We start from the raw sequence: 115343 nt of genomic DNA on the forward strand, positions 1-115343 counted from the left end.
AGCGGGAGATGGAAAGCATCTTCCTGAATCTGCTGGCGCAATTTATAGGAACCGGGGCGGGTCGGCAGATCGCTGCCCAGATGATTCAGTTCCTTCTGAACCTCTTTGTTGTTCCGATGTGCTGACTGTTGAAGCGCATCCAGATCCACGCGGTTCTTCTCTAGCTGAACCTCGATCGAGTCCTTGCCTTCATTCAGTCCCTTTGCCAGTGTCACGGCTTCGGAAAGCTTCTGGTCCGCAAAAGACAGCGCGTTTTTCAGGACAGGGTCCAGTTCCTTCTCGCTGGCAACAGTGACAGGAACGTGAAGCAGGCTGGAAGAAGGGGTAACCCAGAGTTTATCCCTTCCGCCTACCGCAGCAAGCAGAGTTTCCAGCTCAGCAAAAGTTGCGGCCAGATTGTTCTTCCAAATGTTACGGCCGTCAATGACGCCGGCGGCAAGCACCTTATCCTGAGGAAATGCAAAGGCTTTGATTGCCTCCAGATTGGCCTTCTTGCCGTAAACGAAATCAAGACCGAGTCCATCGACCGGAAGCTTGATGACTTCTTCATAATCATCAACGGCTTCAAAATAAGTCTGCAGAAGAAGCTTCAGATCCGGGACGCCTTCTTTGATCGCCTGATAAACATCCTGGAAAACGGCGACATCTTCAGACGGCAAAGTTTTCGCAAGAATCGGCTCGTCGATCTGCACCCACTCGGCTCCCGCATTTTTTAATTCACTCAGCACCTGGATATAAAGGGGGATCAAGGAATCAAGCAATGTCTGAAAATGATTCCGGTCATAGCCTTTGGAGAGCTTGAGCAATGTTACCGGGCCGACAATCACCGGCTTGGCTGTGATTCCGAGTTCCTGTTTTGCTTCATTGAAAAGGGTCAGCAGCCTGTTTTCCGTAATGCGGGGTTTTGTTTCATTGCTGATTTCCGGGACGATGTAGTGGTAGTTTGTATCGAACCACTTGGTCATTTCTGATGCCTCAGCATCTTTGTTTCCACGCGCGATTGAAAAATAAGTTTCGAGCGAAATTTCTTTTTCACCTTTATCAAACCGTTCCGGAATTAATCCGAATAAGACAGCGGTATCCAGTACATGATCATACAGGCTGAAATCTCCGACAGGAATCAGATCCACGCCAATTTCCTTCTGCTTTCTCAGATAACTCAGCCTGAGTCCCCTGATTGTTTCCAAAAATTCATCTTTTGAAATTTTTGCCGCCCAGAACTGTTCAAGGGCTTTTTTCCATTCTCTCTTTTCGCCGATCCTCGGATAACCGAGGTTTGCGCTCAGCACTTTTGCCATTTCTCCATCCTCCTGTTTTTATCAGTCATCGTTCCACAGAGAGGCAAAATAAAAGCCTCTCTTAATTGTAAGAGAGGCTCGATCAATTATCCGCACCCTCTTATCTTTCAAAGCCTCCGGATTCGGAAGATTTGCTGGAATTAGCACCTTTTTCAAAGAACTGAAAGGTTGCCGGGCTTCATTGGGCCAGTCCCTCCGCCACTCTCAATAAGAGTCAACAAATTAAATACAATTTTAATTTAAAAAAATTTTAACACGAATCAGATTGTTCGTCAATTTAATTAAAGATAGCTTGCGATCTAACGATGTGAACTACTCGGCTATGAATAGCCAAGCTTCTGGGAACACAGCTCACTTGCTTCAAAAATGCTGAAGTAGAGGCCACTGCTTTTTACCAGGGCTCGTCCCGAACCCGCCGGCTCGCTGCTTAACGACCAAAAGCGAGCTGCTTGATATTGCTCGCTGCGTTGACATCCCGGTCGTGGTGCGTGCCGCATTGCGGGCAGGTCCATTCTCTCACATTGAGGGGCTTCTTTCCATCGTCATACCCGCACATGGAACAGAGCTGTGACGTTTTGTACGGATTCACAAGCTTGAGTTCTTTACCGTACCACGCACACTTATAGATGAGCTGCCGCCGGAGCTCGAGTTTTCTCCGCTGGCAACCTTTAATAAATTTGAACCGCTTTTTTGCCGATAAAGAAAGTATCATGTTTTGAATTAATTCAGCGGGAGGGCACCGGTGATCCCGTAGATCTGCGAAGGTGAGCTCAGAATGAGAAGTTGCGAGAACCAGAAACTCTGGCGAGAACATGTGGACAAACAAGAGGCAACAATTTCCTGCCCGGATGAAAATGTACAGCTGCAGATTAAGCTGATTCATTTGACTGTTACGGATCTGAAACTATTGAAGTGGGCAAGGAAAGATGCAGAACCGCAGTTTAACAGTCTTACTGAAGAAATGATCCGAATGATTGACGCGCTGCCTAAGGTAACATCCCTCACTGAACGGATATCTGCGGGGTTAATGAAAAAAATCTGTCTTGAACAGCTGCACCTGATTTTTAGTGGATCACTGGACGCGACGTTCCTGAAAAAGTGTATCGGTAGCGCACAGTTGTTTCGTAAATATGATCTTAAATTCTCGTGTCTCGTAGCCTTCTTTCATCTTTCGAGACAGGTGCTTACCGGACACATCCGCAGTCACGTGAAAGACCGTGCCTGCTGCGAGGCACTGACCGGGGCGCTTGACAGGATGATCAGCCTGGAGCAGCAACTTGTTCTGGATGAACTTTGGACGATTAAGCTGCAGGCGGAAAAGCAGAAAGAGGAGATCATGCGTTTCAGGGCCTACCATGATCCATTGACGGGGCTCCCGAACAGCAGGAAATCGGAAGAATCTCTAGAGAAAGTGCTGCGGGTTTGTGAGAAAAATGAAAGCTCCTTCTCACTTCTGAAAATAAATATTGACGAATTTAAGATCACCAATGAATTATTCGGGCGGACTTTAGGAGATTTGCTGCTCCAGGCAGTGGCCGAACGACTGCAGAATGTCCTGAAAAACTACAGGACGCTCCTTTTTCGGCTTGATGGTGATGAATTTGTTGTGATTAACAATGAAAATATGAATCGCAGGGGAATTGCCTACATTGTTGAGAGGTTGATTCAGACATCGAACCGACCCTTTATCATAGAGGGGAATGAAATTTTCTGCAGTTACTGTATCGGGGTTGCTGTCTGCCCCGACGACGGCAGAAGCAGCGTCCAGATGATTGCGAGTGTGGATGCCGCACTGCGCGAAGCGAAGAAAAAGGGGCGGAACAGTTACTTTTTTTACAACGAAGAGCTTCACAGGTGGCTTCTGAACAAGATACGGATTGAGAATGAATTGCCCGGTGCCCTGGCCAATGATCAGCTCGAACTGTTTTATCAGCCGCAGATCAGGCCGGAAGATGGCTTGCTGGTTGGTGTAGAGGCGCTGGTCCGCTGGCGTCATCCGAAAAATGGGCTGATGCTTCCGAAACAGTTTATTCCGGTTGCCGAAGAAACAGGTCTGATTGGCGAAATCGGCACATGGGTCCTGAAGGAAGCGTGCAGCAGAATGGAAGCATGGCAGTCAGCGGGAGGACCAAAAATACCGATTTCAGTCAATCTGTCTTTCCGCCAGTTCCGTGACAGCCGCCTGGTCACTTTTATAAAGAATGCACTTGATTCCTGCGGGCTCAGCCCTCAGTATCTTAATCTGGAAATAACGGAGTCCATGATGGCGGATGATATGGAACATTCGAGAAACGTCTTAGGTGAGATCAGAAATTTAGGTATAGGCATCAGTCTGGATGACTTTGGAACGGGATACAGTTCGCTCAGCTACCTGAGAAACCTTCCGATCAATCGTCTTAAAATCGACCGGTCGTTCATTAGTGATATTGAAAAAAATAAAAGGGATCAGGCTATTGTTGCCGCTATTGTGACGATGGCGGAAAATTTGTGGATTGAAGTCATTGCCGAGGGCATTGAAACGAAAGAACAGCTGGCTACAGTTGAAAACTGCAGGTGCAGAGCTATTCAGGGGTATTACTACAGCAGACCCTTATCTGAAGCTGAGTTTAAGCGGAAATACCTTTTTCCTTCATAATACCCGGGATAATTGTCATGATTTTGACATACCTTTTTAGCAGATTATTCGTGATAATGAAAGGGAGCGTTCGTACCTGCTCTTTTATAGGATAGATGTTATTCTATACTAATATCAGATTCAGTAAAAAAAGATCCACTTGAAAAGAAAGCAGGTCGATAAAATTTGGCTTTTTACAGAAAAAAGAAATCGGTATCGGAATGGTTAGAACGGGCAAAGTCTGAAAAAGCCGCGATTAAAGTCAATGATCCGAAGACTCTGAACAAGCTTAAAATGCTTGATCTCACAGTTTATGATCTGCAGTTGCTTAAAACGCTGCAGCCTTATGTCAAGGAAGAAATCGGAAAGATTGCGAAAGAGTTCTATGCCAGCTTCTATCAGATTGACGAACTCAAAAAGATCATCGACCGCTACAGCTCAGTTGAAAAACTGAGCCAGACACTTGCCGTGCATGTAATGGATTTCTTTTCCGGCACGATCGATGCCGCTTTCCTGGCAAAACGGACCGGGGTGGGGAAGATGCATTATAAAATAGCTCTGACCCCGTCCTATTATATGGGAACATTTCAGAACCTCCAATCAAGCCTGGTGCAAATCGTGTTCCGGATGGTCAAAGATCCTGTTGCAGAAGAACGCCTGATTCATGCGATTAACAAGATAATCAGCCTGGAGCAGCAAATTGTGCTTGAAGTTTATGAAGCGGAGTATGCTGAAAATCTGAAAAAAGAATTCGAGGAAGGCCGTGACGATCTGAGATCGGCAATTGCACACGTTAGCGGCAATCTGACGCAGTTGTCTTCTCAGACTCATGAATCCGTCCGCAATTTGCTTGAACGCTTTACTCAGGTCAGAGAAATGGTGCGGCAGGGCAACGAAGAAACCCGAAATGCCAAAGTGCAGGCATCAGCAGGCAAGGCTCAGCTGGAGCAGCTTTTTGCTCAGGTCAATGATGCCAGCAGCTCAGTGAAGCAAATGGGCAAGATGGTCGAAAATCTGGAAAATTCGTCACAAGAAATCGGACGCGTGACCGCTCTTGTCAAGGATATTTCGGAGCAGACAAACATACTTGCCCTTAATTCCGCCATCGAGGCCGCCAGAGCCGGAGAATATGGGAAAGGCTTTACGGTTGTCTCACAGGAAATCAGGAAACTGGCAGAGGAAACCAATACAGCGATGGCCCAGATTTCTGAGCTGACAGCTAATTCTGCGACAGTCACTATGAACGTTGTGGAGTCACTGACCAAAACAGCCGGAATCATTGAAAAAGGGATGGGTGAATCAAAACAGACAGGCCAGAAATTTGATGCGATCATCGCTTCCGTTGAACAGAACAGCGCGTTGTCCGAGAAAACGGATAAACATGTAGACGCCCTTGCGGAAATTGCCGATCATCTTGGCAAGGGAACGGAAACTCTGACAGGCTCTGTGGATCAGCTGATGAAGCAATTATAACTAATGAGCCAATGGTTTAAATGCATTGAATAGACTGAAAAAAGAGAAACCACGCGAAATGTATCATCGTGTGGTTTCTCTTTATCTGTACTTTTTTTGAGAATCAATTCGTTGGCATTCGACACTTCCTTTTTGTACAATAAGATTATTGATTCAATAATCAGATTTTAATGTGAAGCGGGGAAACGCGATGACTCAGAGCCTTTCTGCAAATCAGTTAGTTTCGGATATGATTGAAAACGTTGAAACGGTTATCGTCGGGAAAAGGAATACGATCAGGATGATCACTGTCGCGCTGCTTGCTGGGGGCCATGTGCTGATCGAAGACATTCCTGGTGTAGGGAAAACAGTGCTCGTCCGTGCGATTGCCCGGTCTATTGGCGCTGAATTCAAACGAATTCAGTTCACTCCCGATTTGCTCCCGTCAGACATTACCGGTCTGTCGATATTCAATCAAAAAAACGGGGAATTTGAATTCAGGCCCGGTCCGTTAATGGGGAATGTCATTCTTGCCGATGAGATAAACCGTACATCACCGAAGACTCAGTCCGCTTTACTTGAGGGAATGGCTGAACGGCGGGTTACAGTGGACGGTGTGACAAGGCCCTTACCGGATCTGTTTTTTGTTATGGCGACACAGAATCCGATTGAGTACGAAGGCACTTATTCGCTTCCGGAAGCTCAGCTTGACCGTTTCCTGCTAAAGCTCTCCATGGGATACCCAAGCCGTACGGATGAGCTTGCTATTTTGGACAAGCATTCGGGTGAGGACCAGCTGGCGCAGATCAGGCCGGTGCTGACCGTTTCGGATATACTTGAACTTCGCCGGCAGGCGGAAAGTGTTTATGTTTCTGACAGTGTTAAAAATTATCTGCTCGATATTGTTATCGCGACAAGGAAGCATCCGATGATCGATCTGGGTGTCAGTCCGAGAGGATCGCTTGATCTTCTGAAAGCGGCGCGCGCCTTTGCGTTCGTTGATCAGCGCAATTATGTTGTTCCTGATGACGTGAAAGCAGTCGCTCCGTTTGTGCTCGCCCACCGTATTATTTTACGGCAGGATGAAGCAGGCAGGGAAGGGGCGGCTAAAACAGTCATTGAAAAAATTATCGACCATATTGGTATCCCGGTAATGACGAGAGAAATGATCCGATGAGCCGCTTTTTGTCACCGCTCCGCTATTTTAAAAATAAGGGCATTCCAAGACTTTGGATTATTTTCCTGGTCATCGGCCTGATGTTCTATTTCGCCATGGTTCAGGGCGGCTTCATCAGTTGGTTTATTTTCTACGCCTTTCTTCCCGTCGCAGGTTACATTTTGATTCTTCTTTTCTACCCTTTCAAGTCCATAATAGCGTCGCGGGTGATCCAGAATACGCAACTATTCGCGGGAGACACGCTGCACCTACGGATCATTTTGAGGCGAAAACTTCCGATACCTTTTTTTCTCGTCACCGTCTGTGAGGCAGAGGAAGATGAAGGGAACGCAAGACCCGGCGCTTCTGTTTCCGGCACTTTTTTGTGGCTTGGAACGCGTGCCTCTTTTTCCTGCTCGATTCCTGATATAAAGCGCGGAAAACATACTTTCTCTTCCATCGAGTTGAAAACAGAGGATCCATTCGGATTTTACCGTAAAAGGGTAAGGATATCCTGCGAGAGCGTCATCATTGTTTATCCGAAGGTGCGGCCTGTCGGATTTTCTGAAAACAGGCCGGGAAAAGCTTTTAACCCCCTTTCCCAGGACACCGATTTTTCTCAGTTCAGCGGGCTCCGGGCTTATCAGCCCAGCGACAGGTTGTCTTGGCTGGACTGGAAATCCACAGCTAAAACAAGCCACCTAGTAACGAAGCAGTATGAACCCGAAGGAGAAAGTCAGGCTTCCGTTGTTTTTGTTTCACACGAATTCGATTCAGACGAGTTATTTGAGAGAGGGGTATCTTTTACAGCCTCACTTGTTCAAACACTTCTCCGGAATCATTTTAACGTACGGCTGACCTGCGGTGCTGTTAGTCAAACTCTGCTGATCAGACAAAATAACCGGAAAGAATGGTCAGAAGCTTTTCTGATGCTTGCGGAACTCACAAAAAAAGATGCATTGAGGTCCGGCGATGTTCCGATCTCAAACAGGGAAAAAAGGGCGGGTTTTGCCGTCAGTACGGATCCTGAAATAGTTGAAAAGCTTGGCAGAAATGCCCGTTCCTCCGGCCTGTCTCAGACCTTGTTCTATGTTTCCAACCGCAATCAGGGGGAAAGCGTGAGCCGATATGCTTCATTGTTTTCCGCAATTTTTATTGTTTCTAGTGACGACTTCGGAAAAATTCTGAAGGCGGGGATTTGATATGCCGAATGTTTCAAATCGATGGCTTCGAGCGGTGATCCTTGCGCTGGGCATCTTTATTTTTTGGGAATGTATGAAGCCAGTCACGGAGCTGACAATTCTCCAGAGTCAAACCTTTCTATTCCTGTTTCTAGTCATTTTGGTGCTGCTGTTCTATTTTCAGCTGCCCCTCTGGCTCATCGGGTTGTCTGGGGTCATTCTGACCGGCTACGGCATTCATTTCTATTTTTACAGAAATGAACCGTATTTAAGCGCTCAGTGGATTCTATCGGCTGCCAGGGCTATTGGCGATAATGCTCTTTTAGTCTGGAGCGGAGATCTTGCGGATCTGTCTGATCTTTTCAGTGCTTTCCTCTTTTTCGTATTATTGTGGCTGGTTTGTTTTGTTGTGGCGCATTGGCTGAAAACGGGACGGCTCTATATGTTCTTCTTCCTGGCAGTCACAAGTCTCAGCATGATTGACACATTTACCTATTACAAAACGCAGCAATCCATAGTCTATGTCGCGGCGGCAGGGCTTCTTATTCTTGGCGTTCAGAGATACATCGTGATGCGGAGTCGTACCTCTGAGGCTCGCGGGCGGCAGTCCGTCGGGAAATGGATCATCGCGCTGGCCATTGCCGGATTGTTGCTCGTTTTTCTCGGTTTTGCCGGGCCGAAGCCTGGTCCGCAGTGGCCCAGTCCGATTTTATATTTGCAGAATAAGGGATGGCTCGGAGTTAACACAGCTGGCTCGTTTTTTTCGGCAGGCCAGCGTATCGGTTATGATGCGGACGATACCCATCTGGGTGGCTCACTCGGGATGGATTCGACAGTCCTTTTCACCGCTCATGTAAGCGGCGGGTCAAACTACTGGCGTGTCGCTTCGAAGGATGTCTATACCGGAAAAGGCTGGGAAAGCAGCGGCGGGAGCTACTCTCCTCTGATGCAGCCTTCGGGAGAAAGAGCCTTCTCGCTTTATGGAAGCAGTACGAAAGTAGCCAAGGAAACAGCCACTGTTTCTTTTTCAGCGGCAAGCCCGCCGATCCTGCCTTACATCGGACAACTGGCGGCCATCAACGTGCCGGGGAAGCAGCTGAAGATGAATCCGTTGGCGGGACAGGTGCTGACGCGCGACGAAAGCCGGGCGAAATCGGAACAAATCAGTTATCTTGAGCCGATCTACCAGTTGCAGGCACTGAGAAATACAACACCGGGAACGGATCCGCCTCTGGTACGGGAGCAGGATCTGCAGCTGCCCAAAGAGCTGCCCAACCGTGTGCGAACGCTGGCCTCCCGAATTACAGCCGGTGAAAATAACCGATATGACAAAGTCATGGCCGTCCTCAGATATCTGAAGTCATCAAGGTTCACCTATTCGACCACACAAGTTTCCCGCCCAGCGAGGAATCAGGATTACGTCGATCAATTTCTTTTTGATACACGCGTCGGCTACTGTGATAATTTTTCAACATCAATGGTTGTTCTTCTAAGATCTGCAGGCATACCGGCACGATGGGTTAAAGGATTTTCAGGCGGCACTTACAGCGGGGAAGCCATGGACACCGTCGGGGACAAAAAGGTGTCCCGATCTGTCTATGAAATCAGAAACGCGGACGCGCATTCATGGGTTGAAGCCTATTTTCCTGGGAGCGGTTGGGTAAGCTTTGAACCAACTCCGACTTTTGCCGATCCAGGCCGGTTTACAAATGCGGCGCAGGGAAATGGAAAAACATCATCCGCGGGTCGGACAAACACTGCGGAACGAAGCACAGCCGCAACCGGGCAGCAAACCCGACCGCAGCGTCAGCAGGCACAGACCAAGCAGACGCAGAATAGCGCGGGGATGAACCGTCAGCAGGCAAAGACCAAAGCGGCCGTCACTCATTCCGCAGGGAAGCAATTCACAGCCAAGTCTTCGAACAATAAATGGAAAACTTTTGGTCTGATCGTCGTGTTGGTCATTACCGGAACGGCTGTACTCGCTTTTATGACACGGAAAAAATGGCTGTCCTGGATCTATGTTAGAAAGCTGTCAAGGGTTTCTGTCAGAGATGTGCATTCTTTTAATAGCGCGTATACCGACCTGAACCGACTTTTAGGATTTATGGGAATACGACGCGAAAATACGCAGACACTTCGTGAATTCTCCGAAAGGGTTGACCGGAGGCTTTCAGGAAATAATATGACGCAGCTGACCGGATATTATGAACGGCTCGTTTATGCAGACCAGATCCGCATTTCGAACGAAGAACAGGTTGAAATCGGAATGCTGTTCAGGAAGATTGCTGCTCAATTGACTGACAAAAAGAAAAACTGACTGCCTCCCATTTTTCAAAGAGAAAACAGAATTAGTTTACGGCCCGAAAAATTGCCTGATCGTGATTTTTCGGGCCTTTTTTCTGTCGTCTTCTGTCTCCTGACAGGGTGTTATTATGGGGAGCCGGTTCATATGATGAAAAAGAAGCAGCGGCCCGAGAAGAATTCGGCCCGGAAAGGATGCTAGGGCGCATGAAAAGCGAAGAACTAAAAGCACTCGAAAAATCAATCGATCAGATCACTGAAATTGCAGAAGGCTTCGGACTCGATTTTTACCCGATGCGTTATGAAATCTGCCCCGCGGAAATCATTTACACCTTTGGCGCCTACGGAATGCCGACCCGATTTTCCCATTGGAGCTTCGGCAAACAGTTTTATAAAATGAAAATGCAGTATGATCTCGGACTGAGCAAAATTTATGAACTAGTCATCAACTCAGACCCTTGCTATGCATTTTTGCTGAATACAAACAGCCTGATCCAGAATAAAATGATCGTTGCCCACGTTCTGGCTCATTGCGACTTTTTCAAGAATAACGTCCGGTTTGTCAATACACGTCGGGATATGGTTGAAAGCATGAGCGCGACGGCGGAACGGATTCACCAGTATGAAGAGCAATACGGCCGAAAAAAAGTGGAAAAGTTTATTGACGCCGTTCTGGCGATTCAGGAGCATGTGGATCCGCGTATCATTCGCAAGGGTGACTGGCTGGACAATAAACCCGGAAGACCTGTGAAGAAGCGGAAACGCCCGCTTTCCGCCTATCAGGATTTGCTCAATCTGGATGAAGCGCAAGAGGTACAGCAAGAAGAAGCTAAAGAGAAATTTCCCAAAAGGCCGGAGAAGGATCTGCTGTTCTTTATCGAGGAATACAGCAGGAAGCTGGAGGACTGGCAGCGCGACATCTTAACCATGCTCAGAGAAGAGATGCTCTACTTCTGGCCGCAGCTCGAGACAAAAATCATGAACGAAGGCTGGGCCTCATTCTGGCATGCCCGCATCATGCGTGAACTTGACATGACTTCGGATGAGGCGGTTGAGTTTGCCAAACTGAACGCTCAGGTCGTTCAACCTTCCCGGCAGAGCATTAATCCATATTATCTTGGTCTTAAAATTTTTGAAGATATTGAAGAAAAGTATAATCACCCGAGTAAAGAGATGATTGAAACCGGGGTTAAAGAGGGATCAGGCCGTGAAAAAATGTTTGAAGTCCGCGAACTGGAATCCGATCAATCATTCATCCGTAATTATCTGAGCAAGGACCTTGTCCAGCGCGAAGATCTCTTTCTTTTCGAAAAGAAAGGAGATAATTACACGATCACAGACAAGGACTGGGAAAATGTCCGTGATCAACTTGTTTCAATGCGGGTGAACGGCGGTTTTCCTTACATTGTCGTGGAGAACGGGGATTATCGGGAGAACGGCGAATTACTGCTCATGCACCGATACGAAGGGATCGAGTTGGATGTCCGGGACATGGAAGGCGTGCTGAACTATGTCTTTCAGCTCTGGGGCAGAGCTGTCCACCTTCAGACCGTTATTGACGGACATCTGACGCTGTTCAGCTGCGAGAACGGCGAGGTCCACAGGAAAAGGGTGGAGGAGTAGGCTTAAGATTTCTATAGGGCAAATAGTTGCACCTTACAGCAAAGAAAGTGATCAAATCGGCTCACAATGGGTTGAATTTCGCTGATATTCGACAAACAAAGGGAGATATATTACTTCACATCTTTATTTATATTTGAACCTTGTTATTATCAATCACCCTCTGCAGCCGAAGGATATTTATTCCTTCGGTTGTTTGCTTCTTGGCGATGTTAAATTTTATTGTTGGATTGATCAATAGCAATAAAGTTATTTTCTCATATTGCCATTTCTATTTTCTTACGAAGATTTCACGACAGTTTTTCTGCGTCCTTATAGTGGAGAAGGCATAGTTTTACTGTGAAACTGACGGAGACTGGGTAATAGAGTCATCATTCGTCAGTTAGATCGAATCAAACTAATGCACCGAAATTGCATCTTTGGTGCTTAGTTTAATTAAGTGCATTTCTATAACTTTCGGTGCATTTAAAATTTAAATTTATGGGATTAAATTTTTTAATTATCTTTAAAATGTTGCGAATTTTTTATATCATTAGTACAAATCTATTCAATCACTAAATCTATGACAAAAAAAGGGCTTTAATTGGAAGTGACAAGATGGAACCGGTCATTCAAGTGAAAAATCTATCCAAAAAATTTTCAAACGTGCTGGCAGTTAAAAATATCTCATTTTCCGTACATTCTGGTGAAGTTTTCGGGATTATCGGTCCGAATGGTGCTGGTAAAACGACAACCATTGAGATCATCGAGGGACTTCAGGTACAGACACGTGGATCGGTTCAGGTTCTGGGGCTTGATCCGAAGAAAAATGTTTCAAAGATCCGGGAACAGATTGGTGTTATGTTCCAGCATACCGAACTGCAACGGAAAATCAAAGTATGGGAAGCCGTGGATCTGTTTTCAAACTTTTATTCGCACAATATTTCTGTTGAAGACGCTCTCCATAGACTGAATCTCGAACCGTACCGGAACCACTATTTCAGTCAACTCTCCGGCGGCTGGAAGCAAAAGGTGCTGCTGACGCTTGCCACTTTGCATGCCCCGAAGATTCTCTTTCTTGACGAGCCCAGTGCAGGACTTGATCCGAATTCACGCCGGGATTTGTGGCACTTGATCCTCTTATTACGTGATCAAGGAACGACAATCATTCTGACGACTCATTACATGGAGGAGGCGGAGCGATTATGTGACCGAATTGCTTTGATCAATCATGGTAAACTGGTTGGTCTCGACACGCCCGAAAGTTTAATCGCTCACCTTACAAAAGAAAAATCACTTATTATTCAGGGGGAGTCGATTGATTTGACAGAACTGAAGGCGCTGCCATCAGTAATGAAAGCAGTGCCGAGTAAAGAGATGATTCGCCTGACGGTGACGGACTTCCAGAAAGCCAGTTTTGAGGTCTTCTCTCTTGCTACCCGGTTGAATTGGAAAATCGATGATTTTCGTTATGACAGGGGAACGCTTGACGATCTGTTTGCACAGCTGTCAACAGAGAAGGAGGGAATGTTATGAAGGCACTGATGAAAATGACTGCTGTCGAGATGAAACTTTTTTTTCGTGATCCCCAATCTCTTTTTTGGACCTTTTTGTTTCCTTTCATCACTATTTATCTGCTCGGTTTTTTGTTTGGAGGCAGCCAGGTCGGCAATGTGGCTTACAAGCAGCTGCTGATCCCCAACATGATGGCCTTAACGCTAACCAGCACGTCTCTCTTTATACTTGGAATGAGGATTGTAAATTATAAAGAATCTGGTCTGTTAAGGACTTATCAAATCACGCCTCTGGGTGCCGGCCGCATGATCGGGGCTTTCTGTATCATGGGTCTTGTTGTCTTTCTTTTCAGCATGCTAATCGCTTATCTGAGCGGGTGGCTCCTGTACGGCATTCGGACACCTGTTCACATAATCGGTTTTTGGGGTGCTACACTGCTGTGTACATTGGGCATGTTTCCGCTCGGTATTCTGTTGACGGGCTTCAGTTCAACGATGGAAGGGGCGGCGGGGATTGGCACACTAGCATTGAACGTCCAGCTTCTTCTTTCTGGAGGCGTCATTCCTTATCAGCTACTCCCACTTCCACTTCCACTTAAGATTCTGGCTAAGTGTCTACCGCTCCATTATGTTAATGATCTGTTAACTGCTGAATGGACAGGACAATCTGTCAATTTTCTTAGCCTTGATGTTGGGATTCTTGCCGGAATGGCTGTTCTTTTCAGCGTATTATCAATCCGTTTCTTTCGCTGGTCATAAAAAATAAGGAAGGAAGTCAATTGACTATGAGGAAAAAAGTTAAGTGGTCGGAACGTAATACCACATGGAAAACCTGGTTTATAGCCGGTTGGATTCAAGGAGTGCTGGTCTTGATTGTGGTTATTATACTTCTCATCTATTTTTTTAATAAATGACGTCAAACGCTCTTCTCGTTCACTGGAACATAAGATCCAAGAAAAGAAGTTCGCGAGGGAGAGAAAAGGGCTAGTTGGAATGAACGGCGCTGCTCAGGAAGTGAACAACCTTATTCCAACCAACCGAGTCCATAACGTATAGGTTTTATTAAAATGAATATTGAGCTATTCAACGGGTATGATAGGCTGACTTTTTATAATGTAAACGTTATCATAATAGGGATGATGACATTGCTTTTATAGAAATAGGACAGCAGAATCAATAAAAATATTTCTTGCTTCAGATCCTGAAAAAATCGGAGGGATTTTCATGTTTGGGAGTTTGAAAGGTCATCGAGAGCAGGATCACACGATAGTTATTGAATTTGAGCGGAAAAACGTCCTGATTGAAATCATTGAGCCGTCCATTGTGCATTTCTTCGCTCCAATCGCTACTGAGCGCCGCGCTTCAAAAGCAGTGGAAAATTTGACGGTTAACCCTGGTGTCTTTTCCGTTGACTTACAGAACAGTCAGCTTGTTATAAAAACTGAAAAGCTCTTGATTCATGTCTTTGACGAATTTGTAGTAGATGTTTTTGATACCGCTGGTAATCGGTTATGCGCGGACTATCGTGGCAGTGCACGGCCTTTTGTCAGAAGGGGATCCGGTGAAGGGCTGGAAGTGGCGGCTGAAGAAGGGCATAAGCTGGAGGCTGAAAAGCATCGGCTGAAGATCCAGGCCCTGAAGAAAATGGAAAAGGACATGTTTTTTTATGGCCTGGGTGACAAAACGGGCCACCTGAATAAGAGAGGCTATCATTATAAAATGTGGAATACGGATGATCCAAGCCCTCATGTTGAAAGCTTCGAAGCGATGTATAAATCCATTCCTTTCTTCATTTCTCTGAAAGAGAAACAGGCTTTTGGTATCTTTTTCGATAACACCTACGAGTCCGTCTTTGATTTTGGAAAAGAAAACGATGACTATTATTCATTTGGCGCGGTGGACGGTAATCTTGATTATTATTTTATTTATGGTCCGTCGGTCAAAGAAGTGGTCGGCGGTTATACGCGCCTGACCGGAACAACGCCGCTTCCGCAATTATGGACGCTCGGTTATCAGCAGTGCCGCTGGGCCTATACACCTGAGCAACGACTGCGTGAAATCGCCGATACGTTCAGAGAAAAAGAAATTCCATGTGATGTACTTTATCTGGACATTGATTATATGGATGGCTATCGCGTCTTTACCTGGGACAGAAAAAAATTCCCGGATCCGGAGAAAACGCTGAAAGAGTTGAAGGATCAGGGCTACAAAGTGGTGACGATCATTGACCCGGGAGTGAAGAAAGACAAGGGGTATGCGATCTGCGATGAGGGGCTGAAAAATCGTTATTTTGCCGCGGACAAAGACGGTGTGCCCTACATCAATAAAGTGTGGCCCGGCGATTCGCTCTATCCTGATTTTTCAAATGAACGTGTCAGAAAATGGTGGGCCGGCAATCAAAAAATCATGACGGACACGGGTGTAGCAGGAATTTGGAACGATATGAATGAGCCGGCGAGCTTCAACGGTCCGTTGCCCGATGACGTAACCTTTAATAACGATGGTGTTCTGACGGACCATCGTGAGATTCACAATGTGTACGGACACTATATGTCCAAAGCGACCAATGAAGGGATTAAAAATGCGACAGGTCAGCGTCCGTTTGTCATTACCCGTGCCTGCTATGCGGGAACCCAGAAATACGCCACCGTCTGGACGGGGGACAATCAGAGCCTTTGGGAGCATCTGAGAATGTCTCTGCCGATGCTGATTAATCTCGGGCTGAGCGGCATCGCATTCTGTGGTACCGATGTTGGTGGTTTCGGTTTTGATTGCACCGCGGAGCTGTTGTCCCGCTGGGTTCAGGTCGGTGCATTCACACCACTGTTCCGCAATCATTCCAGTATTTTCACCAGAGATCAGGAACCATGGGCCTTTGATGAAGAAACAGAAGCCATTAATCGAAAATATATCCAATTGAGGTATCGGCTCTTGCCCTATCTTTACGATATTCTGCACGATGAAGAAACGACGGGGCTGCCGATGATCCGCCCTCTTCTGATGCATTACCAGGATGACCCGAAGACTTATGAGATCAATGATGAATTCTTATGCGGAGAAAATATTCTCGTCGCTCCGGTTGTCGGTCAGGGGGAGAGGGCGCGGATGGTCTATCTTCCCGAAGGCAATCGTTGGGTCGATTTCTGGACCAAAGGGATAGTTGAAGGCGGGCAGTACATTGTCCGGGATGCGCCGCTTGATGTCTGCCCGATTTATATAAAAGAAGGCAGTATTCTTCCCCTTTATCCGGTGCAAAATTTTGTTGGTGAAAAGCAGATCAAGCAGCTGACATTAGAGATTTATCCGCCTGAAAAAGGCAGGGAAAGCAACTATGTTCACTACCAGGATGACGGTTCGAGCTTTGACTATCGCTCGGGAGCTTATAATCTCTACCGTTTCTCCGCGCTAAGGAGCGAAGATGGAAGCATTCGCATCAGGTTGGAGAAAGAACACGCTGGTTATAAAATGGCGTATGAATCGTTTAAACTCGTGCTTCATCACATGAAACCGTCCCGGATCACAGCGAATGGGGAACTCGTCGCGTTCGAGGTATTTAAGAATCAGGCAACTTTTAAAATCGCTGATTTGGCCGATGTCCGAATTGAGATATGAGTTTGAACCGATAAAAAATCCCGCAGACACTATTCATCGTCTGCGGGATTTTTATTTAATTGACCTATTCAGGCAATAATACGAGTCCGTCTCTTAAGCTTTGACTGATCAGACGCCAGGCTCGCATGACATCGCTTTGTGATGGAGGCTCAATGTTTTCCAACGTGTAATCCAGCCCCATCTCTTTCCACTTATAAACCCCCATGTTGTGATAGGGCAGAATTTCCACACGTTCGACATTGTCCAGCGTGCCGATGAACGCGCCAAGCCGGGTCAAATCGTTCTCGGAGTCTGTGACGCCGGGGACGAGCACATGGCGGATCCAGACCGGAATATGTTTGTCTGAAAGGAGCCGGGCGAATGCCAGAATATTTGTGTTTGGCAGACCGGTCAGCCACTTGTGCTTCTCTGAATCGATCTCTTTCAGGTCCAGCAGGACAAGGTCCGTATATTGAGCCAGCTCGTCGAATGCCTGATGAAAATGCGGTGAATCGACATAGCAGCCTCCGGACGTATCAATCGCCGTGTGCACTCCGATTTGTTTACATGCTTTGAATAGCTCGGTCAGAAAAGGCATCTGCAGCAAGGGTTCTCCACCGCTGACGGTGATGCCTCCGCCCGAAGACTCGATGAATGGCAGGTAATCCTTCATTTCACCGACGATTTGTTCCGCACTCATTTCCTTGCCGATTCCGATTGCCCGGGTGTCGACGTTATGGCAGTACCTGCAGCGCAGCGGGCAGCCCTGGACAAACACAACGAACCGGATACCGGGTCCGTCAACCGTGCCGAACGATTCGACTGAATGAATATTTCCGAGAACCATTGGACCGGCCTCCTTTCCCAAACCTCAATTCAATACACTTTTCTCAGATTGCTTTATGGAATGTCCGGTGGATGACTTCCAATTGCTGCTCCCGGGTCAATTTAATAAAGTTAACGGCATAACCGGATACCCGGATCGTCAGCTGCGGATATTTTTCAGGGTGATCCATAGCGTCAATCAGTGTCTCACGGTTAAAGACGTTAATGTTAATATGATGACCCCCTTTGTAGGAATAGCCGTCCAGGAGTGCGATCAGGTTGGCAGCTCTCGTTTCTTCCTGTTTTCCCAAAGCTTGCGGAATGATGGAGAATGTATTTGAAATGCCGTCCAGAGAATCATGATAAGGCAGTTTGGCAACCGATGTGAGTGAGGCAAGCGCACCCTTGGTATCCCTGCCGTGCATCGGATTGGCGCCTGGAGCAAAGGCTTCTCCTTTAAGCCGTCCGTCAGGTGTGCTGCCCGTTTTCTTGCCGTAGACCACGTTTGAAGTAATGGTCAGGATGGACAGGGTTGGCACAGACTCACGATACGTACCGACTTTTCTCAATTTGGTCATGAAACGTTCGACCAGATCGACGGCGATGCTGTCCACACGGTCATCATTGTTGCCATATTTCGGGAAGTCCCCTTCCGTTTCAAAACCCGTCGCAAGACCATTTTCATCACGAATGACGCGAACTTTCCCATATTTGATCGCGCTTAGGGAATCGGCCGCCACGCTAAGCCCAGCGATTCCAGTTGCCATGGTACGCAGAATGTGTGTATCATGGAGTGCCATTTCAATACGCTCGTAGCTGTATTTATCATGCATGTAATGGATGACATTCAGTGTATTAATGTAAAGGTCGGCCAGCCAATCCATCATTCGGTCAAATTTCTGCATCACATCATCGTAATCAAGCACATCTCCGGTCACCGCGGCATAAGGAGGGGCAACCTGGACATTTTTGACTTCATCTACTCCGCCGTTGATAGCGTACAGCAATGTTTTGGCCAGATTGGCACGGGCGCCAAAGAACTGCATCTGTTTGCCGATTCTCATAGCGGAGACACAGCAGGCGATGCCATAATCGTCACCGTATTCGACGCGCATCAGATCGTCATTCTCATACTGAATGGCGCTCGTCCGTATCGATATTTTCGCACAGTACTTCTTGAACGTATCAGGCAGCCGCTTGGACCAGAGAACAGTCAGGTTCGGTTCAGGTGCCGGACCGAGGTTTTCCAGTGTGTGCAGAAACCGGAACGAGTTCCTCGTAACAAGAGAGCGTCCATCAACAGACATGCCGCCGATGGATTCGGTGACCCAGGTCGGGTCTCCGCTGAACAGTTCATTGTAGTCCGGAGTGCGCGCAAACTTGACAAGACGCAGCTTCATGACAAAATGGTCGACGATTTCCTGGACTTCTTCTTCAGTCAGTACATGGTTGGCCAGATCTCTTTCGATATAGATATCAAGGAAAGTCGACGTGCGTCCGAGGCTCATTGCCGCACCGTTCTGTTCTTTGACCGAAGCGAGATAGCCAAAATACAGCCATTGGAACGCTTCCCGGGTGTTTACGGCTGGTTTTGAAAGATCGAAGCCGTAGCTTGCAGCCATTGCTTTGAGTTCCTGAAGCGCGCGGATCTGCTCCGTCAATTCTTCTCTCAAACGGATTGTTTCCTCATTCATTTTATTACCTGTATTTTGTTTATCAATTTTTTTCTGCTTAATGAGAAAATCAACGCCGTAAAGTGCGACACGCCGATAATCGCCGATAATCCGTCCCCGGCCATATGCATCGGGAAGACCTGTGATAATTCCGACATGGCGGGCAAGTTTCATTTCATCTGTGTAGGCATCAAACACGCCTTGGTTATGGGTTTTTCTGTAATCCGTAAAAATTTTGTTGATTTCGTCACTCATTTTGTAGCCATATGATTCACACGCCTGTTTTGCCATACGGATGCCGCCAAACGGCATCAAAGACCGCTTAAAAGGCTTGTCGGTCTGAACGCCGACAACTTTTTCAATATCTTTATTCAGATAACCCGGCTGGTGAGAAATAATGGATGAAACGATTTCGGTGTCCATGTCCAGTACGCCACCGTTTTCCCTTTCCTTTTGAGACAGATCCATCACCTGATCCCAGAGAAGCCGGGTTGCTTGTGTCGCACCGGCCAGGAATGATTCGTCACCGGAATAAGAGGTCACGTTTTTCATGATAAAATCACGGACGTCAATTTCCTTCTGCCATTTTCCATCAACAAATCCATTCCAAGCAGACCTGTTTCTGTTTTCTTCTGCAATACCTTCCATGGTTCTTCATCTCCTCGTAAGATGGTCGAAGATTGAACTGATTCTCGAACACACTATAATTATAAAGGAAGAAATGAAATCGCTTACCTGGAGGATGTGTCTATTCTGTTAATAATTTGGAACAAGTATTGCATGGATTGCCAATGAAAGCGCATAATTAAAATTTTTGATAAAATAAGATCAGTTGATAAATTTTGACGGAGAGGAAGCGGTTTGATGAATTGTCCTGTGTGTGACGATGTGAGAATGAAGGAAGTCGAGAGAGAAGGAGTCATGATAGACGTTTGCCCGAATTGCAAAGGAATTTGGCTTGACCGGGGAGAACTGGAAAAACTTTCCCAAGGGGGCAGTGAAGCACGAAGGACCATTAATGACTGGCATGAACATCATGACGATGATGAGAGAGAACATGAACGCGAGTATGACAGGCGTCACGGCGATGACCGGTACGACGGACATGACAAGTATAATGGACATCACGGAAAGAAGAAAAAATCAGTGATGGATCTGTTTGGTGATTTGTTCGACTGAGTGCCGAACGGGCAGGGGAAGAGCGATATCGGGGATTTTCTTAAGACCCTATATCTCTTCGGTCACAGATGCTTTAATCCTTTAAATTTAGGCTTTGTTAAACTTTTCTGCTGTTTTCGCTCCAGACGCTCGCTTTCCGCGGGCGATCCGTGAGCCTCCTAGCTCGTTGCCCTCGCTGTGGGGTCTCACTTGGCTCGCTGATCCCGCAGGAGTCTCGCGCCTTCCGCTCCAATCAACGGAGAGGCAAAAACAACATTGAATTTAAACATAGCCTAAATTTAAAGTGCAAAAAAGAAATCGGGTGGCCCGGTTTCTTTTCATTTCCTGGACAGTTCGTACGGTGTCAAAGGTGGTATGCAGGTATGGATATAACGGATTTTTGGCGAGAGCATGGCATCGCTGCCCGACAAATGGCAATAATCCGGAAGGGATTCTGAATTTATATCACCCCAAACTTTTCCAACCCTCTGACAATACCATCCTGATCATTGGAACGGGTGACAAAATTGGCGGATGCTCTGATCGCTTCTGGTGCGTTTCCCATGGCGATGCCCACTCCGGCGAAACGAAGCATTTCAAGATCATTGAAGTTGTCCCCGAATGCGGCGGTCTCTTCACGCCCTATTTGAAAATCATTGATCAATAGTTCCAGCGCGGCCGCTTTATTAGCTCTCCGATCGGTAATTTCCAGATAGGTGGGCTTGGACTTGTAGATCGACGCGGCTGTATCGTTCTTTCCTAAAAAATTTTCCAGTTCGTCAATAATCGACGGGGAACCCATGCAAAGGATCTTGTTGATGGGTGGCAAGTCTTTTCCAGAGGAATCAAAATGGAAAGCTTGTGCGGGCGTGCCGGTAATCATTTTTTCCTGGACGACCCATTCGTTTTCTGAATCGGGAACCAGCCATTCATTCAGGCTATAGGCCGAAAAGCAGACTGAAGGGAACCGTTTACAAATTATTTGATAAATATCCCGCACAAGCTCTGGATCTAAATGAATGTTGCGTATCGGCCGATCCGGATTTTCAATATCGGGATTCCGGAAAACAAGCGCGCCTCCGTAACTGACAATCGGAGCATGAATATCAAGCTCCTTCTGAAGAGACATGATCGCGCCGGGCATCCGGGCTGAAACCAGGATAAAAGGAATCTGCTTTTCTGAACACTTACGCACCGCGTTCCGTGTTCCGGGACTGATCTGGTGGTTTGAGTTGAGCAGTGTTCCGTCAATGTCACTGAAAATCATTTTTATTGTCATCTTCATCGATCCCTTCTTTAATTGGCTACTTCCAAATCATTTGGCAATCAGAATTTTCGTTCCTCTACTTGCGGCCAGAGCATTGAACTCCGCCGGAAGTTCTCCATCAGAAATAATCACGTCAGCATCATCCCATTCAAGGGCCCTGTACCTGCTTTTTTTTGAAAACTTCAAGTGATCGGCCAGGACGATCGTCAGATCAGAGCTGGCGGAAGCCGTGCGGTTCATAAAGGCGTCGTCTTTGTCATCATAATAGAAGCCGTCAGCAGTAATTCCTGCTGCACCGAGAAATGCGGCATCGAAACGGATTGCCCCAATCTGTCTGACACTTTCGGCATCAAAAAAATATCGATTCGAGGCATTGAGAATGCCACCAAACAGAAAAACATCAATGTCCGCATGCTCTGCAAGCACTTCAGCCGTATCCAGTGAATGGGTATACACGGTCATCTCCCGATCCATTTGCTTGGCCATACAGGAAATCGTTGTCGATGCATTTAGAAAATAATGCCCCTCGGGGTGCAAAAATTCCAACGCTTTTGCCCCGATCATCATTTTTTCTTCGGAGTATTTCTGCAATCGTTCTCTGTAAGCAAGAATTGTGTTCTGAAAATCCGGAAGTGCAATGCCTCCATGTGTCCGTGTGGCAGCGCCTTTTTCAACTAATTTGACGATATCCCTTCTCGCGGTGTCGCGGGATATGTGATACAGTGTGCAGATTTCGCTGACGGTCATCGTCTGTGTTGCTTTCAAATGTTCGAGAATCAGCACAAGTCGCTCTTCCTGAAAAATAATAATCACCTCCTAATATAAGTAATTATAAGCATTTATTTTGTAAAATACAATTAATTATAAGTATTATAATGACTTTGAATAATTTTTTATAAGTTAAAAAGTGAAGGATAATGAACACGGAGATTCAAAAAAATAATTATTGCATGGGCATCATAAAATTGACAGATCAGAAAATAACGGCTACAATAAAGTAGACCTAATGTGAATGATTAGATTATCCTGTAGTTTTTTCCTGCAAGTGAATAAGTTGCTTTGTTCGTGTATAGAATGAATTGAGGGATGGTATGAAAAATCAGGGTGTTTTTGCGCTGAATCATACTGGCTCGGTCAGAGGAACCGTAAGGATGGAAGAGAGGTAGGGCTTTCATTGTTTCGGCGCCGGAAAGCGTTTTGAGGTTTTATTTATATTAGGCCAAATTTTATGTATATCGTGTGATAAAGTGTGACATTTATAATTCTCATGTTATAAAGAGTTATCAATGTGCAGTTCCTTTATTGATACTTTTTATAATATGTGAATTTTTTATTTACAGGAGCGAAAATCCGGCTTATTGTGCGGGTTGCAGTGATAGGCAGAACGGTCGCTTTCGGATAAAACATGCGCATATAACAATTTTTAGGAGTGATTTTTTTGAAGACAGGTACAGTAAAATGGTTTAACGCAGACAAGGGTTTTGGTTTTATCGAAGTTGAAGGCGAAAATGATGTATTCGTACATTTCAGCGCAATTCAGGGCGACGGTTTCAAGACTCTTGACGAAGGTCAGGCTGTTGAATTCGAAGTTGTTGAAGGCAACCGCGGACCGCAGGCAGCTAACGTAACAAAGCTGTAATTCGGATCTGCTAAAAAAATTGTTCTCCTTTAATGGGGAGCAATTTTTTTTGCGGTTTTTTCAGGCAACGGACTGGATAATACCGTCAGATTACTCTAAGATAACGATGATACATATTTGAGCGATGGGAGATGTGAAAAATGTCACAACTGGAAGACATTTTAACGTTCAATAAAAATTTTGTGGAGAAAAAAGCTTACGAGCCCTTTGTAGCCTCAGGCCATCCGGCTAAAAAAATGACGGTTGTCACGTGTATGGACTGCCGGTTGATCGAACTCCTGCCGCAGGCTTTGAATATTAAAAACGGGGACGCGATTATGGTCAAATGTGCGGGCGGCATGATTGAAGATCCCTATAGCAGCACAATGAAAAGCATTCTGGTTTCACTTTATGAACTGGGATCGGAAGCCGTGTACGTGATTGGCCACACCGATTGCGGCATGCACGGGCTGGAAGCGAAGAACATGATCGAAGACATTAAAAAACGCGGAGTGAACGATCAGTCTTTTGCTGTCGTACGTGCTCAGGGTGTTAATCCTGAGGAGTGGCTGAACGGTTTTCAGTCCGTGGACGAGCAGGTGAGAAGCAGTATCGCGGTTGTAAAAAACCATCCGCTTCTTCCGGCAGGTACACCTGTATTTGGCCTGGTCATTGATCCGAAGACAGGAGAATTAAGATCGATAAAATGACAGCCTGAAGGTCTGCTCACTAATGAGCCAGGAAACCGATCATTTCCTTGTCGCCTGCCAGTGCTAAAAATTCCCACTTTTTTTCGGGAATATAGAAATCTTTTGCGGAGCACAATAGGTGTACAAGGGAGGTGAGACCCATGGCAAATTCAAATCAGTTAGTTGTGCCAGGTGTACAGCAAGCACTTGATCAGATGAAAGCGGAAATTGCCAGCGAATTTGGTGTAAATCTCGGACCGGATACGACTTCCAGAGCAAACGGTTCCGTTGGAGGAGAAATTACCAAACGTCTGGTTGCTCAAGCACAGTCTCAGTTCGGCGGCTATTCGAAATAAGTGAACGAAAAGAATTGATACTGGAGAACGGCGATTGAGCCGTTCTCTTTTTTTTACCAACCCGGGTTACCTGCTTGGCGGTGTTATCGGACTGATACAGGGGCTCTTTATACTTTTGATCTGAAACGGTGCAAACCGCCTTACGAATTTGAGGATTTCCAAATTTCAGAGCCTGTCATGCCTTGTTCTATTTTTTAAGATCTGTTCATAAATTGGGAACAGGAATGAGGAACCGATATGGAATTCCGAAAAGGGGGAGGACCTTGGTATATCGCTTGCTTGCGCTGGACATCGACGGGACTCTTTTGAACAGCAGTAACCGTCTGGACCGGCAGACAAAAGACGCCATTGCCTATGCAGTAAAAAAAGGAATCGTTGTGACTCTTGTTTCAGAACGGCATTTTCACTCGGCGGCGAAAGTTGCCCGGGCTCTGAGGCTGACGCACCCGATCATTGCGCATAACGGGGCGTTCGTCTCTTCGTCAATCGATCATCCGGTTTATACGAGCAAAATCGATCATAGTGTCTTAATTCAGTTGGCTGAATATCTTGAAACATATCCGTGCCAGATCCAGATTTCCCATGAACGGCTGTCCATCAGCAACCGGCCGCGCCAGAAGAATCTGATTGCAAAAATGACCATTGGCATGAATGAACCGCTTTTCTACCCTGTGACCTATGTGGATACACTCAGTCAGTATCTGCTCGAGAATTATGAAGGCGCAACAGACGTGAAAGTGAAATTGAAGGATGAACATGTGATCGACGAAATAGAAAAGGCAATGGGCGACTATTTCCCCTCACTTGATGTCAGCAGAACTTCGTCGTTTGATCTGACACTTGTCCGGAAGGGAACGTCAAAGTTCAACGGATTGCTCTTTTTTGCCGGGCAGCTTGGTATCCCGCTGCATGAGATTGTTGCCGTCGGCGACGGATCTGAAGACGCGGAGATGATTGAAAAAGCGGGACTGGGCGTTGCGATGCGCAACGCTTCTCCAAGGGTAAAAAAAAGCGCCGGATGGATTACACGGTCGAACGATATGGACGGAGTGGCTTACGCCGTAAGAGAAATATTCCGCAAACAGCTTCGCGTTCATTAATTTACTTTATACCAAGGCTAAGAAGATCACTCGTTCTACAGTGATCTTTTTTGTTACATAATAATTGAGAACGTGTGATCGTCTGATGATTATGATAAAATGGACACAAGTGAGAAAAGAGAGGCGGAGAAATAGAATGATTCGGTTTATTCATGCAGCCGATTTTCATCTGGACAGACCGTTTGAAGGACTCTCAGAACTTCCCGGTTCACTGCATGAACGGGTAAAGGAGAGTACATTCAGAGCGCTTGACCGTCTGATTGACCGCACGCTGGCTGAAAAACCGGAATTTCTGATTATCGCCGGTGATGTGTTTGATGACAGCCACAGAAGTCTGTCCGCACAGCGCCGCTTTATCCGCGCGATGGAAGTTCTCAGGGAAGCGGATCTGCCTGTATATCTTGTGTTCGGCAACCACGATCATTTGGATGATCCTTGGAACAGGTTGAAATTTCCGGATAATGTTCATGTTTTTCCGGCTACACCAACCATGCTCCCGTTTGTGAGCCGGGACGGGCAGCGGGTCAATTTGTACGGATTCAGCTACGCGCAGCGCAGCGTCCCTGAAGATATGGCCGCAGGGTATGAAAAACAGGGCGATGCCGATTATCATATCGGAATTCTGCATGGCGCCCTGCGGTCCGGAGATGGGGAGAATGCTTATGCCCCCTTTACAGTAAGTGAACTGACGGAGAAGAATTTTGATTTCTGGGCGCTCGGACATATTCATAAAAGGCAGCAATTGTCCCCCACGCTGCCGATCTGGTATCCTGGCGATCTTCAGGGATTGTCGATTAAAGAAACCGGAGAAAAGGGCGCGTCTGTTGTTGAGATAGACAAGCAGGGCTCCCACGTACACTTTTTCCCGACAGCTGATATCCTTTGGAAAAAGAAAAAACTGGAACTTGAGGGGGATATTTCAGCAGATCGCCTGGAAGCGGCTGTCGAGAAAATCAAAGCTGAGGCGCGACGCGATCATGTCGGCATTTTTCTCCGAATAGAATTTCTTTTTTCGAGTACAGCACAGACTTGGAACAGCACAGATTTGATGATACATGAGCTGACTGACGCGATAAATGACGGGGAGGAAAGCCGTGATGATTTTGTGTGGCTCCTTCCGGGAACGTTCAGCATCAAGCCGGAATGGGACCGCGGCGGTATTCTTGAGAGTCCGCACTTTGTGGGTGATGTATTCCGGCTGATCGAACATGAAAACAATGTGACTGATGCGGTCAGTTTGTTATTTGATCACCACTCGGGCCTCAGATACCTGAATCCGGTAGATAAGGAAGAACTGAGTAAGATACAGGAACAGGCTGAGCAGCTGATTGCCGACAGCCTCTTTACTGATAAAAGCAGCTAATGCACTGTTTTGCATAAAAGGAGGAAGCATCCGCAGACGCGCGGAACTGCTGGGCTAACATGAAAATCAAGGAATTGGACATCCATCAGTTCGGCCGTTTCGAAGGCCGGAAAATTAACTTGCCGGAATCTCCTTTCGCTTTCATTTATGGCGCGAACGAGGCCGGAAAATCCACGGTCATGAATTTCATTCTTTGCACGCTGTTCGGATATCCACAAAGAACTGCGCTAAGAAAATGGGTAGATGAAGGCGCCGAAGTAAGAATCGGCGGGTCGGTTGTATTTGCAGGGGATGACGGAAGGGACTATCGACTCGAGAGAGTGTATACCAAAAACGGTGCACCCGAGCTTTTTATCGGAAACAGTGAGCGGAGTTCCATTAACAAGGTCCTTCCGGGCGTCGACCGTATGCTGTTCCGGAACGTTTTCTGCTTTGATCTTGACGGCCTCCGGGGCATTGAGAAAACAAAGCCTTCAGACTTGAATGACCTGCTCCTTGGCGCCGGGATGATCGGCAGCAGCCACCTATCGGATCTCGAGCATGAGCTTGCGAAAAAAACAGACCTGATTTTTAAGAAAAAAGGCAAAGTTCCTGAGATCAATCAGCTGTTTCAGAGATTGGACCAGTCCGCGGCCGATCTGAAAAAGTGGGAGAAAAAACTGGATGTGTACCGCGAAATACAGCAGGGAATAGCGAAAGACCAAATGGAAATCCGGAAACTTGAGGATGAGAGAAAGATTGTACAAGCCCGGTTCATGGAATGGACGGCCTTTTCATCGGTTCGGCCGCTGATCGCTGGATTCCGCCTACTTGAAGAGGAGATCGGAGACGCGGAAACTTCAGTCTCTTTCCCGAAGTGGGGCCGTTCCCGGTTTAGTGATCTGGAGAAACTGGCAGCGGGGACAGATAATGAGATTGCAGACTTGAATGAGCAGATTCAGTTTCTGAACGAATCCATGGCCGCAATACCGATCAGGAAAAACTGGATCCTGGCTGAGGGGAGGCTTTCGGCATGGTTTCACTCTGCCGCCCGTGATGAGCAGGATTTACGGGAGATTGAGCGGTTAGGAAGGAAGATTCGGGCCAATCGGGCGGGATATGCTGCACTCCTCGAACGCCTTGGTTCTGAATGGGATACTGAAAAAATATTAAATGCCTCTGTCAGCCTTCCTTTCTTTCGCCAGTTAAAGGAGAAAGTTGATCAATGGAACGGCTTGGATCTGGAAAAAAGAAATGCAGCACACGCCCTCGAAATGCAGAAGACTGAGGTTGATCAGCTTGAACTGCGGCTAAAGCAAATTGAAAACCGTCGGACAGATGAAGAGACCAGCAGGGCGTATTCCGGCCGCCGGGCATCGGCTGAAGGAAAAAAGAAATTCCCCGCTCTTATGCCCGTATCCATTGCAGCGGTTCTACTGACGATCTTATTCTCCGGCTTTTCCGCCATTCTCATTACCCCATTTGCGGCCCTTACCGTTCTCGGCTTTGGTCTGCTGCTCTCAGCCTTTTACATTCTGGCAATGTTCAGATTGCGCCAGGAGAGCCGGCCGCCCATTTCTGGTGACAACGATCATCGCCGGGAAGCGGAAGCGAGACTCACGGAAGAGCAGTTATCTGCCGCAAGAACGAAATGCGCCATTCAGGAGCAAAACTACAGTTCGTTCGAGAATCGTCTATTGGAAGTTGCAAGTCACAACCGAAACTGGCTGAAGGAAAATGGTTATGCGGAAAATAGTATTGTCCCAGCTGAAGAAGCGTCGCGACTGATAGGCGAGGCACGTGCGTTCTTAGGTAAACTGGATGAACTGAATACGGAATTGGAAGCACGGGGTGCGGATCATAACCAGTTTATTGATGAAAAGTTGAGGCTGACGAAAGAATTGTCCCTGCCTGAAGGAGACGCGGCTTATATCGAACAGCAGTTCAATCTGGAAAAAGAAAAGTATGCGCGGATTCATAATTTAGTTAGCAAGCGGGATGTTTTACTGCAGCAGAAGAAACGCCTGGATCAGAAGAAAGCGCGTCTTCATCATGAAATGCTTTCTCTTTTTGAACAGGTGGGAGTGGAAAATCGGGACCGGTTCATCGAAGCGGCAGATCAATCCGATCGGATACAAAGTCTGGTTGAAAAGCGCGATGACCATCTCCTGCAGATGATTGAAGGCTCAGGTGGGGAAGAACAGCTGAAGCATTTCATTGCGGATTTTGACCAGGGTAAATGGGAAGGTATCGATGAGAGTAATTTCAGAGCTCGACTGTCAGATCTTGACGGCAAAATCAGAACGACGCGTAACCTTCTCTCTGAAAAGCAGGCGGAGAACAAAAATCTGGAAGAAAACGATACGTATAGAGATAAGTTGGACAGCTATCAGCAACTTCTTGAGGAAGTTAATAGTAAGGCGAGAGAATGGGCTGTGTACAGAACGGCTCAGTGGGCGATTGAACGGGCGAAGGATCAGTACCGCAGGCAGAGGCTGCCGAAAATTCTGAACCGGGCGAAGGCTTATTTTGAAAGTATCACATCCGGTGAATACGTCGGCCTTCAGCTGTACCAAGAGGGCGGTTTTATTGCCGAAAGAAGAGACGGGCGGCACTTTAAAGCTGATGAACTGAGCCGCGGTACGGCCGAACAGCTATACCTTTCTTTGCGGCTCGCACTGGCTGAATTAGTCAGTCCCGGAGAAAAGCTTCCGCTGATCATTGACGACAGTTTAGTCAATTTCGACAGCGAGCGTTCAGATCGGACGCTCACACTTCTAAAAAAGGTTTCTGAACAGCGCCAGGTTATTCTTTTCACATGCCACCGTATGCCACCACACTTTGTCTCAGACGAATCGGTGATTACCTTGGCTTAAGGGCAGACGAAAAAGCTTTTCGGGAACATTGTCCGTATCCCCGGACATGATCTAAGCCATGCTATGGAAACAATGTGGAAATTGTTTCATTTACCTTAGTTCGCGTGTCGTCATGATATAATTTTACTGACATAATTCGAATAAGGATGGATTAATATGGATGAAACGGAATTTAAAGTGAATCTCGTTGAAGACGAGGAAAGCCTGGCGTCCATTTTGAAAGCTTATATGGGAAAAGAAGGATGGAATGTGTCTGTTTTTCATACAGCTGAAGAAGCCGTCGAATATATGCATAACGGCGTTCACCTGTGGATTCTGGATATTATGCTCCCGGGAATGTCCGGTTACGATCTCTTGAAGAAGATAAAGGAAAACCATTCGGAGCAGCCCGTCATTTTCATTTCAGCGCGCGATCAGGATCTGGACAAGATCATTGGTCTGGAGCTGGGAAGTGATGACTATCTGGCGAAACCATTTCTTCCTAAGGAACTTGTGATCCGCGCGAAGAAACTTCTTCACCGTGTCTATGGCGGCGGCATTCATGAAAACAGGATGGTTATTTCAAAATACCAGATCGATGTGATCCGCCGGAATGTCTTTGATGAAGAGGGAACAGCCATTGACCTGACAACCAAGGAATTCGATGTGCTCCTATTTCTTGTTGAAAATGCGAATGTCGCCAAATCCCGGGAAGCAATACTGAGAGAAGTTTGGGGAGAAGATTATGTGGGGTCCGACCGGGCGGTTGACGATGTTGTCCGCCGCATCCGGAGAAAGCTGAACAGACTTTCTCTAGAAACGGTTTATGGATCCGGATACAGGGTTGTTTCATGATGTTTCGGTTCAGGTGGACACTGACCAAACGGATCTGGCTCTCATTTGCGTTGCTGATTTTCCTGATAGGTGTCATCATGTCTCTTGTTTATCCTTTCATGATCAAAAACGCGCTGCGTGAGGATTCATATGACACCATAGAATATGTGCAGAGTACTTTGTATCAGGGCAAGGGAAATTATGGCTTTGGCGATTCATCAATGACGGAAGTGAATCATCAGGTCGCTGCAAAGGCTGTGGGGAATCTTTTTGTAGATTCAAACTACCACCAGGCTGAAGGAAATCTGATCAAACAGGCCGCTATATACAAACCGATGGTTCACAATATGGCCAGTCAGAAGGCGGCGTCCAAAAGGTATGAACTGGAATATCAGGGTGCGACGTTATATTATGTTATAAGCAAGGTCTATACCAACTTAGGAAGCGGCTATTTCGTTTCTTATATGTGGGATACGTATCCCAATGAATTGATGAACAAGCTTTGGACTCGGATGATCTATATTTTCATCATGGTCGGCATTCTAAGTCTGTTTATTGCATTCTGGCTTGCGAGATACCTGAAGCGGCCGCTGGACATCTTGGGGAGAAGGTTTGAAGAAATTTCACGGTTGAATTGGGAAAAGCCTTTCGAATGGAAGGGTGATGAAGAATTCGAGCGCCTGTCCTCACAGTTTGAAAAGATGAGACTTAATCTGATCAAGTATGATCACGCGCAGAAAGTGTTTCTTCAGCAGGCCTCGCATGAGCTAAAAACACCGATCATGGTCGTACACAGCTATGCCCAGTCTGTTAAGGATCATATTTATCCAAAGGGTGATCTGGATAATTCGATTGACGTGATTATTCACGAAGCGGAGCAGATGGAGAAGCGTGTTAAGAAGCTACTTTATTTTACCCGGTATGATTCGCTGAATGACCAGAAGCTTAAGTATCAGCTGATTCGATTCGGCGATCTTGCCCGTCTTATTCGAGAGCGTCTGATCGCTCAGCGGCAGGATATTGCCATTCATATTGAGGGAGAGGAAACCATATTATGGGGTGACCGGGAACAGCTTCAGACTGTTTTTGAGAATCTGGTGGAGAATGGGTTGCGCTATGCTCAGAGCAAGTTATGGATGTTTGCCGAGCAAAAAGCGCGTAAGAGTGTGATTACCATTACAAATGATGGAAATCCAATACCTGAGGAAGAAAAAGAAGCGATGTTTGAACCGTTCGAAAAGGGTACAAAAGGCCAGTTTGGTCTTGGTCTGGCTATTGTCAGGCGCATCGTCCGGGCCCATCGAGGTGAAATAAAGGCTGAAAATCGTCAGAACGGTGTGGCTTTTGTTGTTTCTCTTCCTTCTCCGCCTGAAGAAAAACTTCCGTCTGAACTCGTGATCAAAAAATAAACAGTGGTTTCTGAAATGACCGGTTTTAAAAAATCAAAACCCGTATCTGCGATGCAAATTGGAAGCTATTTTGAAGGGAAGCGATTATTTGAAAGGAATTGCTTATTATAAAGAAGGGGAACACGTGCATGACTTTTTGCTGATCAAGTCTGTCACCCGTGGAACAGCAAGTAATGGCAAGCCCTTTCTGACCATCATTCTTCAGGATAAAACCGGGGATATTGAATCGAAGCTTTGGGGAAGCACATCCGAAGATGAGAAGAACTTTGTGATTGGAGCCATTGTCCTTGCTGAAGGAGATATTACGACTTTCAGAGGGCGAAATCAGTTTAAAATAAAGAATATCCGGCTAAAAGAAGATCAGGAAGTGATCAATAAGGCAGATCTGGTCATGGCGGCCCCTTTGTCTGCAAATGCTCTCGATGAGAAAGTAACGCAATATCTCTTTGAAATAAAAAATCCGGTGATCCAGAGATTGACCCGGGCCTTGCTGAAAAAGCATCATCAGGCTTTCTTTGAATACCCGGCGGCCGTAAGTATTCATCATAATTTTCTGTCCGGACTCGCTTATCATGTCTGCTGCATGCTCGATATGGCAAAAGAAGTGGTCAGGCACTATCCGGAGGTAAATAGTGATCTGCTTTATGCCGGCATTCTTCTTCACGATATGGGCAAGTTGAAGGAATTGTCGGGTGTGACGGCAACCAGCTACACCCTGGCTGGAAATCTGCTCGGACATATTTCAATCATGATTGATGAAATTGGTGAAAGTGCTAGGGAACTCGGCATCGCTGATCGGGAAGAAGTTCTCCTTTTGCAGCACATGATCCTTAGCCATCATGAAAACCCTGAGTGGGGGAGCCCGAAACCGCCTTTGTTTAAGGAAGCTGAAATTCTTCATATTCTGGATGACATGGATGCCAAGATTAATATTATGACACGCGCGATTCGAAAGACTAGGCCGGGTGAATTTTCAGAACGCATTTTTGCGATGGACAACCGCTCACTTTATCGACCAACTTTTGATCTGCAGGAGGAGCAGGAAATCCAGGATCTTTCTCAAGGAACCGAGAAAAAACAGAATTAGTCTAATCATTCGGGTCTCCGCATAAAATGGGGTACAGGCTGGAAGAGAAGCCTGTTGATGAAACTGTTTGCGGGGAGGTTTTCTTTAAATGAAACAGGCGAGACGTTCACTCTTTGCGGTGGCGCTGCTTTTTCTGCTGTTCCTGATGCAGCAATTCGGTCTGATTGATCCTGTGTTGTCGAGAATGGGAAGTATACCTTGGTGGATTTATCTTGTTGTTGCCGGTATCCTCTTCAGTGGCTATCAGGCATTTTCACTTTCCAGGCAGGACAAAGAAATTGATGATGAATGGAATGAAGAGCAAGGCAACATCTTTATTCGAAGAATGAATGCAGAAAAAAAGAAACGACGCAACGGTAAGAACCCGAAAGCCATGCAATGACTGGCTTTCGGGTTGTTTTTTTACATACTAAACAAATGGATAAGAAAAACCGTGCAAGATCGGCCCCTAATCATTGACTCTGTGTTATTGAGGTGTTGGATCAACACTTCGGCTCTTCGCTTGTTGCGGGCGATCCGTGAGTCTCTTCGCTCGGTTCCCTCACTGCGGTGTCTCCCTTGGCTCGCTGTTCCGCAGGCGTCTCGCACATCCGCTTTCACTGTTTTATGGCCAGATTTATACTTCCTTATCTTTTTAAAAAAGAAAGCGTCCAACCGCCGAGCGGCGGATGAACGCTTTCTTTAAAAACAATCATTGACACGGCCTCGGTTACGGTTGTGTCGGTGTTGTTGAGGAAGTGGTGGTGTTACTGAAGAGATTTTTAAACTGTTTGTCTACTACCTGGATATCCGCATTTTTGATCAGTGTCTGCATCACTTGATCCTGTGATTTTTGCTTGCTTGCAAGATAAGCATCCTTGACTGAAGTTTTCAGAGAATTATAATCGTCTCTTTTACCCTCAAGTTTGATGATGTGATATCCACCGTCATTGCTGGAATAAACCGGATTGCTGATCTGTCCGACCTTCAGTTTCATGGCCGCGTTGCTGAATTCAGGAACCATAGTCGATTGCTTGAACCATCCAAGTTCTCCGCCCTTTGACTTGGAGCCCGGATCGATGGAGTATTTCTGGGCAAGATTAGCGAAGTTGGCGCCGCCCTTCAACTGTTTCAGAATGCTGTCAGCTGTTTTCTTGTCTTTGACCAGAATGTGGCTTGCTTTCAGTTCTGTAAGCTGAACTTTATTCTTGTTGTAGTAATCACGAAGCGCCGTATCGGTAACCTTGATTCCTGCCTGCTGGGCTTTGGCCATCATCAGAGAATCCTTGATCTGACGACGGAACTGGCTTGCGGTCAGATTGTTCTGGGCAAGCGCCTGCTCAAACTGAGCCTCAGTTGAGAAGGTCTTGCGGACCTGATCATATTTTGTGCTGACTGCTTTATCAGAAACATTGTAATTTTTCTCAAGCAGTTTTTCGTAAACGAGGTTCTGAAGAACCTGCTGGCCGCTGGTATTCTTAAGTTCATTATAGAATTCGGCCTTAGTTATATTCCCACTTTTGGTTTTCACAACAGCGGCATTATCTCCACTGTTGTTTCCGCAAGCTGCAAGGCTCGCCATAACAAGCACCGAGGCCAAAGTCATCATTAATTTCTTCACTATGTCCACTCCTAATCAGGTTTTGTTCCCATTTAATAAAGTTTTCGAAGGAGCATGATTTTATCCGTCTCTCACCTTCAAAAAAAGGATTAATCCGCGATAGTCAAACGCCAACACTGTTTATTTTATCGAAAACAGACAGGCTTGTCGAGAAGCTGCCTTTTTTTTCGACAAACGGATTCCGTAAACTTCGGATCAGTGCTCAGGTTAGCTGAGAGTTTCTGTTCGCAGTTTATAGAAAGTGCGCTATAATTAACTTCTATGAATGGATTTGGACGCGGCGGGGTTCAGGTATTTTACCGGGAAGGGGACTGGCCGCGGCAGAGAGGGGCAGAATGAATCTTGGGGAATGGTGACAGGGCAATGTTTAAGCCAATTAAGAAAAACAGATGGAGGACAGCCTTTTTCGCGTTGCTCATTATTGTCGTAGCAGTGCCGTTTTTCCTGTTCGGGCTGTTGACCGGAGGATTATCAAGTAATTCTGTGACTCCGGGCGGGCTGCAACCCGGGAGCAAAAACGCCGCTATTTTTACCGTACAGGCTAATAAGCAGCAACTAGAGACCCTGATTAATGACCAGATTCGTTCCAATAAGAATAGTCGGCTGACGTATCAGGTCTCGATTGGCAATCAGGTGGCTTTGAATGGCAGGTATCGCCTCCTTTTTACGGGAATTCCTTTCTCCCTGACTTTTAACCCTGTAGTCAGCAATGGGGATATCCTTCTTAAGGAATCAGAAGTGAAGCTGGGCAGCATCAGGCTTCCTGATCAACAGGTTCTGAGCTTTCTGAAGGCTGGAAGTAAATTTCCAAAGTGGGTGATCATTCAGCCTGATAAGCGTCAGGTATATATCAATCTGACTTCCGTCAAGATCCAGAATGGTATGTATCTTCGCGCAAAAACGATTGATCTGCCGAAAAATGACGTCTCCTTTACTGTGCATCGGGGAAATTGATTCAGGTCAATATTGGCAGCGCCAGTATTATGATAATCACGGAATGATAAAATAGATCAGAAAGAATAGTGTGATAAATCAAATCAAAAAGCTTCCGTCTGGTGAAGCTTCTTTGGAGGGATCAGTAATGAGAACTTTTACAGAAATGCTGGACAAGTATGCTGAACTTGCTGTAAAGGTTGGCGCAAATGTTCAGAAAGGACAAGAGGTGATTGTCAAATCACCGATCGATGCCGGTGAATTGGCCAGACTGGTTACCGAGAAAGCGTACAAAGCCGGTGCAAAGCGTGTCTACTTCAATTGGACCGATGATGGGCTTGACCGCCTGCGTTTAAAATATGCCTCAGAAGATGTGATCCGTGACTATCCTGTCTGGAAAGCCGACATGCTGGAAACTTTAGTGAAACGCGGTGCTGCCTGCATTGATATCCGCACGACAGGAATCGGCATGTCGGATGGCGTTGATCCGCACAGGGCTGCGTTGGATGAGGAGATCATGTGGAAAGCGCTCCATACCTATTACGACTATCGTATGTCCGACAGGGTCAGCTGGACGATACTCATTTATCCGACAGTTGAGTGGGCGAAGAAACTGTTCCCGGGTAAGATCCGGGAACTGGCCATGGCCGATCTCTGGAATGTGATCTTTAAGATGACGCGGACGGATCAAGATGATCCGGTTAAGGCCTGGGAGAACCATTTGAACACGCTGACAGAGAAAAAACTGGCGCTTAACAGGAAAAAATTTCGGAAACTGCACTATAAAGGACCAGGCACAGATCTGGAAATTGAGTTTGACCCGCTGTATCACTGGGATACCGGTGCTTCCGAGAATAGCAGCGGTACAAGGTTTGTAGCCAACATGCCGACTGAAGAAGTATATACTCTCCCCTTAAAAACTGGTGTCAATGGAACAGTTACGAGCACAAAACCTCTGAACTACGGTGGGACACTGATCGAGAAATTGACTTTGGTTTTCAAAAACGGAAGGATTGTCGAGGCAAAAGCGGAGAAAGGTGAAGAAATACTCAGACATCTGATCGATACTGAAGAAAGCTCACATTATCTCGGTGAAGTGGCTCTGGTACCTGTTGATTCGCCAATATCGGCTTCCGGTCTGACTTTTTATACGACACTCTTCGATGAAAATGCATCGTGCCACCTGGCGATCGGTAAAGCGTATCCGACATGCCTGGATGGAGGAACAGAAATGACCCGCGCGGAACTGGACGCCCATGGTGCGAATGACAGTCTGGTCCATGTGGACTTTATGGTCGGATCGGCGGAACTGAACATCGATGGAGAAACAGGAGAAGGCGAATGGGAACCGGTTTTCCGGAAGGGAAAATGGGCATTTTGAAAACAGAATATTGATTGGATGATCTGTAAGAAATAATCAGCCTGAACAGCGGGGGTTCCGTTGTTCAGGCTTTTTTGATACAGATGGAAGTTAATCAGGCGCTGAACGGCTCAATTTTTTTAGCATTAGGAAGGATTCTATCTGGGAAGGACGGTTAATTCCATAGAAAAAAACAGGATGACCATTCATCCTGTTTTCTCAACACAAATTAAAAAACGATCAAAGCGAAGGCGGGGTTTCTTCTTCGCCCGTTTTCTTCTCAGGGGCTTCTGTTTTCAGCTTGTTTGTCAGTTTTTCTTTGGCCGCTTCAAGCTGGACAACATTATTTTTAATTTTTGTCAGATAAGGCTGGATATCATCTTTCCAATCTTTCAGCAGGTTTCCCAGATCGGAAACAGTGGATTTTAAGACAGGTATACTTTCATCTTTCAGTTCAAGTACCCGGTCCTTAACAGCATTTAGATTATTTGCGACATCTTTAAGCGGCTGCTGAATGGTTACAGCTTTATCTTTGATATCCTGCCTGAATTCTTCCCCTTTTTTAGGTGCAGTCAGCAGTACAATGGTTCCGCCTACGACGCCGCCGATTACCGCGCCGATCGTGTATGAAAGAAATTTACCCATAAAGTCCACCTCTTCTTTCGAAATTCTTTTTAACTAACACTATTATACCCCAGACCGAAGCGCTTATCACTTGTGAGGTAGATGACGGATAAAATTCATGAGCATTAAAAAAAACCGGGCAAAAATCGCCCAGTCCTAAAAACCCGTGATACGCATTGTTTTGCCTTCTTCCAAGCGACGCTTCGGTTGCTCGCTTGCCGCGGGCGATCCGTGAGCCTCCTCGCTCGGTTCCCTCACTGTGGGGTCTCCCTTGGCTCGCTGTCCCGCAGGCGTCTCGCACCTCCACGTCTGAGTCCGAATGTATATTCGGCAGATTGAATCCATCGATCATTTTATACTTTCTTGTCTTTTAAAAAAAACCGGGCGAGCCCGGCCCTAATCATTGACTCTGTGTTATTGAGGTGTTGGATCAACACTTCGGCTCTTCGCTTGCCGCGGACGATCCCCGTGAGTCTCCTCGCTCGGTTCCCTCACTGCGGGGTCTCCCTTGGCTCGCTGTCCCGCAGGCGTCTCGTACCTACGCTTTGAATCTCATCCAAGGCCCTGTTTTATTGGCCAGATTGATACTTACCCTTTAAAAAAGTCCCGCCCGGTCAGGCGAGACTTTAGTTTCTTCAGTTTAGTGAACAGATGCTTTTGGTGCTGCCTTGATAAAACCGCTCCGCGCGCCAATTTGCTCGACAATCGGATAAAGAACGGCAACACATACCGTGTTGAAGGCAGCTGTTGGTAAAACGAGCGTCAGAAAAAGTCCTGCGAGGGGTACCTGTGCATGCATGATGAAAACCAAGCTTGCGAGGAAAACTGCCCCGCTGAATGACGTGCCCAGAAATCCAAGTATAATAGCTGAAATATATCGTGGCAGTCCTTGCAATCTGCCCGCAATCAAGCTGAACAAGAGGAATACGACAACTGTCGTCGAAAATTTATCAATGATTGAAGGAAGCTGTCCGCCAGGCATTGCAGTGGTTAGGGCCCCGATAATTCCAGCGACCAATCCAACAGCCAGGAAACTTTTCTTGTCTGCGAAGAAGTAAAGTGCCAAAAACAGCATAACCAGCATCAAGTCCGGTTTCATTCCGAAAAGAATCGGCGGCACAACCGCATGCAACACCGCACCGATAGCTAAAAATACAGCAATAATAACTAAATTCTTGATCCTCATACTAATCTCTCCTCAACTCATTCTGATAGTTCCTCCAGCAGTGTCCCAGCGACCCGCTGCAAGGTGTAAAGCCAATATACACTCTTTTTTATGAAAATGCAAACAATTAAGAAATAATTACTTTATGTTTTTTGCGATAGCCTGTGCAATCTCCGCGCGCTGTTCATTCGTGTAATCGTCGGCGTGCGACTGGAAGCTGAACGAGAAGGTATCCGATTCGCTATAACGCGGGATCAGGTGCAGATGATAATGGAAAACGCTCTGCCCTGCGAGAGCGCCGTTATTATTGAGCAGATTCATCCCTTCCGGATGGAATGCTTCATTGATGGCCGCGGCGATGACGGGAACACGGCGGAACAGTTTCTCAGCGATCTTCGGATCCAGATGAAAGATATCTTTCTGATGAATTTTGGGAATAATGAGTGTGTGCCCCTTGGTCACCTGGCTCAGATCAAGAAAAGCGAAAACATCTTCATCTTCATAAACCTTTGCACTTGGGATTTCCCCGTGGATTATTTTGCAGAAAATGCAATCTGATTCTTCCGGCATAAATGATCATCCTTTCTGTCCTACGAAAGTTTTTCCTGAATTGCCTCTATTTTATCACAACTCCGGTGGAGAACGGAAAACCGATTGACGAACAGTCTGATTTCATTTTTAGGATTTGTTAAACTGTCTGCTGTTTTCGCTCCACGCGCTCGCTTTCCACAGGGGCCGTGCATTACGTTCAATCAACAGAGAGATAAAATCAACTTTGGTTTTTAATAGAGCCTTTTTGTTAAAAGACAAATGGTTGCCCGAAACGTCTTATTAAAAGTAAAATAGAGAAGTAACGGAATGATTTTTGCTAAGGGCGATGTTAAACATTATTGCTGTCTTTTGGCACGTTTGCCAAATGGATGAAAAATGATTCTTTAACTAATCTTAGCTAAAAAAACGAGTAACATAAGCGGGAGTAAATGATGACATCAATTTTAACGGTTAAACATATGAGCGGCGGCTATACGCGGCAGCACCCGGTTCTCCATGATCTTTCATTTGAACTGAACGCCGGTGAACTGGTCGGTCTTGTCGGTCTGAACGGGGCGGGCAAAAGTACAACAATCAAGCATATTCTCGGGCTTCTGGATCCTTTTGACGGTGAAGTGCGGATCGGTGGTAAAACAATAAGGGAGGATAAGTTGGGCTATCGCCGGCAGCTGGCTTATGTACCGGAAATACCCGAACTCTATGAGCAGCTGACGCTTGAGGAACATCTGCGGCTGACAGCCATGGCCTATCAGCTGGATGAAAAAACCTTTGAGGAGCGAAGCGCGCGGTTGCTTCAGCTGTTCCGGCTGGAGAAAAGATTGCACTGGTTCCCCACCCATTTCTCAAAAGGAATGCGCCAGAAAGTCATGATCCTATGCGCCTTTCTTGCTCATCCGGATTTGTATATTGTCGATGAACCGTTCGTCGGTCTGGATCCGATCGGTATCCAATCTCTGCTTGATCTGATGGTTGAAATGAAAGGGGAGGGCGCGGGGATACTGATGTCGACACATATCCTTTCAACAGCGGAGCAGTATTGTGACCGGTTTATCATTCTTCATGAAGGAATAATTGCGGCGCAAGGTACGTTGGACCAGATCAGAAAAAAATTTGGCGACGCCCGGGCTTCGCTGCAGGAAATTTACCTGGCGGTGGCAAGAGGGGAAACGGAATGGATCAGTTAAATCAACTCTGGGGCAGGCGTTGCAGCCGCCACTTTCAGATGGAGCTGCGTTATTGGAATTTGATTGGGAAAAATAGCGGACTCATGTTTTTTCTATATGCGATGGTCATTATCGGAGGCTTTTATTATAAAAAATGGCTGGACGGGCTTCCTCAGGATTTTCCAGCCGCGTTGCTGCTAAGTGTTATCCTTGCACTGTTCGTCATGCGTTCACCGATCCGAACGTTTATGCAGCAGGCCGATCTTGTTTTCCTGCTCCCGGCGGAAGCTGAGCTGGAACCTTATTTTAGAAAAAGCCGGTTTTATAGCTTTTCAATACAAATTGCGGCCGTGATTGTTGTCATGATCGTCTGCGGTCCGCTCTATTTCCACATGAAGGGAAGCAGCGGATTATCTTACTTTATCCTGACAGCTACTGCTGTAGCTCTGAAGGGATGGAACATTGACTGTCACTGGAAAGAGATGTTAATTGACTACAGCCAGCCGCTTAAAATTTTACGGTTTACGCTGACTTTTCTGCTGCTTTATTCCGTTGCAAACCAGTATCCCTTCTATTCAACGGCAGCATGCGCGGCCGTTATACTGATCGCGTCGGTCTTTCTTTTCCACCGCCAGTCACGTTCAGGACTGCTGAGCTGGAAAAGGATTGTCGAAATGGAAGAAAGGCAAGCGATGCAATTTCTGCGCTTCGCCAATCTTTTTACGGATGTACCGCGGTTGAAACATCATATTCACGCAAGAAAAATGATCAGCCGTCTTTTTCCGATTCGTTCACTGAGCTCAAAAAATGTTTATCGGCAGCTTTACATTAAAACATTTATTCGATCGGATGACTATTTCAGCTCATATATTCGGCTGACTCTTATCGGCATGCTTGTCTGCTATTTTATGAACATCGGATTTTATACAGTCTTTGTCGTCGCTTCGCTGATCTATCTGACCGGACTTCAGCTGCTTCCGCTGTGGACACACCCGTTTCCGCAGGCTCTGGCCGGTATGTACCCTATTCCGGAACGTTTGAGGAAGCAGAGCTTCATTCAACTCGTTTTTATTCTGCTCACCGCAGAAACCGTTGTGGTTAGCCTGTCGGGCGCCGTCCGCTCAGCCGGAGTGGAAGGAATTTTCCTGTTTCTTCTGGCTGGGGGAGCTGTCTCCGTATTGTTTCCATTTTTTTATGTGGCGCACCGGATAGCGGGACAGGACAAAGCCTGAGATTGCCTCATCCCAAACAATGCAAAAAGCCCGGAATGATTCATTCCGGGTTCATATTTTTTTCTGCACGGTCAGGAAAAGACAGGATCTTTCAGTGTCCTTGTCAGTTTTTCCAAATGATTCTGTTCATCAGCGATCATATCTTCCAGTTTGACCACAAGTTCAATCATGTCGAGTGCCTGCGCCTGAGCACGGCGTATCCGGTAATTTTCAAGAGTGTCCGTTTCAGCCTGCCGTGCATTTTCGAGCATTGCTTTGGCATCGGTCACCCGGCTCACAGGCGCGGGCGCCGTCACGGGTTCACCGCCGAGACTGGAAATTTTTTCAGAAAGATAAGCCGCATGTCCCAGTTCATCAGGGATTTCGGCTTCAAAAAAGGGTTTCAGAATCTGATAATTCAGTCCTGAAACGGTCGTCGCATAATAATTGTACTGGATAACCGCTGAATATTCACCAGCCAGATCCTCGTTTAAGCCATTAATTAATTCCTCAAGCTTCTTATCCATTCTTCCCATCCTCTCTAAAATCGTTTCACTAACAAAATACCCGCATCACTTTCGACATAAACACGCATCTGTCCGTTTGACGAGTGGTTCTGTCTTATTGTTTACTCTCCACCCTTGCTGTATCCGTCCGAAGACGGATGAAAAAACCGTTTCCGGTCTATGGAAATGTCCCGCAGCACTCTGTATAGTAAAAATGTAAAGTTTATTAGAGAAAACTTCATGATTCGTTGTCTAATAGATAAGAAAGGATGAATCGATATGCCCTTAGGTAAAATTATAACAGCACTCGCGATTGTTTTGCTGGGTGTGTACTGGTTACTGGACAGTCTGAATATTATTTCCCCGGGAATAATGTCGGCTTTTGTCGCGCTTTTACCCTATCTCGCTATACTTTTTGGTCTGCTTTTAATCATGTCCCCTCTGTCCAAAGGAAAGAAGCCAGGATTTTTCTGGGGTCTGTTTTTCCTCATCTACGGCGGCCTCCTTCTTGCTGATCAGTTTCACGTGCTTACCTTTCATTGGGGTGATTTCTGGAAACTATGGCCGTACATCATCATCTATTTTGGCCTGGAAATGCTCTTTGGAAAAAGGATGTTCATGACGTTGTCAGGTCATTTCGGTCACGGGAGAGGGGGAAAAAAAAATAATAAACATGCAGCATTCATCTGGAACAATGATGAAGAAAAAAAAGACAGCGATCAGAACGAATCCTATACTTTTGTCAATGAATCAACGTACAAGCATGAAAACTGGATGGTTAAGCCGATGAATGAGCATGTTCGGATCGCGGATTACAACTTTGACTTTACAAAAGCGTTCATCCCCGAAGAAACGATTCCAATCAAATTGTCTGGCTGGGTCGGCAACATCAAGATTACCGTGCCGGATGATCTGGCTTACCGTGTTGATCTGAAAGCGAAAGTCGGTGACGCCAAAATTGGCATGGAAAAGCATAGCGGGGTTTTGAGAAACGTTAGCTCTCAGACGGAAAATTATGACGAAGCCGTGCGCAAACTGGATTTTACTTTCGATTTTCAGGTCATCGATTTAACGATCGATCAGGTATAAGCCCATGCAAAACTATCGGATTAGGACGATCAAAATTCAGGCAACCATAAGCTTTTTTTCCTCGTTGATACTTTTTGCGGCGCTTCAGATCTTCTTTTTCTTTGTACCGGACGGGCACGCTTTACTGATCAGCGGCATCGCTTTTGTCCTGAGTTTTGCTGCTCATTTCCTCATTGAAACCAATTTTCTGATCAAGGACTATCGAGTGCTCAGAGATGACCTGGAAAATATTGATCTGTTCGTCAAGACTCTTTCGGCGGGCAAGCTTTCGGCGCGAATGAAAGTGGAAGATTCGGGCACAATCAACCAAGTCGAGCAATCCTTAAATGAACTTGCCGACAAGATTGATACCCAGGTCAAATCACTTCAGCGCCTAGTTGATGAAAACATTGAAATGAACGTTAAAATAAAAAATGAGGCTGTAACGGAGGAGAGACAGCGCCTGGCGAGAGATCTTCACGACGCGGTCAGCCAGCAACTGTTCGCACTCTCCATGCTGGCTTCTGCGGCAGAAAAAACGATTCACACGAATCCTGATTTAGCTGCAGAAAATATCGCCGATGTTTCGGACATTGCGAGGAAGGCGCAGGGTGAGATGCGCGCACTGCTCCTCCATCTGCGTCCTGTACGCCTGAATGATGAATCGCTCGATAAAGGGCTGGAACGCCTGATCCAGGAACTGGACGGAAAAACGGTGATTCATTTTGAAGCATCCATTGATCCGGTTGCGGGATTATCGAAGGGAGTTGAAAATCATTTGTTCCGGCTCAGCCAAGAAGCCCTGTCCAACGCGCTGAGACATTCTGAAGCGACAAGGGTTGTCCTGTCCCTGCATGAAAAAGATCAGCTCGTTAATTTGACAGTATTTGATAACGGACGCGGCTTTGATCTGAAACAGGAAAAAATAGCTTCATATGGTTTAAAGACGATGAAGGAGCGCGCAGAAGAAATCGGCGGGCATTTTCTTCTGACGACACATAAAGGCGAGGGAACATCGGTTAATATTCGTGTACCGATTCACAGAGAGGCGGTGGAGCATAATGACTGAAATAAAAGTGATGATTGTTGACGATCACGATATGGTCAGAAAAGGACTAAAAGCATATCTGGCGACAGAAAGTAATATCTCTGTCGTCGGGGAGGCATCCTGCGGAAATGACGCGGTTCGGCTGGACGAAGAGTTTGAGCCGGAGGTCATTCTAATGGACCTGATTATGGAAAATGGAAACGGCATCGAGGCGACAAAAAAGATCCTCGAAAAACATCCTTCAAGAAAAATTATTATTCTGACAAGCTATTATGACGATCAGCAAGTTTTTCCTGCGATCGAAGCAGGGGCAATGAGCTATTTGCTGAAAACAGCGTCCGCGGATGAGATTATCGAGGCGATTTGCAAGGCGCACAGCGGGACTACGGTACTTGACGGTAAAGTCGCTAAAAAGCTGGTTTCAGGCATGCATCGGGAAGTTCAGCCTTTTGACCAGCTGACTTCAAGGGAACGGGATGTTCTGAAGCTGATTGCCGAAGGGAAAAGCAATGCGGAGATCGCCGGGGAGCTGTTTATTGGGATAAAAACAGTAAAAACGCATGTCAGCAGTATCTTCAGCAAGCTCGACGTCACCGACCGCACGCAGGCAGCAGTTTATGCCTATCAAAATCATCTTTTCACCGAGGAATCCGATCATCATTCTCATTGACAGAATATCCTATTCCCCTTAAAATTAAATTAAGATAATTGAATAGTCTCTGAAAAGGGGAGTAGCCGAAAGAGAAATGCCGTCATTACGGGAGTGATCCCCGGCTTTCTCTGGCAGTTTCATACTGCTGGCGAGACCTTTGCCTCGAACGGATGAAAAAAGGCAAAGGTTTTTTTATACAGACAGCCTTTCCAAACAGACGTTGGAGGGGCTGTTTTATATTGCCGATTAACAGAGAAAATAATTTATTAATGAGATGAGGAGGATGATTCAATGGAACTGATTTCACTTGACTTTTTGACTTCATTATTGCTGATTGTCGGCATTGACCTGATTCTGGCGGGAGACAATGCGATTGTTATTGCGCTCGCTGCGGCGCGGCTTCAGGCCCATCAGCGGAAACGCGCTATTCTTTACGGTACACTTGGCGCGGTCGTCATCCGGGCGCTTGCGACACTTGCCGTTGTCTGGCTTCTGAAAATTCCAGGGCTGCATCTTGTGGGTGGATTACTGCTTGTCTGGATTGCTTGCAGTCTGCTGAAAGATCATCAGGAGGACAGGAAAATTGAAGCGAAGGCAAGTCTGGGCGCAGCCATCGGCACCATTGTCATGGCTGACGCGCTTATGGGGCTGGATAATGTGCTGGCGATCGGAGGAGCGGCATCCGGCAATTACCTGCTCGTCATTCTTGGGCTTTTGATCAGCATTCCGCTGGTGATGGGCGGCAGTACCCTTTTTCTGAAATTGGTTGATCGGTATGCGTGGATCACATACGCGGGGTCGGGCATTCTCGCGTTTACTGCGGGTAAAATGATTTTTTCCGAACATTTTGTAGAGGATGGCATTGCAGGAATTGAATGGATTAAATGGCTGATTATTGCAGTTATTATAATAGGCGTTCTCTTTTTTGGATGGAAGAAACAGCGCGCCCATAAAAATCAGGGGCAGGCCGGCGCACATCAGAAGAAACCGGTATAAAAAAGAGCGAATGGAAATTTTTTCGTAACATACGGGAATCAGGGAGGTTTAAGATTTAATGGAGATATTTACTATGGCATTCTGGTCCGCGTTCCTTGTCATCGTTGGAATCGATCTATTTCTCGCGGGAGACAACGCGATTGTTATCGCAATGGCCGCTCGCAGGCTGCCGGATCATGAACGCACCAGGGCGATCCTTTATGGGACTTTAGGGGCTGTGCTCATTCGTGTGCTGTGCACGGTGACGGTTGTGTATTTGCTCATGATTCCCGGCCTGCATTTTGCCGGAGGGCTGGTATTGATCTGGATCGCGTACCGGCTTCTTCTTCCCGAAGATGAGTCGGATAAGACAAAAAAAGTCAAGGCCGCGATGAGTATCTGGGCAGCCGTAAGGACAATTATTATCGCCGACGCGCTGATGAGCCTCGATAACATGCTGGCAGTTGCCGGAGCTGCGCAGAATGATCCACTGCTTGTCATTTTTGGACTTTTGATCAGCGTCCCGCTCCTGATGGGAGGAAGCGCCGTTATTATGAAACTGACCGATCGGTTCCCGTGGCTTATTTATCTGGGATCAGCCATTTTAGCGATGACTGCGGGAAAAATGCTTTTTGCCGAACCGACAATTCTGCATTGGCTCGGCGGTACCGCCCGTTGGGTTGAGTGGCTGGTGGTTCTGGCCATCATTGTGGCCGTCCTGTATTCTGGACGGTTCAACCAGAAAAAACATCACAGACCACAGGGACAAAATCAGGCGGTGTAAAAGGCGATGCCGGTCCTCGTTTCATTCAGCGAGGCATCGGTTTCAGTTCAGTACTTTGCCGGTTCAACTTCTGAAAATAGTCAACGACAAAATGATAGAATTCCGCCGCTATGGGTGAGTGGTACCGGTCATTATTCCAGACCAGGCTGATGGTGCGGAAACAATGGGGCCTGTTAATTTTTAATGGCACAATGGACGGATCTTTTACGGTGCGAAGCGTCAGCGATGAGAAGAAGGCGACACCGAGGCCTTCACGGACAAGCCCGCGAATCGAGACTGAATCATCTACTTCAAAAGCAATATCCGGCTGAAATCCGGATAATAGGCAGTATCTGTCTGTTTCTTCACGGAACGCGCCCACGGCCTTCAGTATAAAGGGTTCATGGGCGACGTCGCGGAGATCCACGCTTGATCTCGCTGCCAGAGGATGTGAACGGGGGACGACAAGGTAAATGTCATCCTCGAGAAGATTACGCCAGTTAAAGGGATTATCATTTTCCTTATGATAGGGTGTGATACACAGGTCAATTTCTCCTGCGTCCAGCTGATGATTGACGGTACTTCTGGATATTTGTTTTACCCGAAATCTGACTAAGGGGTGTTCTCTGCGGAAACTGCTGAGCAAATCAGGAATGATTGGGGTGCGCATCACAGCCAGTGAAATGGAGTCCTCTTTGACTTTTGCTAGATCAGCAATTTCCTGCTGCCCCTCCTGTAAGCTGGACAGAGCGGCTTCCGTTTTTTCCAAGAAAATCTTTCCATACCGGTTGAGCTTAATCCGGCGCCCCTTCCGGTCAAAAAGAGGCACACCGATCTCACTTTCCAGCCTTCTTATGGTCTGGCTCAGTGAAGGCTGCGCGATTGACAGCTCACGCGCAGCCCGTGTCATATGCTGCAGACGCGCCACGGTCTGAAAATATTTCAGCTGAAGCAGTTCCATAGTTCCTTCTCCTTCTCAATGATAGGTTGAATCCTATTATTTTATAATAATATATATATTGGTTTAAATAAACAATTACAACTATCATAGTGGTTGATGAAGAATCCGCGCCTTTCTTTCCGGGCGCTTTTTCTATCGTTTCTCAATGACGGTCTGTTGAAATAAGAAAAGGCAAGGTGTGTTAAGTGGCACTCTCTTTATGGAAAAAAAATCTATACGTCTGTTGGTTTGGATCTTTTGCGACGGCTGCCGGGATGAGCCAGATTATCCCGTTTCTGCCGCTTTATATTGAGCAATTGGGCATCCGGAATACTTCGGACATTGAAGCATGGTCCGGACTTGTTTTCGGGGCTACCTTTCTTGTCTCCGCACTTGTTTCCCCGCTCTGGGGATCCCTCGCCGACAGATATGGCCGGAAACCGATGCTGCTCCGTGCAAGTCTGGGCATGTGCCTTGTCGTATTCTGTATGGCTTTTTCTCAGAATGTTTATCAACTTCTCGTTCTGAGAATGATTCAGGGGATTGTCTCCGGCTATATTCCGGCTTCAATTATTCTCGTCGCGACACAGACCCCGAAAAGCCACTCGGGTTGGGCACTAGGGATGCTGTCTACCGGCGGCATCGCCGGATCACTGATCGGTCCGCTTGTCGGCGGCTTTCTGTCGGAAATAATCGGTATGAGGCTTGTTTTCGTCAGCACGAGCCTTTCGCTCGGTTTTGCATTTCTCGCCTCTCTCATTTTTATCAATGAAAAATTTGTCGTAAGCAAAAAGAAAGCACCGTCGTTCCGGCAGGTTTGGACGATGACACCGCATGTCGGCATGTTTATTGCTATGTTTATCACAACGTTCATGGTACAGCTGGCTAATATGTCCATTCAGCCGATCATCACGGTTTACGTGAAAATTTTGGCGCCACACTCCACGCAGCTTGCGTTGATTTCAGGTATCGTTGTTGCTTCGGCAGGACTGGCGAGTGTTGTCGCGGCACCGTTTCTTGGAAAGCTGTCGGACAGGATCGGTCCACGGCGAATATTGCTTGGCGCGCTGATCTTCACCGGCATTGTGTTTATCCCGCAGGCTTTTGTCTCCGATCCGTGGCAGTTGACGGCTCTGCGCTTTCTTCTGGGCCTTGCGACTGCGGGTATACTCCCGGCGATCAATACCATCGTAAAAAAAATGGCCCCGGCGGCAATTACCGGAAGGCTCTTCGGATATAATCAGTCCGCGCAATTCATGGGAACGCTCGGCGGGTCGCTGCTGGGCGGACACATGGCCGCGGTCTTTGGAATCCGTTACGTGTTTTTTTCAACAAGTCTCCTGCTTTTTGCCAACGCAGGCTGGCTCGTTGTCTCCACCCTTGCGGCAAGACACACTGAGAAAAAACTTGCTGCTTCGGGCTGAGTGTGGTGAATTTTTCCAGTGCCTTAATGAATACTGCGCTTTTTGAATCGGCCGCCTTTAACATCATGGATGTCGCTGATAGCCAGAAAGGCGCTTCTATCTATTGAGTCCACGATATTTTTCACCTTTGCCTCCTCCAGTCGGCTGATGACCGTGAAGATGACATTTTTATCATTGCCCGTATAGGCGCCTTCGCCATTCAGAAATGTGACACCTCGTCCTAAACGGTCGTTCAGCGCGTCACCGATCTCCTGATGGAGGTCACTGATAATCCAAACCGCTTTCGAGGATTCCAGACCTTCGCTGACCACATCGATCATCTTGAACGCAATGAAATAGGCGATCAGTGAATACATGGCATAGTTCCATCCAAAGACAAATCCTGCTGAGCCAAGGATAAAAATATTGATAAATAGGACGATTTCGCCGACTGAAAAAGGTGTTTTCTCATTGAGCAGTACGGCCAGAATTTCGGTACCGTCCGACGATCCACCATTTCGGATGACCAGGCCGACGCCAATCCCCATAATGATTCCGCCGAAAACGGCTGCAAGCAGAAGATCATCGGTAAATGAGGGGATTGCGTGGAATAAAGAAGTCAGGAGCGCAAGCAGGGTGACACCCGCGGCCGACGTAATCGTGAAGGTCTTCCCCATTTCCTTGTATCCGATCACGAAAAAAGGAAAATTGATTATAATCAGGAAAATGCCGATAGCCCATCCTGTTTTGTGTGCGGCCATAATTGAGAGACCGACTACGCCGCCATCAATAATATTATTGGGAACGAGAAACGCCTCAAGGGCGGTAGCTTCAAGTGTAATACCGATGGCTATCAGGAGTATGCGAATAATGAATTGATGGACACTCAGGCCCCTATGCTTTTTTTTCTCCAACCCATCAGGTAACATTTGTGCTTCACTTTCCATAAAAAAGCCTCAACCTTTCTGTATTAGAATCTGCCATTCAACGATTAAAAAAATAGCCGGCAAAATAATATCAGGATTTATTGCCGGCAAAATGTTCAATCTGATTTTGAGAATAAAAGAAGTTTGAAATTCCGAAGGGGGCACCCGGTTTAGTTCTTCTGCGCTTCATATTCTTTGCGGGTTGGCGGTGCCATAAATTCCGTTCCGATCGGATTTTCAATGTGCTTAGCCAGAATGGCATCAATATCTTTGAGTGTCTGTTCATCTAGGTGGAAATCCGAAACCTCCGTCGCTGCAGCAATCTGATCGGGGTGTCGCGCGCCCCACAGCGCAATGCCGTCTTTCGTCTGGTCCAGAATCCAGCGAACAGCAAGTGCCCTGACTGATTTTTCAAAACGATCCTTTGCCAGTGTTGAAAGCTCATCGACTGCCGCCAAATAGTGTGCGAAGTGCGGTGCCTTGAACTTTGGATCAGACAGACGCAGATCGTCTCCGGTAAACTTGCGGTCTGCGGTCATCTTTCCGCTCAGCAGGCCGCGGCACAGGCTGCCGTAGCATAATGCCACAATGCCGTTCTTCTTGCTGAAGGGCAGAACATCCTTATCGATGTCGCGTTCGAAAAGGTTGTACGGAGGCTGTACCGTATGAAGTGGAGCCACTTTGCTGAATGCTTCCATCTGTTCAACAGTAAAGTTGCTGACACCTATCGCCCTGATTTTGCCTTCTTTATATAATTCGCCCATTGCCTCAGCTGTTTCTTCAATCGGAACAAGCGGATCCGGCCAGTGCACCTGATAAATGTCAATATAGTCTGTCCCCAGACGTTTCAGTGAATCCTCAACCTGCCGGAGAATCAACTCCTTCGAACCGTTGCGGAAGACATCCGACCCGACCCAGTCCAGGCAAACCTTCGTTGCCAGTACGACATCATCACGTTTACCGTATTCTTTGAGTGCCTGACCGACGACTTTTTCCGAATGTCCCTGGCCATAGGCAGGTGCGGTGTCAATCGTCGTGATCCCGCTGTCCAAAGCCTGAAGGATGGTTCTGATGGATTCCCTGTCGTCTGATCCGCCCCACATCCAGCCGCCGATTGCCCATGTACCGAGCGCAATGCGTGAAGGATGCAGATCCGTACCCTTGATTGTTGTCGTTTCCATTGAATAATCGCCTCGATCGTTTGATTAAGAACTCCATCTCTAATTATAAAGAACATACTTATGTAAAATCAAAAAATTTGCCGGGCAGAATCAATTTGAATCCATTAAAAATGGGTTAGGACGGCTTATTTGCTACTGGTTTCTCCCATGGATTCAGGGCATACAGCCTCGCAACGAAAAACTTCACAGCTGTGTTTCTTACACAGTTGACGAAAACAGTGCAATAGAAAATTGAAGGTCAAAGTTCGAATTCAACCTAAATAAGTGAAAGTTCAACCGAATCAGGTCAAAGTTCAACCCAATTAGGGAAAAGTCCAACCGAATCAGATTAAAGTTCAACCCAATTTAAGAAGCTCAACACGAATGATAGAAGTTTTAGCGTAATCTAGAGTTCAAGGCTAAAGATTACAGACATCATTCACTGTTTCGCAGTTCGACGATAATGCGCAGCAGTTTAGTAGTAAAAAATGAGTTACACTGAATCGCATGAAGTTTGCACCGAAATTTAAAAAGCATACTTAATTAAGAAAAATCCCGCTTTGAATTTGTGCTAACGAAACGGCTTACCAGCCGCAATCATAAATTTACAGGTAGCGTCAAAAATGCTGTATCTTTTCGAAATTCATGTTTGCTCATGTCACAGGTTAGTTTGGATTTTACTCTACACAATAAAGAACCGGGTGCTTTTGCCCAGTTCTAACGGTAAAAGGATTCAACTAATGATTTTCTCACGAAGCACTTTCAGGCATTACCGTGCATGAACATGCCCAGCCGCTTGCGAATGATGGGCATCCATTTTAGTTATTTGCAGGTACCCAACCAGCGCAACGATGATGATCGCCATGACCAGACTGACTTGCCCCTCTCCCCAGCCGATTCCGCCTTCACCGAGCGGTTTTGAGAGCCAATCTGAAAATGAGGCGCCAACCGGACGGGTCATAACGTACGCGAACCAGAATGAAAAAATCGGATTCAGGCCGAATTTCCAGTAGGCGACGGCAGGCATCACAAGCAGGACAGCAAACAGTATACCTGAAGCGAAATATCCGAGATGCAAGGTTGTAGCGGTCATATCGCCGGACGCCGTGCCAAGCGCGAATGTGCCAAGTACAGTCATCCAGTAGAATGTTTCACGGCGGAATGTGTCAATACTATGTATGGACAGAGTTTTTTCAGCGGCGAACCAGACTATGAAGACACCGGCCAGTACAATCGCAAAGAAGGCCGTTGATACAAGGTACGGGATGCCTATCACGACATGCACCACATCCGCGGCCATCGTTCCGAAAATACTGACCATAACGACAACCAGCCAGTAGATCCACGCGATATAACGCTTTACGGAAAACTGGAGCACCATTGCGGCGGCAAGACCGGCGCCTCCGAGCAGAACAGCAATCATAGGATTCATCTGTTTGACCAGAAAGTCAGAGAATACCTCACCCATTCCAGTCGTAAGCACTTTGGTAATCCAGAATAAGGCGGTGATTGCCGGTACCTTAATTAAAATGTCACGATCATCTCTCAATGACAGGGACAGGGATTTATTTATCAAAGGTTTTTCCCTCCTGTTATTCCACAGAAAATATGTACAATCATTAATCGTCTGTTCACCAGACGCTTTGTCCGTATTTCAGCAAAACTTGTTTTGAAATCTGAAAATAATTTTCACCGATAACCCGGGGCATTACATTCCCAGGACAAAAGAGTAGAATATTTTGAAGTAGGCGGAAAAAGTGCGGAAAAGAGGGGAAAAAATTGAAGCAGCTGATATGTTTCGGAGACAGTATTACTGCGGGATGGGACGGTCAGAGAGAAACCACCAGGCTTACAGATCGTCTCTCCGATGGTCTTGGCTGGTCAGTTATCAATGCCGGAGTACCTGGCGAGAATACGACGCAGGCTCTCGTCAGAATAGATCGTGATGTTCTTGATCGGTCATTTGACAGGATCACAGTTTTGTTCGGTGCCAACGATTCATCCTTCCATAAGGGGATTCCCCTTGAACAGTTCAGAAAGAATCTAGTGTATATGGCGCGAGCGTTTTCTCCATCAAAAACGATTTTTATAACTCCTTCTCCGGTTATCGAAACCAGACAGAAGGGAAAAAGGACGAATGACCGCATTTCTTTGTATGCTGAGGCCGTGACCGGTGTGGCGAAGGAGACAGGGGCCGGACTGATTGATCTGCACAGCCGGATGCTTCGTCAGTCTGATTATCGAACGATGCTGCTCGAAGACGGACTGCATTTCACAGATCGAGGGTATGACTTTCTGGCAAACCAGATGATGCTTGAGTTAAAAAACGTTTAAAAAAAAAGGCTATGTTTAAATTCAATATTGATTTTGCCCCTCCGTTGATTGGAGCGAAAGGCGCGAGACTCCTGCGGGATCAGCGAGCCTTCTGGCCTCGCAGTGAGGGCACTGAGCGAGGAGGCCTCACGGATCGCGATCGCCCGCGGAAAGCGAGCGTATGGAGCGAAAAAAATAGACAAGTTTAAAAAAGCCAGAAAAATAAAATAGATACATATTTCGTTTTTTTATTAATTAGTCTTGCTCATTGAGTGAAAAATGGATCAATTGAAAGGCTGGACCTTCATTTTTTCTAAATTCTTGCTTTTGCGGGATAGCTGCCCATCAAATATGATGGAAGAGCAGGAAAGGAAAAGGCGTGAAGAGCTGAATATGACGGCTGATGCAGACTGAGGCAGGTTCTTTTCCCATATCACCTTCTATGGATGGGGATCTTCAGGGGAACTTATGATCAGAGCTTTTAATTGCAGGCCGCTGATCGATAAGAAAAAACAAGCCGTGCGGGGGCATGTCGCCGTTTGGTCACCTCTTTTCGGCGTTAAGGCTTGTTTCGTCCGTGAACAATGTGTCGGGATGCATTGAATCATCGGGCAAAAGGGAAAAAACCTGTGCTTCAGACCGGTTGGTTTGCTTAAAAGCGATCGGTTCACGCGGATTACGCCGTTTTCTTTCCAGTCAAAAGCAATAACCTGGGTTTGGGGTTCTGGCGGGGACTCTGTACTTAAGGCGCATGACACCTCTCCTCTCTCACTTACGCGAAAAGCAGCTGCCTGGGCTGCTTTTTTGCGTAATGTAATTAAGTTACTGTAAGCGTTCTTTTTGACTGAATTCTGAGTTATGATAGAACAGCTATTACACATGCCATAAGAAATTTCGGAAGAATAGGAAGAGGGTACCGAAATGATACAGTCCGGCAAAAAAAGTGTCATTCCCGCTGTAAACAACATGAAAGATTTTGAAAAGCTGCTGACGGCGCCGGTTCAATCAATCATTGTACTGGACAGCCATGTTTCACAAATCGGTGCGATAACCCGGATGGCAAAGCAAAATGAAAAACATGTCTTCTTGCATGCGGATCTGATACAGGGATTGAAAAACGATTTGTACGCGGCCGAATTTATCTGCCAGAACATCCGTCCCTATGGGATCATATCAACCCGCGCAAATGTTCTTGAAGTGGCGAAGAAACGCGGGTTAGCCACAGTACAGCGGATTTTTTTGCTTGACTCGAGATCAGTCGAGACCGGTTACCGTCTGCTGGAACAGGTTCATCCTGATTTTGTTGAACTTCTCCCCGGCCTGATTCCTGAACTGATCCGTGAAGTCCGTGAAAGAACGGGGGTCCCGGTGATTGCAGGCGGATTGATCCGCAAAGAATCAGAAATTGACCACGCGTTTGCCGCGGGGGCCGCAGCTGTTTCGACATCCAATAAACAGTTATGGAAATTTTCTTCGTGATGCAGGATGTGAACAAAAATTGATTTTTATGTGACAAATTATTGACAGCGCTTTCACTACCGTGTATCATCAAAAGCGTCAAGTTAATGTTTCATGGATGTTGAGATTGGATCTTCCACTTCAGAGCTGTCTGGATGACATTTATGTATCCGGCTATAAGCCCATGGTGGAATTTTTTTTGCGCCGCGTGAAGGCGAAGGCAGGGCATGTGTTGAGTGGAAGATGCCAGATACCAGATGCAGGGCCAGCAATGAATCCGAAACGGGGGAATGGAAGATGTCCGGTTTTTTAGGTGAACTGATTGGCACAATGATCTTGATTATTCTTGGTGACGGGGTATGCGCAGGCGTAAGCCTGAAAAAGTCATACGCCAGAAATTCCGGCTGGATTGTGATTACGATGGGCTGGGGGCTGGCGGTCGCAGTGGGGCGTACGCGGTCGGAAGAATCAGCGGCGCCCATCTGAACCCGGCACTGACATTGGCACTTGCGTCCGCAGGGGACTTTCCGTGGAAAGAGGTTCCGGTCTATATTTCCGGGCAGCTGATCGGAGGTTTTCTCGGCGCGTGCATTGTTTACCTGCATTATCTTCCGCACTGGAGGGAAACAGAAGACCCGGCAGTGAAGCTTGGTATTTTTTGCACGGGTCCGGCCATTCCCCATCGCTGGTCCAATTTGCTCAGCGAGATGATCGGGACGTTTGTTCTTGTTGTTGGGATATTAGCCATTGGAGCCAATAAATTTGCGCAAGGGATCAATCCTTTGATTGTCGGTTTCCTGATTGTTGTGATCGGTATGTCGCTTGGCGGAACGACAGGATACGCAATCAACCCTGCGCGTGATCTGGCGCCGCGGCTAGCACATGCTTTTCTACCAATCTCCGGGAAGGGCGGATCAAACTGGAGTTATGCCTGGATTCCGGTCATCGGCCCCATAATCGGCGGCATATTCGGCTCCCTTTTTTACAAAACGTTCTTCACCGGACAGATCACAACGGCTTTCTGGATCTTCGGAGCCCTGACCCTGATTGTGATTATTATGGCTTTGGCGGGCGAACGCCAGCGTGCCGCTCAGCGAGTTACCGCCGCGCAAGAGCAGGCTGCATCAGAATAAATTAACTTAAAAATGAGAGGGGAACCATGATGGGGAGATATATTTTAGCGTTGGATGAAGGAACGACTAGTGTCAGAGCGATGATTTTTGATGAAAAAGGGCGTATTGTCCAGACATCGCAAAAAGAATTTACTCAGTTCTTTCCGAACCCGGGATGGGTGGAACAGGATGCCAATGAAATCTGGGCTTCGATTCTGGCTGTCATTGCCGATGCATTGTCCACCAGTGAGATTGCGCCAAGCGATGTGGCTGGAATCGGCATCACAAATCAGCGTGAAACAACGGTCGTCTGGGATCGGCATACCGGTCACCCGATATACCACGCCATTGTCTGGCAGTCCCGCCAGACGGATGAGATATGCCGTGAATTGAAGGATAAAGGCTTTGAGGACTTGGTGCGCAGGAAGACCGGCTTATTAATTGATGCTTATTTTTCAGGTACAAAAGTAAAATGGATTCTGGATCATGTAGATGGCGCCCGTGAGAAAGCGGAAAGAGGCGATCTGCTGTTTGGCACGATCGATACATGGCTGATCTGGAAACTTTCCGGCGGTAAGGCACATGTCACGGATTATACGAATGCTTCACGGACATTGATGTATAACATTTATGATCTTAAATGGGACGACGAGCTCCTCGATATGCTGAATGTTCCAAGAGTGATGCTGCCTGAGGTGCACGCTTCTTCAGAAATCTATGCCAAAACGATCGGTTATCACTTTTTCGGGGAAGAAGTTCCGATCGCCGGAGTAGCCGGTGATCAGCAATCAGCGCTGTTCGGCCAGACCTGCTTTGAGGCGGGAATGGTGAAGAACACGTACGGAACAGGATGCTTCATGTTGATGAACACCGGAGAAAAAGCGGTCGCGTCCCAGAGCGGGCTTCTGACTACAATTGCCTGGGGACTGGACGGAAAAATCACTTACGCTCTGGAGGGAAGTATTTTTGTTGCGGGTTCCGCGATTCAATGGCTTCGCGACGGGCTGCGCATGATTAAGGCGTCACCGGAAAGTGAAAATTATGCTTCGAGGGTAGATTCAACAGAAGGTGTCTATCTTGTACCCGCTTTTGTCGGACTGGGAACCCCCTATTGGGATACAGATGCTCGTGGGGCAGTTTTCGGATTGACGCGGGGAACAACAAAAGAGCATTTTATCCGGGCAACGCTTGAGTCGCTTGCTTATCAAACGAAAGATGTCCTGAACGCAATGGAAAAGGATTCAGGCATTACGCTTGGCACACTGCGTGCAGACGGCGGAGCCTCGATGAATGATTTCCTGATGCAGTTTCAGAGCGACATTCTTGGCGTTCCTGTCGAACGGCCGACGAACAGCGAGACAACGGCGCTTGGTGCAGCCTATCTCGCCGGTCTTGCCGTCGGTGTCTGGAAAAGCAGGGAGGAAGTGGCTCAAATATGGGAGCTGGGGAAATCTTATCAAGTCGGGATGAGTGCTGAAAAAAGATCCCAACTCTATGCGGGATGGACGAAAGCTGTGGAGGCAACACGTGTATTTAAGCCGGTATCCCGGACATCAAGCCCAGTTCTGGATGCTGAATAACGAAGTACAGAAACAAGTTCATAACTGGTCGTGACTGAGGAGGGGACCGCCAATCAGATCCGGAATGTTTGCAGCTTTCAGCATACCGGTGTGTATTGGCTGTCCCTTTTTTAATGAAAGATTAAATATATCCAGGGGGAATGAACGATGTCATTTTCATCTTTGGAAAGAAGCCGTTATCTGGAAAAAATGGCCAGCCGACCGCTGGATCTTTTTATCATCGGAGGTGGTATTACTGGGGCGGGTATTGCTCTGGACGCGACCCTGCGCGGTCTTCGTGTCGGCCTGGCTGATATGCAGGATTTCGCGGGAGGTACATCGAGTCGCTCAACGAAGCTGGTGCATGGCGGGCTGCGCTATCTGAAACAATTTGAAATCAGGATCGTTGCGGAGGTAGGCAAGGAGCGGGCGATCGTCTATGAAAACGCGCCGCATGTGACCAGTCCGGAGAAAATGCTGCTGCCTATTTATAAAAACGGGACATTCGGCAGATTTTCGACCTCTATGGGACTGAAGCTCTACGATTACCTTGCCGGGGTCAAACACGGTGAGCGGCGCGTGATGCTCAGCCGCAAAGAAACACTTGAAAAAGAACCGCTCTTAAAAAAAGAAGGGCTGAAAGGCAGCGGGTACTACGTCGAATATCGTACGGATGACGCACGTTTGACGATTGAAACGATGAAAGAAGCTGCGAATCGGGGCACATTGGCCGTCAACTATGCAAAAGTTGAGAACCTGATCTATGATGACCATGGACACTTGACAGGTGTCCGGGTGACAGATCGACTGACCCAGAAATCATACAGTATTTTTGCTAAAAAAATTGTCAATGCAGCGGGACCGTGGGTGGATCATCTCAGAGAAATGGATCATTCAAAAAAAGGCAAATATCTGCATTTGACAAAAGGTGTGCATATCGTTATTGACGGCAAACGATTTCCTATGGAGCAATCGCTTTACTTCGATACCACGAATGGAGATAAGCGGATGATTTTTGTCATTCCCCGCGATGGAAAAGTTTACGCGGGAACAACCGATACGACATACACTAAATACACGATTGATCCCAAACCGACAGCAGAAGACCGGGACTATATTCTTGACGCGATCAACGGGATGTTCCCTAGCGTTCATCTGAAGCCGGAGGATGTCGAGTCCAGCTGGGCTGGTGTCCGTCCGCTGATTCAGGAAGAAGGAAAGTCTCCGTCCGAGATCTCGCGGAAGGATGAAATTTTTATTTCAGCCTCAGGCCTGATTTCCATTGCGGGCGGGAAACTGACCGGCTATCGTAAAATGGCGGAACGTGTGGTTAATGAAGTTACTGCTGAACTGGGTAGGGAATTGGGGAAGACTTTTCCGGCATGCCAAACTGTTCACGCCGAACTCTCGGGGGGGCACTTCGGAGGTTCCGCACACTATTTGGATTATGTAAGAAAAATGGTTTCTGAAGGGTTACAGATCGGATTATCGGAAAAAGAAGCAACAGAGTTGTCTCAAAAATACGGGACAAATACCAGCACGCTTTACGATCTGATCCGTGTGAGCAGCGCTGAAGCAGAAAAACATCATCTGCCGCCGTTCATTTTTGCAGCAATCGAATATGCCTTGAGTCAAGAAATGGTAGTTTCGCCAGTGGACTTCTTCACCAGAAGAACGGGAAAAACCTTGTTTGACATTCAATGGGCGGAACAATGGAAACAGTCGATTCTGGACTATATGGCATACCGCCTGTCTTGGAGTGGGGAACAGCTGGAACAATACACGAGTGAACTGGAAGCGTCTTTTGACGAAGCGGCAATTCGGCCGTCTAAAAACGATGTTACACCAGTGGAAAGTATCTGAAAGCATCTGAAACGAAAAGGTATCATTGATGATAACGCCCGGGGCCTCCGGGCGTTTTTTTATAAGGCTATGTTTAAATTCAATGTTGTTTTTGCCCCTCCGTTGATCGGAGCGGAAGGCGCGAGACTCCTGCGGGATCAGCGAGCCAAGTGAGACCCCACAGCGAGGGCACCGAGCGAGGAGGCTCACGGATCGCCCGCGGAAAGCAAGCGCCTGGAGCGAAAAACAACAGAAAAGTTTAACAAAGCCTTTTATAAGAAAATTTGCGAGGAGGACATCCGAGACTTCAACCTAATAAAGCGAAAGTTCAACCCAATAAGGGAAAAGTTCAACCCAATTTCAGGAGTTCAACCCAATCAAGAAAAAGTTCAACCTATTTTGGAGATATGCATGGCCGGCTGCGCACCATTATAATGGATTTTCCGAGTTAGGCGGTAACGAAAAAAGTACATTTTTAGCACCACGCGTGATTTGAAACCACACTGGGTTACATCCTCCTGCGTATAGTGCTAGTGGCATGACAAAAAGAAGAGGATGAGGAAGATGGCAATAATCCTGATACGAAAGGAACATGATTTGCTGGGACAAAAGGAGGTGCCAGCCGATGCGTATTATGGAATTCAGACACTCCGGGCAGCGGAAAATTTTCCAATCACGGGATACAGAATTCACCCGGAACTGATCCGGGCGACCGCGATGGTTAAAAAAGCGGCGGCTCTTGCCAATGTCGACGCGAAACAGCTTAATCCTGCGATTGGCCGTGCCGTCGCAGAAGCTGCGGATGAAATCCTGAATGGCCAATGGCACGATCAGTTTATCGTTGATCCGATTCAGGGCGGGGCCGGTACTTCGATAAATATGAACGCGAATGAAGTACTTGCAAACCGGGCTCTTGAACTGACAGGCAAGCAAAAAGGGGATTACGCATCAATCAGTCCGAACAATCATGTCAACAAATCTCAATCCACGAATGACGTCTTTCCAACGGCAACCCGACTTGCATCAATCAGGCTGCTGCAAAAGTTGATACAAACCATACGCAGCATGGTCCGTGTTTTTCAAGAAAAAGCAAAAACTTTTGATCCGATTGTCAAAATCGGTCGGACACACCTGCAGGACGCCGTCCCGATCCGGCTCGGGCAGGAGTTTGCGGCTTACGGCCATGTCCTTGAACGTGATATCAGGCGCATTGCACGGGCAGAGAAACAGCTTCATACAATCAGCATTGGAGCTACGGCGGTCGGTACAGGATTAAATGCGAGTCCGGAATATAGGAAATATATTTTAGAATATCTTTCCGGAATCAGCGGCCTTAAACTGGAAAGGGCGGAAGATCTTGTTGACGCGACACAAAATACAGACGCTTATACTGAAGTTTCCGCAGCACTTAAAATCTGTATGATCAATATGTCGAAAATAGCCAACGATCTTCGTTTGATGGCGTCCGGGCCGAGAGCAGGACTAGGCGAAATTAATCTTCCTGCGCTCCAGCCCGGTTCCTCAATTATGCCGGGAAAGGTAAATCCGGTCATGGCTGAAGTGGTCAATCAGGTCGCTTTTCAGGTGATAGGCAACGATCACACAATCTCGATGGCCTCCGAGGCGGGACAGTTTGAGCTGAATGTTATGGAGCCTGTTCTTGTTTTCAATCTGCTTCAATCCATTGATCTAATGATTCATACTTTCTCCGTATTTACCGGTCACTGTCTCGAAGGGATAACAGCCAATAACGGAACATTAAAAAGATACGCCGATCAAAGCACGGGGGTTGTGACCGCGCTCAGCCCCTATATTGGTTATGAAGAGGCCGGCCGCATCGCCAGGGAAGCTCTCGCTACAGGAAAAACAGTCCGCGAATTGTGCCTGGCGCATTGTCTTTTGTCAGAAGAAAAGCTGAATCATATTCTTGATCCTCATGAAATGACAGAAATTAGATCTGAATCAGATGACAAAGAAGCTTTGTGACTGCTGAGTAGTGGCAGAATAGGGAGAAATAAACCGGTGTGATGATGCCTGGGGTGCACCCGATGCGATCTCCAGATAACTGAATCATAGTTTTCTACACTCGCTCAGATGATGCGAGCTTTTTTATTTTTGGCTATGTTTAAATTCAATGTTGTTTTTGCTCTTCGTTGATTGGAGCGGAAGGCGAGCGCCTGGAGCGAAAAACAACAGACAAGTTTAACAAAGCCCTTATTTTTAAGGCATGGTTTGATATTTATACCCTGCGGGGGTATAATGAACTTACAAAGGAGGGAACAGGCGATGAATGAACAAGAGAACTGTCACTGCATGTCAGACGAACTGAGTCAGGATATGCAGCCTGAAAAATCTCCGGCGGAGCCGAGAACCTCAGAAGAAAAACAAAAAATTGTCAACCGGCTGAAGCGTGTGGAAGGCCAGATTCGGGGCCTTCAAAAGATGATCGAAGACGACCGCTATTGCGTTGATATTCTGATTCAGTTGTCGGCAGCTCAGGCCGCGTTGAAAAAAATCGGATTTTCTGTGCTGGAGCGCCATACAAAATCATGTGTTTCACGTGCTATTGAAGAAGGGCAGGGCTCGCAGCAGATTGATGAACTAGTGAGCGTATTGAAGCAGTTTTATAAATAGAGACCAAAGAAGGGGAGCATTAATGAAGAAAGAAATGACAATAGGTGTCACAGGAATGACCTGTGCTGCCTGCTCCAACAGAATCGAGAAGGTACTGAATAAAATGGATGGCGTATCGGCTAATGTCAATCTCGCTCTTGAAAACGCGAAGGTGACGTTGGAGAGCGATGAGGCCGCGCCGCAGGATGTCGTTGAAAGGATTGAAAAACTGGGCTACGGCGTACAGCAAAAGCGTCTGGATGTGGCTATTTCGGGGATGACTTGCGCCGCCTGCGCCACCAGAATCGAAAAAGGCCTGAACCGGATGACCGGAATTGTTTCGGCGCGGGTAAACCTGGCGACGGAATCCGGAACCGTAATTTACCTTCCGGGTATCGCGGAACCGGATGACATCTTTCAGAAGGTGGCAAAGCTAGGTTATAAGGCAGTCGCTGAAAATGCGTTTCAAGATGATGAGAAACAAAAAGAGCTCAGGGGTAAAAGAAATAAGCTGATCCTTTCATCGGTTTTGTCCCTGCCACTTCTCTATACAATGATTGCTCATCTGCCTTTTAATACTGGATTGCCCTTGCCGATGCTGCTAATGAATCCATGGTTCCAATTGGTCCTCGCATCGGTTGTCCAGTTTTACATTGGCTGGCCGTTCTATGTAGGCGGTACACGCGCGCTGTTGAATAAAAGCGCAAACATGGACGTTCTGGTCGCACTTGGGACGAGCGCTGCTTATTTTTACAGCGTCGTCGAAACATTTCGTTCTCAGTTTGCCGGTCTTGAACATCCGGATCTGTATTTTGAGACAAGCGCCATTCTAATTACGCTTGTTCTGGTCGGAAAATATTTTGAAGCGCGCGCGAAACGACAGACGACTACGGCAATCCGTGAACTAATGGATCTACAGGCCAAAGAGGCGACACGCATCGAAAACGGTGTAGAGAAGAAAGTGCCGATTGACGCGGTGAAACCGGGCGATTTATTGAGAGTGAAGCCTGGCGAGAAAATCCCGACAGACGGCGTGATCGTAGAAGGCCGGTCGTCAGTTGACGAGTCGATGATCACGGGTGAATCGCTCCCAGTGACGAAACAGGTGGAAGACAAAGTCATCGGTGCAACGATCAATAAGAATGGTTCACTGATTATCAGAGCAGCAAAAGTCGGAAAGGATACAGCGCTTGCGGGAATCGTCCGCATTGTTGAAGAAGCGCAGGGGTCTAAAGCGCCGATCCAGCGTCTGGCGGACAGCATTTCAGGTGTATTTGTCCCGATCGTCATTTCAATTGCGGTTCTGGTCTTCGTCGTCTGGATCTCAGGTGTTCATCCGGGACAGCTAACTCCGGCTCTGGTTGCCGCGATCAGTGTTCTGGTCATTGCCTGTCCGTGCGCGCTTGGGCTCGCGACGCCGACTTCGATTATGGTCGGCACTGGAAAGGGCGCGGAGAACGGGATCCTTTTTAAGGGTGGAGAGTATCTCGAAACGACTCAGAATCTGCAGTCGGTCATGCTGGACAAAACGGGAACGATCACGAATGGAAAGCCTGAAGTCACCGACGTTCTCATGTTCGGAGAAATGAGCGAACAGAAGATGATCGAACTGGCTTCCGCTGCGGAAAACGAGAGTGAGCACCCGCTCGCGCTGGCAGTTGTGGCTTACGGAGAGACGCAGGGAATTGAAAAGCAGCTTCCCGTCAGCGATTTCGAATCTCATACCGGGTCAGGAATCACGGCTCAGGTAGCCGGTATGCGATTTGCTATCGGGACAAGGCGTTTAATGCAGCGGGAAGTCGTGGATATCCGCCAGGCATCAAATGAAGCGAGAAATCTTGAATCGGATGGCAAGACGGTTATGTTTGCCGCAGCGGATGGGAAATTTCAGGGAATCATTGCTGTCGCGGATACGATCAAACCATCATCGAGACAGGCTATCGAAGAACTGAAAGCTAGGGGCCTCGGCGTCTACATGATTACCGGTGATAATGAGCGGACTGCAGAAGCCATTGCCCGAAAGGCCGGCATTGATCATGTATTTGCTGAGGTACTTCCTGAGGACAAGGCCAATAAAGTCCGGGAACTCCAGAAACAGGGGCTGAAAGTCGCCATGGTCGGAGACGGGATCAATGACGCTCCGGCACTGGCTGTAGCCGATATCGGGATGGCCATAGGCACTGGAACGGATGTGGCGATTGAAGCGGCCGATATCACGCTTGTCGGCGGAGATCTCACCCATGTCTCGAAGGCGCTTGACCTGAGCAGGAAAACCATGCGCAATATACGGCAGAACCTGTTCTGGGCACTTTTTTACAATGCGGTTGGTATCCCGATTGCAGCCCTTGGGCTGCTCGCACCATGGGTTGCCGGCGCGGCCATGGCTTTCAGTTCTGTATCCGTTGTCGCAAATAGCCTGAGGCTGAAACGAGTGAAATTTTGATTCTTCACTTTTGAAGGAGGTGAGAGTTATGGCAGAAAGAACGTTGGACGTTCAGGGAATGAGCTGCGGCCACTGCAAGATGGCGGTTTCCGGAGCACTGAAGGGCCTGAATGGTGTGTCGGATGTCGCTGTTGATCTTTCCACCGGCAAAGTTGATGTCAGCTACGATGAATCCAAAGTAGGCTTTGCAGAGATGAAAGAAGCGGTTGAGGAACAGGGCTACGATGTTGTGAAATAAAGACTAGTTAAATAAGAGGAACAAGCGAGACCGGGCATGTACAGCACATGTCCGGTTTCTCTTTTTTTCTGCCGATAGCATGAGATAATCATAGATTGGCAGCAGATCAGCTCTTTTTGTAGAATAATTATAAGGTAAAAACTATAATAGATTTTAGTAAGCGCTTAATAGATACAATTCAGCCCAGATGAACGGAGGAGAGATCATGTCTTCAGTAAAAGTAAAGAAAAAAAAGGGACTTCTGAAAAAACAGCTTGAGGCGGTTGTGGGTGCAGAAAATGTGGATGATTCAGCAAGCGGACGGCTTGTTTATTCCTATGACGCCACGCCCAATTATCAAGCGATGCCGGATTTTGTGGTGTCCCCGGCAAATGCCGAGGAAGTCGCGGCGGTTCTGAAGCTCTGCAATGAAACGGGTACACCTGTCTACTCCAGAGGCTCGGGAACCAATCTCTGCGCCGACACCTGCCCGGTGAATGGCGGCATCGTCCTGCTTTCAAAACGTATGGATCAAATCATTGAGCTGGATAAAGAAAATCTGACGATTACCGTGCAGCCGGGGGTCATTACCAAAAAAATCAGTGAAACAGTAGAAAATGAAGGCTTGTTCTATCCTCCTGATCCCAGTTCGATGAAAATATCGACAATCGGCGGTAATCTCAGCGAGAATTCCGGTGGACTCCGCGGATTAAAGTATGGTGTGACACGGGACTATGTCATGGCTCTGCAGATTGCACTTCCGAATGGGGAACTGATCCGTACGGGCGGCAAACTGACAAAAGATGTGGCAGGTTATGATCTGACCCGCCTTTTTGTCGGATCCGAAGGGACACTGGGCGTCATTACAGAAGCCACGCTTAAGCTGATTCCGAAACCTGAATCTCAGAAAACGATCCTGGCTTTATATCAGGATATTGAAGCGGCCGGACGCTCTGTCTCCGCAATCATCGCCCATAAAATGATACCGGTCACTCTGGAATTTCTCGATCAGGACACGATTAGGGCTGTAGAAGATTTTGCACATATCGGCCTTCCGACAGATGTCAAAGCGATTCTTCTAATAGTTCAGGACGGACCGAAGGAGATCGTTGACCGCGATATCCATCAAATTGCCGAGATTTGCCGCAGTGAGAATGCCGTGGACGTTCAGCTGGCCGCTTCCGAGGAGGAGGCGGAAAAACTGGCGACGGCGCGCAGGTCCGCGTTAAGCGCGCTTGCCAGACTGAAACCGACAACCATCCTGGAGGACGCCACAGTTCCCCGCTCCGAAATTGCGACAATGGTACGTGCAATCTCAGAGATTGCTGAAAAATATGATGTCAGAATCTCTACGTTCGGGCATGCGGGGGACGGCAATCTTCATCCGACCTGCCTGACAGATGCCCGTGATGAAGATGAGATGCAACGTGTGGAAAAAGCGTTTGCCGAAATTTTTGAAAAAGCCATCGAGCTTGGAGGGACCCTTACCGGTGAACATGGCGTAGGGATGACAAAAGCCCCTTATCTGGAGTGGAAGCTTGGTGCTGCAGGCATCGAGGTCATGCGTGGTATCAAGCAGGCAATAGACCCTAATGGCATTATGAATCAGGGGAAAGTATTTGCTGAAGAAACCAGGGAAAGGGTGGCGGAAGCAAAATGATGACGACATCGGATAAGAAGAAAATCCAGCAGGACTTTAAAGAGAAAATGGATTATGACGAGTTGCTGAACTGTATGCGCTGCGGATTCTGCCTGCCCTCCTGTCCGACTTATATCGAGACGGGACATCAGGAGAAATATTCGCCGCGCGGACGGATCGCGTTGATGAAAGGAATCACTGATGGAGTGATTGAACCTGATGATGATATTGCCCATTCCCTCGATCTTTGTCTCGGCTGCCGGGCGTGTGAGCCGGTCTGTCCTTCCGGTGTGCAATACGGTCATTTGCTGGAGGACGCCCGGAGCATCCTTCAGAAGCACAAAAAAGAATCAGTTCCAGTCAAGATACTGAGAAAAGGCATTTTTACTGAACTGTTTCCACATCAGAATCGTCTGGAAACAGCGACCAGCCTGCTCGGTTTTTATCAGCGCAGCGGACTTCCAAAAGTGGCACGGAAAATCGGGTTTATGAATCTTTTTCCTGAAAGTATGGCGACCATGGAAAAAGTTCTGCCCGAAGTGCCAAAACGGAAAGAAATTCGGCAGCGGCCCCGTTTCTTCGAACACGAAGGTGAGAAGAAAGCAACTGTTGCCCTGTTTGCCGGATGCCTGATGGACACGATGTTCTTTTCCACAAATAACGCGACCATCCGTCTGCTCCAGAAAGCCGGCTGTGATGTCGTCATTCCTGAGAATCAGCTGTGCTGTGGCGCACTTCACGGACACAATGGAGAGCTCGAACAGGCGAAAGAAATGGCAAGAAAAAATATAGAGGCTTTCGAAGCGTCGGACGCGGATTATATCATCACAAATGCCGGCGGATGCGGCGCTTTTCTGATTGAGTATGATCATATACTTGCAGATGAACCGGAATGGGCGGAGCGGGCAAAACTTTTTGTTTCGAAATTGAAAGATATCTCGGCTATTCTTGTCGCCTTTGATTTTCAGAAGACCCACCATCTGAAGCTTCCTGCGCAGACGGTGACGTATCAGGATTCATGTCATCTGCGCAATGTGATGCACACATTCCGCGAGCCAAGGGTTTTGCTTCAGTCCATTGAGGGTGTAAAGTACGAGGAGATGGAAGGCGCCGATACGTGCTGCGGCTCAGCGGGTGATTATAATATTGTCCAGCCAAAGATGGCGATGCAGATTCTTGATCACAAAATGGGGAAAGTGGAGAAGACGCAGGCGAATACCATTGTCACAGCAAATCCGGGCTGCCTGCTTGAAATGAAGGCCGGAATCGAACGGGTTGGCAAGACTGGTCAGGTCCGCGCGGTACACATTGCCGATTTGCTGCTTGAAGCATTGGAGTGAACAAGGCTATAAAATCAAATTAATCGTTGTGAATGACGTCAGCCGGAATGGGTGCTTCTCTCATTTCGGCTTTTTGTATCAAGAAATACAGTCGATTGGACATGCAATCATTCATACCCGACGATGATCAAGCCGTGTCCCTGAGATTTCCAAGAAGGATGACCGCTGATCCCCCGACATCGATCCATGAACCGGTCGTAATGAAACGGTTGACATCATTGAACAACTTTTTCTGCTGAAACTGTTCTTGTCTGCCCAGTGATTGCATGAAGTGACCCAAAGCAATCAGCATCACTTCTAACGATGAATCAAGCTTCTTCCTGATTTGCCCGTTTGTGAGAAGAACTATTCCGCTGACGACCTCTCTCAGATTAGCGGAGAGGGCCTGCCTAATTAAAACCGGACTGTCCTCCGCATTCTGAAGGAGTTGTAATGCAAAGATGCCATAATTCAGGAAATTCAAGTCGACAACAAACTGAAAAGAGGGGTCGGCACTGATCGTTTCAGTCAGCAAAGCACCGCCTCCAAATTGAATCAGGCCGCTGGAAAGGAGCAGCTGACCGCGGGTTCCGTCTTTCAAACGAATCGTCGGTGTCTTGCTGATCGCGCCCATCACTTTTCCGGTCGCAATCGACAACAATGCGATATTCCTGGCGAATTCCGTACTTTCCACATCATCCCCACCCATATCCGAAACTCATGCTTTATTTTATTCGGTAAGAAAAGGGGTTGACAGGACGGTCGCTGATGAATGACATCATCGGATTAAAAATGTGCACGGAAAGGTGATTCAAAAATGGAAGCGGGAAATAAGACCCTTTTTACTTTTCACGGGTTTTCAGTCATTCCTTTGGAAACACCGAGCGCAATTTTCGGACAAGGGTGAGAAAAAAACCGGGATTTCTCCGTATGATACGCGTCAGACGCCCGGCGGTATTCCACGCCTGGTCATGCATTTCCTGAGTGATAATACCTGCATCGAGGGCTTCATTCAGTTCGTCTTCATCCACGAGAAACAGATCATGATTCGGAAAGAGAATCAGGTCAAGGTAAAGATCGTCGAACCAGAGTATCCCTCCGCTATCCCGTCCCTGCCTGTCGATGACATCGAAATAACATTGGACCAGTTGTTTCCGGTCATTGAACATAGCGGTCAGTACAAATCCTGAGAAATCGACGGGAAAAAGCTGAAGCCATGAATAATGCAAATCAACAGTTTTGGTACGTGTACCGCCATAAACGACGGACATCGGCGCTTTGATATCATTAAACTGCAGCAAAACTGCCGATCCATGAAAGGATGGCCACATGAATGATTTTTCGGTCATCCGGCTGGACACAATCCTTCGCCAGCCCCGCCGGTCAGCGTATTTTCTTTTCATCTTATCCAGTTTCAAAGGATCACCTTCTCTGTCTCCTCATCTATTGTATCTTAATTTGAGCAAATTTTGGATTCAGGTATACTTTTTTTCCGATTGCCTGTTTGTTTGGCATGAGAGAGCCAGATGACAGGAAACAGCACAATCATTGCAAAAAAATACAAGGCGTCTCTTTCTGATTACGCGCAAAAGAGACGTCCTGTTATTTAAAGATTGTTCCAAAAACCGGGAGAAAAGGGGAAAAGCGACTTCTGCTCTTTACGTGCTCAGAATTTCTGTGCCCGAATTCTCTTGCTTTAAATTTTTACAGTTCATATCCGGTCATTTTTCTGAAGAAACACTCTTGAAACTGCGGAGATTGTGCGCGTTCCTTAGTCGATGACAGGCAGCATCCTCATCTCTTTTTTCATTTCCGAATGGCAAAGCGGACATTTTGGATGGCTGTCAAATGAAAACGCGTCTCTCATCCATCCCGAACAGGACTCATTGGTACAAGTCCAGACGGCTGTTTCTTCTTCAGGAACCGGTTCTTGCGGGCCTCGATTAAATCCCATGGATCAAAATCCCCTTTCCTGTTAATTTTTTTATTATAGCCTTTTTTTGAGAATAAATAAACGAAGACGCTTTCATTGACCAGCACTATCTCACATTTGAAATGCCTGTTTCAACGAGCATCACTTTGACTTTTGCATGGAAATGGGCGCGGGGATAACGTTCTGGCCATGATCTTTCATCAAAATGGCGCGTGTAGCTACGTGCTATGTCGCCAATGCCAATCGGATCAACATCCATTTTCTGAAAGCCGACCACCATTTTTTCCAAAGCTCTTTTTATTTCACTTTGAATGCCGGTCTGGATTTCTGAATAATAGTCTTGGGTCGCAAGCAAGGGATTTCCCTGTCGGACATAACCTTTGAGCGTTACCGTGGCATAGATGTTTGGTTCCGCACTATTTCCGTTTTTCACATCGTAGTGTCTGCTTGAATTTACATTTTCGAGCACGACGTGCTGATTGGGTTTAAATGTATAGTCGTAAAAACCGTAATTGAAGTTTTCGATCAACGTTTTTAAAAGGAAAGCTTCCTGCTGGCCATTCAAACGTCCGACATATTGATCACGCTTTAAAAGCGCAATCCCGGTCAGTACAATATGGTCTTGTTCCTTTTTGATGATGGGCATGAATGGATCTGTATTGTATCCGTAATAATTATAAAGCACCGTGCTCAGATTGCTTCTTGGGTAATTCTGTTGCTGATTCTGGAAAATAAGATCGTAGATATAACGCGAAACAGGGATGGCAGTCTGATAGGTGCTCTGAAGCAGATCTTTTGAATTGCCGTCGACCATGACAAGAAACAAGTCCCGTCCGACATCTGGATCCTGGTTTCGAAAATGGATTAATTTTTTTAACCCGTGCCTTAGGAGAGCTTCATTAAATAGCTGGACACGCAACTTGCCTGCCCTTATTGCTTTTTGACCTTCTGGTGTCAGTTTTTCCACTAATGACCTCCCATCATAAGTAATGGCCGATGCGGAGGTCATCATTGAAGCAGTAGCCGGCCCTCCCCCGCCTCCGGATCCGCTGACGCCGCCCTGCGCGTAATTGGGCGTCGTAATCGTACCAATTACCTGATCATTTCCGATATAGTCGTAACCCTCCGCTTCGACCATCAGAATGTCGTCGATAATATTGTCCTGCATGCAGCCGCCAAGAAACAACAGCGGTACTGCGGCGATGTTCAGCAATTTTCTCATTGCGATTTTCCTTCCTTTATTTTTAGGAGCCACTGCCAGATCAGCAGAAAGGGGATGTAGACAAAGACGAGATAAAAACCAATGTGAGAAATGAGCGCGTTGATCCATTCAATTTGCGGACGGCTTTGCATAATGGCGCAAACCGCCGTGAGAATCAGGAGGAAAGCGACAAGTGCGTATTTCTGCTTGATCACTGGTGCAATCTGCTTCACGCCTCGGGAAACAATCCAGGCACCGAGGGAAACATTTGGAATCAGAACGGTCAGCCAATAAATGATTCCAATATATTCAAAGCGGTCGACGAGAGGAAAATGGATGCTTTTCCAAAAAGTGAGCACTGGCCAGACGAGGGTTCGTAGTTCGCCAATATTAAAATAAACAAGTCCCTGAATGGTCAGTAAAAGATAGGTATAAGTGGTGTTCAGTAAGCCAAAATAGCACCACTTGACGGCTAGTTTCGGGCGTTTGATGAATGGATAGTAAAAAAGGATGGACTCGAAGCCGAGGAAGCAGGAACTTGCTTTGATCAACGAATTGGAAAGATCCGCCATCGAATGATCGGCCATTGGCAGCAGATTGGAAAAATGAGCATCCGAAAAAATGAACGTATTGATGAAATAAAGCGGGAGCAGATAAATAAAATTCAAAAAAAAGGCACCTGTGATCGTTCGAAAACCCCCGATGACAACGGTCCAGATCAGAAGACTGAAAATAGCGGCGAAGCCAAGCGGCGATAACCGAGGGAAGAGCCATACGTTAAGAATTTCGATATAGGCTCTCAAATATAAAATGGCGCCAAGTGCCTCATAAAGTATGATGGCTAAATTAAGAAGATTGCCGATCCATGAACCAAAAAAACGTTTGTGAATCGAAAATAAATCGGGCTGCCCGTAGTTTTGCTCATTATTGAGCAAACGCAGGATACACCACATCACAAGGAGTGTGCCCAGCCCCATCAGCAGAACCGAAATCCAGGCATCCTGTTCGGCATCCTCTGTAACAACACTTTGAAATTTCAGTATGTTCACGACAATCTGAGAGCCCGTGACAATAAAAAAGGCGTTGACCGGAGAAACTTGATGCGTCTCATTGATCCTGTTTTGCTGCAAAATGTGACACCTCCTGACCGTTAACCGGATTTATTGTGATTCCATCACGATATTTTTTATTCGTCAATATCCGGTTCTCTTTTTCCGGCTTTCTGTTTCACGCGTTCTTTGTTATAGCGGAGCGTATCATTAGGACGAAGAAACATCGGCCGTTCCGACTGCATCGTAAAAGGAAAACGGATAAAGGAATCCCTCAGATCGCTGATACGAAGCGGATAGATCGGTTCAATAAAGGGGCGCCCGAGCGATGTCAGTTTCAAAAGGTGGCTGACAAAAAATGCAAAGCACAGAGCGACGCCAAGCAGCCCCAAAAACTGAGCGGCGACAATTATCGGAAACCGGAGCAGGCGAATGGCCGATGCCATGCGATAGTTCGGCGTGGTAAACGCCGCAAGTGCCGACATGGCAACCAAAATAAGGAGCACGTTGCTTGTAAATCCAGCTTGTACTGAGGCGGTTCCAATAACAATACCGCCTACGATACCGATGGTCTGTCCGACTTTTGTCGGCAGACGCGCGCCGGCTTCGCGAAGAAGTTCAATCATCAACTCAAGAACGATCGCTTCGGCCATCGGCGAAAAGGTAACCACGCTTCTCGATGTGATCAGAGACCCGAGCAAATCAATCGGGATGAGCTGGTAATGATAGGTCAAGATGGCGACATAGATGGCTGATGAGAAAACTGAGAAAGCGACGGCAAATAATCGCAGCAGCCGGTAAGCGGTCGCAAAGTACCATGAAGTATAATAATCGTCAGAGGCAAGAAAATATTCGACGACATTCGTCGGAAGGATCAGAGAGTTAGGTGATCCGTCAATCAATAGTGCAATTTTGCCTTCAAAAAGCGCCGCGGCTGTACGGTCCGGGCGCTCCGTATCAATAAATTGAGGGAAAGGCGATCCGTTATTGTCTGAAATATTGAGCGACAGTGTTGATGCATCGAAAAGATGATCCACTTCAAGGTCTTGAAGACGCTGTCTGACGGTATTCACATTTTCCTCATTGGCAATACCTTTGATGTAGGTCAGGCAGACTCGGGTGTTGGACACTTTCCCAACCCGGCTTTGTTCCACGGTAAATTGCGGAATCGGAATACGTTTGCGAAGCAGGCTGATATTTGTATCCAGCGATTCAACAAAGGCTTCTTTTGGACCGATAATACTGGTTTCAATCTCCGGCTGTTGAACCTGCCGTCCTTCCCTTAATACGGTCGGCACAATCAGGGATTTTGGACTGCTCTCTTTTTCCTGAATGATCAGGCAACCTTCCATCAGTTTCGATTGAATCAGCTTCAGATCATTTGTGCGTTCGATTTTTTCAATCGGGATCTGCTCCTGAATATCGGACAGACTGCGGATGTTTCCTTTATATAAAAATGGGAGAATATCACGATGAATGGATTCAACATTGACCAATGAACTGAAGAAAGAAATCCAGCATTGAAAGGTATCACTAAGATGCTGATAGTGCGAAAAATCCGGACTTTTTTTCAATTGAAGCAATAAGTCTTCGATCGTTTTTGGCGACGCTCCCTGGTCCTCTTTCATCGCTTCATCATTTTTTTTCTTCCAGAACATTGGCTCCCCTCATTTCGAACTCTTTTTTCCGGATGAAGAAGGTACGGGTCCCTTTTCCGGCTTTCTTTCCTCAATGAATAGAACAATAAAAGGGACAATAATGCTCCATAAAATCATGCCGTACATTAGAAGAGTTGAAAATTGATCCACCCGAAATAGTACAGTGATAAAGAAAAGAAAGAGCAACGGAAAATAACTGAGGAACAGTATGATACTGAGCACTTCTGACACCTCACATAAAACATGTTCCAACAATAGATCAGGATGATTGAGATTAGTCTTTCCAGAAACTCAGGGATCATTCTCTTAATGAAAGAGCATCAACGGACAAAGGTTCCTTCCTGCAATCGAAAACCTTATAATCGCAGAAGAAGAGGTTGGCCGTATTGTCTGCTCGCAATGCTTTATCCGATGGCATATCCACAGACTTTTCACAAATGAATCCAGTCGGTAAAGTGGCGTGAGACCCGAAAAATGCCTTATTTCCGGCATATATGAAACATTCAAACCACAAGTCTGTGGACGGAAGGGTTTGTTTTACAAAGTTTTCATTATTGTAAAGCTGTGTTAAAGTATGTACTGGAGGATTTATAAGAGGAAAAAAAGCACGATTAGGACAGAATTTGCTTGAAAGGAACACGTTATGAAATCTGCATGGAAAGTGATTAAAGAACAGCTCAGCAGCCTTTATCTGATCAGGCGGTTATCCCTCTATGAATTAAAAAGCGATAATAACAACAATTATCTGGGCATGGCCTGGGTCATTATCAATCCGATGATTCAGATTGTCATTTATTGGCTCGTATTTGGATTCATCCTGGACCGAAAGGGTGTTGTGGATAACGGTCATCACATTCCTTACATTGCATGGCTGATGGCTGGCATCATTGTCTGGTTTTTTCTTCAGCCTTCGGTCGTGCAAGGGTCCAGTTCGATCTATCAAAGGATTCGATTCATTGCAAAAATGAACTTTCCGATGAGTGCGATTCCCAGCTACGTTATTTTTGAAAAATTTTATCAGCATCTGATTCTGACTGGAATCATTCTGGGAATCTTACAGTTCCTGCATTACAGGGTAAGCCTTTATATTCTTCAGCTGCCCTATTTCATGTTTGCGTCTCTAGCCTTTCTTCTTTCAGTGTCACTGATTACGTCGACATTTTCGACGATTGTCCGGGATTTTCATCAGATTCTGATCTCACTGATGCGGATGATGTTTTATCTCACGCCTATTTTGTGGCCGCCGTCTCTTCTGGAACATAAGTCCGCCATTCTGGCGAAAATCATGCTGCTGAACCCGATGTACTATCTCATTGAAGGCTACAGATCATCAATGCTCGGCTTTTCATGGTATGGTATTGTTCACTACAAATACACACTATACTTCTGGGCTTTTGTCCTCGTAACTTTTGTTATCGGATCGGTCATTCATCTGAAATTCAGAGACCATTTCGTAGACTATTTGTAAGGTGGATTGTTTTATGGAAAAATCAGTCGTTGTCAGCCATGTAACGAAAAAATATAAAATGTTTAACAGCAACTCAGACAAAATTCTTGATCTGATTCTGCCCAAAGGCTATGGCAAGTCCTTCTATGCGCTGCAGGATGTCAGCTTTGACGCCAATAAGGGAGATGTTGTCGGAATTATTGGCGTCAACGGATCCGGCAAATCAACGCTTTCCAATATTATTGCGGGCATTGTTCCGCCGACAACCGGACAAGTTACAGTCAACGGAGAGGCTTCGCTGATCGCCATCCAGTCAGGCCTGAAGGGAGAGTTGACCGGAAGGGAAAACATCGAGCTTAAGTGCCTGATGCTTGGTTTCAGTAAAAAGGAGATTAAAGATCTGGCTCCGCAGATTATCGAGTTTGCCGATATCGGAGATTTTATCGATCAGCCGGTCAAATCATATTCCAGCGGGATGCGCTCGCGTCTGGGATTTGCCATTTCGATTCATATTGATCCGGATGTTCTAATCATTGATGAGGCTCTGTCCGTTGGTGACCAGACATTTGCCGACAAATGCCTGGAGAAAATGAACGAATTCAAAAAACTGGGGAAAACAATCTTTTTTATCAGCCATTCCATACCTCAGATGAAGAAGTTTTGTGAGAAAGCGCTCTGGATCCAGTATGGACAGGTTGAAGGGTATGGCAGCATGAAGGAAATCATGCCTCAGTACGAAGCGTTTATCGCTAATTATAAAAAAATGTCTAATGAGGAAAAAGCAGCGTTTCAGGAAAAGATGCGCGCGAGACGCACAGCGGAAGTCTGAACTATAGATTTGAATGGACATGGTTAATTGAGCAGTCTGTAAAGGCTGCTTTTTTATTTGTTTGGCTTTGTTAAAGTTTTCTGTTGTTTTTCGCTCCAGACGCTCGCTTTCCGCGGGCGATCCGTGAGCCTCCTCGCTCGTTGCCCTCACTGCGGGGTCTCACTTAGCTCGTTGATCCCGCAGGAGTCTCGCGCCTTCCGCTCCAATCAACGGGATTTAAACATAGCCATTTGTTTAGAAAATTAAAATCGGCCAGTGGATTACTATCCGAGCAATTCGTAGGACTCTTAAAGGCCTCAAGCCAGCCATGGCAAGCGGCGCAGCGGAAGATCCTGCAAAGGTGAACCGGGGATTTCTGAGTTCCGATATATTTTCTTGTTTTGATTTTACTTTATGTGAAAGTGTCATTTTTTTTAAATTCATGAATCCATTTCCGCGTTTATACTGTATAGTATGATTAACAACTATTTCTGGATAGCATGAAAATAATTTGGCGATACTATTTAAAATGATTCGCTTTTGAAAATAAACAAATTGAAGGGAGGAAGGGACGTTTGGTCGCATACAAATGTAAGCGATTACTTATTCGTCCCGCACCCATGGTTAATCGGATTAACCTGTTACGAGCCGCAGTAGAGAAGCGAAGGAAACACCTGATTCAATTATTGGAGGAAAACCAGGTAATCAAAGATACATCAAAACTGCGTCAATGGACACTCTCTGAACTCGAGCATGAGTGGAAATGTTATCGTGAGTGTAAGGAAAAAAATATCGGTTAGAGGCCTTTGCCGAGAGCGGGGAAGTGGTAAAATAGACAGGGCTGATGGATTGGCCTGAAAAATTCGTCCCGCAGGATAGTCGGGAGGCTATTGAGTTGAGTGATATTGAAACATTTCAGGACTATTATGGCAATCAGGTAAGGCTTTCCTTACAGGACACGCCCTTTTCTGATCGTCCGAAACACGTCTGGGTGGTCTGCCATTTTCATAGGCAGTGGCTGCTTACCAGACATTCGAGACGCGGTTTTGAATTTCCCGGGGGAAAAGTGGAACAGGGCGAAACAGCTGAGGATGCCGCGAAGAGGGAAGTTTTCGAGGAAACGGGCGGGCGTGTTGCCAGCCTGTTCCTGCTCGGTCAGTATGAAGTGAGTGGCAGAAATGAGCAGATTGTCAAAAATATTTATTACGCGGAAATTGACCGGATGGATCTGAAGGAGGATTATCTGGAAACAAAGGGTCCCGTCTTCATCAACAGGATTCCGGAGAAGATACAGACAGACAAAAGATTCAGCTTCCTCATGAAGGATCGCGTCCTTGCCAGCGCGATGGATGCGATCCGAATACGCAGGCTTGACACTTCCGGACTGGAAAATACCGCAAAATGAAGCACCGCCGCCCAATTGAGGGCAGCGGTGCCATTCTTTTTCTATGTTATTTACTGAGCGCGAGGGCCTGCTGATCGGATGGCGTCGGAAGCTTCCGGGAAGTTCCTGAAATTCACGTGAAATTTCTGAGCAAGTTGACGGGCGGTGCGGTCATACTCAGAAGGATCATTCCAGGTTTTCCATGGCATCAGGACTTCATTTGGCACATCCGGACATGTCTTTGGAATGTGGAGCCCGAAAATAGGATCGGTCACAGTTTCCACGTCTGTGAATTCGCCTTTCAGCGCTGCCTGAATCATTCTCCGGGTGTAACGGAGTTCCATACGCTTTCCGACGCCATAAGGTCCGCCGGTCCAACCGGTATTGACTAGATAAGCGCTTACATTATGAGCCCTGATTTGTTTGCCCAGTAGTTCGGCATATACCGAAGCCGGCAGAGGCATAAACGGCGCGCCGAAGCAGGTTGAAAAAGTGGCTTCAGGATCTGTGACGCCGCGTTCCGTTCCGGCAAGTTTGCTTGTGTACCCTGAAAGAAACTGATACATTGCCTGCTCCGGAGTCAGTAGGCTAATCGGTGGGAGAACTCCGAACGCGTCGGCGGTAAGAAAAATGATAGCAGTCGGATGACCGCCGACACTTGGAATTAAAGCGTTTGATACACTCCTTAGTGAGTAAGCGGCCCTTGTATTCTCTGTTATTGCACTATAGTCATAATCCGGCTTGCGGTCTGGAAAAACGATGACATTTTCTAGAACGGTTCCGAATTGGATACTGTTGTAAATTTGCGGCTCTTTTTTTCGCGAGAGATGAATGGTTTTCGCGTAGCAGCCACCTTCAATATTAAACACCCCGTCTTCAGACCATCCGTGTTCATCATCGCCGATCAAGTCGCGGTCAGGAACATTGGACAAAGTGGTCTTACCGGTTCCGGAAAGCCCGAAGAAAAGAGCGACATCTCCATTTTTCCCCTGGTTGGCCGAGCAGTGCATAGACATAATTCCTTCCTGCGGTAAAAGATAATTCATCACAGAGAACACGGATTTTTTGATTTCACCGCCGTATTCAGTACCGCCCACCAATATCGTCCGGTGTGTAATGGAAACAATAATGAACGCTTCGGAACGAGTGCCGTCGGTCGCAGGATCAGCCTTGAAACCCGGCGCTGAAAGAACGGTAAAATCCGCACAATGATTTTTCAATTCTTCTGCTGTCGGAGAAATAAACAACTGGCGGCAGAAGAGATTCTGCCAGGCATACTCATTGATGACCTGAATGGACAGGCGATGCTTCGGATCAGCACCGGCAAAGCCCTTAAAAACATAACGGGCCTTTTGATCTGACAGGTAATGGAAAACTTTTTGGTAAAGAGCTTTGAATACTGTTTCGCTGACCTCCTGGTTGCGTGTCCAGTCAATCTTGTCCGCTGTGTTTTGATCCTTTACAAAAAATTTGTCCTGTGGTGATCGTCCGGTGTACTTTCCGGTCGTTACGGCTAAAGATCCCCTGTCGGTTAATACACCCTCATGATCTGAAAGCGCTTTCTCAATGAGCACTGCTGAAGGTGGATTTACAAACGTATTCCTGGTTGCTAACAGTTCAGAGATGGGCAAATTTGAAACGGTTGCATTCATACCTAACATCCCTTCCTATATGGAATTCCATTTGACAACTAAAGTATATCACAATGAAATTATATATTTCTAAAAACGGAGGATTTTATTGTGAATGTTTTCTCATAATACACTATATTAAATGCTGTCCATTGTGTTCGCACAATCCTAATATCTGTTGACACATTTAAATCCCTGCTCTATTATATGAATTATAATACGGCTGCTCTTATTCCGAGTAGGCGGAGGGACAGGCCCGATGAAGCCCGGCAACCGGCCGATATGGCACGGTGCTAACCTGCAGAGGAACAGATTGTCCTTCTGATAATAAGAGGCGCATTTAGAGAGTTAGCCTTATCCTTTATTGGACTGGGCTTTTTTCATGCCTTGAAAACAAAAAGAAGAGGGATCGGGTACCCGTTTTTACCTGCATCGGAACTGTTCGGCGCGGGTGTCAGGCGATGGTGGATAAGCTATCCGGCGTTGGTTGACGCATTTTTAAACTACCTCATATAATGTTCGAAAGGCTGGGTGAATGAAAATGGTGAAAAAGTATTCCAGACGGCTGTTTACTTCCGAATCGGTGACGGAAGGGCATCCGGATAAGATCTGTGACCAGATCTCAGACGCGATACTCGATGAGATTCTGAGAGGGGACCCGAACGCTAGGGTTGCCTGCGAAACCGTGGTAAATACAGGGCTTGTTCTTGTAACCGGTGAGATATCCACATCAACATATGTGGATATTCCAAAGGTGGTACGCCAGACCATAGAGGAAATTGGATATAACGACGCGAAATATGGATTCGATGCGTCAAATTGCGCGATACTGACTTCGATTGAGGAGCAGTCGGCGGATATTGCGCAAGGTGTGGATCAGGCGCTCGAAGCCCGTGAAGGCAGGATGACGGACGACCAGATCGAGGCGATCGGAGCAGGAGATCAGGGGCTGATGTTCGGATTCGCGGTTAATGAAACACCTGAACTCATGCCGCTGCCGGTATCCCTCGCACACAAGCTCGCCAAAAGGCTGGCCGATGTACGCAAAAATCATGAGTTGGCCTATCTGCGTCCGGACGGAAAAACCCAGGTCACTGTTGAATACGATGAAGAGGGCCATCCGGCGCGTATTGATACGATTGTCGTCTCAACACAGCATGATCCTGATGTAACATTAGAACAAATCAAGAAAGACATTCACAAATTTGTGATCACTCCTTCTGTTCCGGAAAACCTGATTGATGATCAAACAAAGTTTTTCATCAATCCGACGGGACGGTTTGTCATTGGAGGTCCGCAGGGTGACGCAGGTCTCACCGGACGGAAAATCATCGTTGACACATACGGCGGATACGCCAGGCACGGCGGTGGTGCGTTTTCCGGGAAAGACGCGACTAAGGTTGACCGGTCGGCGTCCTATGCCGCTCGGTATGTCGCCAAAAATATTGTTGCGGCCGGACTCGCTGAAAAAGTGGAAGTTCAGCTGGCTTACGCAATCGGCGTTGCGCAGCCCGTCTCAATTTCAGTCGACACCTTTGGAACCGGCAAAGCATCGGAAGAACAACTGGTCACTCTGATCCGTAATAATTTTGATCTCCGACCGGCAGGCATTATCAAAATGCTGGACCTTCGCCGTCCGATTTATCGCCAGACGGCCGCTTATGGCCATTTCGGACGTACCGATATTGATCTGCCTTGGGAAAAGACGGACAAAGCGGAATCACTGAAGCAGCAAATTCTCGCTGAAACTTCATCTGGCAGGGAATGACGATCCCGCTGATTTTACTCCTCATCTTATGAAAAAAGATGAGGAGTTTTTTTGCTTTTTTCAGGTTCACTGTGCAATGTACCATCGAAGAAAACTATTTTCCGCCGATATGAGTATAATGGAGAATGGGTTGGTAAAGAAATGCAGATCGCGGTTCAGCATGACGAATACTATTATTGATTGCTGATTGAAGAGAGGAAAGATATTATGGCTGTACCATCCGGACCGTTGATACTAATGACGCAGGTCTATAGGAAAGTGCTTCCAAATGTACATAAAGAGCTTGAGGACTGGAGGAAGAAAGCCGCCCGGATTCCCGATCCAGAATTGCGCGGGCAGGCGCTTGCCAGCATTGAAACGAAAACATTTCATTGCGAGGGAGGGGCAATCTATAGCCTTCTTGCAGATGAAAAGAGAACGAGCGCTATCTCCTTTATCGTGGCCTACCAGACAATCAGCGATTATCTGGACAATCTGTGCGACCGGAGCGGTTCGCTCGATCCGAAAGATTTTCGCTGTCTGCACCAGTCGATGCTGGACGCGCTGAACCCGGGGGCAGCACCATCAGATTATTACTCTTTTCGCGAAGTGACCTCCGATGGTGGTTACCTGGAGGATCTGGTAGCGACCTGTCAGTCTGTCCTTTTGCAAATCCATCATTTTGATGCTATAAGACCCTATCTTCAGGAACTAGCCGGTTACTATTGTGATCTGCAGGTTTATAAGCACATTGAAATAAGTCAGCGGGTGTCCAAGCTTAAGGCATGGTTCCTTAACTATAAAGATCAGCTTCCGCCGATGAGCTGGTATGAGTTTGCCGCATGTTCAGGTTCCACCCTCGGTATTTTTTGCATGGTTTCCTATGCTTTAAAGGGTGAAGAAATGGAAGAACGGGCTGTGACGATCAGAAACAGCTATTTTCCATGGGTTCAGGGGCTTCACATTCTGCTGGATTACTTTATTGATCAGGAGGAAGACCTTGAAGAAGGCGATCTGAACTTTTGTTCCTATTACAGTAGCAAAAAAGAAATGATGGAGCGGTTCGGCCATTTTATCAGTGAAGCAGACCGGGCGATTGCCGATATGCCCGACTGTCATTTTCACAGGATGATCAACCGTGGCCTTCTGGGCATCTATCTCTCTGATAGAAAAGTGCCCGGACAGCGTGATGTCCGTATTCAGGCAAGAAAACTGATCCGCCGTTCCGGAGCGTATGGCAGGTTTTTTTTCGCGGCCAGCTGGTTCTATCGCAGGCTTCGGCCCGGTGCCTGAGAAGATGCTGAACGGGGAAGGGATAACACGCAGCAAAATAATATCAGAAATGGGCTTAACTGAGGAAGTGGATCAGCTGAAACTACAATTCTGCTGATTCAGAGAGCCATATCAACGAACTTGGAGTCATTATCAATAAAAAAGCGGGTTCCATCAATAAAAATCCATCACTTTTCGATGAATTCCAATTTTTTTCAATAATAATGAGAGAAGTATCAATAAAACTAACCATTCAGAACAAATCACGTCCTATCAACGGAAACGGGGAATGCATCAGTCTAAACGATCAGAATATCGGCCAAACTATTTTTTGAGTGAATCGTATCTTGAGCAACAGGAACTTGGCTACCACGCTGCTCGTCTTTACTTTGCAACAGTCGGCATAACCGACTTTCCAAACATTCATAGATAAACAAAACCGAAGCTGAGTTTATTCCCTGCTTCGGCTTTTTACGCTGTATTAAGAGGGCTGAGTTCCACTCGGCACTTTTGTCCCGTAAAATTTCCCTTGCCAACTGTCCCGACGTTTCAGCTCATCATCAATGGCGTCAAGAACTTCCCATTTATTCAGGCTCCACATCGGACCGATCATCAGATCGGCGGGTCCGTCACCGGTCAGCCGATGGATGATCATATCAGGAGGAAGGATTTCTAACTGGTCGCAAACGAGGCCGACGTAGGTTTGGAAATCAAGAAACTTCAGTATACCTTTTTCGTACTGCCTGACCATCGCCGTTTTTTTCAAGAGGTGGAGCAGATGGATCTTGATCCCCTGGACATCAAGGTCAGCCACAGCGCGGGCGGTTTCCATCATCATTTCAGGCGTTTCTTGGGGCAGGCCGTCTATAATATGCACGCAGACAGGAATGTTTTTGCGGCGCAGTTTTTCGACTCCTTCAACGAAACAGTTGAAATCGTGGGCTCGATTGATCAGCCGCCCTGTCTCATCATGTACGGTCTGGAGGCCAAGTTCAATCCACAGGAACGTCCGGTTGTTCAGTTCCGCCAGATAATCAACCACATCGTCCGGCAGACAGTCCGGGCGGGTAGCGATTGAAAGCCCGACCACGCCTTCCTGTTCCAGAATGATTTCAAAACGTTCGCGGAGAATCTCAACTGGTGCGTAGGTATTGGTAAAAGCCTGAAAGAACCCGAGATATTGATTGGCATGCGGCCATTTTTTCAACATTCGTGCTTTCACTGTATTAAACTGTGTCACAAGATCGTCCCGCCGGTCGCCGGCAAAATCCCCCGATCCCTTCTGACTGCAAAAAGTGCATCCGCCGTAAGCCACTTTTCCATCTCTGTTCGGGCAATCGAACCCACCGTCAAGCGGTACTTTGAAAACTTTTTCACCAAATTGGCTTCTTAAATAGGCATTCCATGAGTAGTAACGCTTGTCCGGTCCATAAAAGGCCGGCCACTTTCTGTCGGGCATTTATTCTTGGCCCCTTTCAGTAGTCTAACGAAAATTTTATCAGAGTCCGGAGAAAACATAAAGCAACGGCCCCGCATCTGCTTATTCACCGAAAAAATATTTAGACTTAAATCCTCATAATGTTGACAGGAACAGGTAGATTACATAGAATGGAATACACAACCTAATTGACAGGAAATGGCGATGACGGGGAAAAGTAGCTTCGAATCCCTTTGCAGAGAGCTGGCGGTTGGTGCAAGCCGGCACGGGAAAAGAGTGAACTCGCCCCTGAGCTGCGGTACATCCTTGGCTGGATGTCGCCGCCGCTGCCCGCGTTACGGGATCAAGCGAGCGAAGATCTGCTGTTAAAAAGCGGATCACACGCTAATCTGGGTGGTACCGCGGGAATAAAATTGTGATCAACCTCTCGTCCCTGACAAAAAGTCAGAGGCGGGAGGTTTTATTTTATTATTTTGAAGAGTCTGGACAATAGGAGGAATGAGCCATGGGACTGGCTTTTGATCACCGCAAAATCGAGGCAGAATGGCAGAAATACTGGGACGATCATCAAACTTTTAAAACGAATGAGGATACAGATAAACCAAAGTACTACGTACTGGATATGTTTCCTTATCCTTCGGGCAAAGGCCTTCACGTCGGCCATCCTGAAGGCTACACGGCAACGGATATTATGGCACGTATGAAACGGATGCAGGGATTCGAAGTGATGCATCCGATCGGCTGGGATGCATTCGGCCTTCCCGCCGAACAGTACGCTCTTGATACCGGGCATGATCCGGCTGTATTTACGGAGCAGAACATCGCAACATTCAAGCGTCAGATCAAATCACTGGGATTCTCCTATGACTGGGATCGCGAAGTAAACACGACGGATCCAGAATACTATAAGTGGACGCAATGGATCTTCCTTCAGCTTTATAAAAAAGGTCTTGCCTACGAAGCGGAGGTACCGGTCAACTGGTGCCCGGCTCTCGGAACGGTTCTGGCCAATGAGGAAGTCATTGACGGAAAAAGCGAGCGCGGAGGATTCCCGGTGATCCGCAAGCCGATGAAACAGTGGATGCTGAAGATTACAGCGTATGCCGATCGTCTGATCGATGATCTCGAAGAACTGGACTGGCCGGACAGCATCAAGGAGATGCAACGCAACTGGATCGGCCGGTCTGAAGGTGCAGAAGTTGTCTTCCAGCTGGATGGACATCCTGAACAATCGGTGACGGTGTTTACGACACGCCCGGACACCCTGTTCGGTGCCACATACATGGTGCTCGCCCCGGAACACAAACTTATCGATCAAATTGTGACTCCGGAGCAAAAAGCGGCGGTCGATGCTTACCGCAAGGAAGTTGCCGCTAAAAGTGATCTGGAGCGTACGGACCTTAATAAAACGAAAACCGGCGCTTTCACAGGCGCTTATGCGATTAACCCTGTTAATGGCCGCAAAGTGCCGATCTGGATCGCCGATTATGTTCTGATCACTTATGGATTTGGCGCAATCATGGCTGTTCCGGGACATGATGACCGCGACTATGAATTCGCGCAGAAATTCGGTCTGCCGATTATTGAAGTCGTCGCGGGAGGCGATCTCTCCAAAGAAGCGTATACCGGTGACGGAAAACACGTGAATTCCGATTTTCTGGACGGTCTGGGCAAAAACGAGGCCATTTCGAGAATGATCGGCTGGCTTGAGGAACGTAACGTCGGCAAAAAGAAAATTACGTACCGTCTGCGTGACTGGCTGTTCAGCCGCCAGCGTTACTGGGGTGAACCGATTCCGATTATCCATATGGAAGACGGAACCATGAAAGCTGTGCCGGAAGAAGAACTGCCGCTCCGCCTGCCAAAAACGGAAAACATTAAGCCGTCCGGTACGGGTGAATCCCCGCTCGCTAACGATACGGACTGGATCAATGTCGTCGATCCGGAAACGGGCATGAAGGGCCGCAGGGAAACGAACACGATGCCACAGTGGGCAGGAAGCAGCTGGTATTTCCTCCGCTACGTCGATCCGCACAATAAAAAGCAACTGGCTGATCCGGAAAAACTGAAACGCTGGATGCCGGTTGACCTGTACGTCGGCGGTGCGGAACACGCGGTTCTGCATCTGCTCTATGCCCGGTTCTGGCACAAAGTGCTCTACGACCTTGGGATCGTGCCGACGAAAGAGCCGTTCCATAAACTGGTCAATCAGGGCATGATTCTCGGCAGCAATCACGAAAAGATGAGTAAATCAAAGGGCAATGTCGTTAATCCGGATGACATTGTTGCCTCACACGGCGCGGATACGCTGCGTGTCTATGAAATGTTTATGGGTCCGATCGACGCGGCAATCCCCTGGTCTGAAAAAGGGATTGACGGAGCGCGCCGATTCCTCGATCGGATCTGGCGGCTGTTCGTTTCGTCGGAAGGTAAACGATCCGAAGTCATTTCTGAAAATGTGAAACCGGATGCCGAGTTTGAAAAAGTATATCATCAGACGGTCAAAAAAGTGACTGAAGACTTCGGTATCATGCACTTTAACACCGGTATTGCCCAGCTGATGACTTTTATTAATGAAGCCTACAAGCAGGAGCAGATTCCGCTTGCAATGGCTGAAGGTTTTATCAAGCTGCTTTCACCGGTCGCTCCGCATATCAGCGAGGAGATCTGGTCACTGCTTGGCAACGAACAATCAGTAGAAAAATCGACTTGGCCGTCTTATGACGCAAGCAAACTGGCTGAAACGCAAATCGAAGTTATTGTTCAGGTGAATGGCAAGATCCGTGCCAGAATGACCGTTGAAAAAGGTACGCCAAAAGACGCGCTTGAGAAAAAAGCGATGGGTGAGCAAAATGTGATCGAAAACCTCGACGGAAAAACGGTGAGGAAGGTTATTGCCGTTCCGGATAAACTGGTCAACATTGTTGCCAAATAAGTACGGGAGTGATGAAATTGGCCGATGAAATCAAAACCATTCTGCCTGATGAATTGAACCGGATACTTGAAAAGGGCGATCCAGTGACAGTCGTTGATGTCAGAGAAGATGATGAGGTGGCCGCAGGTAAGATACCTCAGGCGATCCATATTCCTCTCGCCGACATCCCCGAGCGGTTTCAGGAGTTAGACAGGTCAAAGGAGTATGTCATGGTCTGCCGCTCCGGGCACCGAAGCGGGCTGGCGACAGAATTCCTCCAAAATGAAGGATTCCATGTGACCAATATGGAAGGCGGCATGCTGGAGTGGAACGGGCCAGTTAAGTGAACTCAATAAAACAATCTTTGCGATAAACCTTCCGCAGATGATCAGTGGAAGGTTTTTTGCATACTAAAAATTTGATCGGTTTCGACAGAATGTACCAAAGATGCCTTATTGATTCAGTTAAAGAGTGGTTATCTGTGGTAAAATACTAAGAGTCGCAGGCAAATCAAATTTGCCGCAGTTATTGATTTAGGAGCGTATATAATGGCATCAAAAATGATCAGAGGGACGATGATACTGACCGTCGCCGCCTTTTTTTCGCGGTTCCTTGGTATTCTTTTTGTTATTCCTTATTATTGGCTGACAGGGGAGCAGGGGTCATTCCTCTATCAATATGCCTATACACCTTACGCAATTATGCTCAGTGTCTCAACGCTCGGCCTGCCGCTTGCCGTGTCGAAATTTGTGTCCAAGTACAATTCAATGGGTGATTACGAGTCCGGCAGACGTTTGCTGAAGTCCGGATTTCTAGTGATGCTGGCGACGGGTATTGTGGGATTCTTGATCCTATTCCTCGGCGCGCCGGGCATCACCTCGCTGATGCATATTCCGAAAGAAGAGTACGGTAATGTTGTCCTCGTCATCCGGGTTGTCAGCATCGCAATCATTATTGTACCGGTGATGAGCCTCATGCGCGGCTATTTCCAGGGGTTCCAGTCCATGGGACCGACAGCGGTTTCTCAGGTTGTCGAACAGGTTGTCCGGGTCGGCTTTATTCTGATCGGTGCGTTTATTGTTGTTAAAGTAGCGCATGGTTCCGTTGTTACTGCGGCGGCGCTCGCAACCTTTGCGGCATTCGTCGGGGCTGTCGGCGGGCTTTATGTGATGCTGCACTACTGGGTATTGCGACGGGTCAAAATTATGAAAACATCCAACAAGAGCAGACCCGAGCGAAGATACCGGATGTCGTTTGTTACAATGTATAAAGAACTGATTACTTATGCGGTTCCGTTTGTTGCCGTTGGTATTGCGATGCAAGTGTATCAGCTGATTGACCAGTCAATGGCTTTTTATTATCTGAATTACGTAGATGAAATCAAAGAAGCGATTATCACTGACCTGACCATGAACGACCAGAAACTGGTCATTATACCTGTGACCCTGGCGACATCTCTTGCGGTGAGCGCTGTCCCCGCAATTATTGTTTCATTCTCAAAAGGTGACATGAGGGCTGTAAATGAAAAAATTACCCAGGCATTTGAACTTGTATTGTTTCTGACCATACCAGCTGCTGTTGGCTTATCCGTGCTGGGATACATGGTGCATGGGCTATTGTATACTGTTTCCCCAGACCTTTTAAAAATTGGTGGACGAGTCCTGTCCTGGTATGCGCCGACCGCGCTTTTCTTTGCCTTGTTTCAGGTTGGAGCATCTATCCTCCAAGGTATCAACCGGCAGCTCGTGACGATTATCGCTCTTGGTTCCGGGATTCTCTTCAAGATTTTGCTTAACCCGCTGTCCATGAAACTTTTCGGTATGGTTGGTCCAGTTATTGCTACGGATATCGGCTATTTGATTTCAATCCTGATTATTGTCTTCGCAATACGCAAGGCAACGGATTATCGCTTTTCCATGATTGCCCAGCAATTGATCCATATTTTGTTTTATACGGGGATTATGGTTCTGGTCATTGAGCTCATTTTCTTTGTGTCCGGCGGTAATTTTCCTCACAGCAGAGGAAAAGCTTTTATCGTTATTATTTTGAGTGTAACGATCGGTGCGGCCGTTTATCTGCTGCTCGCCAAATGGACCGGACTGCTCCGCAGGGTGATGGGCAGATCTCGGGAGCGATAAAGAAAATTTGCTGCTCGTCGAGCTCTTAGGCTTGGGCAAAGATCTGTTTTTACTTAGGCCGTTGCCTTTTAATTTTTATAAAAAAGGACTGCAAGTCAATAAATAATCTGCAGAAAAAAAGAGAGCCTGAAGCTCTCTTTTTTATTTTCACGGGAAGTTATCTCGGAGGTGTTCCCGGAAACGGAACGGGTGGAACAGGTATCCCAAGGCGACGTTCGATGATGCGAAGTCTTCGGTCAATCCGGTTCAGTTCACGGTCAAACCGATCCTGCTGCCTTTCAAGCTGACGGACACGGCGTTCAAGTGAATCAAAACCCGGCTGCGGTGGACGCGGCGGCTGTCCCATCTGTCTGTCATTGTCATACTGAGGTGCCTCGTGCCATTCGAAACTGTTTGAGGCTATTGTGTTTTCTGTCTCCTGAGCATAAGGATAGGAATAGGGCCCTACGGATGAAGTGAATCCCTGAGGCATAGAGGCCCCCTGAATCTCCTGAAATGAAAAACCATTTTGTCTTTGAGGCAGGCTGCCGCCTGCAGCGGGTTGATACAATCCTCCCTGTGCCGGCGAAGCTGGGCCGCTGAATGGATGAAACATAAATTAAATCCTCCCTGATCATTTGTTTTGTATACTCAGTTATCAGTCTATGATCGGGGATGGATTTTGACAGGAAAGAATCAAGATATATGCCCGGGATCCTGGGCGCGGGAAGATGTGTGCACATCATACCACTGCAGCTGCTTGCCGATACTCATTCCTTCAAGAGGAACGGTGAACGATATGCCGAGTTCCCCCAATGCCGGTTCCAGATAATTCCTGTAGACTTTGCCTCCATGCAGAAATAGCTGTGCGGCGGAAAGATCTTCGCGGGTGGTTAACTCACGGATTACTTTTCTCCCCCATGCCCTTCGGCTGCCAAGAGATAATGTCCGGATTGAAACATCATAGGGCTCCATGATCTGGTCAGGGAGAAGCAGGCCGTCTTTCGCATTATAAAAATAGAGTCGGTCATACGTCTGTTGCGCATAAAGAATCGATTTTCTAAATAGCGGGCTGCGGTAAAAGTCGATGACGGCGGCAGGGCTGTGTGCTTTTTTCCGGGCCGTCGCCAAAAGCCCGATCTTTGGTTTCAAAATAATGTCATACTCCTTCCGGCATCTTGACTGATCCGGTGCTTTTTTATTGGTTTTATCAAACTTTGATGCTGTTTTTAGAGGCCTTTCAGCCTGTTAACGCTTTCGGTGCTCGCTTTCCGCTGGCAGTCCGGGAGCCTCCTCAAACAATCGAGTCGCCTGCGCGGTCTCCCTTGGCCGCTCTCCCCGCAGAAATCTCATACCACGCATTCTTCAGATATATCGGTGAAAACAACATTAGATTTAAACATCGTCTTTTAACTAAAGGATAAGCCCTTTGTTCGGACTTTTTCCACTAATGACACTCAGCGTGAGTCTGACTTCTTATCCATTATCATCAGATAACGCATTAAAAAAAGTCAAATAAAAAAGAGCTGTTTCAAAAAACAGCTCACGAAACTCTTACTTTTTTTTCTGTTACCGCCCACTGGCCCCTTCTCGGGCTTCGGACCAAATTGTTATACGTTAGAATATTCAAGTCTCTCTGCATGGTTCTCTGTGTCATGTCAAATTCTTCAACCAGCTCTTTCGTCGTGACAGGACCTTGTCTGCGAATAAATAAGTAAACAGACTTAACGCGATTTAGCATACGATCAGTTGAAGGACTCAAATAACCACTCCCCAGATTTTTTATCAACAAAGAAGATATCTGAAAAGAGGGGGAATCAGAAAAATAATTTCACAAATCCCCATTTTCTCCACTTTTTTGAACAAATGAACAGGATCATGACATTTTCTGACGATACTCAAAGACGGACGTTTCAACTAAATACACTAACAATAATACGTATATTCTATTAAATAACTTAAATATACAGCTAAAATAATAAAAGTCAAACTTTTTTTCCTATATTTTTTGTAAATTTAATCAATTCAGTTCTTCGAGCGGGCCGGTGGCTCCAAAAAAGCATACACAAAACGCCTTTCGGAAAACCAAAAGGCGTTTTGACTCGTTATTGCTGGAAGATGTCACCTGACAGATAACGTTCCCCTGTGTCGTTGATCATGCAGACGATCAGATCACCGGGCTTGAACCGTCTGGCAACCTGCAGAGCTACGCAGACTGAGGCTCCGGAAGAGGGGCCGCAAAGGATGCCTTCTTCTTTTGCCAGCCTGCGTGTAATTTCGTACGCATCATCATCGCTGACCTGAATTACTTCATCAACAATAGAAAGATCCAGCGTGTCCGGAATGAAGCCGGGACTGGTTCCTACAATTTTATGGCGTCCGGGCTTTCCTCCAGATAGAACGGGAGAGCTCGCCGGTTCGCAGATATGTATGGTCAAGGCGGGAAAAGCCTCTTTAAGCGCTTTTCCTGTCCCAGTAATCGTTCCCCCGGTTCCGGCCGCACCGACAAAGGCTTTCAGCGTCGCGCCAAGCGATTGGACGTCTCGGATAATCTCCGGTGCCGTGGTTTTGCGGTGGGCATCAGGATTCGCAGGATTGGAAAACTGCATCGGCATAAAACTGTTCGGAAGTTTTTCCGCGAGTTCCTCCGCTTTTTTTATTGCTCCGGGCATCTTGTCTCTTCCGGGTGTGAGAACGACTTTTGCGCCGAAAGCTTTGAGCAGCTTTATCCGCTCTTCAGTCATTGTATCGGGCATGACAATAATTGCCTGATAGCCTCTTGACACCGCGTTCATTGCCAGGCCGATGCCCATATTGCCCGAGGTTGGTTCAATGATCGTTGCACCCTTTTTCAGCCTACCTGCTTTTTCAGCCGCCTGGATCATATTGAGCGCGGCACGGTCCTTGACACTTTTTGTCGGATTAAAATATTCCAGTTTGGCATAAATCGTCGCTCCATTCGGATCGGGAAGCCTGTTCAGACGAACCATAGGTGTTCCGCCGACCAGTTCACTGATCGAATCAGCAATTTTCACCATCACAGTCACTCACTTTCTGTCACACTTTTATCACGCTTCATTCAATGTTTGAATGATCTTCACTTCAGGTGAAAACCTTAAGGTCTTCCTGTTTGTTTTTATTATACAGGATTCCTGTAAATTCGGCAGACCTTTCAGATATTTTAACGTTCTTTGAGTGATATTATTCGAAAGGGCTCTTTGAGACAGTTTTAAGGTTGCGCGTGAAGAGGTACGGTAATATGATCATGAAGAGGGATAAGATATGAAAAATCATTATTTTCTTGCCATCCCGGTTGCGGAAGAAATCGGGGAATACTTGCAGCGAGAAACCATCCGGTTGAAGGAGAGCTGTTCCTACAGACAATGGACAGACATGCACGATTATCACATCACACTTTTCTTTTTCGGTCCTCTGCCAGAGGAGGAATTGGAAAAGGTCGTCGGCATTTCTACGAAGATCAGTGATTCTCACACCGCTTTCGATGTGTCTATTTCGGGTATCGAAGGCTTCGGGGATAAAAGACATCCACGCGTTGTTTTTGCGGCACTTGCAGCTTGTCCGGAGCTTGTAAAAATTCAGAGTGAATTAAAAGAAGCACTTGCCGGTCATGGCTTCATTCCGGACAACAGACCGTATCATTCGCATATCACACTGGCGAAGGGATGGCTGTCCGGCCAGGCATTTGATCGCCGCCTGGAAAAGTTGTGCAGTCAGTCCATTGGTTGGAAGATTGACCGGATCGTTCTTTATGCCGTTATGCCCGGTCAGATCCCTCACTACAATTCCATTAAAATTTTTTCATTGGGGAAATCAAATGAACAGATTTTTCCTGACATATTATAGAGAATACGGGAAGAGGTGGAAATATGGCGCAACTGATAAAAGCCCGGCAATGCGTGTCGCGCTATCAGGTGGATCTTCTCAGATATGCGAACCGCTTTGTCTGGTTGAAAAACAGGCGAATGAAGGAATGGAAAGCGCAACAGACGAAAAGTGTTATTTCTTTGAACCGCTGGTCGGCAGAGGGAAAAGAGTTTTTGGAATGGCTCTACAGGATGCAGCTGGACTGGGCGACCCGGACATCCGAACAACGCTCAACATGTCCTGATGAGGTTGAAAAGTCGCTGTGGTTAAGGAAAGTACTGGAAGAAGTCAACGACATTGCCTTTTTGATTTATCGACCTGTTCTTCTCACACAATCTGCAGCAGTTCAACTGGACTCATTAATTATAACGAATGACATGATCTGGTGTGTCAAGCCGCTGACTGGAGAAGCAGGGAGTGTATTTCAGGAAATTTCAGGACGGAAGTGGAAAAAAATCGTGGGCGGCGGTGAACAGGAAGTGCTGAATCCACTCATCTCTTTGAATAGAACGAGAACAATCGTCTCATCTTTTCTGAAAAATCATGGCATTGATATTAAAATCGTTTCCGCAGCATACGCTCCAGAAAGCTTTATCGAATTTGTACACGAAGAGGCCGATGTCAGTTTTATTGATTGCCGTACTGAACGGGAATGGTTCGGGACGGTGTCCGAACATTCACTGTTACTGAAACGGACGCAGATTGACGTGGCTGAGGCCCTTCTCGATCATTTTGAAACGATCGCATCACCCCGTTTTCAGAATGTTTGATCGCCATCAGTATTATAAAATCGGTTCATTCTGTCGATAAGATAAGTGGCGGAATGATTGTTGAATCAAGTGGAAAGTGGTATATTTTTATTCATAGTCTTTTTTGACGGCGGCGGGTAAATCCATGCGAATCCGGGTAAGGCGCAGTCGCGAGAAGCCTGATTTATTAAGGACAGATTTAAGGGCAAAGGTGGCCTGTTTGATGAGATTCTTTGACAGCGAAGAATGGGTGCTATCATCCGCCGGAGGAATGACCGGCGAAGCCTATATGGCTGAATCCGGTGAAAATAAATTATTCATTAAGCGGAATTCCTCGCCCTTTCTGGCTGTTCTGTCTGCAGAAGGCATTGTCCCGAAACTGCTGTGGGCCCGGAGACTGGATAACGGAGATGTTCTGACCGCGCAGAAATGGATGAGCGGCAGGGTACTGAAACCGGAAGAAATGAAATCGGCGAAAGTGGCTGAACTCCTTAAAAAAATTCACACATCAGATCCGCTTTTATTTATGATGAAACGCCTCGGCAAAGAACCTGTTTCAACCGTTCAGATTGCCGAAAGTCTGGCCAGTCAGGCGGATGGGCGGGGGCAGGTACAGGTCCTGCGCACATCTCTTATGTTTCTGCAGAAGTACGCAGACAGAGCGGAAGTGAGCAAAAAGGCAGTTTGCCATTCGGACGTCAATCATAATAACTGGCTGCTGAATAAGGATGAAGACAGCTTGTATCTCGTTGACTGGGATCAGGCGGTCATCGCCGACCCTGCCATGGATCTGGCCATGCTGCTTTATTGGTATGTTGAAGAAGATAACTGGGAAAATTGGCTCGCACTTTACGGATTGACGCTGGATGATTCCCTACAGCTCCGGCTTGTGTGGCACATGATTGCTATGACGCTGAGGTTCATGTTCTGGCATCAGGAACATGCTGAAGCTAAAAAGATGATCCTTTTCGAGAAGGATCTTCTCTGGCTGAATGAATATGCGGGGAAAGTGGTTCACTAATTTTCATTCGACCCGATATCTTCCTGTCAGTACGGGCGGGAGGATTCTTTGCGTCTTAAGCCGAATATTTCTATAAATGTATTTTGTTTCTAAAATCTAAACCCAAATCATGGTATGATCAGACTGGGAGTTTGTTTCATTAATCGTCAGGCGGAAATATCTTCCTTTTAAAATTATTTTCATAGCCAGCTTGTTATCTTAACCGATTCATAAAGGGGAATTATAAATGAGAGTACGCCATAAACCCTGGGCGAGGGGAAAACTTGACCGCCATTCGGATATTGTAGTACGTTCACCGAAATATTACAGTGGCGAATGGAACGAAGCTTTTCAGCGTGAAGCCCGGCTCTGTGTTGAAATTGGCACAGGCAAGGGGAAATTTATTGTAGGTATGGCTGAAAAGTATCCGGATGCAAATTTCATTGGCATTGAATTGCAAGAAAGTATTATCGTGTCCGCTCTGGAAAAGTGCCTGGACGACGAAATAGAAAATGTCAGGCTGGTCAACGCCGATGCACGTGGGTTGACTGAATTTTTTGCGGAAGACGAAGTGGACGACATCTATCTGAATTTTTGCGATCCATGGCCAAAGAACCGGCACGAGAAACGACGCCTGACGTATGCCTCTTTTCTCGCACAGTATGAATATGTCCTGAAAAGTCATGGGGTTATTCATTTTAAAACAGATAATCAGGGCCTTTTTGAATACTCGTTGGAAAGTTTTTCCCAGTACGGTTTTCTGCTTCAGAATATCAGCCTTGATCTGCATCACTCAGGTGACAAAGAAAATATCATGACTGAATATGAAGAAAAATTTTCGGAAAAGGGGCAGCGGATTTATCGTTGCGAAGCTGTCTGCAGCGATTAAATCATATCAGCGGTATGCTGATCTGCTGGAAGTTCAGGGCTGTTTTTTTAATTCGAGAAGGGTTCCTGTTGGCGCGTCGGCGATAAAATCATAGTGGCTTACCGAGTCGCCGCTGCGGACGGTGAGGCCGCCTTGATAAACTTCAGCCGTCAGCGCGTCTTTTGTAACCTTGTGCGGTGATAAAAAGATCCAGGCTCCGTCTACAGGGAGCTTTTCTTTTACAGTTTTTTTTACCAGGCTGAGCACTTTTTCCGAACTCAGGAGCCCGCGTTTTTCTGAAATAATTTTTTGTGCGGCGATTCCGGCCGCAAAACCGGCGGCAGCCGCCGCAAGGATTATTGATCCGATTTTCGTGTTCATGATTTTCCCTCCCTGCCGTTGTAGTATTCTTAGTATATTCGGAAAATCCTTTAAAACCAAGTGGGCGCCTTCGTAGAAACAGTATTTTTTGAAGGACTGCGGGAAAATAACGGGTGAGTGCTGGATAAATATATTCCGGCCTTTCCCGATGAACTGAGGGGTATAACATTTGTCAATTATTGTAGGAGTTGGGACTGAAAATCCTGCGAAACTGGACGCTGTAAGGCGGCTTGTGTCTGGACGAGATGTCGATGTCAGGGGATTCAATGTATCTTCGGGTGTTTCGGCCATGCCGATGAGCGATCATGAAACACGGCAGGGGTCGATAAACCGCGCTAGGGCTGTGCTGGAAGCAGATAAAACAGTCATACTAGGAATCGGTCTGGAAGGCGGTGTCAGCATGCTGGATGGTGAGATGTTCCTCGTTAACTGGGGAGCGATTACCGATCGTTCTGGACGTGTTTTCACAGCGGGAGGTGCACGAATTTTGCTTCCGAAAGTACTATCGGACGGGGTCCTGTCAGGCCGCGAGTTAGGTGACGTCGCCGATGAATATGCGCACCAGAAGAATGTGAGCAAACGTGGGGGAACGATCGGAATTCTGACTGAAGGAAAGGTCACACGAAGTGATATGTTTCTGCATATTCTTCAGTTGATTGACGGCATTTATTTGCATGAAAAAGTAAATCATTAAAACGTTTCAGAAACAGACTGAACGGAAAATCAGACCTTGGGAGCCTGCAAGGGATGCCGTGTGTATGATAAAATAAGCTTATATTAATTAAGGTTGCAGTTGTAAGTCTGAGAAGAGAAGGGACAGGCTATCTATTCATGGATTTGCGCGAGTTAAAGGAAGAGCTGACAAAAAAACTGAAGTCGGATGACAGGGCCATACATTTCGACAGCCGGTCCGGGAAGCTCAGAATCGAAAATAAGGCCGGCGGGAAGGGCGTCACCCTGACCTTGGCCGAGATACTTGAGCAATATCAGACAAAAGGGCAGACTGCAGTGCTGGAAACGATTCAGGCGGTTGACCGGGGATTGCGGGCGATGAATGCGACCGTACATATACAGGGCAATGAAAGCAGAATTTTTCCTGTCATCCGTTCCGCTTCTTTTCCTGATGAGACTCCTGAGGGCAAAAGACTGCTTTGCAGTGATCATACGGCGGAAACAAAAGTATTCTATGCCCTCGATCTTGAAAATTCGTACAGACTGCTCGACACTGATTTCCTAACACGTGAGGGAGCAGAAGCGCAGTCGGTTATCAGGACAGCCCATGCCAATCTGATGTCGCTTCCTGCGGAGGCGCATAAAGACAGGGTTAAGAATAATACTTTTTATTTCATTAATTATAATGACGGCTATGACGCGAGCAGAATTTTGAACGGCTCTCTTCTTGACCTTATGAAAGAAAAGGCGAGGGGGGATCTGACAGTTTCTGTTCCTCATCAGGATGTGCTGATTTTCGGAGATATTGTCAATCCTGAAGGGTATGATATTCTCGCACAGATGGCGATGAAGTTCTATTCTGAGGGACGGATGCCGATTACCATCCTGCCGTTTATCTATGAAAAGGGACAGCTTGAGCCGATCTTTATCATGGCAAACAGACGTCCGGCGCCCGGCGGAACATCAGACTGATGTTTCCGATAAATTGATTTGAGAATGTTCAATAGATTACTGAATTGTATTCTTAATAATGTCGCGATTGAAGACCGGAAGGAGAAAGTATAGATGATTCTTTACTACAATGAAAAGGGCATAGGGGATGTCCTGATCGCCTATTTCAAAGAAGGGGAAAGTCAGGATTTCGAGAGAAAGGCTGATGTAGCCAGAATTTTTGACCCTGTAACAAGCGAGGTGCTGGGTTATAACTTTTTCGGCGCGTCACTGTTCCTTCAGGCGGATAAGAGAGAGGGTATAATCAGACCTAATGCTACATTAATGGATGTGCTAAACCGGCAGATTGCCGCTTCAGGATTTCAGGACTCAATTCCATGGGGTGAAGAGCCGCTGATCGTCACGGGATATGTTGAAGAGATGAAAAAGCATCCTGACTCCGACCATATGCATGTTTGTCTTGTGGACGTGGGCACACGCAAACTTCAGATTGTCTGCGGCGCACCGAATATTGACAAAGGGCAGAAAGTCGTTGTTGCGAAGACGGGAGCTTTAATGCCGAACGGTATGATTATTCGTCCTTCCGTTCTTAGAGGCGTGGCTTCCGCGGGCATGATTTGTTCGGCCCGGGAGCTTGCGATTCCCGGAGCACCACAAAAACGCGGTATCCTCGTTCTGAAAGAAGATACCGCAATCGGTCGGGACTTTCAGACGCTCGCTGCAAATGTTCAGGTGCCAGGCAGCAATTAAAGAAGCACTGACGCGGAAAGGCGGGGAACCGTATGTGGGGAGACTGGTGGCGTCGCCTTTTTGATACGGGCGATGACGATACCACAGAAGAAAGACAAACATTATTTCAGGCACATGATCATTCTGGCCAGAGCTCGCCTTCGGTCGGGCGCTTTTCCGATGCCAGCCGGCAGGTGGAAGTCAGGATGGCCGCGCAGTATCCCAAGGAAAGGACAACAAATGTCGGTCCTTCTTCAACCGGACACCGGGAAAAGCTTCATACAAATCTTCATGATGATGAAGATCACGGAAGCATCACTTCTGATCGGCGGAATCAGATACAGCATGAGAAAACGGAATTAAATAAAAAGCCGCCCTTTCGCCTGAGCAAAGTCCCTTCTCCTGTATTTGGATTTCAGAAGCCGCCAAAAGATTTTTATCATGCGGATCAACATGAAGATTATTATCTGGACGTGCAGAAAGAAGTGCAGGAGAAGAAGCAGATCAGTGAAGCAAAACTGGGCGAACGGATAAAGAAACAGCTTTTGATTCCTTCACGAAAAGACGGTCCTGTTCTTGAACAGAAAGTTATGGACGAACCCGCATTGCGGCGTACAAGGGAAGCGGAGGTAACTGAACACCATCCTTCAAGAGAAGGAGATCACTCGCCATACACTGAAGGGGTTGGTACGCCCTCAGAAAGAAACCGTCCAGATGACGGAAGCGGACCATTGCGGGATTCAGAGGACATCGACAGCTTCCGTCTGACGTCCGCCGGTGCCCGGAGGAACCGTTTGCCCGAAGAAAATGCAATGCCGGATCATCGGTCTCCGGAAGAACAAACAGAACGGGCAATGCCGGTTAAAAGCCGCCTGAACCGATCGCCTCATCGCCATGGGGAGCAGTCGAAGGTCCCTTTCAATGTCCTGATGTTTCACTCCGATCACCAACGCGGGCATTCTTCAGGGTATCCAGCTGCCCAGCCTGCTGCCAATCAGACAGTCCGGCCTCCCGCCGGCGGTGATGGAACGGGGTTAAAACTCCCACTTGATCTTCTGGACGATATTCCGGAAACGGCGGGGGACAGCACATCATGGATTGCAGACAGGGAAAAGGTGCTCAAGGACACGCTCTCCAATTTCCATGTCGAAGCGGATCTCATAGGCTATGTACAGGGGCCGAGTGTGACGCGTTTCGACATTCATCTCCACCCGGGCGTAAAATTCAATAAGGTACTCGGCCTTTCGGAAGATATCAAACTGAGTCTCGCGGTGAGGCAGATCCGTATCGCACCGGTACCTGGAAAGAGCGCGGTAGGAATTGAAATCCCTAATGAAGTGCGTCAGCCCGTACTACTCAGACAAATTTTGCGATCGAAAGCCTTTCTGGAAAGCCGGGCACCGCTGACGGCGGCACTTGGTCAGGATGTGTCGGGAAACCAGATCGTTACGGATCTTGCAAAAATGCCTCACGGGCTGATTGCGGGAGCGACCGGATCAGGGAAGAGCGTCTGTATCCACTCACTGATCCTGAGCTTGATCTATAGGACCTCCCCGGATGACGTGCGCTTCCTGCTGATCGATCCGAAGGTTGTTGAATTAGCGCCTTATCAGAATATTCCACACCTCGCAGCACCTGTGATCACAGAGCCGAAAGAGGCGGCGCTTGCCCTGAAGTGGGCCGTAGAGGAGATGGAAAAGCGATATCATCAATTCGCTGCGGAGCGGGTCCGCGATATTGAAAGCTTCAATAAAAAGCAGAAGGATGACGCCAGTGGTCACCGTTTGCCTTATATTGTCATCATCATTGATGAGTTGGCTGATTTAATGATGGTATCCCCGCAGGATGTCGAGGAGGCCGTCTGCCGGATCGCTCAGAAAGCACGGGCCGCGGGTATCCATTTGCTTCTTGCGACACAGCGGCCTTCGGTGGATGTGATCACCGGACTGATTAAATCCAACATCCCGACCCGAATCGCATTCAGTGTATCGTCACAGACCGACTCGAGGACCATTCTCGATAGTGGGGGCGCTGAACGGCTGCTCGGCAGAGGTGATATGCTTTTTGCGGAGAACGGGGCGAGAGGACTGAAACGGATCCAGGGCTGCTTTGTATCTGACGAGGAAATCAACCGGGTGACCGGAGCATTTGGCGAGTCGGTTAATAAAAATTATTTATTTTCACCGGATGAACTCAGTGATCTATCTGCTGAAGCTTCGGAAATGGAAGATGATCTTCTTGACGAAGCCGCGTCATTTGTCATTGACCAGGGACAAGCTTCCGTCTCCAGTATCCAGCGCCATTTCAGAATCGGATACAACCGGGCAGCGCGGCTCGTCGAAGAACTGGAAAGCCGCAATGTCATATCCGGGGCTAACGGCAGCAAGCCGAGGCAGGTGCTGGTAACTAAAGAGCACATGGGAAAACGAATGTCCGATGATACATAAATATACTTTTACAACCTCAGTGATAAAGGTTAAAATAGGTGACGGGTTAACGGTGAGCGAATCGGAACACGTGGTTGCGTAAAGTTTGTGTCTCGGATTTTCACTAAAAATATTGAAATAATCGTTCCTCATGTGACATTGCATGTTTCTCTGCGTAAGATGAGTATACCGTCAATGTTCACTGCGGGACCGGGCATGAAGCATTCTATGGAGGTCATCATTTTATGACGAAATACCATTTTGTTGGGATCAAGGGTACCGGAATGAGTGCCTTGGCACAAATTCTGCAGGATCTGCATCATGAAGTGCAAGGATCCGATGTTGAGAAACGCTTCTTCACACAAAAAGCGCTGGAAGATAAAAAAATAAAAATTTTGCCTTTTACACAAGACAATATAACTACAGATGAAGTCGTTATTGCTGGAAATGCTTTCCCTGATCAGCATGAAGAAGTTGCACGTGCAAAAGAGCTGAACGTTCCGGTTAAGCGGTACTATGATTTTCTTGGAGAACTGGCTAAGCAATACACGAGTGTCGCTGTTACCGGAACCCACGGAAAGACATCGACGACCGGGCTGCTGTCATTCGTTTTTGAAAAATTCGCTCCCACTTCATATTTGATTGGTGACGGAACCGGATCAGGAAACGAAAAGGGTAAATATTTTATCTGGGAATCCTGTGAATATAAAAGGCATTTCCTGCACAGTGTTCCTGACTACTGTATCATCACAAACATCGAATTTGATCACTCTGATTATTATAAGGACCTTGATGACGTGGTAAGCGCATTCCAGGAATTGGCCCTTAAAGTAAATAAGGCGATTTTTGCCTGCGGCGACAATGAGGAACTGCAGATGATCAAATCGAATGTCCCGATTATTTATTATGGTTTTAATGAGGAGAACGATTTTCAGGCGCGGAATGTTGATTTTCTTCCCGACGATTCAGGGACAACTTTTGACGCTTACGTTCGCAATGATTTTTACGGACATTTTAAAATCCGCGGATACGGGAAACACAATGTGCTCAATGCACTTGCTGTGATCGCATTCTGCAATTATATGAATGTGCCGATCCAATTGGTTCAGGAGAGACTCGCTCAGTTCCTGGGTGTCAAACGCCGCTTTTCGGAAACGAAACTGCCCGATTTTGATCAGATGATGATTGATGATTACGCCCATCATCCGACGGAAATCCGCGTGACAATACAGGCGGCCCGTGAAAAATATCCTGATCGAAAAATTGTCGCTATTTTCCAGCCGCATACTTATTCCAGAACGATGACTTTCATGGATGAATTCGCGGATGCATTGAAAACTGCGGATCAGGTCTATCTCTGCGATATTTTCGGTTCGGCACGTGAAAAAAGCGGTAAAACGTCGATCCACGATTTGCAGGATAGAATCCCGGGATCCCATATTTTGCACAACAGCAATATTGAGGATCTGAAGAGCTATAGCCATAGTGTACTTCTGTTCATGGGGGCCGGTGATATCCAAAAATATCAGAGTGAATATAAAAAAGTACTGAAACCCTAAGACTGGCAGTCCCCTTTTTGCTTTTTTTCAATATTGTTAAATGATAAGATGAAGAAGAAGAAGTTCTGACTGAAGCATCTTAATCTCCGTATTCTGTTATTTAAAAGGTATAGAAATACGCTTTTTTATCAAAATAATACAGTATCGACAAAAAGGGGGAATTTCGGTGGTTATTATTCTTTATTTGGCGGTCGCCATTATCGCAGTCGCATTTTCGGTTCTTGTTTATTTTCTTGCGCAGACACTTAAGTCTGCGCAGAAAACGATGGATGATGTTGCTTCAACCCTTGAAGATGTACAGGAACAGATGAAAGGGCTGAATGAAGAAACCACAGAATTGCTTCACCGGACAAATCTGCTCGCTGCCGATGTTCAGCACAAGTCCAAGAGCTTGAACAGTATTTTTGACGCGGTTCAGGGCTTCGGCGAATCTCTGGGCAATGTTAACGACTCCGTCCGCAAGGTTACTGAGAGTATTGAACAAAGCGGGGAAGAGCACTCAGGAAAAATCGCGCAGACACTGCAATGGGGCAAGGCGGCAATTGATCTGCTGCATCGCTGGCAGAACGGGAAGAAATCCAACGGATAAAAACGTGATCAAGGAGTGGACAAGCCATGGGGAATGCTAATGGACAGCTTAAAAAAAGTCCTGCTTTCCTGTCCGGAGTTTTGCTCGGGAGCCTGATTGGGGCGGCTGCGGTCTATCTTATTGCGGTGCCTTCCGGGAAAAAACTGTTTCAGGACGTTCGGCAGGAAACGATTTCACTTAAAGGGAAAAGTACCGGCTTAATAAAAGCTGCGCGACAGAAGTCTATTGATTTGAAAAAAGCGGTAGTTCCAAATAGAGGAAATTCAGACAGTACAGAACGGATGATCCCCATACCCAGGGACTATGTCTGACAAATCAAAGAGATTATTGGGACTTTCTGTCGTTTCTTAACATATTTTAGATAGCTTAATACTTAATGGTTTGTTATGATAGATGTAATTAATGAGATAGGACATCAATTCATTTTGATGTATTTTTGTAATGCAGAAAAATGAAAACGTTACAGAGCGTGGATGTTAGCAAAAGGGGAGGAATGGACAATTGAGTGCTACAATCTATGATGTTGCCCGTGAAGCAGGTGTTTCCATGGCAACAGTTTCCCGTGTGGTCAACGGGAATCCGAATGTTAAACCGACAACCAGAAAAAAGGTTTCTGAGGCGATAAAAAGGCTTGGATACCGCCCAAATGCTGTGGCACGGGGTCTCGCAAGCAAGAAGACGACAACCGTCGGAGTCATCATTCCCGACATTTCAAGTGTGTTCTTCTCAGAATTGGCACGTGGGATAGAAGACATTGCAACGATGTACAAATATAACATTATTCTGTGCAACTCCGATCAAAACAAGGACAAAGAAATTCGTCTGATCCAGACTTTGCTGGGCAAACAGGTGGACGGTATTGTTTTTATGGGCGGAAAAATCGCGGAAGAGCACATTGAAGAATTTCAACAGTCTTCCGTTCCAGTTGTGCTTGCAGCCACTGTTGATGAAAATGGAAAGATTCCTTCTGTTAATATTGACTACGAACAGGCTGTTTTTGAAGTTATTTCGCACTTCGTCAAGTCTGGGCACCGCAAGATCGGATTTATTGACGGTCCGCTTGAAGTACCGATCAGCGGGAAGTATAAGCTGAACGGCTATAAGCGCGCCCTCTCTGCCGCAGATATCCCATTTGATGAGACGCTGCTTTCCATTGGGGATTATACTTATGAGGCAGGGAAAGAAGCCACGGCGCAGTTCCTGGCACAGGAAAACAGACCGACAGCCATTTTTGTTGATTCCGATGAAATGGCGATAGGCGCAATCCACGAAATACAGGATGAAGGCCTGAAAGTTCCTGAGGACATTGAGGTTCTTAGCAGCGAGAATACACGGCTCGTTCAGATGGTGCGGCCAACTCTGTCGAGTATTGCAGAGCCTACATATGATATTGGTGCGGTTGCGATGCGTCTGCTTACGAAACTGATGAATAATGAAAAAGTGGACAATGCGAAAGTCATCCTACCCCACAGGGTAGATTTCCGTATGTCTACGAAATAAAATAATCGTGTCAAAAGCAGGCTGAAGAGCCTGCTTTTTTTGTGAGAATTTTCAGGGCTGTCCTATTGGGCAGCCTATTTTACAAATTAAGTATAAGTCTTCTGTAACAGCATGAGGCAATGGGTTGTTATGATCAAAGGAGACGGGAACGGCGCAACAGTTGAACCGTAAAAAATGAGTCAACCGAATCGCATGAAGTTTGCACCGAAATCTTAATCAATCGCACTGAATCAAGATGAAATGGAACCAGGAGTTTGAAATTTTTGCAGATCAAGATAAATCCCGCTTTGAATCGTGCTCATGAAATGGCTTTACCAGCCGGATTTGATACTTTACCAGCCGCAATCGCCAATTTACCAGCCGCATCCGAGATTTTACCAGCCAGCAGCTATAATGTTGTATCTTTTCGCTACATTACAATGTCACAATCCATGTTTGCTCCGGCACGGCTTAGGATAGAATTTCCTTAACCCAAAAAGAAAAGGCCCGTTTTTTTTATACAGCAAAAAAAGTGGTGCAAAGAAATAAGAAGAAGTGTTTAAAAAAAGCTTTGCTTCCCTTTTTCAAGGGAGGCAAAGCTCCAATCTGAAAAAATTGTGTGGTCAGTATGGGTTATGGCCTGATCTTACCCAGAAGCTTCGGATTTGCTGATTTCAGATCGATATAAGGAAAACGTGAGCTCATGATTTCAGGCTTTATTCTGAATCCTCCGGAGGAGATCTGGTTTCCTGGCACGGGTTGATTCGCCGGCTGATTCGGATCCTGACTGTTGTTTTGCTGTGGCGCAGTGGAAGTCGCGTTCGCTGGTTCCAGAGCCTCTGTGTTATCCTTAGGCAGATATTTATTGTTGACGAGATCCGTTGTGACAAAGCCTGCCGATTGACACATCTGAGTCGGTTTCTGATCGGTTAAGCCACACATCTGCGTTTTGGAAATGCCCTGAGGCTGGGTAAAGCCTGTTTTCGGAGCCATCAGCTCCGGATCATCGCGATAGGCTGCGTTAGCAAAACCAGCCCATAATTGCCTGGTCTGTGTCGAATAAGCATACCGGTCCAGCTGACTGTTGTGAGAATAACCATTCCAAACTCCCATCGTTATATTCGGGTTGGATGCAACCAGCCAGGAGTCCCGCCAGTTTTGTGAAGTTCCTGTTTTTCCGGCCCAATCAGCAGAAAAATCAAGCAGACCTGAAAGGCTCCGTCCAGTGCCGTATTTAAAGACGTCGCGCATCATATCCAGCATCAGATAACTGGTCTGCGGAGTAAAAACCTGAACCGGTTTTGTCTGATGTTGATAGACAACGGTCCCTTTGCCGTCAATAATTTTATCAATCATATAGGCATCAACGAAATTCCCGTTATTGGCGAAAGTCGTGTACGCGTCTGTATTCTCTTCAACAGTTACTCCTTTAGTGATTCCTCCCAGTGCCGCGGAAACATTATATCCGTCTGAGCCAACAAGGGATGTAATGCCCATTTCTTTCAGATAATCGGGAGCCTTATTAGTCGCCAGGCTCAGCCTGGTGAACGTATCAACAGCTGGAACGTTGTGTGACAGGGCAAGAGCCGTCCGTACGGTTTCGAAACCATGAAAAAGCTTGGTTGTTGCGGTTGAGCCATAATCGGTCGGCTGATAGCTCTGACCATTCACTGTGCGTTTATATGGCAAATCGGCAACAATAGAACCCGGTTGAATCAGGCCAAGCTCCATTGAAGGGGCGTATACAAGCAACGGTTTCATCGTAGAGCCGTTTTGCCTTGTCACTTCGGTGGCGTAATTATACTGGGAAATCTGAAATCCGCGGCCACCGACAAAACTGATAATTTTTCCCGTTTTATTATCAATCAGTACAGAGCCCACCTGCATTGAATCCTTGATGGTTTTTTGTTTCCCAGAGGAGGATACCGTAATCGTTTTATCGGGACTGTACCCGTTATAATTTTGAGCGACGGTCTGCATGTCGTCATAGATTGACTTGTTAATGGTTGTATAAATCTTGTATCCGCCGTACTGCAGATCCTTCAGGGCGTCATTCATCAATCCGGAAAAAAGTTGATAATGATTCTTTACATCGCTTAAATTATATCCATGCACTTTTGCGATCTGTGCCAGAGATTTGCCCTTATACACATTGTTGCTCTCTTCATAGAGCATCTTCGTGTAATTCTGATAATCGTTATAAAGGCTGCTTCCGTTATATCCCTCCTGGCTTGCCAGTTTCTCCGCAAGAATGATTGTTGCTCTCTTTTCCACTTCCTGAGATAGATAAGGATAATCGTTGCCGGCCACTTTCCCAGGCTTCGAGAAATGTTTGCGGTAGTCATATTTCAGTGCCGAATCCAGCTGAGCTTTATTAATATAACCGGTCGCATACATTCGCTGCAGTACGGTATGTGCTCGGCTGATACCAGCCGAAACGTCACTCTTCAGGCCACCCCGGTTTTTAAATGGGGTGTAGGTAAACGGATTTTTCGGCAGCCCGGCAAGAAAAGCGGCCTGCGGAATATTCAACTTGTCCGCGCTGACATTGAAAATACCTTCAGCGGCAGCTGAAGCACCTGCTACATTCCTGCCTGTGGAATCCCGGCCGAAGGGCGCCATGTTGAGGTAGGATTCGAGGATTTGATCTTTATTGAAAAATTTTTCAACACGCATGGCAAGTAATATTTCTTTGAATTTTCTGTCAATAGTGACTTGACTGTTCAGAACCTGGTTTTTTACCAGCTGCTGTGTGATCGAACTTCCACCGGAAACTTGAGGCTCATGTAGAAATTGTTCCAGACTTGCGCGAATGACCGCTTTAGGGACCACTCCGTGATGCTGGTAGTAAAGTTCATCCTCAATCGCTACTACCGCATGTGTCAGATTTGGTGAGATATCGCTCAATTGAGTTTTTGTACGGATCAGGTCGCTGTTCATCTTGCCGATCGGAATATTGCCTGCAAAATAACTTTCGCTGCTCTCACTGTAGCTGTTAATGTCCTTGTTCAGAGTGCTGTAACTAAGCACAGGCTGATTTCTGACCAGCTTCGCGAAATAGCCTGAAGCCGTACCGACAGCAAAAAAAGCGCCGATGACAAAAACACAAAGGGTGATCAAAAAGGACTGCCAGATTATATTTTGTGCTCTACGGAGAGTCCGGACGGCTGGGCTCGTGGACCAAAATTCCGCAAGCCTGTTAAAAAGGTCGGAAAAACGTTTGAATTGGAGCCGCATGGCATATCTCCTTATATTGAAGTATGAGACAGATGGGGTGTAAATCAAAAAATAAACGCATTAATTTTCTTAACACTTTAGGAAAGAATCCTACGCTGCAGGTTGATTTTACCAAGTTTTCTTTATCTTAGCCTAAATGAAATGGCTTGAAAAGGAAAAACAAGGAAGCTTGCAGCATCTATAAAAAAATCCCGCCTGCTTTGAGCGGACGGGAAAAATTCAGCCTTATTATTTCGAATAAAATTCGACAATCATAGCTTCTGTGATTTCCGCAGGAAGTTCTGATCGTTCCGGAAGCCGGCTGAAAGTCGCTTCCAGATTCTTTTCGTCAAACGATAAGTATTCAGGAACGAATGTGTTCGTTTCCAGAGAGTCCTTGATAATATCAAGATTCCGTGATTTTTCCCGAACGCCAATCGTTTCGCCCGGCTTAACGCGATATGAAGGAATATCAACGCGTTTGCCGTTTACTGTAATATGACCGTGATTGACAAGCTGACGAGCCTGGCGGCGTGTCCGTGCAAGACCGATCCGGTAAACCAGATTGTCGAGACGGGATTCAAGCAGAATCATAAAGTTTGCGCCGTGAACGCCTTTTAATTTAGCCGCATCGTCAAATGTGCGGCGGAACTGACGTTCATTCAGCCCATACATGAAACGCAGTTTCTGTTTTTCCTGCTGCTGAAGACCGTATTCAGACAGCTTGATACGCTGGGTCGGGCCGTGCTGACCCGGTGCGTAAGGACGCCTTTCAAGTTCTTTTCCCGTACCGCTGAGCGAAATGCCCAGACGGCGTGATTTCTTCCAAATCGGACCAGTGTAGCGAGCCATAAATATGACTCCTCCTTCGTCATTTTATTAGGGAACGTTCAGTTACACAAAACAATCCCTGTATGGTATAAAATGACACTTCCGGGAGTTTTTTCCGAAGCTATTTTGCCATCTTGCATCTTCGCCCAGGCAGCCTAGGTTACGCGGTGCACCTCTTAAGTAGAGGAACAAAATAAAAGGACTTCGAAATCTTTCCGGTTCTGCCTCATTTTACACAACCGCCATTATACCGTTTTTGGAGGCTTCCTGTCAAATTCACATGGACATTCCATTATAGATAAAGGGCCAGCGTTTCGGCAAATGCCTCAAGAAATTGCTGATCATCTTCGGAGAAACGTTCAGTAACCGGGCTATCAATGTCAAGAACACCAATTAGCTGATCACCGGCCATCAGTGGGATAACGATTTCCGAACGCGAATCCTCATCGCAGGCAATATGTCCGGGAAATTCGTGGACATCGGCAACACGGATGATTTCCTTCTTTTTCGCAGCGGTCCCGCAAACCCCTTTACCAACCGGAATGCGGATGCACGCCGGTTTACCCTGAAAGGGTCCGAGAACAAGCTCGTTCTTCTCAAGCAAGTAGAATCCGACCCAGTTAATGCGGTCCAGGCATTGATTGAGCCAGGCGGAGCTGTTTGCCAGGTTGGCGATCTTATTCGGCTCGTCTTTTATTAGCGATTCAAGAACCTGAATTCTTGTTTTATTGACAGAATTCATCATTTTTCTCCTCGGTTTTCTAATGAATTACCCTCATTTTATCAGATCAGGAAGAAAGTTTCAGCCGGGCTGTCGAAAGATTTTTGCAGGGGTAGCGGGCTTTTGTAAGAAAGTTTTTATATTATAGGATATAATGTGTTCATCTGGGAAGGGATGCGTGCTTATGGCGACAGAACAAGTCAATCCGGGCAGCGGAAGAAAATCGAAGGAAGCAGTCATCCATTCTGCTCTGAAGCTGTTCAATATGTCTGGGTATGACGGGACATCGGTACGGGCGATTGCCAAGGATGCCGGCGTCAACCTTGCGCTTGTGTCCTATTACTTCGGAGGAAAGCAGGGGTTGCTCGAGTATTTGATGTCCGCTTTTTTTGAAGGCTATCTGCAAGAGCTGGAGCAGGCGGAGCGTGATTCCGCCTCGAAAAAAGATACGTGCGATCGGCTGGTGTACATAGCCGACATGTTGATTACTTACCAGCAGAAGTTTTTTTACCTTTCCCGCTTCTGCCATAGGGAAATGACACTGGACAATCAGTTAGTCCGTGAGCTGATGTCTAGTTATCTGATGAAGGAAAAATATGTGCTGATCCGTCTTTTTGAGAAAATTCTTCCTGATGCGGCGATGGATCCTTCAGCAGCAGAATTTGCTGTTCTCCAATACAGGGATTTGATCATCATGCCTTTTTTGCAACCCCAGTTTCTTCGCGAAGTGTTTTTTCTGCGTCCGAGTGAGCCATCATTTCGCATCAATTATCTCCACTACATCAGCCGGTGGGCGAAGCAGCTCACGGGCCAGAGAAAAGAGACTGGCGAATTAAGGAGTCAGCCGAACAGATGAATTAGATAATCCGCAACATTTTTTCCGATCAAAGCCACTGTTATCACGACAAACAGAACCTTTACATAGGAAGAACCTTTTTTGATGGCGAATTTTGCGCCGCACCATGAACCGGCGATCAGCGCGGCGGCCATCACAGCACCGATTCTGTAATTGACGTATCCGAGGATAGCAAAAGTGATTAATGCGGCGATATTGCTGCCAAAGTTCAGAACCTTCGCATTACCGGCTGCACTGATAAAGTCAAAGCCAAGCATCAGGAATGAAAAAATGAGGAATGAGCCCGTTCCGGCACCGAGAAAGCCGTCGTAAAATCCAATTGAAAAGACAAGGGGAAGAAACCAGGAACTGTTTTTTTTCGTCAGGCCGATGTATGTAGATGAAGCCCCCCACTTTTTCTTTGTCAGGGTGTAGACAGTCACGGCGCAGAGCAGGGTCAGAATCAGCGGGCGAAGAAGCGATGGCGATAGAAAGTGGACAAGCAGGACGCCGAATGCTGATCCGATAAAAGACAGCGGAAATAATTTTAAGGTGAGCCCGAGATTAATTTTCCCAGAGCGGATGAAAGTCAGTGTGCTAGTCAGTGATCCCGTGGAACTGGCCAGTTTATTTGTGCCTAGCGCAATCTGCGGCGGGAGGCCGACCGAAAGCAGTGCCGGGGTGGATATCAGTCCGCCACCGCCCACTACGGAGTCAATGAAGCCGGATGAAAATCCCGCCGCAAGCAGAAATAAATAAGTCATAAAATCCGTCACTGTTCAGCCATCTCCGTTCAATTGCAAAGCCTGTCATGCAGCTGATTATAACATTCATGCCTGAATTTGTGCAGTCATTCCCGGATAAGAGACATGATTTCCGGGGAAATGATGTAAAAATCGACGGTTTATTACTTTTTTTACCCTTAGCAGATGGTTTTTTTGATACAATAGAAAATAATTGGATTCAGGGTTTCATACGAGAATGGGGGAAATTCCGTATGCTTTATTTGGTGATCGGTCTTATTTTGCTAATTATTCTTATTATCGCCTATAGTACGTGGAGGAGAAGGAAAACGTATGGGGAGATTGATCGTACCGATGCACGGAGGACGGAAATGGCGAACCGCCCTCTCGCCAACGAACTGGCAAAAGTGAAAGAACTGAAAATGGCTGGAGAGACGGAAAAAAATTTTGAAAAATGGCGTTCCGACTGGGATGGTATTGTTACGGCTGATCTCCCCTCAATTGAAGAAAGCCTGTTTGAGGCGGAGGAGCTGACTGACAAATATCGTTTCAAGAAGGCGGAACACCTGATCAAAGACTTAAATGAAAAAATGGATAAAATTGATCTGAAGATCAATGAAATATTAAAGGAACTGAACACCGTTATAGAAAGTGAAAGCAAGAACCGTGAAGATATTACACCGATCAAAGAATCCTACCATCGGATCAAAAAACTGATGATCACGAGGCGCAGCCAATTCAGAGAGGCACTTCCTTTGCTCGAGGAGAAAGTGAAACAGATTGACGGACAATATCAGAAATACAGTGATGAAACGGATAGTGGAAATTATATAGAGGCGCGGGATGTTTTGCTGCGTGTCAAAACGGCTATTGATACTGTCGACAAAGAAATCGAACGTGTTCCGGATCTTTATGAAGACATCAGACAAACCATTCCGGATCAGCTCAGGGAACTGCGCCAGGGAAAAGCTGAAATGGAGGAACAGGGCTATTCTCTCGAACATCTTCAGATTGATACACAGCTTGAGGAGACGGATAAACAGCTGCAGGTACTCGAAGAAGCTGTGGGCAGGCTGGAACTGGATCAGACTGGCGAGGGCTTAAAAGGAATACATGATCAGCTTGACTGGTTGTACGGACAGCTTGAGAAGGAAGTGTCAAGCCGGAAACAGGTCATCGAACTGGCGCCGGAGGTTGAAGCTAAACTGGGCAGCGTCGGTGAACAGCTTCAGGAAGTGTCGACCGCGACGGAGTCTTTCAGGGAAAGTTACCACATTAATGAGGAAGATTTGAATGCTCAGCGGGAGATTGGCAGAACCTATCAGAAACTGAAAAAAGGTTATTATGAAGCGGATGACCTGCTGAAAAAACACACTGAAGCTTTTAGTGAGGCTCTCGAACAGCTTAAAGCGATCAGGACAGACATTGAAAATGTTGAGTCGCTGACGGCTGAATTTGATGAAAAAATTAAAACGCTCCGAAAAGATGAAACAGCGGCAAGGGAAACGATTCGAAAGCTGAGGCACTCACTTTTTGAAACAGGTCGGATGATCAGGCAAAGCAATATTCCCGGAGTCCCTCAATCTTTTGCGGCGGCGATGGACCAAGCAGGGGAACATTTGAAATTTGTTGATGAAAAGCTGGATGAAAAGCCCTTGAATATGGCGAATGTACAGGAAGCATTGAACGACGCGGCGAAAGATACGGAGGATGTCCGGGATCAGGCGCAGACGCTCGTTGATACAGCATCTCTGGCTGAAGAAATGATCCGTTACGGGAATCGGTATAGAAGCACTGATCCGCAGATTGACAGCCAGCTGAAAGAAGCGGAAAAATTATTCCGTAATTATGATTATCGGGCTTCAGCCGAGACAGCTGTTAAAGCGGTTGAAAGGAAAGAACCGAAAATCATGAAACGGTTTGACCTGTACCAAGAGCATCAGGCCTGATCTTTCGACAATTGCATCAGGCCATGATAAGATTCGGATAAACGTCAGAGAAAGATAATAAAGCCGGAGATACCGGTGTTAAAGCGACAGCTGAAAGGAGTTAACAGTTATAAATGATTTATTTAGATAACAGTGCAACGACGAAACCGTATTCGGAAGCAATGGATACATATCGGACTGTTTCTGAACAGTTTTTCGCCAATCCGTCCTCGATCCACTCGCTTGGCGGGAAAAGTGAGTCACTGCTTTCGAAATCTCGTGAGCAGGTGGCACGGCTTCTTGGCGTAGATGACGGAGAGATTGTTTTTACTTCAGGAGGAACAGAGGGCAATAATCTGGCTATAAAGGGGGCAGCACTTGCCTATCGCAGCCGTGGCCGCCATCTGATTACGACCTGCGTGGAGCATGCTTCCAGTATGAATGCATTCAGACAGCTGGAGGAGATGGGTTTTGAGGTCACTTATCTCCCAGTTGATCATGATGGCCGGATTTCATTTGAAGACTTCAAGAAAGCGTACAGGAAGGATACAATCCTCGTCTCGATCATGCATGTGAATAATGAGGTCGGGACAATCCAGCCTGTCAGGGAAATTGGAGAATTTCTGAAAACAAAGCCGACAACTGTTTTTCATGTCGATCATGTTCAGGGCTTTGCCAAAGTTCCCCTGCAGCTTAAAAACAGCGGGATTGATCTATGCACCATATCAGGACACAAATTTCACGGACCGAAGGGGACAGGCATCCTGTATGTCCGTCAGGGAACAGTGATCGCTCCACTCCTTTCAGGTGGGGGACAGGAGGGCGAGAGGCGATCGGGAACGGAAAATCTTCCCGGTATCGCCGGGATGGTACGGGCGCTCAGAATGACCCTTGAACATGAAAAAGATGGCATTGCTCATTTGTCTGACCTTCAGGCTCAGCTGCGGAAGGGACTGTCCGGAATCGAGAATGCCGTCATACACACGCCGGTTTCCGGGGCGGCGCCGCATATCGTAAATGTCTCGCTGAAGGGTATCCGTTCCGAAGTGCTTGTCCATGCACTTGAGAAGGATGAAATCTATGTGTCGACAAAGTCGGCGTGCTCATCGAAGGATTCCGGAGCCAGTGACATTCTGATGGCAATGGGCATCCCCGAGGAAGAAGCAGCGCAAGCAATCAGAATCAGTACGGCATTTGAAAATACGAATGAAGAAATCGCTGCCTTTCTTTCCGCACTGGCTGAAAATGTGCAGCAACTGAAAACAGTCATGAGGTGAAATCAGTGATTTACGATTATTTAGTGATCCGTTTTGGGGAAATCACACTCAAAGGTAAAAATAAAATGAATTTTGTCCAGAAGCTTGAAAATGACGTGAAGGACAAGTTAAGCCGTTTTTCTATGCTTGGCATCAAAAGGCATTTTGATGACATTGAAATTCAGCTTAATGGTGAGGATGCTGATCAGGTTCTCTCGGTTCTGACACGCATTTTTGGTATTCAGAACATTTCATCCGCAATCAAAGTGGAGAATAATCTTGACGCGATGCAGGATGGGGTGCTTCGCGTCATGAAAGCCGAAAATGGTGTCCGCACATTTAAAATTGCCGCACGCAGAAAAGACAAACGCTTCCCCATTCACGGAAGTGAACTGAATCAGGGGCTGGGTGCGTATGTGCTGAAAAACTGTGAAGGTGTTTCTGTTGACGTTCACAATCCCGATATTACACTGCGGGTTGAGGTGGGCTACCACGAGACCAGAATCTATGGCCATGAATATGACGGCGCAGGAGGTCTCCCTGTTGGGACAAGCGGCAAAGTGCTACTGATGCTGTCCGGAGGGATCGATAGTCCTGTCGCCGGCTACCTGCTCGCAAAACGCGGAGCCACGGTCGAAGCCATACACTTTCAGAGTCCGCCGTACACCAGCGACCGTGCAAAGCAGAAGGTGATCGATCTGACCAAAAAAATTCAATCCTTCGGTGGAACGGTCAGGCTTCATCTTGTACCTTTTACAAAAGCCCAGCTGGCGATCCGCGACGCCGTTCCAGAAGATTACAGAATTACAATTATGAGGCGGCTGATGTTCCGCATTGCTGAAAAACTGGCGGAGAAGACGGGGGCTCTGGCGCTTGCGACGGGTGAAAGCTTGGGACAGGTAGCCAGCCAGACGATGGAAAGCATGAATACGATCAATCAGGTAACCGATCTTCCCGTTTTAAGGCCGCTGATTACAATGGATAAACTGGATATCGCTAGAATTGCGAAACAAATTGACACTTATGAAATATCAATCCGTCCTTACGAAGACTGCTGCACTATTTTTCTTCCGAAGGCGCCAAGAACCAAACCGGACAGACTGCATGCCGAACGGTTTGAAAAGTCCTTTGATGTGGAAGCCTTGACAGATGAGGCTGTTAACGGAATCGAGACTCTGACGGTCACATCTGAAGACCTTGAGGATGCTTTCAGCGATCTGTTGTGAAGCTGTTATAAGCTATATTTGACAGCTAAATCGACACGTCTTTGTTGAAATAATTACCACCTCCCTTTTTGTATGCCTCTAATCGTGTCTGCACATGATAATGGCACAAGGAGGTGAGAAACATGGCTGAAAATAACAGCAACAAAATTCTGGTTCCGGGTGCTGAACAGGCTCTTGAACAGATGAAGACTGAAATTGCTTCCGAATTTGGTGTCCATCTGGGCCCGGATACGACTTCACGTGCCAATGGTTCTGTTGGTGGTGAGATTACTAAACGTCTCGTAGCGACTGCGCAGCAGCAGCTTGGCGGAAAAGCATTTTAATGACAAATATATTTAAAGAAGGGCGGCCACAGCCGCCCTTTTTCATATTTTGGGGAAAAGTCAGCTAAAATGACTGTATTGACTTCTATAGAAATTTACACTACAATACACATTACATACTTTATCATACTAGCGAAGTAAAGCGAAATGCGGAATGCAGAATCAGGAAAAGTCTCAATCCGCATTTCATCGTAATGATCAATAGACAAATGACAAAGAGAGAAAGCTGTGGAGAAGGAGGAACGACTAATGACCCAACCCTATATGTTTGAAAAACCGCTCGGTCTGCGTGATTTGCTCCCATCGGCGCAAAGGGCGATTGCAAGACTGGAGAACATTTTTCAGCAGGAGCTGCAGCGCTGGGGCTATGACTTTCTGCAGACCCCCGCACTGGAATATGCGGAAACGGTGGGACGCGCTTCAGCGATAGAGGACAGCCAGCTTTTTAAATTTCTGGATGCTGAAGGTCACCCTGTAGTGCTGAGGCCAGACATGACTACCCCCATCGCGCGGATTGCCGCTTCGAGCCTTCGGAAGGAGCCGCTTCCTCTTCGGCTTGCCTATACAACGGCTTTGTACCGGAGTCAGAAAAAGGAAGGTGGGCATCCGAGCGAGTTCGAACAGACCGGAGCGGAATTAATCGGTGACGCGACGGCATACGCGGATGTCGAAATCATTTCGCTGATGATTGCTCTTCTTCAGAAAACCGGAATTGATTCGATCAGGCTAGCGATCGGCCATGTAGGGTTTGTCAATGCCTTTTTTTATGATATTGTGAAGGATAAGAAAACAGTCGGTCAACTTAGAAACCTGCTTTACAATAAAAACGATGTGGGTTTTCGTGAATATGTGGCTTCACTTGAATTACCGGACGAATCGGCTCGAAAACTG

General features: G+C 46.9%; 99 protein-coding genes, 1 pseudogene, 2 riboswitches and 1 other annotated feature (2 of these 103 cut by a window edge). Of the genes and pseudogenes, 68 read left to right on the forward strand and 32 right to left on the reverse strand.

What is annotated here, in order from left to right:
* Positions 1–1298, reverse strand: partial view of a 5-methyltetrahydropteroyltriglutamate--homocysteine S-methyltransferase gene (metE, locus tag E4665_RS05030; RefSeq protein ID WP_135347707.1) — the 5' portion only. Its footprint begins 1009 nt before the window's first position; 1298 of the gene's 2307 nt are visible here — the first part of the coding sequence; its start codon is at positions 1296–1298; its stop codon lies beyond the left edge, outside the window.
* Between the two features lie 97 nt (positions 1299–1395).
* A riboswitch (SAM riboswitch) is annotated at positions 1396–1512 on the reverse strand.
* Between the two features lie 213 nt (positions 1513–1725).
* Positions 1726–2010, reverse strand: a complete 285-nt coding sequence (locus E4665_RS05035; protein ID WP_206663552.1) for a zinc ribbon domain-containing protein — start codon at positions 2008–2010, stop codon at positions 1726–1728.
* A 63-nt stretch (positions 2011–2073) separates the two neighbouring features.
* On the opposite strand from E4665_RS05035, the gene E4665_RS05040 reads away from it, so the two are divergent.
* The 9 genes from E4665_RS05040 (at position 2074) to E4665_RS05080 (ending at position 16730) form a co-directional block, all read left to right on the forward strand.
* On the forward strand, positions 2074–3933 hold the full coding sequence (locus E4665_RS05040; protein WP_135347708.1) for an EAL domain-containing protein: 1860 nt from the start codon (positions 2074–2076) through the stop codon (positions 3931–3933).
* A gap of 165 nt (positions 3934–4098) precedes the next feature.
* Positions 4099–5385: a globin-coupled sensor protein gene (locus E4665_RS05045; RefSeq protein WP_135347709.1), complete on the forward strand. Its 1287-nt coding sequence runs from the start codon at positions 4099–4101 to the stop codon at positions 5383–5385.
* A gap of 190 nt (positions 5386–5575) precedes the next feature.
* Positions 5576–6541, forward strand: a complete 966-nt coding sequence (locus E4665_RS05050) for an AAA family ATPase (RefSeq protein WP_135347710.1) — start codon at positions 5576–5578, stop codon at positions 6539–6541.
* A complete protein-coding gene (locus E4665_RS05055; RefSeq protein WP_135347711.1) occupies positions 6538–7722 on the forward strand; it encodes a DUF58 domain-containing protein in 1185 nt (394 codons plus the stop codon). The genes E4665_RS05050 and E4665_RS05055 overlap by 4 nt, the downstream gene beginning before the upstream one ends.
* Before the next feature lies 1 nt (position 7723).
* Entirely contained in the window at positions 7724–10021 is a 2298-nt protein-coding gene (locus E4665_RS05060) for a transglutaminase TgpA family protein (RefSeq protein WP_135347712.1), read from the forward strand.
* A gap of 191 nt (positions 10022–10212) precedes the next feature.
* A complete protein-coding gene (locus E4665_RS05065) occupies positions 10213–11628 on the forward strand; it encodes a SpoVR family protein (protein ID WP_135347713.1) in 1416 nt (471 codons plus the stop codon).
* Positions 11629–12222: 594 nt separating this feature from the next.
* Positions 12223–13140, forward strand: a complete 918-nt coding sequence (locus E4665_RS05070; protein WP_135347714.1) for an ABC transporter ATP-binding protein — start codon at positions 12223–12225, stop codon at positions 13138–13140.
* Positions 13137–13877, forward strand: coding sequence for an ABC transporter permease (locus tag E4665_RS05075; protein WP_135347715.1), 741 nt, complete (start codon positions 13137–13139; stop codon positions 13875–13877). Before E4665_RS05070 ends, E4665_RS05075 begins: the two co-directional genes overlap by 4 nt.
* A 465-nt stretch (positions 13878–14342) precedes the next feature.
* Positions 14343–16730 carry a glycoside hydrolase family 31 protein gene (locus tag E4665_RS05080; protein ID WP_135347716.1) on the forward strand — a complete coding sequence of 796 codons (2388 nt, stop codon included), beginning with the start codon at positions 14343–14345 and terminating at the stop codon, positions 16728–16730.
* A 64-nt stretch (positions 16731–16794) separates the two neighbouring features.
* Here the strand turns inward: E4665_RS05080 and pflA are convergent, their stop codons facing one another.
* Together pflA and pflB are read right to left on the reverse strand one after the other, a co-directional pair.
* Entirely contained in the window at positions 16795–17556 is a 762-nt protein-coding gene (pflA, locus tag E4665_RS05085) for a pyruvate formate-lyase-activating protein (RefSeq protein ID WP_135347717.1), read from the reverse strand.
* A 43-nt stretch (positions 17557–17599) separates the two neighbouring features.
* A complete protein-coding gene (pflB, locus tag E4665_RS05090; protein ID WP_135347718.1) occupies positions 17600–19855 on the reverse strand; it encodes a formate C-acetyltransferase in 2256 nt (751 codons plus the stop codon).
* 216 nt (positions 19856–20071) lie between these two features.
* On the opposite strand from pflB, the gene E4665_RS05095 reads away from it, so the two are divergent.
* On the forward strand, positions 20072–20386 hold the full coding sequence (locus E4665_RS05095; protein WP_135347719.1) for a TFIIB-type zinc ribbon-containing protein: 315 nt from the start codon (positions 20072–20074) through the stop codon (positions 20384–20386).
* A gap of 439 nt (positions 20387–20825) precedes the next feature.
* Here the strand turns inward: E4665_RS05095 and E4665_RS05100 are convergent, their stop codons facing one another.
* Together E4665_RS05100 and E4665_RS05105 are read right to left on the reverse strand one after the other, a co-directional pair.
* Positions 20826–21644, reverse strand: a complete 819-nt coding sequence (locus E4665_RS05100; protein ID WP_135347847.1) for a Cof-type HAD-IIB family hydrolase — start codon at positions 21642–21644, stop codon at positions 20826–20828.
* Positions 21645–21680: 36 nt separating this feature from the next.
* Positions 21681–22415, reverse strand: a complete 735-nt coding sequence (locus E4665_RS05105) for a DeoR/GlpR family DNA-binding transcription regulator (RefSeq protein WP_241654690.1) — start codon at positions 22413–22415, stop codon at positions 21681–21683.
* A 655-nt stretch (positions 22416–23070) separates the two neighbouring features.
* On the opposite strand from E4665_RS05105, the gene E4665_RS05110 reads away from it, so the two are divergent.
* The 10 genes from E4665_RS05110 to E4665_RS05155 all read left to right on the forward strand — a co-directional run bounded on the left by E4665_RS05110 (position 23071) and on the right by E4665_RS05155 (position 33304).
* A complete protein-coding gene (locus E4665_RS05110) occupies positions 23071–23271 on the forward strand; it encodes a cold-shock protein (protein WP_100488948.1) in 201 nt (66 codons plus the stop codon).
* A 140-nt stretch (positions 23272–23411) separates the two neighbouring features.
* Positions 23412–23960, forward strand: coding sequence for a beta-class carbonic anhydrase (locus tag E4665_RS05115; protein ID WP_135347720.1), 549 nt, complete (start codon positions 23412–23414; stop codon positions 23958–23960).
* 140 nt (positions 23961–24100) lie between these two features.
* Positions 24101–24295 (forward strand): alpha/beta-type small acid-soluble spore protein, encoded by a 195-nt coding sequence (locus E4665_RS05120; protein WP_135347721.1) that lies wholly within the window; start codon positions 24101–24103, stop codon positions 24293–24295.
* A 263-nt stretch (positions 24296–24558) separates the two neighbouring features.
* The gene (locus E4665_RS05125) at positions 24559–25395 is read left to right on the forward strand and encodes a Cof-type HAD-IIB family hydrolase (protein WP_135347722.1); all 837 of its coding nucleotides are present in this window, start codon (positions 24559–24561) and stop codon (positions 25393–25395) included.
* Between the two features lie 136 nt (positions 25396–25531).
* Positions 25532–26758, forward strand: a complete 1227-nt coding sequence (locus E4665_RS05130) for a metallophosphoesterase family protein (protein ID WP_135347723.1) — start codon at positions 25532–25534, stop codon at positions 26756–26758.
* A gap of 59 nt (positions 26759–26817) precedes the next feature.
* The gene (locus E4665_RS05135; protein ID WP_135347724.1) at positions 26818–29613 is read left to right on the forward strand and encodes an ATP-binding protein; all 2796 of its coding nucleotides are present in this window, start codon (positions 26818–26820) and stop codon (positions 29611–29613) included.
* Positions 29614–29769: 156 nt separating this feature from the next.
* Positions 29770–30447 carry a response regulator transcription factor gene (locus E4665_RS05140; RefSeq protein WP_135347725.1) on the forward strand — a complete coding sequence of 226 codons (678 nt, stop codon included), beginning with the start codon at positions 29770–29772 and terminating at the stop codon, positions 30445–30447.
* Positions 30447–31835, forward strand: a complete 1389-nt coding sequence (locus E4665_RS05145; protein WP_241654691.1) for a HAMP domain-containing sensor histidine kinase — start codon at positions 30447–30449, stop codon at positions 31833–31835. The genes E4665_RS05140 and E4665_RS05145 overlap by 1 nt, the downstream gene beginning before the upstream one ends.
* An 88-nt stretch (positions 31836–31923) precedes the next feature.
* Complete coding sequence (gene yhaM / locus E4665_RS05150; protein ID WP_135347727.1) at positions 31924–32922, forward strand: 3'-5' exoribonuclease YhaM; 999 nt, start codon at positions 31924–31926, stop codon at positions 32920–32922.
* Positions 32923–33010: 88 nt separating this feature from the next.
* Positions 33011–33304 (forward strand): sporulation YhaL family protein, encoded by a 294-nt coding sequence (locus tag E4665_RS05155; protein WP_135347728.1) that lies wholly within the window; start codon positions 33011–33013, stop codon positions 33302–33304.
* Between the two features lie 327 nt (positions 33305–33631).
* On the opposite strand, the gene E4665_RS05160 is transcribed toward E4665_RS05155, so the two are convergent.
* The gene (locus E4665_RS05160) at positions 33632–34522 is read right to left on the reverse strand and encodes a peptidylprolyl isomerase (protein WP_135347729.1); all 891 of its coding nucleotides are present in this window, start codon (positions 34520–34522) and stop codon (positions 33632–33634) included.
* A gap of 363 nt (positions 34523–34885) precedes the next feature.
* Between E4665_RS05160 and E4665_RS05165 the strand changes: the two genes are divergently transcribed.
* On the forward strand, positions 34886–35476 hold the full coding sequence (locus E4665_RS05165) for a YpmS family protein (RefSeq protein ID WP_135347730.1): 591 nt from the start codon (positions 34886–34888) through the stop codon (positions 35474–35476).
* Positions 35477–35603: 127 nt separating this feature from the next.
* Positions 35604–36836 (forward strand): aminopeptidase, encoded by a 1233-nt coding sequence (locus E4665_RS05170; RefSeq protein ID WP_135347731.1) that lies wholly within the window; start codon positions 35604–35606, stop codon positions 36834–36836.
* Positions 36837–37055: 219 nt separating this feature from the next.
* Here the strand turns inward: E4665_RS05170 and E4665_RS05175 are convergent, their stop codons facing one another.
* The 3 genes from E4665_RS05175 to E4665_RS05185 all read right to left on the reverse strand — a co-directional run bounded on the left by E4665_RS05175 (position 37056) and on the right by E4665_RS05185 (position 39174).
* Entirely contained in the window at positions 37056–37460 is a 405-nt protein-coding gene (locus tag E4665_RS05175) for a YtxH domain-containing protein (protein WP_135347732.1), read from the reverse strand.
* Between the two features lie 619 nt (positions 37461–38079).
* Positions 38080–38625 (reverse strand): tryptophan transporter, encoded by a 546-nt coding sequence (locus E4665_RS05180; protein ID WP_135347733.1) that lies wholly within the window; start codon positions 38623–38625, stop codon positions 38080–38082.
* Positions 38626–38742: 117 nt separating this feature from the next.
* A complete protein-coding gene (locus tag E4665_RS05185; RefSeq protein ID WP_135347734.1) occupies positions 38743–39174 on the reverse strand; it encodes an HIT family protein in 432 nt (143 codons plus the stop codon).
* A 413-nt stretch (positions 39175–39587) separates the two neighbouring features.
* On the opposite strand from E4665_RS05185, the gene E4665_RS05190 reads away from it, so the two are divergent.
* A complete protein-coding gene (locus E4665_RS05190) occupies positions 39588–40340 on the forward strand; it encodes an ABC transporter ATP-binding protein (protein WP_135347735.1) in 753 nt (250 codons plus the stop codon).
* Entirely contained in the window at positions 40328–41551 is a 1224-nt protein-coding gene (locus E4665_RS05195; protein WP_135347736.1) for an ABC transporter permease, read from the forward strand. Before E4665_RS05190 ends, E4665_RS05195 begins: the two co-directional genes overlap by 13 nt.
* 71 nt (positions 41552–41622) lie before the next feature.
* Here the strand turns inward: E4665_RS05195 and E4665_RS05200 are convergent, their stop codons facing one another.
* Complete coding sequence (locus E4665_RS05200) at positions 41623–42057, reverse strand: ferritin-like domain-containing protein (RefSeq protein WP_135347737.1); 435 nt, start codon at positions 42055–42057, stop codon at positions 41623–41625.
* Positions 42058–42315: 258 nt separating this feature from the next.
* On the opposite strand from E4665_RS05200, the gene liaF reads away from it, so the two are divergent.
* The 5 genes from liaF to E4665_RS05225 all read left to right on the forward strand — a co-directional run bounded on the left by liaF (position 42316) and on the right by E4665_RS05225 (position 46563).
* Entirely contained in the window at positions 42316–43125 is an 810-nt protein-coding gene (liaF, locus tag E4665_RS05205) for a cell wall-active antibiotics response protein LiaF (protein WP_135347738.1), read from the forward strand.
* Positions 43126–43129: 4 nt separating this feature from the next.
* Positions 43130–44173, forward strand: a complete 1044-nt coding sequence (locus tag E4665_RS05210; RefSeq protein ID WP_135347739.1) for a sensor histidine kinase — start codon at positions 43130–43132, stop codon at positions 44171–44173.
* The gene (locus E4665_RS05215; protein ID WP_135347740.1) at positions 44166–44822 is read left to right on the forward strand and encodes a response regulator; all 657 of its coding nucleotides are present in this window, start codon (positions 44166–44168) and stop codon (positions 44820–44822) included. Before E4665_RS05210 ends, E4665_RS05215 begins: the two co-directional genes overlap by 8 nt.
* 273 nt (positions 44823–45095) lie before the next feature.
* Positions 45096–45800, forward strand: coding sequence for a TerC family protein (locus E4665_RS05220; protein ID WP_135347741.1), 705 nt, complete (start codon positions 45096–45098; stop codon positions 45798–45800).
* A gap of 58 nt (positions 45801–45858) precedes the next feature.
* Positions 45859–46563 (forward strand): TerC family protein, encoded by a 705-nt coding sequence (locus E4665_RS05225; RefSeq protein ID WP_135347742.1) that lies wholly within the window; start codon positions 45859–45861, stop codon positions 46561–46563.
* A gap of 25 nt (positions 46564–46588) precedes the next feature.
* On the opposite strand, the gene E4665_RS05230 is transcribed toward E4665_RS05225, so the two are convergent.
* Positions 46589–47503, reverse strand: a complete 915-nt coding sequence (locus tag E4665_RS05230) for a LysR family transcriptional regulator (protein WP_135347743.1) — start codon at positions 47501–47503, stop codon at positions 46589–46591.
* Positions 47504–47688: 185 nt separating this feature from the next.
* On the opposite strand from E4665_RS05230, the gene E4665_RS05235 reads away from it, so the two are divergent.
* Positions 47689–48906: a multidrug efflux MFS transporter gene (locus tag E4665_RS05235; RefSeq protein WP_135347744.1), complete on the forward strand. Its 1218-nt coding sequence runs from the start codon at positions 47689–47691 to the stop codon at positions 48904–48906.
* 23 nt (positions 48907–48929) lie between these two features.
* On the opposite strand, the gene E4665_RS05240 is transcribed toward E4665_RS05235, so the two are convergent.
* The 3 genes from E4665_RS05240 to E4665_RS05250 form a co-directional block, all read right to left on the reverse strand.
* Positions 48930–49832 (reverse strand): YitT family protein, encoded by a 903-nt coding sequence (locus tag E4665_RS05240; RefSeq protein WP_135347745.1) that lies wholly within the window; start codon positions 49830–49832, stop codon positions 48930–48932.
* Positions 49833–49981: 149 nt separating this feature from the next.
* The gene (locus E4665_RS05245; RefSeq protein WP_135347746.1) at positions 49982–50992 is read right to left on the reverse strand and encodes an aldo/keto reductase; all 1011 of its coding nucleotides are present in this window, start codon (positions 50990–50992) and stop codon (positions 49982–49984) included.
* A 748-nt stretch (positions 50993–51740) separates the two neighbouring features.
* Entirely contained in the window at positions 51741–52547 is an 807-nt protein-coding gene (locus tag E4665_RS05250) for a COG4705 family protein (RefSeq protein WP_241654693.1), read from the reverse strand.
* Positions 52548–52750: 203 nt separating this feature from the next.
* Here E4665_RS05250 and E4665_RS05255 point away from each other — a divergent pair, with 203 nt between their 5' ends.
* The 11 genes and pseudogenes from E4665_RS05255 (at position 52751) to E4665_RS05305 (ending at position 67507) form a co-directional block, all read left to right on the forward strand.
* Positions 52751–53305: a GDSL-type esterase/lipase family protein gene (locus E4665_RS05255; RefSeq protein WP_135347747.1), complete on the forward strand. Its 555-nt coding sequence runs from the start codon at positions 52751–52753 to the stop codon at positions 53303–53305.
* 900 nt (positions 53306–54205) lie between these two features.
* Entirely contained in the window at positions 54206–54763 is a 558-nt protein-coding gene (locus tag E4665_RS05260) for a glycerol-3-phosphate responsive antiterminator (RefSeq protein ID WP_135347748.1), read from the forward strand.
* Between the two features lie 276 nt (positions 54764–55039).
* A pseudogene (locus E4665_RS05265) lies at positions 55040–55875 on the forward strand (MIP/aquaporin family protein).
* A gap of 29 nt (positions 55876–55904) precedes the next feature.
* Entirely contained in the window at positions 55905–57434 is a 1530-nt protein-coding gene (gene glpK / locus E4665_RS05270) for a glycerol kinase GlpK (RefSeq protein ID WP_135347749.1), read from the forward strand.
* A gap of 147 nt (positions 57435–57581) precedes the next feature.
* Entirely contained in the window at positions 57582–59276 is a 1695-nt protein-coding gene (locus E4665_RS05275) for a glycerol-3-phosphate dehydrogenase/oxidase (RefSeq protein ID WP_135347750.1), read from the forward strand.
* Between the two features lie 543 nt (positions 59277–59819).
* A complete protein-coding gene (aspA, locus tag E4665_RS05280) occupies positions 59820–61241 on the forward strand; it encodes an aspartate ammonia-lyase (protein WP_135347751.1) in 1422 nt (473 codons plus the stop codon).
* A gap of 327 nt (positions 61242–61568) precedes the next feature.
* The gene (locus E4665_RS05285) at positions 61569–61889 is read left to right on the forward strand and encodes a metal-sensing transcriptional repressor (protein WP_422067241.1); all 321 of its coding nucleotides are present in this window, start codon (positions 61569–61571) and stop codon (positions 61887–61889) included.
* 22 nt (positions 61890–61911) lie between these two features.
* Positions 61912–64311, forward strand: coding sequence for a heavy metal translocating P-type ATPase (locus E4665_RS05290; protein WP_135347753.1), 2400 nt, complete (start codon positions 61912–61914; stop codon positions 64309–64311).
* 28 nt (positions 64312–64339) lie between these two features.
* Entirely contained in the window at positions 64340–64549 is a 210-nt protein-coding gene (gene copZ, locus E4665_RS05295; RefSeq protein ID WP_135347754.1) for a copper chaperone CopZ, read from the forward strand.
* 205 nt (positions 64550–64754) lie between these two features.
* Positions 64755–66188, forward strand: coding sequence for a glycolate oxidase subunit GlcD (gene glcD / locus E4665_RS05300; protein WP_135347755.1), 1434 nt, complete (start codon positions 64755–64757; stop codon positions 66186–66188).
* Complete coding sequence (locus E4665_RS05305) at positions 66188–67507, forward strand: (Fe-S)-binding protein (protein ID WP_167815123.1); 1320 nt, start codon at positions 66188–66190, stop codon at positions 67505–67507. The genes glcD and E4665_RS05305 overlap by 1 nt, the downstream gene beginning before the upstream one ends.
* A gap of 127 nt (positions 67508–67634) precedes the next feature.
* On the opposite strand, the gene E4665_RS05310 is transcribed toward E4665_RS05305, so the two are convergent.
* The 6 genes from E4665_RS05310 to E4665_RS05335 form a co-directional block, all read right to left on the reverse strand.
* Entirely contained in the window at positions 67635–68180 is a 546-nt protein-coding gene (locus tag E4665_RS05310; protein ID WP_135347757.1) for a DUF6944 family repetitive protein, read from the reverse strand.
* Positions 68181–68349: 169 nt separating this feature from the next.
* A complete protein-coding gene (locus tag E4665_RS05315; protein ID WP_135347758.1) occupies positions 68350–68904 on the reverse strand; it encodes a ribonuclease FAU-1 family protein in 555 nt (184 codons plus the stop codon).
* A 353-nt stretch (positions 68905–69257) separates the two neighbouring features.
* Positions 69258–69440 carry a cold-shock protein gene (locus E4665_RS05320; RefSeq protein WP_135347759.1) on the reverse strand — a complete coding sequence of 61 codons (183 nt, stop codon included), beginning with the start codon at positions 69438–69440 and terminating at the stop codon, positions 69258–69260.
* 85 nt (positions 69441–69525) lie between these two features.
* Positions 69526–70641: a Ger(x)C family spore germination protein gene (locus E4665_RS05325; RefSeq protein ID WP_167815118.1), complete on the reverse strand. Its 1116-nt coding sequence runs from the start codon at positions 70639–70641 to the stop codon at positions 69526–69528.
* Positions 70638–71750, reverse strand: a complete 1113-nt coding sequence (locus E4665_RS05330) for a GerAB/ArcD/ProY family transporter (RefSeq protein ID WP_167815119.1) — start codon at positions 71748–71750, stop codon at positions 70638–70640. Before E4665_RS05330 ends, E4665_RS05325 begins: the two co-directional genes overlap by 4 nt.
* 56 nt (positions 71751–71806) lie before the next feature.
* Positions 71807–73327 carry a spore germination protein gene (locus E4665_RS05335; RefSeq protein WP_135347762.1) on the reverse strand — a complete coding sequence of 507 codons (1521 nt, stop codon included), beginning with the start codon at positions 73325–73327 and terminating at the stop codon, positions 71807–71809.
* A 643-nt stretch (positions 73328–73970) separates the two neighbouring features.
* On the opposite strand from E4665_RS05335, the gene E4665_RS05345 reads away from it, so the two are divergent.
* From E4665_RS05345 to ytkD, 3 genes are all read left to right on the forward strand, one after another.
* Positions 73971–74795 carry an ABC transporter permease gene (locus tag E4665_RS05345; protein ID WP_135347764.1) on the forward strand — a complete coding sequence of 275 codons (825 nt, stop codon included), beginning with the start codon at positions 73971–73973 and terminating at the stop codon, positions 74793–74795.
* Between the two features lie 13 nt (positions 74796–74808).
* Positions 74809–75603 (forward strand): teichoic acids export ABC transporter ATP-binding subunit TagH, encoded by a 795-nt coding sequence (gene tagH, locus E4665_RS05350; protein ID WP_135347765.1) that lies wholly within the window; start codon positions 74809–74811, stop codon positions 75601–75603.
* 883 nt (positions 75604–76486) lie between these two features.
* A complete protein-coding gene (gene ytkD / locus E4665_RS05360; RefSeq protein ID WP_135347850.1) occupies positions 76487–76987 on the forward strand; it encodes an RNA deprotection pyrophosphohydrolase in 501 nt (166 codons plus the stop codon).
* A 50-nt stretch (positions 76988–77037) separates the two neighbouring features.
* Here the strand turns inward: ytkD and pckA are convergent, their stop codons facing one another.
* Positions 77038–78618 carry a phosphoenolpyruvate carboxykinase (ATP) gene (gene pckA / locus E4665_RS05365; RefSeq protein ID WP_135347767.1) on the reverse strand — a complete coding sequence of 527 codons (1581 nt, stop codon included), beginning with the start codon at positions 78616–78618 and terminating at the stop codon, positions 77038–77040.
* 205 nt (positions 78619–78823) lie between these two features.
* Positions 78824–78931: riboswitch (SAM riboswitch) on the forward strand.
* 207 nt (positions 78932–79138) lie between these two features.
* Here pckA and metK point away from each other — a divergent pair.
* A complete protein-coding gene (gene metK / locus E4665_RS05370) occupies positions 79139–80365 on the forward strand; it encodes a methionine adenosyltransferase (RefSeq protein ID WP_135347851.1) in 1227 nt (408 codons plus the stop codon).
* A 207-nt stretch (positions 80366–80572) separates the two neighbouring features.
* Complete coding sequence (locus tag E4665_RS05375) at positions 80573–81637, forward strand: tetraprenyl-beta-curcumene synthase family protein (protein WP_135347768.1); 1065 nt, start codon at positions 80573–80575, stop codon at positions 81635–81637.
* Positions 81638–82097: 460 nt separating this feature from the next.
* Here the strand turns inward: E4665_RS05375 and mnmL are convergent, their stop codons facing one another.
* Positions 82098–83075 carry a tRNA modification radical SAM protein MnmL/YtqA gene (gene mnmL, locus E4665_RS05380; RefSeq protein ID WP_135347769.1) on the reverse strand — a complete coding sequence of 326 codons (978 nt, stop codon included), beginning with the start codon at positions 83073–83075 and terminating at the stop codon, positions 82098–82100.
* Between the two features lie 174 nt (positions 83076–83249).
* Positions 83250–83492 (forward strand) — a binding site (T-box leader).
* 73 nt (positions 83493–83565) lie between these two features.
* Here mnmL and leuS point away from each other — a divergent pair.
* The 3 genes from leuS to E4665_RS05395 all read left to right on the forward strand — a co-directional run bounded on the left by leuS (position 83566) and on the right by E4665_RS05395 (position 88106).
* Complete coding sequence (gene leuS / locus E4665_RS05385) at positions 83566–85989, forward strand: leucine--tRNA ligase (RefSeq protein WP_135347852.1); 2424 nt, start codon at positions 83566–83568, stop codon at positions 85987–85989.
* A gap of 29 nt (positions 85990–86018) precedes the next feature.
* On the forward strand, positions 86019–86315 hold the full coding sequence (locus E4665_RS05390) for a rhodanese-like domain-containing protein (RefSeq protein ID WP_135347853.1): 297 nt from the start codon (positions 86019–86021) through the stop codon (positions 86313–86315).
* Between the two features lie 201 nt (positions 86316–86516).
* Entirely contained in the window at positions 86517–88106 is a 1590-nt protein-coding gene (locus tag E4665_RS05395; RefSeq protein ID WP_241654694.1) for a putative polysaccharide biosynthesis protein, read from the forward strand.
* Positions 88107–88263: 157 nt separating this feature from the next.
* Here the strand turns inward: E4665_RS05395 and E4665_RS05400 are convergent, their stop codons facing one another.
* From E4665_RS05400 to cysK, 4 genes are all read right to left on the reverse strand, one after another.
* Positions 88264–88701, reverse strand: coding sequence for a hypothetical protein (locus tag E4665_RS05400; RefSeq protein WP_135347771.1), 438 nt, complete (start codon positions 88699–88701; stop codon positions 88264–88266).
* A gap of 80 nt (positions 88702–88781) precedes the next feature.
* Positions 88782–89237: a DUF6884 domain-containing protein gene (locus E4665_RS05405; protein WP_135347772.1), complete on the reverse strand. Its 456-nt coding sequence runs from the start codon at positions 89235–89237 to the stop codon at positions 88782–88784.
* Positions 89238–89628: 391 nt separating this feature from the next.
* Positions 89629–89847 carry a DeoR family transcriptional regulator gene (locus E4665_RS05410; RefSeq protein WP_174845452.1) on the reverse strand — a complete coding sequence of 73 codons (219 nt, stop codon included), beginning with the start codon at positions 89845–89847 and terminating at the stop codon, positions 89629–89631.
* Positions 89848–90190: 343 nt separating this feature from the next.
* The gene (cysK, locus tag E4665_RS05415) at positions 90191–91120 is read right to left on the reverse strand and encodes a cysteine synthase A (RefSeq protein ID WP_174845454.1); all 930 of its coding nucleotides are present in this window, start codon (positions 91118–91120) and stop codon (positions 90191–90193) included.
* Between the two features lie 247 nt (positions 91121–91367).
* On the opposite strand from cysK, the gene thpR reads away from it, so the two are divergent.
* From thpR to trmB, 4 genes are all read left to right on the forward strand, one after another.
* On the forward strand, positions 91368–91949 hold the full coding sequence (gene thpR / locus E4665_RS05420) for an RNA 2',3'-cyclic phosphodiesterase (protein ID WP_135347774.1): 582 nt from the start codon (positions 91368–91370) through the stop codon (positions 91947–91949).
* Positions 91950–91972: 23 nt separating this feature from the next.
* Positions 91973–92740: a nuclease-related domain-containing protein gene (locus tag E4665_RS05425; RefSeq protein WP_135347775.1), complete on the forward strand. Its 768-nt coding sequence runs from the start codon at positions 91973–91975 to the stop codon at positions 92738–92740.
* A 202-nt stretch (positions 92741–92942) separates the two neighbouring features.
* The gene (locus E4665_RS05430) at positions 92943–93740 is read left to right on the forward strand and encodes a phosphotransferase family protein (protein WP_135347776.1); all 798 of its coding nucleotides are present in this window, start codon (positions 92943–92945) and stop codon (positions 93738–93740) included.
* Between the two features lie 226 nt (positions 93741–93966).
* Positions 93967–94608 carry a tRNA (guanosine(46)-N7)-methyltransferase TrmB gene (gene trmB, locus E4665_RS05435; RefSeq protein ID WP_135347777.1) on the forward strand — a complete coding sequence of 214 codons (642 nt, stop codon included), beginning with the start codon at positions 93967–93969 and terminating at the stop codon, positions 94606–94608.
* A 33-nt stretch (positions 94609–94641) separates the two neighbouring features.
* Here the strand turns inward: trmB and E4665_RS05440 are convergent, their stop codons facing one another.
* Positions 94642–94968: a hypothetical protein gene (locus E4665_RS05440; RefSeq protein WP_135347778.1), complete on the reverse strand. Its 327-nt coding sequence runs from the start codon at positions 94966–94968 to the stop codon at positions 94642–94644.
* Between the two features lie 169 nt (positions 94969–95137).
* Here E4665_RS05440 and E4665_RS05445 point away from each other — a divergent pair, with 169 nt between their 5' ends.
* The 9 genes from E4665_RS05445 (at position 95138) to E4665_RS05485 (ending at position 103864) form a co-directional block, all read left to right on the forward strand.
* On the forward strand, positions 95138–95662 hold the full coding sequence (locus E4665_RS05445; RefSeq protein ID WP_135347779.1) for a DUF84 family protein: 525 nt from the start codon (positions 95138–95140) through the stop codon (positions 95660–95662).
* Positions 95663–95799: 137 nt separating this feature from the next.
* Positions 95800–96612 (forward strand): DUF1444 family protein, encoded by an 813-nt coding sequence (locus E4665_RS05450; RefSeq protein WP_135347780.1) that lies wholly within the window; start codon positions 95800–95802, stop codon positions 96610–96612.
* Positions 96613–96705: 93 nt separating this feature from the next.
* Positions 96706–97341 (forward strand): YtpR family tRNA-binding protein, encoded by a 636-nt coding sequence (gene ytpR, locus E4665_RS05455; RefSeq protein ID WP_135347781.1) that lies wholly within the window; start codon positions 96706–96708, stop codon positions 97339–97341.
* A 32-nt stretch (positions 97342–97373) separates the two neighbouring features.
* On the forward strand, positions 97374–99767 hold the full coding sequence (locus E4665_RS05460) for a DNA translocase FtsK (RefSeq protein ID WP_135347782.1): 2394 nt from the start codon (positions 97374–97376) through the stop codon (positions 99765–99767).
* 224 nt (positions 99768–99991) lie between these two features.
* The gene (gene murC / locus E4665_RS05465) at positions 99992–101305 is read left to right on the forward strand and encodes a UDP-N-acetylmuramate--L-alanine ligase (RefSeq protein ID WP_135347783.1); all 1314 of its coding nucleotides are present in this window, start codon (positions 99992–99994) and stop codon (positions 101303–101305) included.
* Positions 101306–101471: 166 nt separating this feature from the next.
* The gene (locus E4665_RS05470; RefSeq protein WP_135347784.1) at positions 101472–101894 is read left to right on the forward strand and encodes a DUF948 domain-containing protein; all 423 of its coding nucleotides are present in this window, start codon (positions 101472–101474) and stop codon (positions 101892–101894) included.
* A gap of 26 nt (positions 101895–101920) precedes the next feature.
* Positions 101921–102205 (forward strand): YtxH domain-containing protein, encoded by a 285-nt coding sequence (locus E4665_RS05475; protein ID WP_135347785.1) that lies wholly within the window; start codon positions 101921–101923, stop codon positions 102203–102205.
* A gap of 190 nt (positions 102206–102395) precedes the next feature.
* Positions 102396–103394 carry a catabolite control protein A gene (gene ccpA, locus E4665_RS05480; RefSeq protein ID WP_135347786.1) on the forward strand — a complete coding sequence of 333 codons (999 nt, stop codon included), beginning with the start codon at positions 102396–102398 and terminating at the stop codon, positions 103392–103394.
* A 263-nt stretch (positions 103395–103657) separates the two neighbouring features.
* Positions 103658–103864 (forward strand): hypothetical protein, encoded by a 207-nt coding sequence (locus tag E4665_RS05485; RefSeq protein ID WP_135347787.1) that lies wholly within the window; start codon positions 103658–103660, stop codon positions 103862–103864.
* Between the two features lie 142 nt (positions 103865–104006).
* Here E4665_RS05485 and E4665_RS05490 read toward each other — a convergent pair whose 3' ends face one another.
* The 3 genes from E4665_RS05490 to E4665_RS05500 all read right to left on the reverse strand — a co-directional run bounded on the left by E4665_RS05490 (position 104007) and on the right by E4665_RS05500 (position 108162).
* The gene (locus E4665_RS05490; protein WP_135347788.1) at positions 104007–106610 is read right to left on the reverse strand and encodes a transglycosylase domain-containing protein; all 2604 of its coding nucleotides are present in this window, start codon (positions 106608–106610) and stop codon (positions 104007–104009) included.
* A gap of 228 nt (positions 106611–106838) precedes the next feature.
* Positions 106839–107441, reverse strand: coding sequence for a 30S ribosomal protein S4 (gene rpsD, locus E4665_RS05495; protein WP_135347789.1), 603 nt, complete (start codon positions 107439–107441; stop codon positions 106839–106841).
* A gap of 271 nt (positions 107442–107712) precedes the next feature.
* A complete protein-coding gene (locus tag E4665_RS05500; RefSeq protein WP_135347790.1) occupies positions 107713–108162 on the reverse strand; it encodes a GAF domain-containing protein in 450 nt (149 codons plus the stop codon).
* A 163-nt stretch (positions 108163–108325) separates the two neighbouring features.
* On the opposite strand from E4665_RS05500, the gene refZ reads away from it, so the two are divergent.
* The gene (gene refZ, locus E4665_RS05505) at positions 108326–108997 is read left to right on the forward strand and encodes a forespore capture DNA-binding protein RefZ (protein WP_135347791.1); all 672 of its coding nucleotides are present in this window, start codon (positions 108326–108328) and stop codon (positions 108995–108997) included.
* Here refZ and E4665_RS05510 read toward each other — a convergent pair.
* Positions 108982–109740: a sulfite exporter TauE/SafE family protein gene (locus E4665_RS05510; RefSeq protein WP_135347792.1), complete on the reverse strand. Its 759-nt coding sequence runs from the start codon at positions 109738–109740 to the stop codon at positions 108982–108984. The two genes, refZ and E4665_RS05510, sit on opposite strands and share 16 nt — an antisense overlap.
* Before the next feature lie 233 nt (positions 109741–109973).
* On the opposite strand from E4665_RS05510, the gene ezrA reads away from it, so the two are divergent.
* The 5 genes from ezrA to E4665_RS05535 form a co-directional block, all read left to right on the forward strand.
* Entirely contained in the window at positions 109974–111668 is a 1695-nt protein-coding gene (gene ezrA / locus E4665_RS05515) for a septation ring formation regulator EzrA (RefSeq protein WP_135347793.1), read from the forward strand.
* 113 nt (positions 111669–111781) lie between these two features.
* Positions 111782–112924, forward strand: coding sequence for a cysteine desulfurase family protein (locus E4665_RS05520; protein WP_135347794.1), 1143 nt, complete (start codon positions 111782–111784; stop codon positions 112922–112924).
* A gap of 5 nt (positions 112925–112929) precedes the next feature.
* Positions 112930–114129, forward strand: coding sequence for a tRNA uracil 4-sulfurtransferase ThiI (gene thiI / locus E4665_RS05525; RefSeq protein ID WP_135347795.1), 1200 nt, complete (start codon positions 112930–112932; stop codon positions 114127–114129).
* A gap of 122 nt (positions 114130–114251) precedes the next feature.
* Positions 114252–114452, forward strand: coding sequence for an alpha/beta-type small acid-soluble spore protein (locus E4665_RS05530; protein ID WP_135347796.1), 201 nt, complete (start codon positions 114252–114254; stop codon positions 114450–114452).
* A gap of 249 nt (positions 114453–114701) precedes the next feature.
* Positions 114702–115343, forward strand: the 5' portion of a protein-coding gene (locus E4665_RS05535) for an ATP phosphoribosyltransferase regulatory subunit (protein WP_135347797.1). It continues 558 nt past the right edge of the window; 642 of the gene's 1200 nt are visible here — the first part of the coding sequence; it begins with the start codon at positions 114702–114704; its stop codon lies beyond the right edge, outside the window.

The organism is Sporolactobacillus shoreae (assembly GCF_004684935.1).
GTDB lineage: Bacteria > Bacillota > Bacilli > Bacillales > Sporolactobacillaceae > Sporolactobacillus > Sporolactobacillus shoreae.

Bases quoted from the DNA above. Each gene is read 5' to 3' on its own strand.
- E4665_RS05200 (WP_135347737.1), bottom strand. From the start codon at position 42,057: ATGGATAAGAAGCTTGAGGAATTAATTAATGGCTTAAACGAGGATCTG.
- ytpR (WP_135347781.1), top strand. From the start codon at position 96,706: ATGATTCTTTACTACAATGAAAAGGGCATAGGGGATGTCCTGATCGCC.
- E4665_RS05055 (WP_135347711.1), top strand. From the start codon at position 6,538: ATGAGCCGCTTTTTGTCACCGCTCCGCTATTTTAAAAATAAGGGCATT.
- E4665_RS05180 (WP_135347733.1), bottom strand. From the start codon at position 38,625: ATGAGGATCAAGAATTTAGTTATTATTGCTGTATTTTTAGCTATCGGT.
- E4665_RS05035 (WP_206663552.1), bottom strand. From the start codon at position 2,010: ATGATACTTTCTTTATCGGCAAAAAAGCGGTTCAAATTTATTAAAGGT.
- pflB (WP_135347718.1), bottom strand. From the start codon at position 19,855: ATGGAAGGTATTGCAGAAGAAAACAGAAACAGGTCTGCTTGGAATGGA.
- E4665_RS05305 (WP_167815123.1), top strand. From the start codon at position 66,188: ATGACGACATCGGATAAGAAGAAAATCCAGCAGGACTTTAAAGAGAAA.
- E4665_RS05075 (WP_135347715.1), top strand. From the start codon at position 13,137: ATGAAGGCACTGATGAAAATGACTGCTGTCGAGATGAAACTTTTTTTT.
- thpR (WP_135347774.1), top strand. From the start codon at position 91,368: ATGAAAAATCATTATTTTCTTGCCATCCCGGTTGCGGAAGAAATCGGG.
- tagH (WP_135347765.1), top strand. From the start codon at position 74,809: ATGGAAAAATCAGTCGTTGTCAGCCATGTAACGAAAAAATATAAAATG.
- pflA (WP_135347717.1), bottom strand. From the start codon at position 17,556: ATGGTTCTCGGAAATATTCATTCAGTCGAATCGTTCGGCACGGTTGAC.
- E4665_RS05135 (WP_135347724.1), top strand. From the start codon at position 26,818: ATGAAAATCAAGGAATTGGACATCCATCAGTTCGGCCGTTTCGAAGGC.
- E4665_RS05050 (WP_135347710.1), top strand. From the start codon at position 5,576: ATGACTCAGAGCCTTTCTGCAAATCAGTTAGTTTCGGATATGATTGAA.
- E4665_RS05240 (WP_135347745.1), bottom strand. From the start codon at position 49,832: ATGGAAAGTGAAGCACAAATGTTACCTGATGGGTTGGAGAAAAAAAAG.
- E4665_RS05095 (WP_135347719.1), top strand. From the start codon at position 20,072: ATGAATTGTCCTGTGTGTGACGATGTGAGAATGAAGGAAGTCGAGAGA.
- E4665_RS05260 (WP_135347748.1), top strand. From the start codon at position 54,206: ATGATACAGTCCGGCAAAAAAAGTGTCATTCCCGCTGTAAACAACATG.
- E4665_RS05145 (WP_241654691.1), top strand. From the start codon at position 30,447: ATGTTTCGGTTCAGGTGGACACTGACCAAACGGATCTGGCTCTCATTT.
- ezrA (WP_135347793.1), top strand. From the start codon at position 109,974: ATGCTTTATTTGGTGATCGGTCTTATTTTGCTAATTATTCTTATTATC.
- E4665_RS05165 (WP_135347730.1), top strand. From the start codon at position 34,886: ATGTTTAAGCCAATTAAGAAAAACAGATGGAGGACAGCCTTTTTCGCG.
- E4665_RS05100 (WP_135347847.1), bottom strand. From the start codon at position 21,644: ATGACAATAAAAATGATTTTCAGTGACATTGACGGAACACTGCTCAAC.
- E4665_RS05335 (WP_135347762.1), bottom strand. From the start codon at position 73,327: ATGTTCTGGAAGAAAAAAAATGATGAAGCGATGAAAGAGGACCAGGGA.
- E4665_RS05065 (WP_135347713.1), top strand. From the start codon at position 10,213: ATGAAAAGCGAAGAACTAAAAGCACTCGAAAAATCAATCGATCAGATC.
- E4665_RS05120 (WP_135347721.1), top strand. From the start codon at position 24,101: ATGGCAAATTCAAATCAGTTAGTTGTGCCAGGTGTACAGCAAGCACTT.
- E4665_RS05155 (WP_135347728.1), top strand. From the start codon at position 33,011: ATGAAACAGGCGAGACGTTCACTCTTTGCGGTGGCGCTGCTTTTTCTG.
- E4665_RS05190 (WP_135347735.1), top strand. From the start codon at position 39,588: ATGACATCAATTTTAACGGTTAAACATATGAGCGGCGGCTATACGCGG.
- aspA (WP_135347751.1), top strand. From the start codon at position 59,820: ATGGCAATAATCCTGATACGAAAGGAACATGATTTGCTGGGACAAAAG.
- E4665_RS05320 (WP_135347759.1), bottom strand. From the start codon at position 69,440: ATGGGATTTAATCGAGGCCCGCAAGAACCGGTTCCTGAAGAAGAAACA.
- E4665_RS05210 (WP_135347739.1), top strand. From the start codon at position 43,130: ATGCAAAACTATCGGATTAGGACGATCAAAATTCAGGCAACCATAAGC.
- refZ (WP_135347791.1), top strand. From the start codon at position 108,326: ATGGCGACAGAACAAGTCAATCCGGGCAGCGGAAGAAAATCGAAGGAA.
- glcD (WP_135347755.1), top strand. From the start codon at position 64,755: ATGTCTTCAGTAAAAGTAAAGAAAAAAAAGGGACTTCTGAAAAAACAG.
- E4665_RS05530 (WP_135347796.1), top strand. From the start codon at position 114,252: ATGGCTGAAAATAACAGCAACAAAATTCTGGTTCCGGGTGCTGAACAG.
- metK (WP_135347851.1), top strand. From the start codon at position 79,139: ATGGTGAAAAAGTATTCCAGACGGCTGTTTACTTCCGAATCGGTGACG.
- E4665_RS05195 (WP_135347736.1), top strand. From the start codon at position 40,328: ATGGATCAGTTAAATCAACTCTGGGGCAGGCGTTGCAGCCGCCACTTT.
- E4665_RS05175 (WP_135347732.1), bottom strand. From the start codon at position 37,460: ATGGGTAAATTTCTTTCATACACGATCGGCGCGGTAATCGGCGGCGTC.
- E4665_RS05185 (WP_135347734.1), bottom strand. From the start codon at position 39,174: ATGCCGGAAGAATCAGATTGCATTTTCTGCAAAATAATCCACGGGGAA.
- E4665_RS05520 (WP_135347794.1), top strand. From the start codon at position 111,782: ATGATTTATTTAGATAACAGTGCAACGACGAAACCGTATTCGGAAGCA.
- E4665_RS05115 (WP_135347720.1), top strand. From the start codon at position 23,412: ATGTCACAACTGGAAGACATTTTAACGTTCAATAAAAATTTTGTGGAG.
- E4665_RS05400 (WP_135347771.1), bottom strand. From the start codon at position 88,701: ATGTTTCATCCATTCAGCGGCCCAGCTTCGCCGGCACAGGGAGGATTG.
- mnmL (WP_135347769.1), bottom strand. From the start codon at position 83,075: ATGCCCGACAGAAAGTGGCCGGCCTTTTATGGACCGGACAAGCGTTAC.
- E4665_RS05275 (WP_135347750.1), top strand. From the start codon at position 57,582: ATGTCATTTTCATCTTTGGAAAGAAGCCGTTATCTGGAAAAAATGGCC.
- glpK (WP_135347749.1), top strand. From the start codon at position 55,905: ATGGGGAGATATATTTTAGCGTTGGATGAAGGAACGACTAGTGTCAGA.
- E4665_RS05070 (WP_135347714.1), top strand. From the start codon at position 12,223: ATGGAACCGGTCATTCAAGTGAAAAATCTATCCAAAAAATTTTCAAAC.
- murC (WP_135347783.1), top strand. From the start codon at position 99,992: ATGACGAAATACCATTTTGTTGGGATCAAGGGTACCGGAATGAGTGCC.
- E4665_RS05290 (WP_135347753.1), top strand. From the start codon at position 61,912: ATGAAGAAAGAAATGACAATAGGTGTCACAGGAATGACCTGTGCTGCC.
- E4665_RS05490 (WP_135347788.1), bottom strand. From the start codon at position 106,610: ATGCGGCTCCAATTCAAACGTTTTTCCGACCTTTTTAACAGGCTTGCG.
- trmB (WP_135347777.1), top strand. From the start codon at position 93,967: ATGAGAGTACGCCATAAACCCTGGGCGAGGGGAAAACTTGACCGCCAT.
- E4665_RS05510 (WP_135347792.1), bottom strand. From the start codon at position 109,740: ATGACTTATTTATTTCTGCTTGCGGCGGGATTTTCATCCGGCTTCATT.
- E4665_RS05425 (WP_135347775.1), top strand. From the start codon at position 91,973: ATGGCGCAACTGATAAAAGCCCGGCAATGCGTGTCGCGCTATCAGGTG.
- E4665_RS05475 (WP_135347785.1), top strand. From the start codon at position 101,921: ATGGGGAATGCTAATGGACAGCTTAAAAAAAGTCCTGCTTTCCTGTCC.
- rpsD (WP_135347789.1), bottom strand. From the start codon at position 107,441: ATGGCTCGCTACACTGGTCCGATTTGGAAGAAATCACGCCGTCTGGGC.
- E4665_RS05450 (WP_135347780.1), top strand. From the start codon at position 95,800: ATGGATTTGCGCGAGTTAAAGGAAGAGCTGACAAAAAAACTGAAGTCG.
- copZ (WP_135347754.1), top strand. From the start codon at position 64,340: ATGGCAGAAAGAACGTTGGACGTTCAGGGAATGAGCTGCGGCCACTGC.
- liaF (WP_135347738.1), top strand. From the start codon at position 42,316: ATGCCCTTAGGTAAAATTATAACAGCACTCGCGATTGTTTTGCTGGGT.
- E4665_RS05220 (WP_135347741.1), top strand. From the start codon at position 45,096: ATGGAACTGATTTCACTTGACTTTTTGACTTCATTATTGCTGATTGTC.
- E4665_RS05460 (WP_135347782.1), top strand. From the start codon at position 97,374: ATGTGGGGAGACTGGTGGCGTCGCCTTTTTGATACGGGCGATGACGAT.
- E4665_RS05325 (WP_167815118.1), bottom strand. From the start codon at position 70,641: ATGAGAAAATTGCTGAACATCGCCGCAGTACCGCTGTTGTTTCTTGGC.
- pckA (WP_135347767.1), bottom strand. From the start codon at position 78,618: ATGAATGCAACCGTTTCAAATTTGCCCATCTCTGAACTGTTAGCAACC.
- E4665_RS05395 (WP_241654694.1), top strand. From the start codon at position 86,517: ATGGCATCAAAAATGATCAGAGGGACGATGATACTGACCGTCGCCGCC.
- E4665_RS05230 (WP_135347743.1), bottom strand. From the start codon at position 47,503: ATGGAACTGCTTCAGCTGAAATATTTTCAGACCGTGGCGCGTCTGCAG.
- E4665_RS05245 (WP_135347746.1), bottom strand. From the start codon at position 50,992: ATGGAAACGACAACAATCAAGGGTACGGATCTGCATCCTTCACGCATT.
- E4665_RS05345 (WP_135347764.1), top strand. From the start codon at position 73,971: ATGAAATCTGCATGGAAAGTGATTAAAGAACAGCTCAGCAGCCTTTAT.
- E4665_RS05140 (WP_135347725.1), top strand. From the start codon at position 29,770: ATGGATGAAACGGAATTTAAAGTGAATCTCGTTGAAGACGAGGAAAGC.
- E4665_RS05430 (WP_135347776.1), top strand. From the start codon at position 92,943: ATGAGATTCTTTGACAGCGAAGAATGGGTGCTATCATCCGCCGGAGGA.
- E4665_RS05040 (WP_135347708.1), top strand. From the start codon at position 2,074: ATGAGAAGTTGCGAGAACCAGAAACTCTGGCGAGAACATGTGGACAAA.
- E4665_RS05170 (WP_135347731.1), top strand. From the start codon at position 35,604: ATGAGAACTTTTACAGAAATGCTGGACAAGTATGCTGAACTTGCTGTA.
- E4665_RS05375 (WP_135347768.1), top strand. From the start codon at position 80,573: ATGGCTGTACCATCCGGACCGTTGATACTAATGACGCAGGTCTATAGG.
- E4665_RS05285 (WP_422067241.1), top strand. From the start codon at position 61,569: ATGTCAGACGAACTGAGTCAGGATATGCAGCCTGAAAAATCTCCGGCG.
- E4665_RS05080 (WP_135347716.1), top strand. From the start codon at position 14,343: ATGTTTGGGAGTTTGAAAGGTCATCGAGAGCAGGATCACACGATAGTT.
- E4665_RS05060 (WP_135347712.1), top strand. From the start codon at position 7,724: ATGCCGAATGTTTCAAATCGATGGCTTCGAGCGGTGATCCTTGCGCTG.
- E4665_RS05130 (WP_135347723.1), top strand. From the start codon at position 25,532: ATGATTCGGTTTATTCATGCAGCCGATTTTCATCTGGACAGACCGTTT.
- E4665_RS05225 (WP_135347742.1), top strand. From the start codon at position 45,859: ATGGAGATATTTACTATGGCATTCTGGTCCGCGTTCCTTGTCATCGTT.
- E4665_RS05500 (WP_135347790.1), bottom strand. From the start codon at position 108,162: ATGAATTCTGTCAATAAAACAAGAATTCAGGTTCTTGAATCGCTAATA.
- E4665_RS05215 (WP_135347740.1), top strand. From the start codon at position 44,166: ATGACTGAAATAAAAGTGATGATTGTTGACGATCACGATATGGTCAGA.
- E4665_RS05440 (WP_135347778.1), bottom strand. From the start codon at position 94,968: ATGAACACGAAAATCGGATCAATAATCCTTGCGGCGGCTGCCGCCGGT.